Origin of the sequence: Pseudomonas sp. B21-041, from assembly GCF_024748675.1 — a bacterium.
Classification (GTDB): domain Bacteria; phylum Pseudomonadota; class Gammaproteobacteria; order Pseudomonadales; family Pseudomonadaceae; genus Aquipseudomonas; species Aquipseudomonas neuropathica.
Genome location: NZ_CP087175.1, coordinates 2884799 through 3000141 on the forward strand (window position 1 = coordinate 2884799; position 115343 = coordinate 3000141).

The following is a 115343-nucleotide window of genomic DNA, read 5'->3' on the forward strand; positions in this document are numbered from 1 at the left end:
CCTTCCGTTTTTCGGTGAAAATGCCCAAACACATCACCCATGAATTACGCCTGGCAGGTTGCGAGGCGGCGCTGGACAGGTTTCTGGCTGAATGCGGCGGTCTGGGCGAACGCTTGGGCTGCTTGCTGGTGCAGTTACCACCTTCGCTGGCGTTTGACGCCGCCAGCGCCGAAACCTTTTTCACGACATTGCGCGAGCGCTTCTCCGGCGCGGTGGTGCTTGAGCCAAGGCATGAATCGTGGGTCAGCGCCGAGCCTATATTAATGACTCACCGGATCGCCCAAGCAGCAGTCGATCCTTTGCGCATCAGCCGTGATATTTCGCCAGGCGGCTGGGCGGGAACACAGTATTGGCGCCTGCACGGCTCACCGCGCATTTACCACAGCGCCTACGATTCACCTTATCTGCAACACCTCGCACACGCCTTGCTGTCAGCGACCGCTGCAGGTGCCACGACCTGGTGCATTTTCGACAACACCGCCAGCGGCGCAGCACTGGGCAATGCCCTGGCGCTGGCCACACTGACGGCCGATTGGGAGCAGATATGTGCGGCCGTGAAACTCAACCCGGCGAAGAAACCCTCACCCTAGCCCTCTCCCAGAGGGAGAGGGGACTGACCGAGGTGTTTGTGCAAGTAACGCCGACTTGAAATACCGAGTTGAACGCAAGATTTGAAAAGCACACAAATCGACTCCCTTTCCCCCTCGCCCCCCTGGGGGAGAGGGCTGGGGTTGATCTGGCTTAATGATTCTGGACACCCCTAAAGGGCGTTAATCTACGCCCAACGATGAGGTGTGATTTGACCAGACGATATTTTTCAACAGATTTCAAACGGGATGCGGCTTGCCTGGTTTTGGATAAAGACTATTCGGTGAGTGAAGCCTGTGAAGCAATGGGCGTGGGCCCTACAGCTCTGCGCCGCTGGGTTGAACAACTGCGTGCGGAGCGCAGCGGCAAGACGCCTGAGAAGTCCAAGGCCATGACCGTTGACCAACAACGCATCCAAGAACTGGAAGCAACAATTCGACGGATTGAGCGCGAGAAGGAAATTTTAAAAAAGGCTACAGCTCTCTTGATGTCGGATTCCCTCGATCGGTAAGGCTGGTCGAGGAGTTAAGCGAGCAATATCCAAGATCCGAGTTGTGTGGCGTGTTTGGCATCAACCGCAGCAGTTATTACGAGCGTCTGAAACAGCGGGCGAAAGTGCATGTCGGGCGCGATCGCCTAAAGATCAAGGCTGCCGAATTACATGAGCAAAGTCGCGGCTCAATGGGCGCGCGCAGCCTGTCAAAAGCGCTGTGTAACGAAAAAGAGTCGGTAGGTCGTTACATGGCTCGTAGCCTGATGCGCGAGCTCGGTTTGAAGAGCCAGCAACGGCGCAGGCATCGGTACAAACCCAGCGGTGCGGAGGCGCAATACGCCCCCAATCATTTGGAGCGTAAATTCAATGTCGAGGCCCCCAATCGAGTGTGGTGTGGCGACGTGACTTACATTTGGGCCGGTACTTACTGGGTTTATCTGGCTGCTGTACTTGATCTGCATGCCCGCCGCATCGTCGGCTGGGCGATGTCCAGAAGTCCGGATTCAGCTCTGACCTGTCGAGCGTTAAAGATGGCTTTCGAGTCGCGAGGACGCCCTGAAAACCTAATGTTCCATTCGGATCAGGGCTGTCATTACAGCAGTAAAGTGTTTCGTGAAACGCTGGCGGACATGCGCATAAAACAAAGCATGAGTCGACGGGGAAACTGCTGGGATAACGCTCCGATGGAACGTTTCTTTGGCAGTTTGAAATCTGAATGGATACCCAAGGCTGGTTACCGAAACGAAGACGAAGCCAGCACCGATGTGTTGCGCTACCTGACCCACTATTACAATCGGATCAGGCTGCACAGTTACAACGGATATCGGACTCCGGTAGCAATGGAAGCCTTGGCAGCATGAGAAATGACCTAAACCCTATAACCGTGTCCAGTATCGTTTGACCAGATCAGGTGAGGGGGTAGATCGAACAGACTGCCGCGATCTCCTTCAATACCACTAATTACCATCAGCCACTTTGCGCTCTATCTCATCGATCTTGCGCTGCAGCGTCTCGGCGTCCTGCTCCTTCACTCTTGTGGACGAGGGCGTGATGACTTCATCCACGGCTGCGCTGTCATCGTCCCGGTCTTCAAGATCGCGCTCGACAACGTTCACCGGTTTGCCGGACGTATCGGTGGGCGGGGCGTTCGGGGTTTTATCGTTGCTGTTCATTTTGCTGACCTCCAGTGGTGTAAACATTGGAGGCAGGCAGTGCGGCAGGCGTTCGATATTTTTGCCAGGTTATGCCGAATGGCGCCCTCCCGTGATGAAGAGGGCGCGCACGGTGTTCAATCCTTGAGAATGTCGCGATCCTTGGTTTCCGGCAGGAAGAACGTGCCCAGTATCGCTGTCATCACCGCAATCACGATCGGATACCACAAGCCGTAGTAGATATCCCCGGTCGCGGCGACCATGGCAAACGCCACCGTCGGCAGGAAGCCACCAAACCAGCCGTTACCGATGTGATACGGCAGCGACATCGAGGTATAGCGGATGCGGGTCGGGAACAGCTCGACCAGCCACGCGGCAATCGGGCCATAAACCATGGTCACGTAGATCACCAGCACGGTCAGCAGGAGCAATACCATTGGGTAGTTGGTTTTCGCCGGGTCGGCTTTCTCCGGATAACCGGCTTCCTTGAGCGCGGTGCCGAGGGTCGCGGTGAACGCATCGTTGCGGGTCTTGAAGTCGGCGGCCTGCAGGGCGCTGCCTTCGAAACTCTCGACGACTTTATCGCCGATGCGCACTTGTGCGACGGTGCCCGGCTCGGCAATCACGTTCTCATACGGGATCGCCCGTTTTGCCAGCAGGGTCTTCGCCAGGTCGCAGGAACTGGTGAATTTGGCCTTGCCCACCGGGTCGAACTGGAACGAGCACTGATCCGGGTTGGCGATCACTTTGACCGGGTTCTTCTCCTGGGCGATAAACACATCAGGGTTACCGTACTGGGTCAGCGCGTGGAAGATCGGGAAGTACGTCAGCGCCGCCAGCATGCACCCGACCATGATGATCGGCTTGCGCCCGATCCGGTCGGAAAGGCTGCCGAAAATCACGAAGAACGGCGTGCCGATCAGCAGCGAACCGGCGATCAACAGGTTGGCGGTTTGCGGGTCGATCTTCAGCGTCTGCAGCAGGAAGAACAACGCGTAGAACTGCCCGGTGTACCAGACCACCGCTTGCCCGGCCGTGCCGCCGAGCAATGACATGATCACCACTTTGAGGTTGTCCCAGCGCGCGAAGGATTCGGTCAGCGGCGCTTTCGACGCCTTGCCTTCAGCTTTCATTTTCTGGAACACCGGTGACTCGCTCAGCTGCAGGCGGATGTACACCGAGACGATCAGCAGCAGGATCGACAACAGAAACGGAATCCGCCAGCCCCACGCTTCGAAGGCTTCAGTGCCCAGCGTCGTGCGGCAGGCGAGGATCACCAGCAGCGACAGAAACAGGCCGAGGGTCGCGGTGGTTTGAATCCACGAGGTGAAGAAGCCGCGCTTGTTGCGCGGCGCGTGTTCGGCCACGTAGGTCGCGGCGCCGCCATACTCGCCGCCCAACGCCAGGCCTTGGAGCAAGCGCAAAGTGATGAGGATGACCGGCGCGGCAACACCAATGGTCGCGTAACCGGGCAATATGCCGACAATTGCGGTGGAGACGCCCATGATGACGATGGTGATAAGGAAGGTGTGTTTGCGCCCGATCATGTCGCCGAGACGGCCGAACACAATGGCTCCGAACGGCCGCACCGCGAACCCGGCGGCGAAGGCAAGCAGGGCGAAGATAAACGCGGTGGTTTCGTTAACGCCAGCGAAGAAGTGCTTGGCGATGATCGCTGCCAGAGAGCCATAAAGGTAAAAGTCGTACCACTCGAAAACCGTGCCCAAGGATGAAGCGAAGATAACCTTGCGCTCCTCCTTGGTGATGCCGCCGCTGCGCGGTGGACTGCCGGTGGATGCTGTGTCGATTGTGGCCATGGGTGTTCTCCGTCGTGCTTATTGTTGTAGGCCGGAGTCCCTCGTTACTGCTTGTCGCACTCTGGCCTTGTGGCATATGCCGCCATTGCTCCCGCGTGAAACTTGCACAGTCTGACCGCCTCGCATCGCTGCAAGGTTTCCTGAAGCATAATCAGCTTTTGTCAGATATCCACTCGCGAACTTGACCGTAGTGGCGATTAAAGATCACTCGCCGGCGGCCGATACCTGCCGACCAGCCCAATCAGAATTCATTTTTCAGGGAAGATGCCCATGAGTGCTTCATTGCAGAGCGCTGCCGCGCAAATCCGTCAGGCCGTACGCGTCGCCACCGAAGGTCTTGTGGGGCGTGAGCAGTTGGCCGAACTGATTGTTCTGGCCGCCGTGGCACAGGAGCATATTCTGGTCATCGGCCCACCAGGCACCGCGAAAAGTGCAGTCGTGCGCCGGGTTGCGCAATCGATGGGCGGGCGCTATTTCGAGTATCTGCTGGGGCGGTTTACCGAACCTTCGGAACTGTTCGGCGCGGTCGACCTGAAAAAGCTTCGCGAAGGCACGGTGGAAACTGACGTCAGCGGCATGCTGCCTGAAGCCGATATCGTTTTCCTCGATGAGGTGTTTCTCGGTTCGACGGCCATTCTCAACACGCTCCTTGGCGTGCTTAACGAGCGGCGCTTCCGGCGTGGGCATACGCAGATTCAGTGCCCGCTGCGGGTCTGCGTCGGCGCCTCCAACGGCTTGCCCGACGATGAAGCGTTGGCGGCGTTTGGTGACCGCTTCCTGCTGCACCTGTTTGTCGAGTCTGTGCCGGACAATCAGCTGGAAGCGATGCTCGCCGGCGGCTGGCAGTCCGAGCAACGCCCGGTTCAACAGTTGCTCGGTCTGAGCCAGCTCGACACTCTGGGTCAGGCTCTGAAGAGCGTTGACCTGAGCTCCGTGCGCCCGGCGCTGGCCCAAGCCATTCGCCGCTTGCGTGAGGCCGGCATTCAGTTGTCGGATCGACGCATCGTCAAGTCCCAGCGCCTGATCGCTGCCGCCGCGTTGCTCGGTGGTCGAGTGGAGGCCAGTGCCGCCGATCTGTGGCCGCTGCTGTATGTGTTGCCAACCAAGGAAACCCAGCAGCACGGCCGCGAGGTGCTCCGCGAGATGTTCACCCAGTCGAGCAACCGCCATCTGTTCAGCGCGGTGGAGGAGGCGACCCTGCAGCCGATGTCGCGGGTCAGCCGCCTGCTGGAAACCGCCGAGGATTATCTGGCGCGCACTGAACCGCCGGCCGGTGCCTTGCTGGAGGGGCTGCTGCGTGAGATCGACGCCAACTTCAACGACCTGACCATCCCGGCGACGTTGCACGACGTTCGCGGCCAACTCGCCCGTTTGCTGACGACTGCCGCATGAATGGCAAAGCGCTGAGTTGGCGCTGGCGCTCGCGGCCGGTGGCAGTGGCGCCGCAGGCTGCCGTGGCGTGGGGCGAAGCCGCCCGGCGTCTGCATGCGCGATTGCTGGCGATACCGGATGAACAGGCCACGCGCCTGCATGCCACCGCCAATCGCGACGTGCTGCTGGTGAGCGGCGCGGCGGCGGATCTGCCGTGGGTCGATGGCGTTGCCTATGCGGCGATGGACGAGCGTGCGCCCGGGCTGTGGTTACCCACCAGTTGGGAGCCGGATGTACCGACCGACCTGCTGGCGCACGCGTTGTCGCACCGCTTCTCGCGGGCGCCGCTGCTGCTGTGGCGTGATCCATCGGCGGTGGTACCGCTCGATCGGCAATTGCCGGTGAGCGCAGAACATTTGCAGCGAATTGACGATTTTTGGGCGGGGCGCTGATGCAGTTACCTGAATCTCTGCAACCGTGGCGCGAATGGCTGGAGTGGTTCGCCCCACAACAACTGCCGCTTTTCGCCGATCTGCTTGGACGGCTCAACCCGGTACTGGGCCCGCTGCGCGGTGTGCAACAGGGCGGCGTGCCCGAGCCCGATGGCTTGGGCGATTTACAGAGGCGCGGGCCGTATGACCGGCTGCTGACCAGCGAATGGCTGCTGGCCGACGAAGTGCCCGACGAGTTTCTGCGCCGCGCGGCCGTGGGCGAACATCTGTTCCTCGCGCCGCAATATCGCGCGCAGCAAGCCAGTCGCCGGATTGTCGTGCTGTTCGATGCCGGGCCGTTGCAACTGGGCGCCGCACGCTTGGTGCACATGGCGCTGGTGATCCTGCTGGGACGTCGCGCGAAAGAGGCGGGTGCCGAACTGCGTTGGGGCATTTTGCAGCAGGAGCCAGCCTTGCATGAGGTCGATTCGGCGGCGCAGCTCAAACGATTGCTCGGTGCACGGACCTTCTCCACGGTGAGCGATGCGCATTGGCAGGCGTGGCGCAGTTGGCTGCATAGCGCGTCAATGCCGGTCGGCGAATGCTGGCTGGTGGGGCAACGTCTGCCGGCAACAGACCGGCAGACTTGCAGCCATCGCGTGCAAATCGCGCGAAGTCTTGATGGTTGCAGCCTGTCTGTGCACTTGCAGGCAACGGACACCCGTCGCGTGCTATTACCGATGCCCGCTGAGCGTGCGGCCCTGCAACTGCTCAAAGGGCAGTTTGAGGGCGAAATCGTAAAGGCTGCGCCGACGGCCAAAGGTTGTGTGCCGCGGGTGTCGCTGACGCTACAGCCGGTGATTTCCAGCTCCGGCAGCCATGTCGCGCTGAAAATGCTCGATGAGCCCGGCATGGTGGTGATCAAGCTACCGGCGCAATACCAGAAAAAACCATTGGAAGTTCGTCGTAACCTCTGGAGCGCAGGACGTACGCCGCTGACGGCGCTGTTTTTTGGGGGCGCCATCGGGGCGGTCATGAGCGACCCTTTGCAACTGACATTCTGGAGTATTCCCGGTCTGAATCCGGTGGATAAACCGGGCCCGGAGGAGTTGAAGCTGCCGCCGGGCACGGGCAACTTCCTCCCGGCGGTCGGTTTGCATAGTCGCTCTGAAAGGCGATTGTATCTGCTCGATACTCAAGGGCATCTGGCCTACTGGACCGTGAAAAGGGACAAAAATATCGCCGCCCCGGAAACCCGCCAGACCCATCGCCTGGCGACCGATGTGATCGCCATGGCCAAGATGGCCGGTGATGCGATGGTCTATGTATGTCGTTCAGGCGGTCGGTTGTTCGCCCATCCTGTGCGTCTGGACACCGGGGCGAAGCAACCGTATGGATTGGGCCTTGCCGAAGGCGTCAGCCAGGTGCTGTTTGCCGGCATTCAGCGCGGGCGCAGCGCGTTCGGCGGCTGTGCATTGCTCACGATGAAAAACGACTGTGAGAGCTGGCGTGTGTACTCGGCCAATGACTTACCATCAGCGGCGCAATGCATCGATCTGGCCCGCGGCTGGAAAGGTATCGGTCTGCTGCAAGACGACAACGAGTGTTACTTGCTGTTGATGATCAGCCCCGGTCAGCAGGCCATCGCCCTCTGGCACGGCGATGACATGGAGACGTTGTTCACCACCAGCGAGGTGATTGCCAAGGTCAGCTTCTGTCCGTTGAGTGGTCTGGTGGCTGTGCTGACCAGCGCCCGCGAACTGCTGGTGTACGCGGTGCCGCAGCGCCTCCTGCGTTTGCAGGTGTTTTGTAATGAACAGCCGAAAAACAAGGACGACAGCCATGCTTGAAAACGCCGCGGCGTTGATCCGCCGCCCGGTCTTGAGCGGTCACCAGCGCATTGAGGGCCTGTGGTTTGCCGCTGAACGTTTCGCCCAGCACGAACGCGAGCGGTTGATCATCGAGCATTGGCAGACCGCTGCCAGCGCTTACCGTTTCGCCGATGGTGATCTGCTGCGCTTTGCTCAGCCACTGACCGTGCAGTGCGAGACCTTGCTCGGCTGGCCGTTGATTCGTCAGGGCAAGACGCTGTGTTCAGCCGTACTCGACCCGCAGGAAATGCGCGATCTGCCGGCCGCCGATCTCTGGCTGGTGCGCGGCAGCCATGTCAGTGCTCTGCATCTGCGCGATGCCGACGTGTTGGCGCCGGGTGAGTGGATTGATATCAGTGGCGTGACGTTGCTCGACACCTATGACTGTCGCAACGTATTGCCGCCGCCAGTGCTCGAGCCGTTGGAAGTCACCAGCGATGTGCGCGAGATTCTTGGCAAAAACCTGAAACCGGTCAGCCCCGAGCAGCAAAAGACTCTGCAAGCGCTGATCGCGCGTCAGCAGAAGGCGCCGCAGGTATCGCCCGATGCCGCCGTATCACCGGCGAGCGCCGGCTGGACAGTGCCTGATGACGCGCCTCTGCCGTGGCTGAAACTCAGTGTGACGCTGGTGTTGCTGGTGGCGGTGTTCTGGATGGGCGCTCAGGGCCGGCACACCGAGGTGAACGCCGTGACGCCCGCGCCGGCGACGTCGCTGTCGGTGCAGATCGGTGCTGTCGTGGTGGGCACGCTGATTGCCGGGGTCGCGTTGACCCTGTTGCTGTTCGGGTTGCGTCATCTGTTGCGGCGCGTGGCGTCGGTGCCGTTGCCATTGCCGGGTGCGCCGACCCACTCGGCCACAGACATTGCGCCGCGGGCGCGGCCACACCAACATAAACCAGCGCTGTGGCGTCGCTGGGTGACGCGCCTGACCCGGCACTCGCGGCTGTCTGCGCTGTACGGCAGGCGTCAGGCAGCCTATATGCAGCGCATGTTCGAGATGTTCGAGAACGGCGATTATGAAGAGGCGCTGCGCCATGCGATTCCGCTGGGCGGTGGCGAGCACAGAGGTGAGCAGTCATTCGGCACCCCACAGCGGCGTCAGGATCTGTCGATCAGCCAGCACCAGGGGCTCGCCCGCTCGATGGTCTTCGAGCAAGACGTCGAGGGGCATCTGCGCCAGATCTACCGCCAGACCTTCCAGCGGCTCGACCGTGAAGGCCGGATAGAGGAGGCGGTGTTCGTCCTCGCCGAACTGCTCAAGGTGCAGCAGGAGGCGCTCGACTATCTGGAAAAACACGGCCGCCAACAACAGGCCGCCGACCTCGCGCTGGCCTGGGACATGCCCGCTGCGACCATCGTGCGTCTGCTGTGCCTGGCCGGTAACTGGCAACGCGCCTTGCTGGTGGCGCGGCGCGATGAAGCCTTCGCTGATGCTGTGGCGTTGCTCCAGGACAAATGGCCGTTATACGCCGAGCGCCTGCGTCTGGAGTGGGCCGAATCCTTGGCACGCAAAGGCCTTTGGTTGCAAGCCGTCGAGGTTGTCTGGCCGCTGCTGGCAGAGCGCGAGCGCGCCACGCAATGGTTGTTGAATGCCGAAATGGCCGGTGGCAGCCTGGCACTTGGAGCGCTGGTGAAACGGGCAATTCTGCTCCCCGACACCTTGTTCGCGTACGCCGATCAGGTCGAGCAATTGCGTGATGATCCTGCCCGCTACGCCGAGCGGGCGGCACTGGCCGAAAGCCTGTTGCAGCACAAGGCGCACGCCACCGAGTTGGCCTGGTTGGCGAGCGCCACCGTCCACGCGATTATTGCCGATCAGGTGGGCGGGCAGGGGCGTTTGTCTCTGCTGCAGTTGCAGGCACTGGTCAGCATGAGCAAGGACAAACTATTGCAGGCCGACCTGCCGCAGCAACTGCCCGCACGACCTGCACCCTACACGCAGGTCACCGGCAGCGAACCCCTGCAATGGACTGCGCCGGACATGGGCAGCCGAATGATCCGGGACGCCGTGCCGCTAACCGATCAGCGCTACTTGCTGGCATTGGGCGAGGCCGGCGCAGTGGTGGTCGATGCGCATGGCAACACGCTCTACCAATTCGCAATGCCTGCGCAATACATCGTTCTGGCCCATGGGCGGCAGGTCGCATTGCTTGTCGCTCGGCGCAATGAAGTATGGCGTATCAGCAAAGTGGATCTGGTCACGCGCGTCGCAACGGATCTCGGCGTGCAGATGTTCAGTGCGTTCAGCCGCACATTCAACGGTTCGAACTGGACCATCGGCCGTGGGCGACAACTGCGGGTGGTGGATGTCGATCGTGGATTCGAAACCCTGTGGCACGTGAGCGATTTGCCCGGAGAGGTCATTGGCATGAAGGATGACGCGTGCAACGAATCTGTATGGTTGAGTGATGCGCAAGCGGGCCTGGAGTTGTGGCACTACCGGTTACCTGAGCGACGACTGATGAAGCGAATGCCGGTGCCTGCGTTGGGTATCGACCAGCAGTACTTGCTCAGCGCTGACGGGCGATTGGAGTTCATGCGTGTGGAGCGTGAAAGCGACGAGGTTTCGGTTCTGGTGTTCGGTGGTGGGACTGATTGCAACAACTACAGCCTGCCGGATTGTGACTTCGAGCAAGACCATGATGAGTTGGTGGAAGTGCATTTGCATGAGCACTGCCGGCTGATCGGTTACCTGATCAACGACCACGACATGCGCTGGCACTTCATCGCCAGGACCAGCAACCGCCTCGTTGCGACACTGCAATGGCCTCGACAGGGTGTGCGGGTACGTTGTGTCGGTAGCGATTTCCTGCTGTTTGATGATCAGGGACGCTTGAGCCATTTCAATATGGACAATGTCACGCAACACAACCTTTCGCTGAACTGAGTGGTGAGCCGGCCTACGCTTTGACCCAGCGTTGCCGGCTCCACGCACTCAACCAGTCGACCACAAACACCAGCACCAGCATCGCCAGAATCACCGTGCTGGCTTGCGCTTCCTGAAACAGGCTGAGGCTCACATAGAGCATCTGCCCCAATCCGCCAGCGCCGACAAAGCCGAGCACGCTGGCCATGCGGATGTTGTTTTCCCAGCGGTACAGAACGTAGGCGAGCAGTTGCGGCGCAAGGTTCGGCAGCGTGCCGTAGCAAAAGGCGAGGAGCGGATTGCCGCCCTGTAAACGAATGGCTTCGGCCGGTTGTGGCGGGGTATTTTCCAGCGCTTCGGCGAACAAACGACCGAGCACCCCAGTGGTGTGCAGGGCGAGGGCGAGGGTACCGGCGTTCGGGCCGAGGCCGGCGGCGAGCACCATCAGCGCGGCCCAGACCAGTTCCGGAATCGCCCGCAAGGCATTGAGCAGCAGGCGCGAGGCGCTTTGCAGCGGCCAGCCGAACCGTCCGGCGGCGGGCAGGGCGAGAACGATGCCGAACACAGCGGCGAGCAGGGTGCCGAGGGCCGACATCGCCAGAGTTTCCATCGAACCATGCAAGATGGCTTTCAGGTAATCCGCGCTCAAGTCCGGGCTGAGAAAACGCTGCACATACGCGCTCATCTGCTTGAGGCTGGTGGCGCTGCCCACCTCGCCCAGATCCAGTCCCAGATAAGTGAAGGACGCGATGACAGCCAGCGCGATGCCGGCGATCAGCAGCAAGTTGATCAGACGATTCATGTCAGCCTCCAGCGCAGCAAGCGGCTGAGTTGGTCGGCGGCCAATACCAACACCAGGAAGCACAGCAGGATACTGGCGACCTCACCGCCGGCGAACATGCGGATCGACAGGTCGATCTGCTGACCCAGGCCGCCGGCGCCGACAAACCCCATCACCACTGACGCGCGGATCGCGCATTCCCAGCGATAGACTGTGTACGAGAGCAGTTCTGACCCGACGTTGGGCAACGTGCCGTAAGCAAACGCCGCCAGACGGCCGCTGCCAGCCTGCAACAGTGCGTGCGCCGGACGCTGATCGGTCGATTCAAAAATCTCCGCATAGACTTTGCCGAGCATGCCGCTGTAGGTGATGGCGATGGCCAGCACACCGGCCGCCGGCCCCAACCCTACGGCGCGCACAAACAGCAGCGCCCAGACGATTTCCGGCACGCTGCGCAGGAAAATCAACAGTCCGCGCACCGGCCAGCGCAACAGACGCCCCAGTCGGCTCGGCACGCCACCGCGTGACGCGGCAGACAGCGACAGCGCACGACTGGCGACCAGGCCCGCCGGTATCGCCAACACCAGCGCCAAAGCCATGCCGGCGGTGGCGATGGCCAGAGTTTGCAGGGTGGCTTTGAACAGTAACTGCAGAAACGCTTCGTCGTGCGCCGGTGGCCAGAATTGCGCGACAAAACGGCCCATTTCATTCTGGCTGTCGGGGAGCAATACGCCCAGATTCAGCTCGCTGAGCTGAATGCCCGGCCACAGCAAAGCAATCGCCAGCAACGTCAGCAGCAGACGCGGCCATGCGGCGGGATCGCGTGAATCGGCTTTCAGCATCGTGGAATCTGCACAGTCAGAGGCGCCACCGCAATGGTCGGTGATTGCAGTTTTTCATTGGCGTAAAGCGCGTCGAGCATTTCCGGGGTGACGCGATCAGAAGGGCTGTCGAACAGAATCTGCCCGTCGCGCAGACCGATGATTCGCGGGAAGTACGACAGCGCCAGATCCACCGCATGCAGGCTCGCCACCAGCGTTACGTTATGTTCGCGAGCATGCCGCGAGAGGATCGACAGCGTGTGCCCAGCCATGACCGGGTCCATGGCTGACACCGGTTCGTCGGCCAAGAGGATTTCCGGCGCCTGATACAACACGCGGGCGATACCGACGCGTTGCAACTGGCCGCCAGACAATTGCTGGCAATGGGCGAACAGTTTGTCGCCCAGGTCCAGTCGCGCCAACGCCGCGCGCGCACCGGCCACATCCAGCGGATGCAACAGGTTCAAAAGACTTTTACCCAGACTCCATTGGCCGAGCTTGCCGGCCAGCACCGCCGTCACCACACGCTGACGCGGTGGCAGTGGCGGCGCCTGATGCACCAGGCCGATCCGCGCGCGCAGACGCTGACGCTGGCGGGCAGACAAGTGCCAGGCGCGTTCGCCGAGCACTTCAATCTCGCCGCTGCTGGGCCGCAGGGCGGTGGCCAGCAGGTTGAGCAAACTCGACTTACCGGCCCCGGACGGGCCAATGATGGCGACCTGTTCACCAACGCCAATCTGCAAGTCGACACCGCGCAGGGCGTCGACTCCATTGGCGTGGCGCAGGCTGCCTTGTTTGAGGCGTAGGGTCATTTCAGCAGTTCGGCGGCGCGGGCGGCTTCCTCGATGCCCTTGTAGTTCTCGGGCTTGGTGTCGATGAAGCGGCTGGCCGCTTGCAGATCAAGAATCTTCTTCTGCTCAGGGTTGGCCGGGTCCAGATCAAGGAAGGCTTTTTTGATCTTCGCCGCGAGCGCCGGGTCGAGGGTGCCGCGCACGGTCCAGTTGTAATCGAAGTAGGTCGGGGTGGTGGCGAAGACTTTCACTTTGTTGGTGTCGACCTTGCCGGCGTCGACCAGTTTCTGCCAGACACTGGCGTTCAGCACACCGGCGTCAACCTTGCCAGCCTGCACCCAGGCCACGGTGGCGTCGTGGGCGCCGGAGTAGGCGACACGGCTGAAATAGCCCTCAGGCTTGATGTTGTCGTTTTTCAGCATGAAGTAACGCGGCATCAGGCTGCCGGAGGTCGACGACACCGAACCGAAGGCGAAGGTCTTGCCCTTCAAGTCGGCGAGGCTATGCACATTCGGGTCAGCGGTGATGAATTTGCTGGTGAACTGTGCATCCTGTTCGCGTTGTACCAACGGGATTACTGGCGTCGTTGCGTCAGTTTTCAAACGTGCCTGCACAAAAGTGAAACCGCCGAGCCAGGCCATGTCGAGGCGATCGGTCGCGAGTGCTTCAACCACTGCCGGGTAGTCCGCCACCGGGACGAACTGCACTTTCATGCCCAGTTGTTGTTCCAGATAAGCACCCAGCGGTTCGAACTTGCGCAGCAACTCGGTCGGGGCTTCATCGGGAATCGCGCTGACGCGCAAAACGTCGGCCGCTTGGGCCATGAATGCAGAAAAGGACAGGGCCAGGCCGGCGGTCAGTGCCAGTGTTCGTTTGAGCATGGAATTCTCCGTTTCGTGAGCGTCAAAAAGTGTGAAGAGCTGAACCAGGGCGCTACGTGAGGGTAGACGAATCGGCGAGGTTATACGTATTCGCACGCGTAAAGGCCAGCGCCATCAGGGCAGGAATGGTCAAAAGCGTTCGTCGAGTATTGCCGGCAGGGTGAGCTCCTTGACGTAGCTGGCCGAAGACAGACTCAGAATCATGCGCACCACCTGAACGACATCGTGAACTGGAATCAGCTGACCCTCGCCACGCTGCGCAGCCAGATCTCGCGGCGTGCTCAGCCGATCCTCGGTGTTGAGATACCCCAGATTCAGGCAAGTCACCGCCAGACGCTGCTGTCGGTAGCCTTCGCGCAGCGTATCGGCAATCCCGCGCAGGGCGAATTTGGAGGCGCCGAAGGCGACTTCCGGACGCCCGCTTTGCGGCAGGCCTGAAGTCGATCCGGTGAGGATGATTCTGGGGTGGGGGCTTTTCAGCAGAAGCGGAAGCATGCGTTTGATCAGCAGGATTGTTGCGCTGATGTTGCAACTGACGATGGCTTGCAATTCGTCGTCCGGACTGTCGAGAAAGTCATAGGCTGGATCGAAAGCCGACTCTTCCCAGATACCGAGGTTGTAGATCAGCGTATCCAGCCCATCGTCGACGACCGCATGCTCGATGGCGTGCGCGGCTTTGGCCGGGTTCATCAGATCGGCTTCCACCCAGCGTACTGGATGCTCTGCCTCGCACACCAAACCTTCGGGACGCGTGCGGGACACACCAATCAGCGTGTCTCCCGCGTTACCCAAGCCTTCGATAAAAGCTCGGCCCAAGCCTTTACTGGCACCCACCACCAAAATGTTCATCGATCCTCTCCCTGATCTGAATGCTGATGTGGGGCAGCATGCAAACAGACGACCTCTGAAATGGCAAACGAATGGGTGTGTCCGGATATTTACGGCAACCTGGCAATCACCTTGATCTCAAAATCAAACCCATACAGCCATGTCACGCCAACCGCCGTCACCGTCGGATGCGGCGCTTCGCCCCAGAACTCGGTCAGCACCACATCCCAGATCGTCTCGAATTTCGACTGGGGGTCAACGATGAATACGGTGACATCGACCACGTCATCGAAGCTGGCACCGGCCTCTGCAAGGATTGCATTGAGGTTAGTGAACGCCTGACGCACCTGATTTTTCAGGTCCGGCGCTGGCGTGCCGTCCTCGGTGCTGCCGACCTGTCCCGAAACAAACAGAAAACCGTTGGAGCGAATGGCGGGCGAGTAACGGTGGCGTTCGTAAAGCGTGCGGCGTGCGGATGGAAAAACAACATCGCGCTGAGTCATGGGAGTGTCTCCTTCATTTGAGTTGATGGAGCCACTGTAGGTATTTGCAGGCCAGCGATAAACGCGCAAGCTTGGCGTTCACTGTTTGTGAAATCCAAACAATCGAGGGCACACCTTGGACCGTTTTGACGCAATGCAGGCCTTCGCCCGAGTGGTCGAGGCGGGGAGTTTCACCAAAGCGGCGGAAACCTTGCACATGAGCAAGACCACCGTGACCCAACTGGTTCAGCAACTGGAGGCGCGCCTGCGGGTCAAGTTGCTCAATCGCACCACGCGCAAGGTCAACGTCACCGCCGATGGCGCGGTTTATTACGAACGGGTGATCCGCTTGCTCGCCGACCTCGATGATGCCGAAACCAGCCTGCCCGGCGCGGCGGCATCACCTTCGGGCCGGCTGCGAGTGGACGTCCCGAGTCCGCTCGCACGGTTGATTCTGGTGCCGGCCCTGCCTGAGTTTCACGCGCGCTATCCGGATATCCAGATCGACATGGGCGTCAGTGACCGTATCGTCGACATCATTGATGAGAACGTCGATTGCGTGGTGCGCGGCGGCGAACTCATGGACCTGTCGCTGATGGCACGCAAGGTCGCCGATCTGCAGTTGGGGGTGTTTGCCGCACCGCAATACCTGGCGCGCGCGGGCATTCCCGCGCACCCGAGAGACCTGGAAGACAGCCACCATCGCGTGGTCGGTTTTCTCTGGGCACGCACCGGCAAACCGGTGCCATATGCCTTGCACAACGCCAGCGAAAACCTGCAAATCAAGGGACGGCACGTATTGGCAGTCGATGACGGCAACGCCTACCTCGCGGCAGGCCTGGCGGGCATGGGCGTGCTGTGGCTGCCCAAGTACATGTCTGCCGCCCATCAAGCGCGTGGCGAGCTGGTGCCGCTGTTCGAAGACTGGAAACTCGCGCCGATGCCGCTCTACATTGCTTATCCTCCGAACCGGCATGTCAGCCTGAAATTGCGCGTGTTTATCGATTGGGTCGTTGAGTTAATGGCGTAGAAGCATTGTGGTGCAGTTATTGCTAGCCGGTGTGCCAGTGCCGTCAAAAAACCAACACAATCAGGCGACTTGAAAGACTGCAGTGATGAGATGCGTGGCTTTCAAGTCAAGGAGCTTCACCCGCATGAATATGTACATCGATATCGTCGGTGCGTGCAATCTGAGCTGCCCGTCTTGCCCAATGGGCAACTCGGAAAATCTCAATTTCAAAAAAGCCATGCAGCTCGACATGTTCAAGCAGATTGTCGATAAGGCCAAGACAGAGGGCGTCGACACGATCTACCTCTATAACTGGACCGAGCCGCTGATTCATCCAAAAATTGGCGAATTTATCGAGATCATTAATGCTGCCGGCATGGGCAGCGGTATCAGCACCAACCTTAATCTCGCCAAGAATATGGAAAAGGCCCTGATGGCCGAGCCGAGTTACTTCCGTATTTCGCTCTCGGGTTTTTACCAGGAGACCTACGAAAAGGGCCATGTCGGCGGCGATATCGAAGTTGTAAAACAAAACATGATCGCCCTGCAGGAGATCAAACAGCGCTTGGGTCTGAGGACCCGTGTGGATGTTTACTATCACCGTTACCTGGATAACATCGAAGAAGAATCACTGATGCGCGCGTTCAGTGAGCGTCTTGGCTTCATCTTCACCACCGGGTATTCGGTGATGATGCCGCTGGAGAAGACACTGGCCATTGTCGAGCGTGACCCGTCTGTCACGGCTACGGACATTGACACCCTGAAACGCCTCGCATTGCCGCCGTACGACGATCTCGTCAACGTCATCCAGCAATTTCCCAAGATGGCGTGCACGCTCAAGGATGACTGGCTGGTCATCGACTGCAATGGCAACACGGTGCTTTGCTGCACGATCTTCAATCAGACCGAGTATCAGGTTGGCAAGTACCTCGACATGCCGCTTGAAGAGCTGACGCGGCGTAAATCGACGCAGAAAAACTGTGTCGACATGTGCGACCGCTGCGCCAATAAAGGCCTGCATATCTACTCGATGCATCCCAATCAGGGTGTGCTGGAGCGGCACGCGGTGAATCGCATCATCGATTTCGAGCACTTCGCCAGCCAGGGTCTCACGGTGGACAGCGAGCGTCTCGGGCGTGCGGGCGAAGTCAGCGCAGAAAACTTTGATGAAGCCCAGTACCTTCGATTGAATGACGATGTCAGGATCGCGATTTCCCAGGGATCGTTCTCCAGCGGTTATCAGCACTACGTGCTGTGTGGGCGTCTCGAGGGGCGTTTAGGCGCCGGGGTTTTCTCGGCTGTTTGAGCCAAGGCTCAGGTTGGCGGATAACCAATCGATAAAAGACCTGGCCATGGGGTCATTTTCACTGTCGCGGTGGGTCAGCAGTGCCCAGTTTGGCCCGCGAATAGTCGCCTCGACCAGCGGTTGCAACAAGCCGTCAGCTCGCGCCTGACGGCTTAGCAACTGACTCACCAGCGCAATCCCAAGCCCCGCGCAAGCCGCGTCCAGTAGCAGCCCCGGGTCGGAAAAATTCAACCCCTGAGCCTGCTGGCCGACATCGATACCGGCCTCGACCGCCCAATGGCTCCAGTCCATTTCCCGCTCGCCATGCAAGGTGCTGCGTTGCGCTGCCGGCGTGTTCAGCAGGCGCGGATGGCACGCCGGATAAAGTCGATCGCTTTGCAGCACTTTGAAACTGCACTCAGCCTGCGCGCTGATATCGTCGCGAATCGCGATGTCGATGGTCTGCGTGGCCATATCCGGCACCTCGTCGGTACTGTAGATCCACAGATCCACGTCGGGATGCTGATCGCGAAAGTCCGCCAATCTTGGCATCAACCAATGCCGGGCAAACGCCGGCGTCGTGTTGAGCACCAGTTGATTGGGTTTCTGATACTGCCCCAGGCGCCGAATCCCCACTACCAATTGCTGCAACATCGCTTGCGTGGTGCTGAGCAAATCGTGCCCGGCATCGGTTAACGCGACGCTGCGACCGCTGCGAAAAAACAACGGCTGCTCAAGGTAAGCCTCAAGGCTGCGAATCTGCTGACTGATCGCCGATTGAGTGAGGTTCAACTCGTCGGCAGCCTTGTGAAAACTGCCCAGCCGGGCGGCGGCTTCAAAACCGCGCAGGGAGCTGAGTGGCGGCCAGTGCTTGAGCATATCGATAAGTTCCTCTAATCAGTTGTGCGCTAAATCCATCGTTTGTTTGCCTGTTTGCGCGTCCGTAGCATTGGCGGCGTGAACACATTGGCTTAACTAACGAGGCTTATCATGCAGCACAACGATAATAAAAACAGCGTCTGGATGATGCCGGCAGAGTGGGCTACCCACGCCGCAACGTGGATGGTCTGGCCGCACAACAAAGCGCTGTGGGAGTCGGGCTGGGGTGTGACCCTTGCACAAGTGCAGGAAGATTTCGCTCGCGTGGCCAACGCCATCGCCCGATTCGAACCGGTGAAACTGGTGGTCGATCCGTCCGCCGTCGCCAGCGCCAAGGTGTTGTGCGGGCCGAACATCGAGCTGATTGCGCTGGCCGTGAATGACAGCTGGTGCCGCGACTCAGGCCCGACCTTTGTTTGCCATCCGCAGCAAGGCCTGGCCGGTGTCAGCTGGCGCTTCAACGCCTGGGGTGGCAAGTCGGCGCATGAACTGGATGAAAGCCTGGCTCGCCGTGCGCTCAATCACCTTGGCCTGGAATGCTTCGGCACGCCGCTGAGTAATGAAGGCGGGGCGATTCATGTCGACGGCGAAGGCACGCTGATCACCACTGAATCGGTGCTGCTCAACCCCAATCGCAACCCCGGCATTGGCAAAGCGGAGATGGAAGAGATCTTCAGCCGTTTGCTCGGCGTCAAGAAAACCATTTGGCTGCCGGGCGATCCGGATTACGTCACCGGCGACATGACTGACGGCCACGTCGATGGCGTCTGCGCCTTTGCCCGGCCTGGCGTCTTGTTGGTGGATGCCACTCACGACACATCCTCGGTGTACGCCGAAGTGGCGCGGGAAAACCGCCGTGCGCTGGAACTGGCCACCGATGCGCAGGGCCGCAAATTCGAGCTGATCGAACTGTTCGAAGCCACCGACGCTGTCGACACTGAAGCCGAAGTGTTCTGCGCCTCGTACACCAACTTCTACATCGCCAACGGCGCGATCATCATGCCAGCGTATGGCATCGAGGCTGACAACGTCGCCGCCAAAGTCCTGGAGCAAGCCTTCCCCGGCCGCGAAGTGGTGCCGGTGCGCATCAATCATCTGGCCCATGGCGGCGGCGGGGTGCACTGCATCACGCAACAACAGCCAGCCTGGCCGCTGAGAGGTTGAACGCATGAGCATTCTGACCATCGCCAGCACCCAGATGCCGTGCACCTGGGACTTACCCGGCAACCTTGATCGCGCCGAGCAGCTCGTCCGTGACGCAGCGCAGCAGGGCGCGCAAGTGATCCTGTTGCAGGAGCTGTTCGCCACGCCGTACTTCTGCATCGAACAAAGCCATAAACACATGGCTTTGGCCGAGGAATATCGCGACAGCCATGTGCTCGCGCGCTTCGCCGCACTGGCCCGCGAGTTGGGCGTGGTATTGCCGCTGAGCTGGTTCGAAAAGGCCGGCAACGCCTACTTCAACTCGCTGAGCGTGGCCGATGCCGACGGGCGCCTGTTGGGTGTGTATCGCAAGACCCACATTCCCAACGCCATCGGCTATCAGGAGAAGGAATACTTCAGTCCCGGCGACACCGGTTTCAAAGTCTGGGACACCGCGTTCGGCCGCCTCGGCGTCGGTATCTGCTGGGACCAGTGGTTCCCCGAAACCGCCCGCTGCCTGGCGTTGATGGGCGCCGAAGTGCTGCTGTATCCGACGGCTATCGGCTCTGAACCCGGCTGCACGGCGCTGGATTCTCGTGACCATTGGCAGATGACCATGCGCGGCCATGCTGCTGCCAATCTGCTGCCGGTGGTGGCGGCGAACCGGGTCGGGCGAGAGGTCGCGACTACCGATCCGAGCCTGCAAATGAGCTTCTATGGCTCGTCGTTCATCAGCGATCACAAGGGCCAATTGCTCGCCAGCGCTGATCGCGACAGCACTGGCGTGTTGCTGCACTGCGTCGATCTGGCGGCCATGCGCGAAGAGCGATTGAGCTGGGGCATATACCGCGATCGTCGTCCGGACATGTACGGGCCGCTTCTCAGTCAGGATGGTCGCCAACTTCACGCACGCTGGAACACTCAAGGGGTTTGATATGGCTATCCACCACAAACGCTTGCGCGGTGCGATCGGTCTGGCGTTGATCTGCTTGATACCGTCGCTGCACGCCGAAGACAAAACCCTGCGGCTGTACAACTGGGCCGATTATTTTGCCGAAGACACCTTGAGCCGTTTTACTGCCGAAACCGGGATCAAGGTGATCTACGACGTCATGGACGGCAGCGAAACACTGGAGGCGAAGATGCTATCCGGCGGCAGTGGCTACGACCTGATCTTCCCCGGCGACACCGTCGCCGAGCGCTTGATGCGTGCCGGCAGCCTGATGCCGCTGGATCAAGCGAAGCTGACCGAACTGGCCGACATCGAACCCGGTTTGCAGAAACTGCGCAGCCATTACGAGCACTCCAGCAAAGCCACGGTGCCTTACACCTGGGGCACCATCGGCCTGACCTACAACGAAGAGCAGATCAAAAAACGCATGGCCGACGCGCCGGTCAACAGCCTCGACATGCTGTTCAAACCGGAGCTGGCGGCGAAATTCGCCGATTGCGGGATTTCGATGATCGATTCGCCGGACGAAGCCTTGGCGGTGGTGCTCAATTACCTCGGTCGCGATCCGCGCAGCGGCAAAGCCGAAGATCTGGCAGCGGCCAGCGAGTTGCTGATGAAGTTGCGGCCGTACATCCGCAAGTTCCAGTCGCAACCGGTCACTGACCTGGTCAATGGCAACCTGTGCCTGTCGCTCGGCTACAGCGGCGACATGACCCAGGCGCAACGCACTTCGGACAGCGCCGGTAAGCACACCAAGTTTCAGTATCGCGTGCCGCGCGAAGGCACCACGGTGTGGATGGACACCATGGCCATTCCGGTCGACGCGAAACACCCGGAATACGCCTACGCGTTTATCAACTTTGTCATGCGCCCCGAGAACATGGCAGCGATCAGCAATTTCACCGGTTACCCGACCTCCAACGCCAAGGCGCGGGCGAGTGTCGATGAAAGCATGCGCGACAACCCGGATATCTACCTCGACGAAGCGACCTATGCTCGATTGATTCCGGGCAAGGATATTCCCCAGGCCGACATGCGCGCGCGCATGCGCACCTGGACCAAATTCAAGACTGCCACTGGCAAATGATCAACGGCCGGCGTACGCGTCGGCCCTTCACTGAAAGACAGGAAACCCACATGACGACTCGTCGCGATTTCATCAAACAGGCCTCGGTGGTCGCCGCTGTCAGCGCTGCGGTGACAGGCCTGGGCCTGTCGCCGGGCAAAGTCCTGGCTGCCGCGCAAGGCCGCTGGTTCATGCCCGACGAGGGCGATAAACATGAGCGCGCCTACATCGCTTTCGGCGCGCAGGATGCGATTTGGGAAGACTTCACCGAAGACGTCCAGGAAGCGCTCGGCCGCATCGCCCGCGCCATTGCCCGGTTTGAACCAGTCACGGTGTTCTGCCGTAAAAATGAGCGCAGCATCGCCGAAGAATTCTGCGGTACGCGCAATATCACTTACGTCACTGCCGGGCTGGATGACATCTGGATGCGCGACATCGGCGCCAACTTCGTCATCGACGACAAGGGTGGTCTCGGTGCGGTGGACTTCAACTTCAACGGTTGGGGTGGCAAACAGCAGCACAGTAAAGACTCGAAAATCGCCGCGCTGGTCGCCGACGACGCGCAAGCCACGTACATCCGCACCGATCTGGTGGGCGAGGGTGGGGGCATCGAGGTCGACGGTCACGGCACCGGGATCATGACCGAGAGCAGCTGGATCAACAGCAACCGCAATCCTGACTGGAGCAAGGCCGATGTCGAAGCCGAACTGAAGGAGCGTCTGGGCCTGCGCAAAATCATCTGGCTGCCGGGCATTAAGGGCAAGGACATCACTGACGCTCACGTCGATTTCTATGCGCGCTTCATCAAGCCCGGCGTGGTCATCGCCAACCTCGACATCGACCCTGAATCCTACGATCACAAGGTCACCCTGGCGCACTTGGAAATCCTCAAAAACGCCACTGATGCTGACGGTCGCAAATTACAGATCCACACGATGTCGCCGCCGCTGAAACCGCGCCAAAGCAAGTTCAACCAGAACAACCCGGACTTTGCCGCCGGTTACATCAACTACTTCGTGATCAACGGCGCAATCATCGCTCCGGAATTTGGCGATAAAGCGGCAGACAAGAAGGCCTTTGATCTGCTCTCGCAGCTGTATCCGCAGCGCGAAATCGTCCAGCTCAACATCGATGCAATCGCCGCCGGTGGCGGTGGAATTCACTGCGTGACCAGCCATCAACCACAGGCGTGATTGACTCTGACGCGGATCAAGCCAACTATCGGCGCACAACAACATGACCGATGGACCACAACTTGATCGAACGACGCCAATTCAGCGGAGGCATGAAGGGGAAAAACCTCCGCTATCTGAATGAGCAAAGCGCGGATGAAACGCGCATGACCCGCACCGGTTTTCTGCTGCTCGAACACTTTTCGCTACCGGCGTTTACCCAAGCACTGGACACCGTTGTCACCACCAACCTGCTGCGTCCGGGGCTGTTTTCCTCGCGCACGTTTGGTTTGGGCGACGGCGAAGTCATCAGTGATCTGGGGCTGGTCATCCGCCCTGACGCACGTCTGGATTCAGCCGCGCTGGCGCAACTGGATCTGCTGGTGGTGTGTGGCGGGTATCGCACTGAGCTGCGGGCGAGTGATGAGTTTATTGGTCTGCTCAGATCAGCAGCGGAGCGCGGCATCTCGCTTGCCGGGTTGTGGAACGGTTCGTGGTTTCTCGGCCGCGCCGGATTGCTCGACGGCTATCGTTGCGCGATCCACCCGGAACATCGCCCGGCGCTGACTGAAATCGCCAAAACCACCCACGTCAGCAGTGAGCCTTACGTGATCGACCGCGACCGGCTCACGGCATCGAGTCCGTCCGGCGCTTTCCACATGGCATTGGACTGGATCAAGAGTCTGCACGGCAAAGCCCTGGTCGAAGGGATCGAAGACATCCTCGCCTTCGAGGAATCGCGTTACCGGCGCATCAAACCAGACGAGAACATCTGCGTCAGTGCGCCGTTGCGTGAAGTGGTGAAGCTGATGGATGCCAATCTGGAAGAGCCGCTGGAGCTGGAGCAACTGGCGGTGTATGCCGGGCGTTCTCGTCGGCAGTTGGAGCGCTTGTTCAAGGAGCAACTGGGCACCACGCCGCAGCGCTATTACCTGGAACTGCGCATCACCGAAGCGCGACGGTTGTTGCAGCACACTGAGCTTTCACAAGTGGAAGTGCTGGTCGCGTGCGGCTTCGTCTCGCCAAGCCATTTCAGCAAATGCTACAGCTCATATTTCGGCTATCGCCCATCAAAAGAAAAACGCCTGGTCAAATAACCCAAGCCGTCACCCACCTGAATTCACCTCGATATCCCACGTCGGCGTACCTCCCCCAAACAGCCGGTCAGTTCCCTCTCCCTCGGGGAGAGGGCTAGGGTGAGGGGCTCTTAAACACCATCACCCACGCACGTTTAACTTACACGCACTGTTACGCCATAACGGCTACAACACCTTGCGCCGTTGCCTACGCGTACGCCAGAATCCGCCGGCTTACGCGCCTTGAGGCGGGCTGTATCGTTTCCCTGTCACTGCAAAACAGTGATCGGGTTTGGTAGCCCGTTTTCTAAGCGTTATGCGCCGCTATATGCAGTCTCTTTTCGGGGCTCGGTTTTTTATGGTGGCCATGCGTGGGGCTCCTTCGGGAGCGCCGGGGTTTACTCGCTTAGACCGGTCTACCAACCTGCGCAATGGTCACCACCTCGTTTGGTAGCGTGAGTGATGGCTCCTTATTTTTTGCTAAGCGAGTGTCATCTATGTTCAAAATTACGCCAAACCCGCCAGAAACCGATCCAATCCCCTACGACGCCGCACTCGAACCTCAAAACATCAAAGAGGCCACCGACCGCGCGATCAACTTCTATCTCAACCCCTCAGCGCTGAAGACCTCAGTACCCACCCGCAAGACCGGCAAGATCTACCTCATCGACCCCACAGTGGATAACGAAACCCTGCTCGTCGAAGCCACTGAAACCTTGTCCTCCGCCACTGACATGGCCCGTGAACTCGCCGATTCGATAGAACCCTCACAGTGCAAAAAGATGCTGATCCTGCAACAGGTGATCATGCTCAGCGAGCTGGTGGTCGGCCGAGTTCTGGACAACCAGCGCTTGCCGCACTAGTCGCGGAGCAGATGGGTGAGGGGGCTCGCTCCCTCATTGCACAGAAGCGTCCGTAATCGCGGCGCTTCACGCCTTCTATCAAAGAGCCGCCAACGGTTCTTGTCTGGAGTTTCAGCTGATGTCCCAGCCACCCGAACCACCGGTCACTGACCTGGTATCGCCGTACGCCTCGCCCAATTCAAGAAAGCTCCACGAAGCGGCAGAGCGTGCACTCGACCATTACCTGTTGCCTGCCGCGATCATGGCCACACCCTATACGCCCAATGCTCTGTTCATGGCCAACCCGCAAGCAGACACGGAGTCGCTGCTGGCCAATGCTTGCGGCTCCCTGGCGTCCGCGTCGGTCATGCTCGGTAATTTTGCCGGAATGCTGGAGGGCGCAAATCGTCATACCCTGCTGGGTATTGCGCAAGTGGTCATGTTGGGGGAGTTGGCGGTGAACAAGGCGCTGGATCTGGTTGTGCCAACCGAGTGATCGCGCACGTTAGTCGGGGTTGAGGGTGTCTGGTCGGGCGTGATCGCGAGCAGGCTCACTCCTACATTTGAAATGCGTTCCCCCTGTAGGAGTGAGCCTGCTCGCGATGGCGTCCGTTCAGGCAAAGCATCTGCAAAACGTGACCATCCCTCCACCCTCAAATAATCAAGCAGTCAGCCTGAGCGGCTGACTGCCTTTTTGTTTCTACAGGTGATCCGCATCAATCACAGCCTTGGCAAACGCCTGCGGATCTTCCTGCGGCAAGTTGTGCCCGATCCCGCCATTGATCAAGCGGAACTGATACTTGCCGGTAAAGCGCTTGGCGTAATCCTCCGGCGCCGGGTGCGGCGCACCGTTGGCGTCGCCTTCAAGGGTAATGGTCGGCACGTTGATCGACGGCGCGGTGGCGAGTTTCTGCTCCAGCGCTGCGTATTTCGCTTCGCCCTGCACCAGGCCCAGACGCCAGCGGTAGTTAAACACCGTGATATCGACATGATCCGGGTTCTCCAGCGCTTTGGCACTGCGATCGAACGTGGCGTCGTCAAATTTCCACTGCGGCGAGGCCAGTTGCCAGATCAGCTTGGCAAAGTCGTGAGTGTTTTTCTCGTAACCGGCACGACCACGGTCGGTAGCGAAGTAGAACTGATACCACCACTGCAATTCAGCCTTGGGCGGCAGCGGGTTTTGCCCAGCGGCCTGATTGCCGATCAGATAACCGCTGACCGAAACTAATGCCTTCACGCGTTCCGGCCACAGTGCCGAAACGATGTCCGCCGAACGCGCGCCCCAGTCATAGCCGCCTAGCACCGCTTGCTTGATTTTCAACGCGTCCATGAAGTCGATGACGTCACTGGCCAGCGCCGCTGGTTGACCATTGCGCAAGGTGTCTTTGGAGAGGAACTGCGTATCGCCATAACCGCGCGCATACGGCATCAACACCCGATAACCCTTGGCCGCGAGCAGCGGCGCGACTTCGTCGTAGCTGTGAATGTCGTAGGGCCAACCGTGCAACAGGATCACCACCGGGCCGTCTGCTGGGCCGGTTTCGGCATAGGCGACGTCAAGCACGCCAGCCTTCACATGCTTGAGCGGGCCGAAGGGCGAGGGCGCGGAATAGCTGACGGCGGCCGGTTCAGTGGTTTGCGCCTGAGCGCTGCCAAAAGCGCCGAGCAGCGCCACAGCCAGAATCGACAAGCCGAATGCAGTTTTGCGGGTGTGCAGTGCCATCTTCATGGTGACGTCTCCTTTGCGAGCCTTTGGCCAAGGGGTCTGAATGAACCCTTGAAACCTTGAGTGCATTTGAGCGTTGGGACGTATCTGTCCTGTGTCGAAGAACGGCTTTGTTGAAAGTCGATGTGTCGCGAGAGGGTTGGTACACAGTGTGATACACGGCGGCGAAACCGACTCCCCCTGGACCTGATTCAGGCCAAAATAATAAGTCGCTGTTTTAAAACAAAAAATATTTCACTTCGCGCTTCCCAAAGCCAAAAAACCTTGGTAAATTGCGCCCCGTTCTCACAGCGAACCTAACGAAGTAGCTGGAAAGAGCAGTAGGGGCGTCGCCAAGCGGTAAGGCAGCAGGTTTTGATCCTGCCATGCGTTGGTTCGAATCCAGCCGCCCCTGCCATATTCGAAAAAAACGCCAACTTCGCAAGAAGTTGGCGTTTTTTTATGCCTGCGATTTAGCCCGGTGGTGCAGGGCAGGCGTGCGCGGCGCCGAAGCACCGCGCACGTCATCCACTCAGTGCGGTGCGCGCTGGATGGTTTTCATCAGGTCTTCGGGGCTGATGTGGCCGACCACGCTGCCCGGTTGCGGCAGGTTGAGGATGTGGCCTTTCATCTTGCCGATGATGTGCATTTCGCACGGCTTGCAATCGAACTTCAGCGTCAGCACTTCATCACCGTGGATCAACTGCATCGGTGCGACTTTGGTGCGTACGCCGGTCACGCCTTTGGCCTGTTTCGGGCACAGGTTGAAGGAGAAACGCAGGCAGTGCTTGGTGATCATCACCGGCACTTCGCCCGGTTCTTCGTGAGCCTCGTACGCGGCGTCGATCAGCTTCACGCCGTGACGGTGATAGAAGTCGCGCGCCTTTTGGTTGTAAACGTTGGCGAGGAACGTCAGGTGCGAATCCGGGTACACCGGTGGCGGACTGGTTTCAGCCTTGCGGCTACCACGCGGGTGCGCGGCGACGCGAGCGGCGGTCAGCGCTTCGATCACTTCACGGCGCAGCGACTTGAGCTGCGAGTTCGGGATGAAGAACGCCTGTGGCGCATCCAGCTTGACGTCGGTGGCGTGGTACTGCGTGGTGCCGAGCTGGCCGAGCAGATCGCGCAATTGCTCCAGCGCTTGCTCAGGCTTGTTGGCCACACCGAACGGACCGGCGAGGGTGACGCTGGCGCTGATGCCTTCTTCACTGGTGGCGGTGACTTCCAGCTGCTCTTCACGCAGGCGTGCGACCCAGCTCAGGGCCACGCGACGCTCCGAAGAGGTCTTCTGCAGTGCCTGTTGCCAGTTGTGATCGAGGTTGCGATTCAGCGGGTGGTTCGGGCGCAGCTTGTACAGGCCTTCCGGCATTTCGTTCGGTTCGACGCGGTAGCGGTAGCGCTTCTCGCCGTCTTCTTCGAACTCGCCTTTGGCTTCGGCGATGTTGGCACGAAAACCGACCACTTCGCGTTTGACCAGCACGTTCAAGCCGTCGCCGTTGGACAGCGGCTCGTGAGTCACGACCTGCATGTCACGTTTGCCGACTTTCTCGACGGTACCAACCGGCAGACCGGTGAAGGTCGGCGAGTCGAAAGCGCCGATGTCGATCTTGCGGTCGGTGACGAAGTAGTCGGTGCTGCCACGGTGGAAGGTTTTTTCCGGGTCAGGCAGGAAGAAGTGCGCGGTGCGACCGCTGGACGCGCGGGCCAGGTCCGGGCGGTCTTCGAGCACGTCGTCGAGGCGCTGGCGGTAATAGGCGGTGATGTTCTTCACATAGCCCATGTCTTTGTAGCGACCTTCGATCTTGAACGAGCGCACACCGGCTTCAACCAGGGCGCGGATGTTGGCGCTCTGGTTGTTGTCTTTCATCGACAGCAGGTGTTTTTCGTAGGCGATCACGCCACCCTTTTCATCTTTGAGGGTGTACGGCAAACGGCAGGCTTGCGAGCAGTCGCCACGGTTGGCGCTGCGCCCGGTCTGCGCGTGGGAAATGTTGCACTGGCCGGAGAAGGCCACGCACAACGCGCCATGGATGAAGAACTCGATGGCGGCGTCGGTTTCGTCGGCGATGGCGCGGATTTCCTGCAGGTTCAGCTCGCGGGCCAATACCAGTTGCGAGAAACCGGCCTGATCGAGGAACTTCGCCCGCTCAAGGGTGCGGATGTCGGTCTGGGTCGAGGCGTGCAGCTCGATCGGCGGAATGTCCAGCTCCATCACGCCCAGATCCTGAACGATCAGCGCATCGACGCCAGCGTCGTACAACTGATGGATCAGCTTGCGGGCCGGCTCCAGTTCGTTGTCGTGCAGGATGGTGTTGATGGTGGTGAAAATTCGCGCGTGATACTTGCGGGCGAATTCCACCAGCTCGGCGATTTCGCTGACTTCGTTGCAGGCGTTGTGGCGCGCGCCGAAGCTCGGGCCGCCGATGTACACGGCGTCGGCGCCGTGCAGGATCGCCTCACGGGCGATGGCGACATCGCGGGCAGGGCTGAGCAATTCCAGGTGATGCTTGGGCAAGGACATAGTTTTTTTAGTCAGGCTGTCACGGTTAGGCGCGCATTCTACCCGTGAAACGCGCGCCCGGCACGCCTGTGCTGCCCGATGGTGAACTTCCACTCCGGACCTGTAGGAGCTGCGGCACGCTGCGATCTTTTGATCTTGAAGCTCAGATCAAAAGATCGCAGCCTCGTTTCACTCGACAGCTCCTACAGGGGCTGGGGTGGTGTGTCAGGCCTTGGCCGCCATCGCAGTGACTTCCACGCGCATGCCTTCAACCGCCAGCGAGGCGACGCCGACTGCGGCACGCACCGGCCATGGCTTGGCAAAGTAGCGCTGGTAAACCTCGTTGAATGCGGCGCGATCCGCCATGTCGGTCAGGTAGATCGTCAAGTGCATCACCCGATCCATCGAGCTGCCGGCACGTTCCAGCGCAACTTTCAGCGCTTGCAGGGTGCATTCGCTTTGCGCGGTGATATCGCCCAGTTCCAAACTGCCGTCGGCACGGGTTGGAATCTGGGTGGAAACCATGATGCCGTTGAATGTGGCAACGTCCGAGGAAATCGAGTCGGCGTCCGGATCGGGGGTGAAGGTGATGTCTTGGTTAGCCATGCTGATCCTTTGATTGAGCGAGTGAAGATGGCCGCAGTTTACAGATACAGCGTCGACATGGCCCGCTCCGTGGCTACAGAGGCCGGTCAGACCGGCTGCGTTGCGGCTTCCGCCGCGATGGCTGCAAGAACGCAGGGGCGGGCGCCGATGCGCTGCATGTAGCTGGCAAGTGCCGGCCAGTCCTGTATGTCGATGGCAAAGGTCGGCAGCCACTTCAGCACGGTGAACAGATAAGCATCGGCGACGCCGAATCTGCTCATCAGATAGTCCCGAGCCGACAGTTGCTGATTCAGGTAGTCGAGGCGCTTGAACAGTGTGTGGCGGAAAATCGTTTTGACCGATTCCGGGATCTGCGCATTGAACAGCGGTGCACTGCCCCCGTGAATTTCCGTACTGATGAAGTTCAGATGTTCCTGCAAGCGCGTGCGCTCCCATGAACCCAAGGGTGGCGCCAGCGTGTTGCCGGGCACCTGATCGAGCAGAAACTGCAGGATCGCCGGCCCTTCCGTCAGTACCTCGCCGTTATCCAGAACCAGCGCTGCAACGTAGCCCTTCGGATTGATCTCACGAAAGTCGCGGCCATCGGCGGTGCGTTTGCTCTGGTTGTTGACGCGAACCAGTTCGAACGGCAAACCCAATTCTCGCAGCACAATGTGCGGGGAAAGCGAACAGGTCATGGGCGCAAAATACAGTTTCATGGCACTTCCTTGCTGAGAGAGAGCGCCAGATTCCATTGCCGAAGCGGCTTCCGCAAAGGTCATTTACGGTGCTAGCGTATGACAAAATCTCATGAGCACTCAGAACCATGACGATCCGACTTCCCTCGCTGAATGGCTTGCGCGCCTTTGAAGCGGTCGCCAGGCACATGAGCTTCACCAAGGCTGCCGAAGAACTCAATGTCACCCAGACCGCTGTCAGTCACCAGATTCGCCGACTCGAAGCCGAGCTGGGCGGGCCACTGTTTTTGCGGCTCAACGAGGGGTTGGTGCTGAGCGAGGACGGGCACGCCTATTTGCCGGGTGTGCGTGCAGCGTTTCATGAACTGCGGTATTCGACTGAGCAGTTGCTCGCGTCTCGCGATAAAAGCGTGCTGACGATCAGTACGCTGGTGTCGTTTGCATCGAAGTGGTTGTTGCCGCGTTTGCCGTCCTTTCAGCAGGCGTTTCCCGCTATTGATGTGCGAATCAGTGCGGCCACTGAGCTGGTCGACTTTCGCAAGGGCACGATTGATGCGGCGATCCGTTATGGGCGCGGCGACTGGAAGGGGTTGTGTGGCGATTTTCTGATGTCCGATGATATTTTCCCGGTATGCAGTCCGGCATTGGCGAAAACGTTGCGAACGCCCGCAGACCTGGCCAATCACGCATTGCTGCAAGTCAGTGGCGCGACGGCCGGTGACTGGAGCGCCTGGTTGCGTGCCGCAGGCCAACCGCCGCAACTTGCAGAAGGCCCGCGCCTGACCTTTGACCTAGCGATGATGGCGGTACAGGCAGCGGTTGACGGGCAGGGTGTGTGCATTGGCCGTTCAACCTATGTCGAGGACGATCTGCGGGCCGGCCGTCTGGTGGCTCCCTTCGATCTGCGCCTTGAGGATGAACTCGGCTTTTATCTGGTAGCGCCCCATGAAACGGCGCAATCGAAGAAGATCGTGGCGTTCAGGACATGGCTGTTGGCACTGTCACCGGGCAAAGACAATTTTGTATAAACGTGTATCAAGTTGCCGCGCAGACACACGCGAACAATAAACCCGGGGTTTACGACACATCAGCCATACACGCGACGCCCAAAGTAGCGGTCACACCACCACTGCGTTTGAGAGGGCAACATCATGCATCGTCCATTGTTACTGGCCAGCGCTGCGCTACTCGCTTCAATCATCGGCGTCGCCCACGCGGCTGACGCGCCAGCCAAGAGCTGGCAACAAGGGTTGAGCCGGACCGATCTGGTGCGCGAGGACCTCGGTGCTGCCGAGCGCGAAGTGATTCAGGCGCGAGTCGATTTCGAACCGGGCGTGACTTCGCCTCGGCATGCGCACCCGGGCGTCGAGGTCGCTTACGTGATCAGCGGCACGTTCGAATATCAACTGGAGGGCAGGGCGCCGGTGACGTTGAAGGCGGGGGATTCGCTGTTCATTCCTGAAGGCGTAGCGCATGTGGCGCGCAATGTCGGTCAGGACAAAGGTTCGGAGCTGGCGACTTACATCGTTAAAAAGGGCGAGCCGTTGCTGATTCTCAAACCGTAGAGCTAACGCGCCGGACCGTTATAAATCATATGCAGTATCAGCAATTCTGCAAAAGCGACCACCATGCAAAATCGGACAAATCCCGCCGTGAAGACTCGGCGGGGTTTTTCGTAGGTGAAGTCGAAACCGAATAGCAGCAACAAAGTGCCGAAGAAGGTTTTTATCGCGCGCATCTGTCTTCATCCTTGGCCCGGCCAATTGGGCACAGCTGATTCATAACATTGGTTCTAGGCACGGCTTCTTAATGAAGCGTCACAATCCGACGACTCTCGCCAATCCTGATTCTGTCCAGGGCCCGGTTCAACGCATCGAGCGCATCGAGCAGGGCTTTGGCCTCGGCCTCTCGACCTTCGCCCCAGAGGCGCTCGGCCATTTTGTTCAACGCCTGGATCGAACGCTCGATGTCTGCGGCGGTGGTTTTGTGTTCAGGGGCCGGTGGTTTCTTCGGCATTCAGGGTTCCTCTGCTGACGGCAAACCACCATACCGCTGCGGCGCCCAACAGCATAGTCAGCAAGGCCAGAATCAGGATCACTCCTTGTGTGCCCACGCTTGTGGCCAGCAGCGCCACCAGCAAACCCGCCAAGGGTTGCGAGAGGTTATTGAGCAAGGTGATCACGCCCACGGTTTTGCCGAAATCCTTGGCCGGAATCACCCGCTGGCGGATGCTGCGCATGTAGATGTTGAACATCTTGTCGAAGCCGACGATCAGCAGGAAACCCACCACATAGCCGGCCAGATTCGGACTCAGTGCACTGATGAGGGCGCCAGCGGCGATCATCGAGTAAGCGAGCCCGCCCAGTAACCGCTGCGGGATTTCAACCCGGGCGAGGAAGAATAGAATCACGATGGTGGTGACCGCGCCGGCAGCCTGCAGTCCGGCATACGCATCTTTGCCGGCGCTGTACTCGCCGATCACCATCGCCGCTGACGTCGCCAGAGTGACGCCGACGATCAGGTTGACCCCGACGGCCAGCAGAATGATTTTTTTCAGCTCCGGCAGTTCACGTATATGCCCGAAAGCGATACGCAGCGGTTGCAGCCAGATGTCTTGATGCTGCTCGAACACTTCCAGAGTGATACGGCTGAGGCGTTGCCAGACCAGCATGCTCAGGTCCGCCAGCAGGAAGAGCCCGGCGACCCACAGCACCACCCAATGCCAGGCCCAGATTTCCAACAAAAGCGCAGCCACCAGTGGCCCGAGAACCAGCCCGGTCTGATCGGCGATCTGCGAATAGGACAAGGTCTTGGTGTAGCTGTAGTGTTGGAAAATGTGTGGCATCAGCACCTCGCGGGCCATGATGCCCTGGGTGGTCAGCACGCCACATAGCGCTGACAGCACGACGACCCAGGCGATACCGCCGAAGAGGGCAAACATTGCCACCGCGATCAGGCAGAGCAGTGCCCGGTAAACCTGGCTGATGTGCAGGATGCGGATGGGCGAAAACTTGTCGCACAAGGCTCCGCACAGCGGAAACGCGAGAAAGCGCGGCAGCGATTCGACGAAAAACGCCAAACCTGCCCAGGAGGCGCTGTTGGTGGTCTGGAACACCACCAATGGCACGATGAACAGCAGGATCTGATCTGCCAGCCGCGACAGAAACAGCGAGGTGAAAAAAGCCAGGTAGTCCTTGCGCAAAATGAAGCTCCCTTTTGTCGACGGTCTGGCCGTTTGGCCAGCCATGCTTCAGTACGCCGAACCTTGGCTGTCGTTGCGATTGTGCCGCTCGTCCCCGCGCAGGTAATGACGGTCGGGCTGTTCGAGTCCATAAACATCACCCGGGCGAATCGGGAAGACATTCCCTTGCATGTCTTCGACTTCCCCGGCAATGCAATAGCATGCCTCCAGATGATTGCGATAGTGCAACAGCGATCCAGGTCGCGGTGTGCGGCGATGGCCTGGACATCGCGGCAGTGACGCTGCAGCGGATTGGCGGCGACCAGCTCCGAGTCGCTCCACCAGACGGCGCACCACCTGCACGCCCTGTTGCGAAGGGCTGAAATTGACACATGGCTACCCTTTGACTCACGCAACCTGGCTGATTGCAGGAAAAAATTTTACGGAGAATTTACGGAGTCTTCAGGGTGGGAATCCGATACTGCGCGGTGCTAATTTGGAACGTTATTGTGATGTCTCTCGCAGCAATTCGGCTTATCGGCTTCATCTTAGGTATTTTTTTGATCACCCTGGCGGTAAGCATGGCTATCCCCATGATCACGCTGGTGGTCTATGAGCGTAGCGACGATCTGTCGGCCTTCCTCTGGGCGAGTCTGATTACCTTCATCTGTGGTCTGCTGTTGATCGTGCGAGGGCGTCCGGATACCGGCAATCTTCGACCGAGGGACATGTACTTGCTGACTACCGCAAGCTGGGTCGTTGTGTGTTCCTTCGCAGCTTTACCAATGGTTTTCATCAGCGATATCAGCTACACCGATGCATTCTTTGAAACGATGTCGGGCATCACAACCACTGGCTCGACTGTACTCACCGGTCTGGATAGCTCATCTCCCGGCTTACTGATCTGGCGTTCCATGCTGCATTGGTTAGGTGGCATCGGTTTTATTGGCATGGCTGTGGCAATTCTTCCACTCTTGCGAGTCGGCGGCATGCGTCTTTTCCAGACAGAGTCCTCGGACTGGTCGGAGAAAGTGACACCACGTTCTCATGTTGCAGCCAAGTACATTCTTTTGCTCTATCTGGGCCTGACGAGTATCGGCACTTTGTCGCTCTGGCTCGCAGGAATGACGCCATTTGAAGCGGTCAACCACGCAATGTCGTTGATCTCTACCGGCGGGTTCTCAACTTCGGACGCCTCCCTTGGGAATTGGAAGCAACCAGCAATTCACTGGGTTGCGGTAGGCATCATGATTCTGGGTAGCCTGCCATTCACCTTGTACGTCGCAACATGTCGGGGTAATCGGCGTGCACTGATCAAGGATCACCAGGTACGCGGGTTTATTGGATTCTTGCTCGTCACGTCGTTGGCTGTAGGTACCTGGCTGTATTTTCACAGCGACTACGGATGGTGGGATGCGTTTCGTGTCGTGGCGGTTAATGTGACCTCGGTCGTCACGACCACTGGAGTTGCGGTTGGCGACTACACCTTGTGGGGCAGCTTCGCTGTTTTGCTGTTTTTCTATTTGACCTTCGTCGGGGGCTGTTCCGGCTCAACGGCAGGCGGGCTAAAAATCTTCCGTTTTCAGGTGGCTGCCGCTCTTCTTGTCAGCAGCTTGAAGCAGTTGATCCATCCTCGCGCCGTGATTCAGAAAAAATACAACGGCCATGCCATCGACGAGGAGATCGTACGCTCGCTGTTGACCTTCTCGTTTTTTTTCACCATCACGATTGCCGCCATCGCTTTGGGTCTGGCTCTAATTGGGCTTGACTGGATAACTGCATTGAGCGGTGCCGCTACGGCGGTGTGTAACGTCGGGCCCGGTTTGGGCACAATCATTGGGCCGGCAGGTAATTTCTCATCACTGCCGGATGCGGCCAAATGGCTACTCACTGTTGGCATGCTTCTGGGCAGGCTGGAAATCCTGACCGTGTTGGTGCTCATAACCCCGGTTTTCTGGAGATATTGACCCAGCCAGTCGCGGGCTGAGACCACTCGCTACGTGAGCCACGCAAACCAGCTTGCCAATCCTCACACGACGGGCGGCCTGTACTTCTATAGCAAGATTTAGTTGTCGTATGGATCGCCGGTATTGGCCGAAAGTAGTCACTCGTGAACGGCAGCAATCAGCCATAAGCGGACGCTTCTGGCCGATTGCGTTTTCGAGTGATTACAAGGGGCTATGCACTCACAAACTGGATTACCGTCTTGCCCTTGCCCTTGCCCTTGCCCTTGCCCTTGCCCTTGCCCTTGCCGCGGCCTTCGGCGACTTGGCGAAATGCCTCGTTGACGTCTGACAGCGCAAAGTGCTGTTGATCCACGCGGATCGTCAGTTGACCCGCATTGGCCAGCGCGGCGGCCTCGCGCAGGATCGCGCCGTGGTGTTCGCGCCCTTTGCCGGTGAGCAGCGGCGCCAGGGTGAAGACGCCTGAGTAGGTTGCACTTTTGAACGACAACGGTGCCAGGCTGTGCTGGCCCCAACCCAGGCAACTCAACACATGCCCGGTATAGGCTTTCACCGCTTTGAATGAAGCATCCAGCGTGCTGCCGCCGACAGTGTCGTAGACAATGTCGAACCCTTCACCCGCTGTGTAGTGCTCGACATAATCCTCAAGGCTCTGTGCCTGATAGTCGATCGCCGTAGCCCCCAGCGAGCGTATGAAGTCGAGACTACCCGCTGAACCGGTGGCGTAGACATCGGCACCGCGAGCCTTGGCAAGTTGCACAGCTACTTGGCCTACACCACCCGCGCCGCCGTGAATCAGCACTCGCTGACCGGTGCGGACATTGGCGCGATCGACCAGACCTTCCCACGCGGTAATGAACACCAAAGGCAATGCGGCCGCCTCACGCATGCTGAGGGTGTGTGGCTTGACAGCGATCAGCCTGGCATCCACGGCGATATACTCGGCCATAGTGCCTTGGGCACCACCGATCCCGCCGGGCATGCCGAAGACTTCCTGGCCTATGGTGAATTCCTCGACCGCTTCGCCCAGTCCAACGACCGTACCGGCGAGATCAAGGCCAAGCACTGCCGGCAGTGCTTGGCGGGCATGAGTCCCTGCGCCGGCGGCAATTTTGGTATCGAGCGGATTGACTCCTGCTGCGTGAACCTTGACCAGTACTTGCCCCGTACCGGGAACAGGGAGATCGATGTGACGGATGGCCAGAGGGGACTGAGCGGACTCGGCGATAGCGGCAAGCATGGAATGATTCATGACGGGAACCTGTGTTGGAGTGGACGCTTACAGATTGCCGCGCTTTAATCATTCCGATAAGAAACGTAATTTGCATATGACTTATTCCACAAAGAGAACTAATCGTCGATGGATCTGTTCGACAGCATGCACATCTTTGTTCGCGTCGTGGAGCGCGGGTCGTTTTCGGCGGTAGCCCGTGAGCTGAACATGGGGCAGCCGGCAGTGAGTAAGCAAGTACGCGCGCTGGAGCAGTATCTGGGTGGGCCATTGTTCGCACGCAGCACCCGGCACCTGGCCCTGACCGACCAAGGTCAACGGTTCTACGACCATTGCCAGGAAATTCTCAGCCACATCGAAACTGCCACGCGTAGCTTTACCAGTGGGCAGGAGCAGATCGCTGGCCCGTTACGAGTCGCCGCCCCGGTCAGTTATGGAAGGTTATGCATCGCGCCGCTCATAGGGACTTTCCTGCAACGCCATCCTGATGTTCGGATTGACCTACGGCTGAGTGACCACAATGAAGACCTGCTCAAAGAAAATATCGATCTGGCTATCCGCATTGGCATGGTGAAGAGCGAGGGATTAGTGGCACTGCCACTGGGCAATAGTCCGCGCCGTGTCTATGCCGCGCCCAGCTATCTGGATCTACACGGCGTGCCACGTGAGCCCAACGAACTGTCAGGTCACAACTGCATCGGCTTCACGTTGCTGGAGCATTACGACCGCTGGCACTTTACGCACATCGCCCAAGAGCTGGATGTAAGTATCCAGGGCAACGTCACGAGTAACAGCAGCGAAGCCATCCGCGAAATGGTTCTTTCCGGCTTGGGTATTTCCCTCTCTCCTGAATGGCTGTTCACCGCTGACGTCGAGCAGGGCAAAGTGAGTACCGTACTCAACAACTATCAGACCAGCGCGTTGCCTGTCAGCGCCGTGCTCAGTCGTGAGCGGCGACGTTCAGCGCGGACGATGGCGTTCATCGATTTTCTACGTGAGCATTTATTGTAGAAGCGCTTTGTCATACGCCGCGCGCTTCTGGCCGAAAGCTGCCTACTGACCGCAGTCAATGCAACCAACGCGCTCTGTGTGGTGTGATTTGACTAGCGCCAACGTCGTGATGTCAGAAGGGTAGGGGTTGCGGAAGTGGCTGAAAAGATGCTGAAACGATACAGAAAGGGAGAGGCAAAATTCCCGAATCCCAGAAACGACAAAGCCCTGAATAATCAGGGCTTTGTCGGTACCAAATATGGCGGAGGCGATGGGATTCGAACTCATGGACCTGTTACAGTCGACGGTTTTCAAGACCGTTGCCTTAAACCACTCGGCCACACCTCCGTTGCGTTGCGGGCGCCATAATACCTGAATGAAACACACTGTCAAACTCTCTGCATGGCTTGTTACAGAGCGTCTGTTATGATCTTTGCGACTGAACGTTTCAAACCAACAGGAGTGTCGCCATGCGCGAACAGGATTACGCAGTTAATAACAGCGTGCAGGCTGAGCAGCTAGAGGTTAGCCGCGTCCTGCGCAACACTTACGGCCTACTGGCTCTGACCCTCGCATTCAGCGGCGTCATGGCTTTCGTTGCCCAGCAGATGCGTGTTGGCTACCCGAACATTTTCGTGGTGCTGATCGGCTTCTACGGACTGTTCTTCCTCACCAACAAACTCCGTGATTCCGCGTGGGGCCTGGTGTCCGCTTTTGCGTTGACCGGTTTCATGGGTTTCCTGCTCGGCCCGATCCTCAACCGTTACCTGGGTATGCAGGGCGGCGCTGAAGTGGTCAGCTCGGCGTTCGCGATGACTGCGCTAGTGTTTGGTGGTCTGTCGGCCTACGTGCTGATTACCCGCAAGGACATGAGCTTCCTCGGTGGTTTCATCACCGCTGGTTTCTTCGTGTTGCTGGGTGCGACGCTGGCGAGCTTCTTCTTCCAGGTCAGCGGCCTGCAACTGGCGATCAGCGCAGGTTTCGTGCTGTTCTCGTCGGTGTGCATCCTGTTCCAGACCAGCGCCATCATCCACGGCGGCGAGCGCAACTACATCATGGCGACCATCAGCCTGTATGTATCGATCTACAACCTGTTCATCAGCTTGTTGCAGATCTTCGGCATCATGAGCCGCGACGACTGATCATTAGTCGTTTCAACAAAAAACCCGCTTCGGCGGGTTTTTTGTTGCTCGCCGAAAAGCGTAGTGGCCTTTTACCTACAAAATGATCTGAAAATAGTGGCGTCTTTTTGGAAATCACCTACACCTAATTACCAAGGAAGAGCAGTAGCCTGATCGACAGGAGTCGGTAACCAGCACCCCTCGTGTAATTCCTGCGTCCCTCGCATTCACTTCCCTTGCTGTTGATCGCCAGGCCTTTTGGTCGAGAGCGACTGTATTCGTTCGTCCAGTGAAAACCGGGAGGTGAACCACGCCAAATGCCATGCACCGTGACCGTATCCCGGCGAACCACCGGGGTCCTGATACCAGAAAAATAATGGAGGCCCTGCCATTGCAGGCGTTGTCCCAATCAAGGAGATCATCGATGAACCAGCCCCAAGGAAAACTGGCTGTACTGGCCGTCACCACCGCGCTGTTCAGCGCGTCAACCTTCGCCGGCGTCTATCCTGACTTCGGCTATCAACCACCTTCCAGCCAATACTCTGGCCCACTGTTTGAGTTGAGCCAGAATTACCCGGCCACAGCGCCGAAAGTACCGCTCCCCGGTTTTTTCAAGAATCTGCCGACCAAGCCAGATAACAATTTTGAGACTTGGCGTGCGTACATGGAGGAAGTCAAAACCTATTGCCTTGATGGCAACGTCGAGGCTGATTGGTACGTGCAGAACAATAAAAAACGCCAGTGGTATCACATGCCGTGGCAGCACTACGGCCCGCTGGGACGCGAAGGGATTCACGGCCTGACCAAAGAGGCGCAGATCCAGGTCAAGCAACTCGCCGCCACGCAGACCGCTACTGGCCAGACATACGCGGTGGGCATCTATAACGACATCGGTGCGTATACCATCGGAGAGGTCTGGAAAGACCCGAACAACCCTGATCCGAAATACACATCGGCGCCCAACAGCTTCCCCGACGGCACCGTAGTCTGCAAAGCCCTGTTCGCCGATATCGATCGCAGCACCGTGCCGTTCCTGGTGAACCCGGTGTTGTGGAAGGGCTACGTCACCGAGACGTTCACCTCGGCCAATCGCAAGGTCAAGGATGTCGCCTTGATCCAGATGGACATCGCCGTGCGCGATAAGCGCATGAGCGCCACTGGCTGGATCTTCGGCACCTTTCAGTACAACGGCGCGAAAACCGGCAAGCCTGGCTGGGACAACCTCGTTCCGGTAGGGATCATGTGGGGTAACGATCCGGAAGAAATCGGCAACGACTTCACCAACCCGCAACCGACGCAGACCAAGATCAACCCCGCGTTGCAACAGACCGCGATCAACGCCAAGACCCAGGAGTTGCCACCCACCCATCTGGGCTGGAACGGTCGCCTCAATGGTCCGGTGGACAACCCCAACAGTTCCTGCCTGAGCTGCCATGCGACCGCCGAAACGCCGCAAGTGGCGATCATGAATCCAACGTTCCAGGCCAATGCGCCGAAGCCGGGTTCGCCTGAATGGATGAAGTGGTTCCAGAACATTCCGGCCGGCCATGCTTTCACGCCGGGCACTCAAAGCACTGACTACAGCCTGCAGTTGTCCGGCGGCCTGGTGAATTACTTCGAGTGGAAATGCGACATGAGCGGCATCTACGCCGACGGCAAGAACGCGTGCAGCAAAGCGTCGGACATGAAACTGAAAATGCTCAATTCCACCAATAACGCCACGCCGCAGCCGTTGCAGAAAGTCATTCGTGACCCGAGCCTGCAGCAACTGCTGGAGTAAGAAGCGCAAAGCCTGCGCACGTTTCGGCGTGCGCAGGCTTTTTCAGTTGATCACGATGCTGCCGTCAGTCTGCTGTTTGTAAATGGTGTAAGGCAACAACAACGTGTCGAGCACCCCGGACGCCACAGCATCAATCGCCCAGCCGGGCAGGGCGGCGTTGTATTTGTTACCCTCGTCTATCGGCGCATGCAGACTGCAGAAGTCATACATCACGCCGCTGTAGATTCTCGGCACCGCCCCGCAATAGGATTTGTTCGATCTCAAATCGTCCACGGCGACCTGGTCGTCGCGCATGACCGTTTGCACTGTCCCGCAACCACTCAACACTAATGCGCTTAGCATCATTGCCTGAACTTTCATACCGCCAATCCTTCGTCGGAAAAACCTCAATCTACGTCAAACGTGTTGAAAAAGCACTTAGGCCATCGGTGGCAAACGGCGCTTGACCGGCGTCTTCTTGACGATCGCAGTATTGGTTTCCGCAAGGGTATTGAGGCGGTCGAGCAGGGTGTCCAGTTGTTCCATCGAGCGCACATGCAGGCGAGCGATGAAGCAGTCCTCGCCGGTGACCTTGTCGCACTCGGTGAACTCGGGAATCGCCAGAATCTGCCGCTCCACCTCCTGCAGTTGTCCCGGCAGCGGCCGAACCCGGACGATAGCCTGCAACTGATAGCCGAAACACTTCGGATCGATCTCCACGGTGTAGCCCCTGAGCACGCCGCGTTCCTCCAGCCGGCGCAAGCGTTCGGCCACACTCGGCGACGACAAGCCGCTGATCTGCGCCAGCGCCTTGAGCGAACGCCGCGAATCCTCCATCAATGCGCCGATGAGGATCTGATCAATGTCATCAGTCATAAAAACTCCAGTATTAGGCGATTGATGAAAACCACCCGCGATAAAAAAGGCAGATTACGAGTTTAGCCTGCTTTTTGCTCTGGAGCGCCGCCGGGACGCCTTGGCATACTTTGTTCAATTGTTGAGGAGATTGATGATGGACAAGACCCTGCGGCGCGGCTCATTCGAAATGACCGCCGCCATGCTGATATCCGGGACGATCGGCTGGTTCGTGCTGGTCTCCGGGCAACCGGTGCTCGACGTGGTGTTCTGGCGCTGCGTGTTCGGCGCCGGCACCTTGTTGTTGATCTGCGCGGTATTCGGCTTCCTGCGCCCGGGCATTCTGACTCGAACCACCTTCCTGCTTGCAGTGCTCAGCGGGATGGCGATTGTCGGTAACTGGGTGTTGTTGTTTGCCTCCTATTCAAGGGCTTCGATTGCCATCGGCACGGCGGTGTACAACGTGCAGCCGTTCATGCTGGTCGGTTTGGCGGCGCTGTTTCTTGGCGAGAAAATCACCTTGCAAAAGCTGTTCTGGCTGGCGATTTCGTTCATGGGCATGTTGGCGATTGTCAGTGCCCATGGCACCCAGAGTGAAAGCGGCAATGACTATCTGATGGGCATTGCGCTGGCCTTGGGTGCGGCGTTTCTCTATGCGATTGCCGCGTTGATCATCAAGCGCCTGACCGGCACGCCGCCGCATCTGATTGCGTTGATTCAAGTCTGCACCGGGGGTCTGTTGCTGGCGCCATTTGCGCATTTCAGCGCGTTGCCGCATGAGCCGAGTGCCTGGGCCAGCCTGGTCACATTGGGCATCGTCCACACCGGTCTGATGTATGTGTTGCTGTACGGCGCCATCCAGAAATTGCCGACCGCATTGACCGGTGCACTGTCGTTCATCTACCCGATCGCGGCGATCTTCGTCGATTGGTTTGCGTTCGGCCATCGTCTGGAAATCCTGCAATGGCTCGGCGTGGCCGCGATTCTGTTGGCCGCCGCCGGTATGCAACAAGGCTGGGGCCTGAAGTCCCGGCGGCTGGCTGCGCAGTAACCTTCAAATGTTCCAGCGCGGCGCGGTTTTCGCCAGGCGCTGGCGCATCTCGCCGATGTTCGCTGCCAGTTGCCGGGTCAACAGTCGGTAGCCATCCAGCGTGCTGTAAACCGGCGCATCGAGGTTGGCTTCCGGCAACTCGAGCGGCTTGTCCAGGCGTTGCGAAGCGCCGGTTTTCAGCGCCCGGGCCATGCCGATCAGTTGCACGCGAATCTGCCGGTGCTCGGCCTTCAGCGCTGATTGCAGATGCGCCATGGCTTCTGGGTCGTTGGCATCCGGTCGCGTGTTGCCAAGGATCTCCAGTGTGCTGATGCACATGCGCAGGTTGCGCTGGATCGCATCGAGTTCGGTCATGGAAATCTTCACTTCCTTGGACACCGAAGGCATCAGTGAGCGCAATTGCACCATCACCGCGCCGAGTCGCCCCATCAATTTCAAATGCTCATCGGCGCTGACGGGTTGGCCGCTGATGATTCGCCCATACACGGTGGCGCAATCACGCAGGGCATCGGCGAGGTTGTAGCGCCACGAGTACACCGCGTACAGCGGCAGGGCGAAAGAGAAGGCCAGGGCGAGGGCGATGCCGATCAGAATATCGACCCCGCGCCATAAACCGTCGGTGATCGGGTTGTCACCATGCCCGGCGACAATGAACACGGTGATAGCCGAGAGCAGGGCGGTATAACCCCCTTTGCCAATCGCGTGGTAAGAGAAGAAACCGCAGACCACCGCCATCGCAAAATACGTCAGCCACGGCATGCCGAGCCACGCCTGCTGTGCCACCAGCAGCAAACCGACACCGGCGCCGATCAAGGTGCCGGTGGCGCGTTCGGCGGCTTTTTTGCCGATGTTGCCGTGGTGCTGTAAACCGCCGATCACCACCAGCATGGTCACCGAGGCCCATTCACCGTGGGGCAGATTGATGCCGGTGGTCAGCAGGATTGTCGCCAGCAAGCCGAGGGCAACGCGCACCGCATGGATCAGCCGCGCGTGCCGGTAACGTCGATAAGGATCAAGCAACGGACGCAGGACACGGCGCAGCAAGGGCGGAAGTCGATGGGTGCTGTAAGTACTCAGTGCGGGCCTCTCGTGATTGGACTTCAGGTCAATGGAAAGGAAAAATGTAATTCATCCATGCTGCCATACGCAGGAGGATTTTGCGCATCGTGCCAATGTGATGGAAGTGTTGACTGTACAACGCGGCCTGCCCGTAAGCACCGCCCGGCATCAGCTTGCTGTACTGGGCGAAGGCCGGATCGGTGATTTCGATGATCACTGGCACACGCCCGGCCGGCGGTGAACCGGTATAGCCGATCAGGGTGCCGGAAGGTTGTACCTGACCTTCGGCAATCACCCCGATGACGTTTTTCACCCGGCCAGCGAACACCTTGCCGGGAATGCCATCGAACGCGACTTCTGCTTCATCGCCGACGGTCAGGCGCAACAGGCTGTTCTGGCGCATCCACGCGGCAAAGTATTGGCCCTCTTCTGGAATGAACACCATCGATGGACGCAGCGGCAACTTGCTCGCCATCATCCCCGGCCGTAACGAGACATGGGTAACGAACCCTTTGCTCGGTGCGCGGACGGTGGTGTTGTCCAGCTCGAACTGGGCGTTGTCCAGCTGCGCCTGCAGATCATCGGTGCGGGAGATGGCCGCATCCAATTCACGCTGGGTGCCGAAGTTGCGCCGGATCAGTTCAGTGATCCGGTAGCGATCGCCTTTGGCTGCGATCAATTGCGCCTTGAGGGATTTCACCCGGTTGGCAAACGGCGTGGGGTCGATGCGAAACAGCACGTCGCCTTTTTCCAGCGGCTCGTTACCCTTCACCGGCACGTCGATCACCTGGCCGCTGACGATGGGGATGACCGGCACGGAAACGAAGTAAGTGCGCGCCACCTCAGAGTAGGGATGGTTGTAGTTCATGGTGAAAATCAAGGCGCCGATCATCAGGATGCCGCCCAGTACAGCGGTGGGCACCGTCCATTTGTTCAGCGGGATACGGAAGATCTTGAACACTGCGACGCAAATCGCGGCGTAAGTCAGGATAAGGAGCAGATCCATGGTGTTCAGCCCTCCCGGTTGTTGGGAGCAGTGGCATTCAGCGCTTCGAGTCGTTCGAGGCGTCCTTGCAGTTCGACCACCTGTTGCTCCAGGCGAACGACATGGTTTTGCACGGATTTACCGTCACCGAAGCCCCAGCCGCGATCTTCTCGATAGGCCATCGCCCAGATCCACAGGAAGGGCCAAAGCGCATGCAGCGTGAACAGACTGACCCAGCCAGTGGCATGGATCGCATCCTGATGCGGGTGGTTACGATGAACGGCAATCTCATAGGGGATGTCGTGCAACATGATGATCCCGTAAAACAGTACGAGCCCGGCAAACACCAAAACCCCTAGCGCAAAGTAATCCAGCATGGTCAAGCTCCCGGCATCCAGCACAGTGCTGGCATCAGTGTAGCCACTGATTTGCCGGGCGCTTGGCGACTTTGGATCAGAAGCGGTTGCCGTCGCCTTTTTGCTTATTCACGATCCGCGTGACAGTTGATCAGAAGATGTAATCGGTGGTCAGGAAGCTCGAATCACGCCCGCGAATGATCTCGCTGATCAGATCCTTGTTGCTGTCCTGGAACTTGGTCGCCACCAGCGTACGGATCGAGAACACCCGCAACGCATCGTGCACCGACAGCGTACCTTCCGCCGAATTCTTGCGGCCATTGAACGGGTAAGTGTCCGGCCCGCGCTGGCATTGCGCGTTGAGGTTGATCCGCCCGACCTGGTTGGCGAAGGTGTCAACCAGACGACCGACCGCCACCGGGTTGGTGCCGAAGATGCTCAACTGCTGGCCGAAGTCCGACTCCAGCACGTAGTCGATCACGGTATCGAGATGGCGGTACGGCACAATCGGCACCACCGGGCCGAATTGCTCTTCCTGGTAGACGCGCATCTGCGGATTTACCGGGTAGAGCACCGCCGGATAGAAGAACGATTCGCGGGATTCGCCACCATTGGGGTTGACCACTTCGGCGCCCTTGCTGCGCGCATCCGCTACCAGACCGTGCAGATAATCGACCTTGCCCGACTCCGGCAGCGGCGTCAGCGACACGCCGCTGTCCCACGGCATGCCCGGTTTCAGCGTGGCCAGTTTAGCGTTGAATTTTTCGATGAAGCTATCGACCACATCCTCGTGCACGAAGAGGATTTTCAGCGCGGTGCAGCGCTGACCGTTGAACGACAGTGAGCCGGTGACCGCTTCGCTGACGGCGTTGTCGAGATCGACTTCCGGTAAAACGATCCCCGGATTTTTCGCATCCAGACCCAGCGCGGCGCGCAAACGGTGTGGTTTTGGGTGGAGTTTTTTCAGGTCGCTGGCGGCTTTGTTGGTGCCGATGAAGGCGAAGATGTCGATCTTGCCGCTGGCCATCAGCGCGCTGACGGTTTCGCGGCCACTGCCGTAAATCACGTTGATGACGCCGGTGGGAAAGCTGTCGCGGAAGGCTTCGAGCAACGGGCGGATCAGCAACACGCCGAGCTTGGCCGGTTTGAACACCACGGTGTTGCCCATGATCAGTGCCGGGATCAGCGTGGTGAAGGTTTCGTTCAGCGGATAGTTGTAAGGGCCCATGCACAAGGCGACGCCGAGCGGTACGCGGCGGATCTGCCCGAGGGTGTCCTGTTCCAGCTCGAAACGGCTGGAGCGGCGATCCAGTTCCTTGAGCGCATTAATGGTGTCGACGATGTAGTCGCAGGTGCGGTCGAACTCTTTTTCCGAGTCCTTGAGGTTCTTGCCGATTTCCCACATCAGCAGCTTCACCACCGCATCGCGCTGTTGGCGCATGCGGCCGAGGAAGGCTTCGACGTGCTGGATGCGCTCGGCTACGCGCATGGTCGGCCACAGGCCCTGGCCCCGGTCGTAGGCACGCACAGCGGCGTCGAGGGCAGTGAGCGCGGTGTCGGCGTCGAGCAGCGGCGTGCTGCCGAGGATGACTTGTTCGTCGCCGTTATCGCCCTTGAGATAAACCGGACTGCGCACCGTGGCGAGCGGGCCGTCCCAGCGGCGCAACTGGCCGTCGACCAGGTATTCGCGTTGCTCGACCTGAGCGTCGAGGCGGTATTTTTCCGGGATGTCGCTGACAGAAGGGAACAGGTTGCCAAGGATGTTTGCTGTGGTCATGTCGCTACCCCGTGTTGATGTCCGTATGCAGATCAAAAAGCCTTCACAGGTTATACGCCTGAATGCGCCGGAATTTAAACCCGCAAATGTCACCCGAATGTCACGCAAAGGCGCAAAACAGAGCGGGCTGGCAACACCGCGAACTCTGTGGGAGCTGGCTTGCCAGCGATGTGGCCGGTACTTTCAACATCTTCATTGCCTGACACACCGCTATCGCTGGCAAGCCAGCTCCCACAGGGTTTTGTGTCTATAGCCGATCCCGAGGCGAGTCCTGGCTGGCCCCGTTTGCCCCCCTCACTGTCCTGCAATGCCCTCAACCCGCTGCAGCCGCTGCCTTAAGGTGTGGGCATAACAACAAGCGAGACTTCTATGCGGTCAATCCGACTCACTCTGCTGCTGGCGTTGTTCATGGCGCTGCCTGGCTGCGGCGAAGATCCCAAACCCCCGGCCAGCGTCAATAGCAACGCCATGCCCAACGACCCGGCACTGGCGCAGATCTACGCCAACAGCTGCCAGCTCTGCCACGCCAATCCCGCCGCCAACGCACCGCTCACCGGTGATCACAAAGCCTGGGAACCGCGCATCCAGCAAGGCACCGACACGCTGCTCGACCACGCCATCAACGGCTATAACGGCATGCCGCCGATGGGCCAGTGCGTCGAATGTTCGGAAGAGCAATTCCTGCAACTGATCGGCTTCATGGCCGACCAGCCGCTCCCACAATAAGGTGCCCGGCATGACGATGGATCTGACACGGCGTCAGTTGTTGCAACGGGCAAGCATCGTCGGCGCGTTCAGTGCGTTGGCGAGTCATCCGGCGTTGGGTCAATTGCTGCGCGCGCCACGGCTGATTCCGTGGCGCAACTGGTCGGGCGGGCAGAGTTGCTTGCCGGCGGCGCGGCTGGCGCCGAAAAATCTCGATGAACTGACAGCCGTCATCAAACAAGCGCAAGGCAAGATTCGTCCGGTCGGCTCGGCGCATTCGTTCAGTGCATTGGTGCCTACCGACGGCACGCTGTTGTCGCTGAGCTATTTCAGCGGACTGCTCGATCACGATGCGAAAACCCTGCAAGCCGAATTCGCCGCCGGCACGCCCATGTCACGCATGGGCCAGCCACTGAAAGACATCGGCCAGGCCCTGCAGAACATGGCCGATATCGATTACCAGACCCTGGCCGGGGCCATTGCCACCTCGACCCACGGCACAGGGAAAAACTTCCAATCCTACTCGGCCCACGTCTGCGGACTGCAATTGGTCACGGCCAATGGCGAGGTGCTCGACTGCGACAGCCAGCGCCACCCCGAAGTATTCAACGCCGCCCGCGTCTCCCTCGGTGCGCTCGGTGTCGCCACTAAAATCCGTCTGCAAAACCGCCAGGCATACCGCCTAAGCGAACGCCAGTGGATCGCCAAGACCGAGGAACTGCTCGAAGACCTCGACAAGAACACCCGTGAAAACCAGCACTGGGAAATGCTCGTCGTCACGCATTCCGACTACGCCTTGTCCATCGCCCTCAACGAAACCGACGATCCGGCGACGCCGCCGATCAGCCCGGAAGAAGAGGGCGGCAACGAGTTCGTCACCCTGATCGAGAAGATCGACAAATACGGCAGCGACTTTCCCGACCTGCGCCGCACGCTGCTCAACAGCCTGCGCCATCTGGCCAGTTTCGATGACCGCGTCGGCGACTCCTTCGACATCTACGCCAATGTGCGCACAGTGCGGTTCAACGAAATGGAGTATTCAGTGCCTGCCGAACACGGACCGGCCTGCCTGCGCGAAATCCTCAAGCTGATTCAGGATAAGGACCTGCGCACTTGGTTTCCCATCGAGTACCGCTACGTCAAGGCGGATAACATTGCGCTGAGTATGTTCGAGGGCCGCGACAGCTGTTCGATCTCGGTACACCAGCATTACCAGATGGATCATCACAACTTCTTCGCGGCGGTCGAGCCGATCTTCTGGAAGTACAACGGCCGGCCGCATTGGGGCAAGTTGCACTCGCTCAACGCGAAGAACCTGCAACCGCTGTATCCGCGCTGGCGTGAATTTATCGACGTGCGTCAGGCGCTGGATCCGAGTGGACGGTTTCTCAATGCGCATCTGGCGTCGATATTGGGGGTGAGCTGATGGCGGTCAATCGGCGCAATTTTCTGCTCGGCACGTTGGGTGGCGGTGCTTTGTTGGTCGGCGTTGGCGCGTGGCTGCGGCCGGGCGATCGCGGCGCGCCGTACAGCGAATACTTCCGGGCGCTGAACAAGGAATTGAAGGAAAAGGGGCCTATGCGCCCGGTGCTGCTGATCGATCTGGATCGCCTCGATCACAACATTGATGTGGTGATGCAGTCGATCAAACGCGGCGGCAAACACCTGCGGCTGGTGGAAAAGTCGCTGCCGTCACCGGGACTGTTGAGCTACATCGGGCAACGGGCCGGAACACAAAAGCTGATGTCGTTCCATCAGCCGTTCCTCAATCACGATGCACAGGTGTTTCCGCAGTCCGACATTTTGCTCGGCAAGCCATTGCCGGTACGCTCGGCCGAGCTGTTTTATCAATCCCACAAAGGCTCTTTCGATCCGGCGAAGCAATTGCAATGGCTGCTCGACGGGCCAGAGCGATTGCAGCAATACCTCGCGCTGGCGCAGGGTTTGGGCACACGGATGCGCATCAACATCGAGCTGGATGTCGGCCTGCATCGTGGCGGGGTCAGTGATGTGAATGTCCTTGGGCAGATGCTCACGCTGATCAGCGCCAACCCGCAGCATCTGGAATTCGCCGGGTTCATGGGCTATGACCCGTTTGTGGGCATGGGTGTACCGGGAATACTCGGCTCACCGGAGGAATTGTTCGCCAAGGTCATGGTGATTTATCAGCGTTGCGTCGATTTCACCCGGCAGCAGTTCCCGGCGTTGTGGCACGACGGTTTGTGCCTGAATACCGCCGGCAGCCCGAGTTATCGCATTCACGAAAACGAGAAACTGAGTACCGAGGTTTCCGTGGGCACGGCGATGCTCAAACCGACGCACTATGATTTGCCGTCGCTGACCGAGCATTTGCCCGCGACTTACATCGCCACGCCAGTCTTGAAAAGCACAGGCGCGGTGAATATTCCGGCACTGGATGACAAGTCGAAGCTGTTGTCGTGGTGGGATCAGAATCAGCGCCAGACCTATTTCATCTACGGCGGTAACTGGATGGCCGAGTTCGAATCGCCCCAGGGTTTACAGAGCAACAGCGTCTACGGACGCAGCTCAAATCAAGAGATGGTCAATGGCTCCAACGCCGTGGGCCTGACCATCGAAGATCAAGTCTTCCTGCGCCCGACCCAGACCGAGGCCGTTCTGCTGCAATTCGGCGACCTGCTCGCCGTGCGCGGCGGCAAAATCGTCGACACCTGGCCGGTCTACACCTGACCCCAAATCACCCAAACACTGCAAAACCCTGTGGGAGCTGGCTTGCCAGCGATGGCGTCATGTCAGCAACCTTTACTTCGCTGACAGACCGCTATCGCTGGCAAGCCAGCTCCCACAGGGTTCTCGGTGTATGTCCCATCTCATTGCCAAATTCTGTAATGAAGCTTTTATGACAAAAGTTCGGTAGCACATCGCCAGTCCGGTCATGCCTATGTAACGCGCTTGAGGGGCCCAACGGGGCGCTTTTCACAAGCCGAGGCGGGACGCCGGGAGTGAGGCAATGGGGACTATGGAACGCTACTCGAAAGTGGGCATGCAGGAACTCGATCAACGCCTGTCGAAGATCGTCGAAGCCGCGCGCAAGAAGCCGGTTTCGGTGTATCGCTACGGCGCGCCGTGGGTCTGGATTGTCTCGCAGGATGACTGGCAGGGCGCCTTGAAAGAGGTCTCCAGCTACATCCCGCCGGGCCATTCGCTGGTGTTGCTGCGCCCGCAGATCGACGACTTGCTCGACGCCCACCGCGAGCTCCTGCATGACCTCAATGCCGAGCCTGGCATGCTGATCCCCGCGCAAACGGTCATGCACATTCTGCTTCTGCAACTGCTGTATTCGGTGCCCAGCGAACAGCAACTGTATGAACAGCTCAATTACAACCTGTTGTTCCGCTGGTTCGTTGGCCTGGGCCTGAACCAGAAAGTCTGGAGCTTCAACGCCCTCAGTCGCGACATCGCCACGTTGCTCAACGAGCCGCGCGCGGTGCTGCTCATTCAAAAAATCATCGGCGAAGTGTTCTGCGGCGCGTTGCTGCAAATGCCCGAGTTCTCGTTGAACTTCGCGCTTTTGCACACGTGGCTGGGCAAACACGCCTGCGCCTCGACAGCCAGCAATTGACGCCATACACGCGGCGTTCGAAACGCCAACAGGTCATCGCGAGTTCAGGGGGTAGTGTGGAACCGATTTTCAAGTCACGGCTGGCGCTGTGGGGCTGGCTGCTGGTGACGGCGGGCGCGCAGCCGGCATTGGCCGAGGAGGCCGCCAACAACGCGGCGGCGCAGCGTCTGGTCGACGTCAACGAATACTTCGTGCGCGGCAACACCGTGCTCGATGCACGGGCGATCGAAGAGGCGGTGTACCCGTTTCTCGGCCCGCAAAAAGCCCTCACGGATATCGAAGGTGCTCGGGACGCGTTGCAAAAGGCTTATCAGGAACGCGGCTATCAATCGGTGTTCGTCGAGCTGCCGGAACAAGCCGTGGCCGACGGTATCGTCTACCTGCAAGTCAGCGAAACCAAGGTCGGCCGCGTGCGTGTGGTCGGCGCCAAACACTATTCGCCGCTGGACATTCGCGACGACGTCCCGGCGCTGAAGGAAGGCGAGGTGCCGGACTTCGCCAAGGTTCAGGGCGAACTGGCGCAGTTGAACAAAACCCCGGGCCGACAGGTGATGCCGCTGGTGCGCGAAGGTCAGCGCCCCGGCACCATGGACGTCGATTTGCAGGTCGAAGACCAGAGCCCTTGGACCGCCAGTGTTGGCCTCAACAACGATTACAGCGCCGACACCGAGAAGCTGCGCACGGTCACTAGCCTCGGTTACAACAACCTCTGGCAACTCGGCCACAGCATCAACCTGACTTACTTTACCGCGCCGCAGGAAACCGACAACGCCAAGGTCTGGTCGGGTTCGTATACCGCGCCGCTGACGGATCGCTGGAGCGTGCAGTTCTCCGGTTACCAGTCCGACAGCAACGTCGCCACCATCGGTGGCAGCAACGTGCTCGGCAAGGGCCATTCCTATGGCGTCTCGGCGATTTATACGCTGCCCTCCAGCGGCAACTGGTCGAACTCGCTGTCGGCCGGCATCGACTTCAAGGACTTCGACGAACGCCTGACCCTGTCCGGTGAGAGCGACAAAGTCCCGTTGCAATATGCGCCGTTCACCTTCGCCTACAACGGCTATCGCTACACCGAGAAGAGCCAGCTCGGCCTCGGTCTGAGCCTGGTAGCCGCCACTCGTAGCATTTTCGGCTACGGCAGTTCCGACGAAGACTTCGACTACAAACGCTACCGCGCCAAACCGAGTTTCGCCGTGCTCAAGGGCGACACGAATTACACCTGGACCTTCGACAGCGACTGGCAGAGCGCGAGCAAAGCCGCTTTCCAGTTGGCGTCCGGGCCACTGGTTTCCAATGAACAATTCTCCGCCGGCGGCGCGACTTCGGTGCGCGGCTATCTGGCCGCCGAGCGTACCGGCGATGACGGCTTACTGCTCAGCCAGGAACTGCGCACGCCATCGCTGGCCAAGTACGCCGGCACGTGGATGCAGGACTGGCGCTTCTATGCCTTTGCCGAAGGCGCACAACTTTACCTGCGCGACGAACTGCCGGATCAGGACGCCAATTACGCCCTGGCCAGCGTCGGCCTCGGCACTCGCGCCAGTCTGAGCAAATGGCTGTCCGGCAGCCTCGACTGGGGCTATCCGTTACTCGAAGGGCCGAACACCTCGAAGCAGGAATCGCGCCTGCACTTCAACCTTCAAGCCACTTTCTGACAAGGAGCACGTTCATGCAGCGCCTCTTCCTTTCGTTGTTGATCTGCCTGGGCTTCGTGCTCCCGGCCACGGCTCAGGCCTGGTGGCAGGACGACTGGCACTACCGCAAACAGATCGCCGTCGACACCACGCCGCAAGGTGCGGCGATCAATCAGGCTCTTGGCCGCACTGCGCTGCTGGTGCGCCTGCACACCGGCAACTTCACCTTCGATGGGGTGAAAGAGGACGGCGCGGACCTGCGCTTTGTCGCCGCCGATGACAAAACCGTGCTCAACCACCAGGTCGAAAGTTTTGATGCGCTGATGGGCATGGCGCTGATCTGGGTCGATGTACCGAATGTCGAGGGCGGTCAGCGCCAGGACATCTGGATGTACTACGGCAATCAGAAGGCCCCGGCGACCGGCAACGGCCAGCTGACCTTTGACCCGAATTACACCGCGCTGTATCACTTCGACGGCGCCACCGGCACCCCGGCCAAAGACACCACGGCCTACGGCAATACCGCACAAAGCGCGACCGGCGCGGCGATTGACGGTGTAGTAGGGCGCGCCTTGCAGTTCAGCGGCCAGCCGTTGCTGCTGCCGGCAAGTCCTTCGCTGCAACACAACGCTGGTAGCGCATTCACCTTCAGTGCCTGGCTGCGACTTGATCAGGCCAGTGGCGAGCAACTGATTCTCGCCCGTCGCGAAGGCGCCAACAGTCTATTGATCGGAGCAAACCAAGGCGTGCCGTTTGTGGAGATCGATGGCCAACGCGCCGTCGCCACGCAAGCGCTGAATCCGGGCCAATGGCAGCACGTTGCGCTGACTGCTGAAGGCTCCAAAGTGACCCTGTTCATCAATGGTCGCGAAGCCGCCACGCTTGCCCAGGCGATGCCGGCCTTCAATTCGGTCATGGCCATCGGCGCTGACGTGCACGAAGGCCCGTTCCAGCCGTTCGTGGGCGCTATCGATGAATTGCGCCTGTCGAAAGTGTCACGTCCGGCAGCGCTGTTGCTGGCCGACGCCACCTCGCAAGGTGCCGAGTCGAAACTGGTGGCTTACGGTGTCGACGAAGAACAGTCCGGTTTCGGTTTCGGCAGCCTCGGTTTCCTGCTCAACGCCGTGCCCATCGACGCCTGGGTGATCATCGCCGTGCTGGTGCTGATGATGTTCCAGTCGTGGATCATCATGCTGCGCAAGAACCGCAGCCTCAGCCGTGTCACTGCCGCCAACGAAGATTTCCGCGTGCAGTTCGCCAAAGTCGGCACGCGTCTGGAGATGTTCGCCGACGACGCGCAACTCGCCCAACGTCTGCAGCATTCGTCGCTGTGGCGTCTGTATCTGGTAGCGGTGAAAGAGATCCGCACCCGTCGCGAGCAGGGCGCCGATACCTCGTCGGTGTCAGCGGCCACCATCGAAGCCATTCGTTGCTCCATGGACGGCGTGCGCACCCGCGAAAACCAGCAACTGAGTTCGAAACTCTCGACCCTGTCCAACGCCATCGCCGGCGGCCCGTACATCGGCCTGCTCGGCACCGTGCTGGGGATCATGGTGGTGTTCCTCGGCACGGCGATGGCCGGCGACGTCAACATCAACGCTATCGCTCCCGGTATGGCTGCTGCTTTGCTAGCCACCGCCATGGGCCTGTTCGTCGCGATCCCGGCGTTGTTTGGCTACAACCGCCTGATCACCCGCAACAAGGAAGTCAGCGCCGACATGCGCGTGTTCGTCGACGAGTTCATCACCCGTCTGGCGGAGATGCACGGCGAGAGCCAGTTCAGTGAAGCGTCGCATCGCGGCCATCACGCCAACCACTCCGTACCGGCCTGAGGAGCACTGACATGGCGTCTGTAAATGCCTCCCACGACGATGATGACGATGCCGCGGTGGACAGCATCAACATCACGCCCCTGGTCGACGTGCTGATGGTGGTGCTGGTGATGTTCATCCTCACCGCCACCGCGCAGGTCTCCGGGATCCAGATCAACCTGCCCAAGGCCAGCGCTTCGGTGTCACTGTCCGAGGCCAAGACCAAGGCGATCTCGGTTAACGACGGCGGCCAGGTGTTCCTCGATGCCTACCCGGTGACGCTGGCCGAACTGGAAGAGCGCCTGCGCATCGAGAAAGCGCAGAGCCCGGATTTCCCGGTGATCGTGCGCGGCGACGCCACGGTGCAATACCAGAAAGTCATCGAAGTGCTGGATCTGTTGCGCCGGCTCGAACTGTCCCAGGTCGGTCTTGTGACCGGCAAACCGAGTCAGGGCTGAGTCATGACCGCACAACTCCCGATCGAGCCGCTGCCGGTGAAAAAGCCAGCGCTGCGTTACGCGAAGTGGGGCGCCGGCTTGCTGATCGGCGCGCTCGCTGCGTGGTTTCTGTGGCAGTGGGCCAACGACATGAGCGGCATCCGCCGCGAAGCGCCGAAGGTGCCAACGATCATTCCGTTGCCACCTCCGCCACCACCGCCGCCAGAAAAACCGCCGGAGCCGGAAACCCCGGTCGAAGAAAAAGTCGTCGAGCCCGAGCCAACGCCGGAACCGGAAGAGGTCAAGCCCGAGGAAGAAGCACCGCCATCACCGGCGGACGATCTGGCCAATCCGATGCAAATGGACGGCGATGCGCAGTCCGGTAACGACGCTTTCAACATTGGCGCGGGCAAGGGCGGCGGCATGGCCGGGACCGGCGGCGGGCGTCTGGGCACGGGGACGTACAGCCAGTTTCTGGCGTTCACCTTCCAGCGTTTGCTCCGTGAGAACCCTGAGCTGCGCAACCTCGCGTTCTCGCTGCAGGCCGATGTCTGGCTGAGCAGCGTTGGCGAGATCACCCGGGTCGAGCTGATCAAGTCCAGCGGCAATCCCGAAATCGATACCCAGGTGCTGGCGGCGCTGCGCGGTGCCCCGGCGCTGAGCGAACGGCCACCGGCCTCCATCACTTTGCCTGTGCGCCTGTCCCTGCAAGGGCGGCGTCCGGGTTAATTCACTTATTTACGCTTTGCCAAAAGGAGTTGTGTGCAGATGATTTCCAACGTGAATCGATTGTCCCTGGCGGTCGGCATGGTCATTGCGACCCTGGTCGGTCAGGCCGTGGCAGCGCCTGCGCCTGCGCCCTCGGAGAACGCCACGATCAATCTGATCCGCTTGCTGGTCGAGCAGGGCATTCTGAAACAGGACAAGGCCGACGCGCTGATCGCTCAGGCGCAGAACGAAGCGGCCCAGGCCAAACAGGCCGCCGCATCCACCGCAGTCGCGGCCGGGCCGGTCGCTGCGCCGGGCGACGTCCGAGTGCAATACGTGCCGGCAGCGGTGCGCGACCAGATCCGCGACCAGGTCAAAGCCGAAGTCATGGCCACCGCCAAACAGGAAAACTGGGCCGCGCCCAACAGCTTCCCGGAATGGGCTGCGCGCATCAGTTTCGACGGCGACATTCGCTTGCGCAACGAATCGCGCTACTACTCGGACAGCAACAGCAACGAGATCGTCGACTTCGCCAAGCTCAACAACAATGGCCCGTACGACGTTAACCCGAACAGCAGCACCAATCTGCCGCCGCTGCTCAACACCCGCGAAGACCGCACCAACCAATTCCGCATTCGTGCGCGACTGGGCATGAAAGCGGAGATCTCGCCGCAATGGACCGCCGGTATTCGTATCGGCACCGGTTCGGACAACAACCCGGTGTCGACCACGCAAAACCTCGGCGGCGGTTTCGCCAAGAAGGACATCTGGCTCGATCAGGGCTACCTCAACTGGAAGCCTACGGATGAATTGACCCTTACCGGCGGGCGCTTTGCCAACCCGTTCATGTCCACCGACATGCTCTATTCCAACGATTTGAATTTCGACGGCGTGGCAGCGATTTTCGACCACAAGCTCAACCGCGATTGGGGTGTGTTCGGCACCGTCGGTGCGTTCCCGGTGGACTACACCAACGACACCGCCAGCAGCAACGGCTTTGACAAGGAAGAGAGCGACAACAAGTGGCTGTACGGCGCGCAGATCGGCGCCAAGTGGGCGATCAACAGCAACAACCGCTTGAAAGGCGCACTGGCGTACTACCGCTTCGACGACATTCAAGGCCAGCGCTCCAGCCCTTGCGAACCGTGGGCCGGCGCGCCAGGTTGCGACAGCGATGGCAGCCGCGCAGCGTTCATGCAGAAGGGCAACAGCGTGTTCCTGCTGCGCGACATCACGCCGAACCCGCTCAACCCGACCACCACGCCGCAGCCGCAGTTTGTTGGCCTCGCTTCGGAATTCAACCTGCTTGATCTGAACATGGTCTGGGATGCTGACCTGCCAGAAGATTTCAAACTGCGCAGCCAGGGCAACTACATCCACAACCTCGTCTACGACGAAGGCGACATGCGCAAGCGCTCGGCCGGGCAGATCGTCAACAACCTCGACAGCAACGGCGACATTGAAAGCGGCGCCAATGCGTGGATGGTGCAGTTCACCCTCGGCAGCGCGCTGGACCTGAAAAAGCAGGGCGACTGGAACATGTTCGCTGGCTACAAGTACATCCAGCCGGATGCCTTGCCGGATGGCTTCAACGACTCGTCGTTCCACCTCGGCGGCACCAACGCCAAGGGTTATTTCATCGGCGGCAACTACGGTCTGGCGAAGAACGTTTACGCGACCGGTCGCTGGATGAGTACCGAAGCGGTGTACGGCGCGCCGTTCGACATCGACGTCTTGCAGCTTGAGATCAACACGCGCTTCTAAGGCGCCGGGAGAGGGTTATGAAAACGCGATTTGTGTTGCTCGGGCTCGGGCTGTTGATTGCCACCGGGGTGAATGCCGAAGGCATGGAAGAGCGCCTGCGCACGCAATTGCGCAGCACCACGCAACAGTTGCAGGCCCTGCAAAGTCAGCAGGCCCAGGCCAGCGCCGCGCAACTGGCGGCGCAGAACGAGGCCAAGGCTGCGCAGGCGCAAATCAAGCAATTGAGCGCTGAGCTGGCCAAGGCCAAAGGCGTCGCCGAGCAATTGGCCGGGCAGCAACAGAGCCTGCACAGCCAGGCGCAGGCGCAAGTGGCGGCCAGCGTCGAGCAGACCGGCAAGTTCAAAAAGGCCTATGACGAGTTGCTGGTGCTGGCCCGTGCCAAAGAAGCAGAACGGTCTAAGCTTCAAGCGCAATTGGCTGAACGTGACACACAAGTGCAGCAATGTTCAGTCAAGAATCAGCAGATGTACGGCGTCGCCAAGCAGATCCTCACTGCCTACGAAAACATCGACGTGGCCGAGGTGATGAAGATCCGCCAGCCCTTCGCGGGCAGTGCCCGGGTCAAGTTCGATGAACTGGCCCAGGGGTTTGGCGACGACCTCTACAAGACTCAATTCGACGCGCCGCAAGCCGCGCTCACGCACTGATAGACAAGGAAGAAGTAATGACTCAATTGATCAGCCACGTATCGCCAAAATCCCTGACCGAAGTCCTGCAAGCTGCGGGTTATCGCGTCAACGAAACCGAGCAGAACGGTATTGTTCAGTTGCTCAGCGCCAGTCAGGGCATTGGTTACGCCGTGCGATTCGGCAATCCGGCGGTGGAGCAGGGCAGTTACGTCGATTTCACTTTCAGCTGTGCGCTGCGGGTGCAGGGTGAGTTGCCACAGGGTGTGGCCGAGCAGTGGAACGCGAGCCGTCGTTTTGCGCGTTTGTCGTTGCAGGGCGAGTTTCTGGTGATGGAAATGGATGTGGTCGTGGCAGCGGGCGTGAGCAACGATCACCTGCGCGGCAACCTGGAATTGTGGGATCGCCTGTTGCAGGAATTTATCGTTTATCTGCGTGATTTCACCCAAGCTGCGCAAGCATCCACCGCGAAAGTGGCTGTCGCCGAGCAAGAGGAAGTCGCGCTGTGAAAAAGCCTGCCATGGTGATCAGCGCTGCTGCAGTGGCGCTGTTGGTGGTGGCCGTGGCGCTGGTGGTGCGGCCGGGCAGTGACCCGGTCGCCGCCCAGCAATCGTCGTCGGTGACGGCGGTTGCAACGGGGCCGGCGGTGGCGCGGTTGGGTAATCAGCAGGTAACCCCTGCGGAACTTCAGGCGTTGCTGGCTACAGTTCCGCCGGAAACCCGCGAACAATTGCGCGGTAATCGTGAGGCGCTGGAACGGTGGATTCGCACGCGTCTGGCCGAGAAAGCGGTGCTGGAGCAGGCTGATGCGCAGGGTTGGGCGCAGCGTCCCGAGGTTGCGCGGCAGACCCGGGCAGCGACTGAGCAGATCGTGTTCCGTGATTACTTGCGTTCGGTCAGTGAGGTGCCGGCGGATTATCCGAGTGCGGCTGAGTTGCAGCAGGCTTATGACTCAGGCAAGGCGAATTGGCAGACGCCGGCGTTGTATCGGGTCAGTCAGATTTTCCTTGGGGTGAATGATCCGCAGAATCTTGAGTCGGTGCGCAAGCAGGCGCTTGAATTGAGCAAGAAAGCTCAGGCAACGCCGGCGGAATTTGCCGCACTGGCCACTCAGTATTCACAGGATCGTGTCACCGCTGAACGCGGCGGCGATACGGGCCTGCAACCGTTGCCGCAACTGGTCCCGGAGGTGCGTGGTGCAGTGGCGCGGCTCAAGGTTGGCGCGGTTTCTGATCCCGTCCAGAGCGCCGCCGGATTCCACGTGATCAAGCTCACCGAGCAACAACCCGCCCGTACCGCAACCCTCGATGAACTGCGTGATCAGCTAACCGAGGCCTTGCGTGCTCAACGTCAGGAACAGATCGCCCAAGCCTACTTGGACGGCATGCTCAACACTGCAACGCTGAGCATTGACGGCGCGGAGCTCAACAAAGTCCTGGAGGAAAAACACTGATTTCACCTTCACTGAGTGACCTGTGGGAGCTGGCTTGCCAGCGATGGCGGCTTATCAGTCACCCATGATGTTGGATCTTCCGGCCTCATCGCTGGCAAGCCAGCTCCCACAGGATCTCCACTGGGTTCAGAAATAGTTAAAAGTGCTGGAAGCCAGCAAAATACAAAGATCGACAGGGAGTCATCGATGTCATTCACCGAACCCGCAGGACGACAGGGCAACCACGATTACCACTGGCCGCACGACCACAGCGAACCGTGGCTCGCACATGCTGCGACCATTGACAGCGAAGTCGCGCAATACTTCCTCGTCAGCGCCCGCTGCGGTTGCTTCATGCAAGCCGCGCGCAGCCTCAACGTGCGCGCAACCTTGTTGCGCAAACAACTGGCCCAGCTTGAGCAAGAACTGCAACACACCCTGTTCAGCTTTCAGGGCAGCGCCTTGAGCCTCACTCGCGAAGGCCAACAGCTACAGGCCAAACTCATAGCGCTGGCCAACGAACGCAAACTCCCGGTGATCGAGCAACCGCTGATTCGCCTCGCCGTCGCCGAATCGATCCTCCACGACATCCTCGGCCGCGACCTCATCGCGCTGCTGCGGCGCAACGCCAGCGTACGCCTGGAAATCATCGCGCTGGACAGCGAGTTGTCCCTGCGTGCCGTCAGCGCCGACATCGTTCTCTGGCTCGCCCACGGCGAAACCCCACACCCCGGACCGACCTTCGCCACCAGCGAGCCGCAAGCGCTGGCACGCCTCGACTACCTGCCACACATCGCCAAACGCTACTCCCGCGTCACCGCCCGCCCGGACACCCCCGACGACCTCGCCGACTTCATGCTGGTGCAATGGCAGCATGATCGGCAAATCGACAGTTTTCGTCCGTGGAATGAGTTGGTTGAACAGCGGTTGGCCGGGGTGGTGCAGATGCAGTCTTATGAGTTGATGCTGGAGATGATTCGTTGCAGCGCTTGCATCGGGTTGTTGCCGGCGTACATGAGCCGGTTTGATAGGGGCCTGATCGCGCTGCCGGGGTTGTTTAAAGAGCCGATGCAATTGCAGGCATGGCTGGCGGTCAATGCCGATTCGCAGAATGTGGCCGAAGTGCAGACCCTAACCGACCTCATCCACCACACCTTCAATGAACGTCACGAATGGTTCCAGCCCTGATGCATTCCTCTGTAGGAGTGAGCCTGCTCGCGAAAGCGGTGTGTCAGATTGATCAATGTTGACTGACACACCGCTTTCGCGAGCAGGCTCACTCCTACAAGTGTTTACCTATGGCAGATGAGGTGTTCAGCGGTTTAGAGTGGACGGCCACTCATCGATCCAGGAAGGATCCGCCATGCCAGACCACGACCCCGCCATCCACCTCGAACGCTTCAACGAATCCCACATCGAGGGTATCACTGCGCTCTACAACGACCCGGCCGTGGCGCGGCAGGTGCTGCAGATGCCGTTTCAGTCCGTTGAGGTCTGGCGCCAGCGCCTGCTGGCGGACAACGAACGGGCGGCGAAGCTGGTTGCGCTGCATCAGGGCGTGGTGATCGGCAACCTCGGGCTGGAGGCGTATTCGCGGATGCGTCGGGCGCACGCTGGCAGTTTCGGTATGGGCGTTGCGGTGGCGTGGCAGGGCAAAGGCGTGGGCTCGACGCTGTTGGCGGCAGCGCTGGAGGTTGCCGACAACTGGATGAATCTGCACCGTGTCGAACTCACGGTCTATGCCGACAACGAAGCGGCCATCGGCCTCTACCGCAAGTTCGGTTTCGAGGACGAAGGCCTGTTCCGCGATTACGCGGTGCGGGACGGGCAATGGGTCGACACCCTGAGCATGGCCCGCCTGCGCACTCGCCCGAAAACCTGAGTCAGGCGCCCAGCGCGAACGCCACCGCCGACTGCGCATGCAGTTCGGTGGTGTCGAGCAGGGGCAGGGCGCTGTGTTCGGGTTTGATCAACATGCCAATTTCCGTGCAGCCGAGGATGATCGCCTGCGCGCCACGCGCGGTGAGGGATTCGATCACCCGCTGATAGATTTGTCGCGACTGTTCATTGATCACGCCGACGCAGAGTTCGTCGTAGATGATTCGGTGCACGTCCTTGCGCTCGGCTTCGTCCGGCACCAACACGGTCAAACCCTTGGCGACCAGACGTTGCTTGAGGAAATCCTGTTCCATGGTGAACGCCGTGCCTAGCAAACCGACGGTGCGCGCATCAATGTCCTGGGCAGCCTGCGCGGCCGGTTCGGCAATGTGCAGGAACGGAATGCTGATCGCCGCCTGAATCTGCTCGGCGACCTTGTGCATGGTGTTGGTACACAGCACCACACATTCCGCGCCTCCCGCTTCCAGCCTGCGCGCAGCATCGACCAGAATTGCCGCCGCATCGTCCCAGCGCCCGGCGTGCTGGGCCTGTTCGACAGGGCCGAAATCGACGCTGTGCATCAGCAACTGCGCGGAGCGCAACGGGCCGAGACGATCCCGGACTTGCTGATTGATGAGTCGATAGTATTCGGCGCTGGATTCCCAGCTCATGCCGCCGATCAGGCCGATGGTGCGCATTGGATGTCCTCAGGCAAATGACAGTGTCGAGCGTTCAGGTCTGCCCGGAGTTTCCTTTTCTTCATGCTTCGATGCCAGCAGCAAGTGACTGTACTGCTGAAGTTTCACCCAAGTGTCATGGTGCTGCGTCGGGCTTGCTGCAGCTTAATCGTACGTAGCGGCTGGTATCTGCCACTATCGAGTATTGCAGGTCCTTTCCGAGGAACACCGCTATGGACGATGTACAGCAACTGGGCGAGATGCTTCGTCATTACGCCGAGAGCGAAGCGCACAAGAAGCAACTGTTCGAGACGCAATCGGCTGCTTGGGCCACGCGGATTACCGCGCTGTTCGCCGATATTCAGCAATGGCTGGAGCCGGTGCAGGCGCCGAATCTGCTGGAGGTGAGTCGCGAGGCGTATGTCGCGTTCGGGCCGAGTACACCGGTGGAAACATCGACCTTCAAGACCGAGAAACTGAGCATCGTGATTGCCGGCAAACCGGTGGAGTTCGTGCCGGATGTTATGGGCAGTGGCGGGCAGATTTCGCTTGCGGTGATGGGGCTGACGGCGGCGCGGTATGGCAGCATTTCGCTGGTGGGATTGCCGGACGGCACGTGGCAGTGGCGCAAGACCAATGGTTTGAAGGATCCGGATACGTTTGCCTTTGACGCCAACTTCCTCGCCCAGCAGTTGCAGAGCCTGATCCCTCGCGAGCGCGGTTAAGATCAAGGGCTTACCCCCTCACCCCAGCCCTCTCCCCCAAGGGGGCGAGGGGGAAAGGGAGCCGATCTTCGTTGTTTATGAGATTGCATTCACCTTGGATTTTTCAGGCCGACGTAACTCGAATAATCAACTCGGTCAGTTCCCTCTACCTCAGGGGGTGAGGGGGAAAGGGAGCCGATCTTCGTTGTTTTTGAGATTGCATTCACCTTAGATATTTCAAGTCGGCGTAACCCGAACAAACAACTCGGTCAGTTCCCTCTCCCCCAGGGGGAGAGGGAGCCGATCTTCATTGTTTGTGAGATTGCATTCACCTTAGATATTGCAGGTCGACGTACCCTGAACAAACAACTCGGTCAGTTCCCTCTCCCTCTGGGAGAGGGCTAGGGTGAGGGCTGCCCGACTGACACCCCTCACATATCAAGATTCACCCACCCCGGCTTCGCCACCTCCGGCGCCACCGCTTTCACGGTTTTCCCGGTAGCCAGCTCCACCCGCCGCGCCACCTCCGGATCATCGGCAAACGGCACCATGCTCGCTTCATCCAGGCTGTCCGCCGTCTCCCGTCGCAAGCAGTACTCCACCGCCAGCCACAGAAACACCACGCCCAATACATCAAAGAAAATCTCCATCACGAGCGGCTCCCTGCCTCAGGCGATCTGCGCTTCACGGTGCGCCAGTGCGACGTCGGCGACCCGCACCGTGCGCCAGACGTTATAGGCCATCAGCAACATCCCGGTAAGGAAGAACACCCCGCCAGCAAAGCGCACGATGAACCCCGGATGACTGGCCTGCAGCGCCTCGACGAATGAATAGGTCAGCGTGCCGTCCTCGTTGATCGCCCGCCACATCAGGCCCTGGGTGATGCCGTTGACCCACATCGAGGCGATGTACAACACCGTGCCGATGGTCGCCAGCCAGAAGTGCAGGTTGATCAGCGGCGTGCTGTACATCTGCTCGCGGCCAAACACTTTGGGCACCATGTGATAAGTCGCACCGAAGGTGATCATCGCCACCCAGCCCAACGCGCCGGCGTGAACGTGGCCGATTGTCCAGTCGGTGTAGTGGGAGAGGGCGTTGACGGTTTTGATCGCCATCATCGGCCCTTCGAAGGTCGACATGCCGTAGAACGCCAGCGACAGCACGAGGAAGCGCAGGATCGGGTCGGTGCGCAACTTATGCCAGGCGCCGGACAAGGTCATCATGCCGTTGATCATCCCGCCCCAGCTCGGCGCCAGCAGGATCAGTGACATGGCCATGCCCAGCGACTGCGCCCAGTCCGGCAGCGCGGTGTAATGCAAATGGTGCGGCCCGGCCCAGATGTACAGGGTGATCAGCGCCCAGAAATGCACAATCGACAACCGGTACGAATACACCGGCCGATTGACCTGTTTCGGCACGAAGTAATACATCATGCCGAGGAACCCGGTGGTCAGGAAGAAACCCACCGCGTTGTGCCCGTACCACCACTGCACCATCGCATCGGTGGCGCCGGAATACACCGGATACGACTTGAACCAGTCCACCGGAATCGACAGGTGATTGACCACGTGCAACATGGCGATCACCAGGATGAACGCACCAAAAAACCAGTTGCCGACGTAGATGTGTTTGGTCTTGCGCTGCACCACGGTGGTGAAAAACACGATGGCGTAAGCGACCCAGACGACAGCCATCCACACCGCGCCGGAGAATTCGATCTCGGCGTATTCCTTGGTGGTGGTGTAGCCCAGCGGCAGGGTGATCAGCATGACCACAATCACCGATTGCCAGCCCCAGAAGGTGAACGCGGCGAGTTTGTCTGAATACAGCCGCACCTGGCAGGTGCGCTGCACTGCGTAGTAGCTGGCGGCGAATTGCGCGCTGCCGGCGAAACCGAAAATCACCAGGCTGGTGTGCAGCGGTCGCAGTCGGCCGAAGGTGGTCCACGGCAGATCCAGATTCATCTCTGGCCACACCAGTTGCGAGGCGATGAACACGCCCATCGCCATGCCCACCACACCCCAGAAAACCGTCGCGATAACGAATTGGCGGACGACCTTGTAGTTATAAGCCTGTCCGATTGTTGCTGTGCTCATGGTCAGTTCATCCACGGTTGCAAAGTCTTGCCAGGCCACCCGGTCTGGCATGAGCTGCACTGTAGAAACCCCGTCAGAAACAAAACAGGCTCAGGAATCTTTCATTTATGCGGATCAGATTGGATGGCTAGCTGCGGCGTTCTGCCGCGCCCTGATATGGTTTTTATGACTTCAGGTGAATCTGTAACGCGCTGCGCTGCTTCGTCATAGTGCTCTGAAGAAAACTGTGGGAGCGAGCCTGCTCGCGAATGCGGTGTGTCAGCCAACAATGCAGTTGCCTGACACACCGCATTCGCGAGCAGGCTCGCTCCCACAGGAATAACTGATGAGGTGGCAGGCATGTATCAATACGATGATTACGACCGGGCGCTGGTGTTCGAGCGTGTTGCGCAGTTTCGCGATCAGGTCGAGCGCTTCATGGCCGGGGAATTGAGCGAAGAGGAGTTTTTGCCGCTGCGTCTGCAAAACGGCCTGTACATGCAGAAGCACGCCTACATGCTGCGCGTGGCGATTCCCTACGGCACCTTGAGCGCCGAACAGATGCGCACGCTGGCCAGCATCGCCAGCGATTACGATCGTGGTTACGGTCACTTCACTACGCGGCAGAACATGCAGTTCAACTGGATCGAACTGAGCGACGTGCCGGACATCCTCGAACGTCTGGCGCAGGTCAACATGCATGCGATCCAGACCTCCGGCAACTGCGTGCGCAACATCACCACCGAGGCGTTCGCCGGGGTCGCGGCGGACGAGTTGATCGACCCGCGCCCATTGGCCGAGATTCTGCGGCAGTGGTCGACGATCAACCCGGAATTCCTGTTTCTGCCACGCAAATTCAAGATCGCCATTTGCTCGGCGAAGCAGGATCGCGCGGCAATCATGATGCACGACATCGGTCTGTACCTTTACCCCGGCCGCGATGGGCAGATGCTTCTGCGAGTGATCGTCGGCGGTGGTCTGGGGCGCACGCCGATTCTCGGTTTGCAGATCCGCGAAGGCTTGCCGTGGCAGCATTTGCTGTCTTACGTCGAAGCGGTTTTGCGCGTGTACAACCGTCACGGTCGGCGCGATAACAAGTACAAGGCGCGGATCAAGATTCTGGTCAAGGCGCTAGGCATCGAGGCGTTCGCCAAGGAAGTCGAAGAGGAATGGCAACACCTCAAGGACGGCCCGGCGCAGTTGACCGAGGCCGAATACCAACGGGTCGCCAGCGCCTTCGTGCCGCCGGTCTATCACACCCTGGCCGACACCGATCTGGACTTCGGCACGCGCCTGGCCGAAAGCCCGGCGTTCGCCCGTTGGGTCGCGCGCAACGTGCAGCCGCACAAGGTGCCGGGCTACACCAGCGTGGTGCTGTCGACCAAACCGGGCATGGCGGCGCCGCCGGGGGATGTCACCGGCGCGCAGATGCTCGTAGTCGCCGACTGGTCGCAGCGTTTCGGTTTTGGCGAGATCCGCATCGCCCATGAGCAGAACATCGTCTTGCCCGATGTTCCGAAAACCGACCTCTATGCGCTGTGGCAACTGGCGTGCAAACACGACCTGGGCAGCGCCAACGTCGGCCTGCTGACCGACATCATTGCCTGCCCCGGTGGCGATTTCTGTGCACTGGCCAACGCCAAATCGATCCCGATTGCCCAGGCGATTCAGGCACGCTTCGACAACCTCGATTACCTGCATGATCTCGGCGATATCAGCCTGAACATCTCTGGCTGCATGAACGCCTGCGGTCACCACCACATCGGCAATATCGGCATCCTCGGCGTCGATAAGAACGGCAGCGAGTGGTATCAGATCACCCTCGGCGGCGCCCAGGGCAAAAACAGCGCATTGGGCAAAGTCATCGGCCCGTCGTTCAGCGCTGCAGAAGTGCCGCAGGTGATCGAGCGGATCATCGGTACGTTTGTGCGCTATCGCGAGCACGAGGAACTGTTTGTCGACACCGTCGCGCGGATTGGCCTGGAGCCGTTCAAAGAGCGGGTTTATCCGAAAACGCTGGAGGCGGTATGAATAATTTGTTGCGGCTGGAGCAGGGCGTAGCGCGAATAGTGACGGACGATCCGTGGACGCTAGTGCGTGAGCCATCGACGCCAAGGCCTGCAGGTTTGCTGATGTTGCCGCTGACGCACTGGTTGGAATCACCGTCGACTCATGCGGTGTGGCTTGGCCCGGACGATGAGGTTGAAAGCCTGGTGCCGTGGTTGGCCTCGTTGCCACTGATCGCCCTGGATTTTCCGAGTTTTCGCGACGGGCGTGCTTACAGCCAGGCTTATCTGCTGCGCAGCCGGTTCGGCTGGGCAGGGGAGTTGCGCGCGATTGGCGACGTGTTGCGTGATCAGCTCAGCCATATGCGCCAGTGCGGGTTCGACAGTTTTGCGGTGCGTGAGGACAAATCGGCTGAGGATGCGCTGAAAGGATTGGCCGGAATGAGCGTGCTCTACGGCCGCTCAGTCATCGAACCACGCCCGCTGTTCCGGCGGCGCTGACGCTTGAAAAGATCGCAGCCTGCGGCAGCTCCTACATGAGTTCAACTGTAGGAGCTGCCGCAGGCTGCGATCTTTTGATCTGGCTTTTACCACCGGGGAAACCCCTAGAAACCTCCTGAATCGGGCATTTTCCCTTGGGTGAGTGGTGGCCTTTTGGTAGAGTCGCCGTCGCCAGCGGGTTTTCGGCTGGACGATGGAACCGAAGAAGGGAGTCTGATCAGTGAGTCCGGGCAAAAAAATCCTCGGCCTCACAGCGTTGCTGTTAATGGTGACGCTGTGGGCCAGTTACTTTTATGTATTCAAGGAAAACCGCGACGGCCAACTCGGCGGTGTCGGCGAAAGCACCGCGTGGTGCGGCACGCCGCCATCCACGGAAGCGGCGTTGCTGGGCAAGGACCAACTGACCTTGCGCGTCACCAACAACCTGCGCGGCGAGTTCATGCTCAGCGGTTCCCTGGTGGTTTCGGAACGCACCTTCAACCGTTACGACCTCAGCCGCAACGAACTGCGTCTGCGTCTGGAACCGTTGCAATGGTCCTACGGCGTCACGCCGATCTTCCTTGAGCAGGTCAAGGTGCAGCCGCTGAGCCGCAACCTTTCCGCCACCAATAAAAGTGCCTACGCCGAACTTGAACCACGGCCGATCGGTGTCCAGGGTCAGGTCACCGAATTCCCTTTCGACAGCTATCGCTACGGCTATAAGCCGGTGCTTTATTACCTCAAGGGTAGCGAGCGCATCGACCTGCGCTTCAAGAACATCACCACGTTGATGGAGATGTCCAACACTTTCACGCCGATCCAGAAGTACAACCGCGTCGACTACATCAACGAGAAAACCTCGATGATCCGCGACGAGGATTACAAGGCGTACGGGCCGCACGAATGTGCCTTCAGCGTCGAGCGCAAAGGTTCGTTCAAGGTGGTGGTGTTGTTGCTGCTGTTGGTGTTGTGCCTGCCGTTACTGCTGGTGTTTTACCGCAATGAACCGGGGATCGACTTCCTTGCCACGCTGTTGGGCGCCGCGATCGTGCGGGTGCTGCTGATCGGGCCGGTGCAGGACTTCCAGCTGTACAACATCGACTTCCTGTTGGGGGCGGCGATTTTGCTGGTGGGCACGGTGTCCTTGATCAAGGCGATGCACATCAACAGTCGGCGGGAGATGGCGTTGCGCAGTGGTGAGACTTCGTCCTGGTAACGGGGTGAACCCCTGAAAAGCCCCTCACCCTAACCCTCTCCCGGAGGGAGAGGGGACTGACCGAGGTGTATGGCGTCCTGCACCGACGTGGAAGACCGAGTCGATTATGGATTCAAAGCCAATCGGTCACGTCGGTGTATCTCTCGAATCTCCCCCAATCGTCCCCTCTATCTACCTCTGAAAGAGGGGACTGACCGAGGTGTCTGGCGTCCTGCACCGACGTGAAAGACCGAGTCGATTATGGATTCAAAGGCAATCGGTCACGTCGGTGTATCTCTCGAATCATCCCGAATCGGTCCCCTCTATTTACCTCTGAAAGAGGGGACTGACCGAGGTGTCTGGCGTCCTGCACCGACGTGAAAGACCGAGTCGATTATGGATTCAAAGGCAATCGGTCACGTCGGTGTATCTCTCGAATCATCCCGAATCGGTCCCCTCTATTTACCTCTGAAAGAGGGGACTGACCGAGGTGTCTGGCGTCCTGCACCGACGTGGAAGACCGAGTCGATTATGGATTCAAAGCCAACCGGTCACGTCGGTGTATCTCTCGAATCATCCCGAATCGGTCCCCTCTATTTACCTCTGAAAGAGGGGACTGACCGAGTTGTCTGGCGTCCTGCACCGACGTGAAAGACCGAGTCGATTATGGATTCAAAGGCACTCGCTCAAGTCGGCGGAACTCTTGAATATCCCCCAATCGGTCCCCTCTCCCTCTGGGAGAGGGCTAGGGTGAGGGAAGACAATTTCCAGCCGGTCACTTAAGCGCCGGATCGCCCATGTTCATCTTCTTCCAGCCCTGCAACAGCACTTGCGGGCGTTCTAGCTCAGCTTGTTCCAGTGCAGCGGATTCTTGAAGCTCACCAATGGCCAAGAGCTCGATGCAGCGTTGCCGGATGCTCGACGTCTTTCAAATGACGCTTGTGATCCTCCGCGCAGCCTTGCGTGAATATTGTGCTGTGCAATCGCAATTACTGAAGTTTTAGCTATACCTGTAATTCCCCCGGGCAAAGTTTTTCGGCCTTCTGACAGGAGTTACAGCATGAAGCTAGCAGTGATGATGGGCACTCTGTGCATTGCCACCGTCGCAATGGTGGGTTGTTCCAGCAAAACCGTCGACCCGAAAGAGTACTCAGGATTCCTCAAAGACTACAGCCAGCTCAAGGAGGCCAAATCCCCGTCCGGTGCCGAGGTGATGCGCTGGATCGATCCGAAGGTCGACGTCAGGAAATTCACCAGTGTGTACATCGAGCCGACTCAGCTCTACCCGAAACCGCAACCGACCGCGAAAATCTCCCAGCAAACCCTCAATGGCATCACTTCCTACTACGATCAGGCGCTCAAGCGTGAGATCGGCAAAGACTTGCCGTTGGCCACCGGTCCTGGCCCGGGCGTGATTGTGGTGCGTGCGGCAATCACCGCCGTGAGCAGCTCCACCGAAGGCCTGCATGCTTACGAGGTAATTCCGATTGCGTTGGTCGCCGCTGCGGTCAGCACCGCCAGCGGTATTCGTGATCAGGAAACTACGTTGGCCACCGAAGCGGTGTTCCTCGATGGCGCGAATAACAAGGTCGTCGCGCAAGTGGTGCGCAAAGGCACCGGCAAGCCACTGGAAAATGATTCGCAGGCAATGAGCACCAATGACGTCAAACCCGTCATTGATGGCTGGGCCTCAGACCTGCGTCAGTCGTATCTGAAGCTCAAGAAAGCCAAGTAAGCGCACGAGGCCGGATTGTCCGCGAGGACCGTCCGGCCTGTGCACACCCTCAGAAATTGGCGCGTGCCTGGCGGTTGTATTGGCTGAGTAGGGCGTCGTAGCCATGGGTGACGGCGTAGTAATCGTCGCTCAAGCGTTGCGGTTCGGCGTGGTTCTGCCAGTCCTTATGCAGGGTGTTCAGCGCGTCGAGATAGCTTTGCGCTGGCGCACTGATGTGCCGCCACAGCTCCCGCGCGTCATCGTCCTTGTTTCGAAATCCACCCTCGCGAAGAGCGATGAAGGGCGCGCGACGATTCCACGCCTGTTGCAGATCGGCGGTGGTATCGGCCACGGCTTGCGGGGTCAGGGTGCGGTGTTTCATCCCGTCTTCGAGCAGCTCCAATGTCTCCCGGGCTTGCATCATGTACGCCAGCAGAGACCAATGAATCTCCCTGCCCACCCGCGCTTCCAGCAGCTTGAGCTGCTCGGAGCGCTGTGCCACATCAAGTGGCAGCAGTTCCTCTCGCAAGGCTGTCGATGCGTTGATGTAGGCATTGCTGGCGGCCTGGATTTGCCCCGAGCCCTGTGACAACCGGGCGAGCGGCGTGGCATAAAAGTTCGCACTTCTGTCGAGTCGCTCCGGCGTAAAGATCACCGCCGCGCCCTGCAGTGCTTGCGCGTAGTCACGGACTTTTTGCGAAAGCACTGGCTGATAGGCCAAGAGTTCGAGTTTTTCGTTGATATGACTGAGGCAGAGATCCTTTTGGATGTCATGCACGGTGTACGCATCCGTGTTGTCGAAATCCCGAGCCTCAGCAAGATAACTATCGAATGCATTACCTGCTGGTCGCGGACGCTCGAATTTGTCGTAGGCGTTGCGCCAGTGCACATCGACACGGTTGACGCAGGCAATGATCGGACTCAACGCGTTGGCCTGTGCGGTCACCACTGAGTCGCGCTGATCAAGCCACAGGTCGAGCTTCAGGAACGGTCGGGTCGCGCTCGACAGCCCCATCACCACCAGAACGACCACTACGCCGCTGACAAACATGAATCTCGACGTCATGGCCGTGCCTCCGCGGGATACCACTGCTCGCGGGTGGCCGGAGCGCCGCAATCGAAAGAACTCGCTGGCAACCGGCTACACAAACGCTCGGCCCAGGGTTGCAGGCCCTGATTGCGATTGACCGTGCCTTGGCTGGCGGCCACTTTGAACACACCCAGTACCAGCACCAGGGTGACAACGCCGAGTAGCGTCAGGCCGATTTTCACCGGCAGGTTGGTCTTTTCCCAGGACGTGTGTGGTTTGACCTGACGGCGACGGATCAAACCCACGCAGGCCAGTGTCGCGGCATAGACGACGCCAGCGATGGGGCCGAAAAACCAGGTGAGCCCGGCCACCATCAATGCGCAGGGAATCAGATCGCGCAGTACGCCGAACGGCGCAGCGTCCTTGGCAAAACCCGGCCAGAACCGCGCGCTGAGGCGGTCATCCAGCAGCCAATGGGTGTGCGCCAGTTCGTGCGTCAGCCAGTTGATGCCCGCAGCGATCACGCCAAACACGATTGTTGAGGTCATGACGATATTGATCAGCCCGGTGACGCGCAGCCCCAGCGGGGTGAAATGAGTAAATGCACCGATCAGGCAGGCCAGCACCACGCCAACGTAGGTCGGCCATTCGCCGCGTTTCAGTTCCCAGTCGCGCCAGAAAAACGCGGTGCCACCGGGCAATTCCGCGCAGACCTTCGGATGATTGGCATACAGCGCCGAACTCAAATGTCGGCAATGCTCCCAATCTTTCTCACGCAGGCGCCGGGCCAATGCTCGACGCTGGCTGAACGGGCCAGTACCGAGCAGCAGGCGGGCGGCGCGGTGTTCGGCGGTGGCGGGCGGCTCTTCGGCGAGTTGACGCTGTTGCGCGATAAAAATCGGAGCCTCATGGCGCGCGACCAGACGTTTCCATTCATCTTTCGGGCAACGGTTGGCCGGGCCGGAATGCCAGCCCTGGCCCGCGCAGACCTGTTCGAAAATAGCGGAAGACCAGTATTCGCAGTCCAGTAGCAATCGACTGAGGAACAGGTTGAACCACTGCCGGTGCACTTCAGCGTCGAGCCAGAGGTATTGCGCGCACTGTGCGTAGGCCTGCAAAAAGGCCGCACTGTCCTCACGTTCGAGGGCATCACGCAGCGGTCGAGTCATGCGTTCCCGCTGGTGATCGAGCAAATGTTCGATGGATTCCTCGTCCAGTTCCAGCCGCTGCCAGGCACTGAACCAGTGATACGTCTGCACCGCCCAATCGACCATCGGCGCCGATGTATCCGGGTGCTCGATGCAATGCTGCAGCAGGGTCTCTTCGAGGATATGCGCGCAACCCTGCTCAACGGCGAGGGCATGGCGCTGTTGCAATTGTGCAAGGCTGGAGTCGGCCAGCGAGCGCGTCGCCTGCTGCAAGGCATCGACTTCGACTACGGTCAGACCGGTCAAATCCCAGGCGTCTTCATCAGCCCCGTGGTCCTCGCTGGCCTGCGCCCATTCCTTGTAATTCAGGGCTTGCTCATAGGCGTCACGCAGGCGCTGGAAGCCCTCGGCGTCTTCGTCCGGACGGGTCTGTTTGAGCAGGGCAGCGTATTGGCGTTTGATACTGCGCGTATCGGCGTCGGCCGTAAGGCCAAGGACGGTCCAGCAACTCATTGCGTGTACAACTCCATGAAAACCTGCGACGCGGTCCAGTGATGGCACTTTGATTTTGCGCACCCTACCTGTTTCGAGTGGAAAAGTCCTCAGCTGTTGCTTATTGGCCGACAAACCAGCGGCAGTACGGGTTGCCGCCGTTGCCGGGCATCACCCGCCAACTGAACCTGCAAGCGGACGGCGCACTGGCAACAAGAGCTGGCGAGTGACAAGAGTTTGCGATCTTTTGATCGTGTTTTTTAAATGCAAAATCAAAGGTTCGTCCGATCGCGGCTCGAGCCTTCGGCCGCTACTACATATGCGTATTTCAATTCGGGATGTTTAAACGTTGTTTGGAATTTGCGGAACGTTCCCACAAGGTTTTCAGGTTGTCCGTCGGACGTCGGGTCTCTAGCCTGTGTTCGTCGCTGCCAAATCAGCGACCGGGACTGGAAACCCCGGGGGAAAACTGAACGCAACAGCACCGTTCATGACGTATGCTTGCGCACCTTTTTTGGTGCGTACTTAGTTATGGCGGCTGTGCGTGGGGGACCTTCGGGTCGTCCGGGTTTCTCTGTCCCCCGGGTTTCCAGCCTGCGTACAGCTGCCACCCATTCGACCGGAAGCCGAATGGACCAGCTCCACCGTTCGGATAGAGAAAAAACTATGAAAAAGCCAACACCCAATCCCCCAGAATCAGACGCCGACACCACATCCCCCTACGCCTCAGTCGACAGTAAAAAACTTCACGAAGCCGCCGACCGCGCGCTCGATTTCTACCTCAACCCCAGCGCCCATATCATGTCCAGCGCCAACGAGCCGGAACCCATGTACCTCGCCAATCCCAGGTACAACACTGAATCCCTGCTCGCCAACGCCAGCGAAACCCTAGGCTCGGCCAGTGAAATGCTGATGAACTTTGCCGCCTCGCTGGAAACCTCGCAGCGCAAGACTGCATTGGGGATCGCACAGGTCGTCATGTTGGGGGAACTCGCGGTGAATCAAGCCTTGGATCACGTCGAACTCAAGAGCTGATCGCTCTTGATTGATCGTTCCCACGCTCTGTACTGGAATGCAGCCCTTGACGCTCTGCGCCAAATTCGCAAGCTGGAACGCAGAGCGTCCCTTGAAAGACGGTTGGGCATAACTGTGAAAATTGCAGGAGCAAAGGCTTGATAAGAAAAATGACTACGAAAAGGCGGATTAGCCTATGGCTGGTGGCAGTTTTATCCGTCAATGCGTTTTTTTTGGCTTTTCTGATTTTTGGTGATATCGGGAAAGGGCAGGATATGAAAATGATCAAAACCAAAGAGCCATTACTGATTGAAGGTCCAAATGGCGACGAGAACTACTATGTCCTGCCTTTGGGTACCACGCTTTATCACGATAAAAGCTTTCCTGAAGGGCACGACCGTTATGTTGTGTATCTCAACCATAAAGGTGCAATTGCACACGAAGAAGTACCCACGAAGCCTGAGTATGGCGGCTCATTTATCGATCCGCTCTGGCTGGCCAATGTTAATGAGGAAACCTTGAAAGAAATTTTCAAACGTTTTCCGCTTTCCAAAACAGATGTCGCCGCAGCTATCAAGGCGAATGAAATAACCAAGGATGATCTGGCCGACATCATTCGATCGATGCCCGACTGACGATTCTGCAGGTGTCGAGTGAAACGAGGCTGTGATCTTTTGACTTTGCTTTTCAAGATCAAAAGATCGCAGCCTTCGGCAGCTCCGACATGTGATATCCGGTTTAGCCGTTTTTCTTGGCCTGTTCGCGGACACGCTCTTCCTGTTCTCGCGCTTCAGGGGTGAATTCGGCGCCGAAGTCTTCTGCAGAAAATATCTGGCGGATTTCAATATCAGAATCGCCTGACATTGGGTTGGGGCAGCGCTTGACCCATTCGATGGCTTCTTCTTTTGATTTCACTTCCCAGATCCAGTAACCCGCTACCAGTTCTTTGGTCTCGATGAACGGCCCGTCGATGACCGTGCGTTTGTCACCGGAGAAATGCACGCGAGCACCTTTGCTGCTCGGGTGCAGGCCATCGCAATCGATCAGGATGCCGGCCTTGACCAGTTCTTCGTTGAAGTTGCCCATCGCGGTGATCAGTTCTTCGCTGGGCATGATGCCGGCTTCCGAATCGGCGCTGGCTTTGACAAGGATCATGAAGCGCATGGCGGTTACTCCGTGAGTTTGGTGGGATTCATTGCTTAGTCGAACGGGCCACACTTGAATCGACAGGGTCTCTGGTAAAAGTGCGGAGAATTTTTCACACCGCAGATCTAATTGTAGGAGTGAGCCTGCTCGCGATAGCGATGTGTCATTCAACATTTGCGTATATGACACACCGCTATCGCGAGCAGGCTCACTCCTACAGGGGGATGGTTGTGGTTTTGTATACAATTTTTCGCGCAGGCACCCAACAATTTCCAAACAGGGCATAGGTCGTCGGACCATTTCGTGGTTAACTTCGGCCTCTTGCATGCTTTCCAATCAAAACATCAGAAGGACTCAAGTCATGGCTCAAGTCACCCTTAAAGGCAATCCGGTTCAAGTCAACGGCCAGTTGCCACAAGCCGGTTCCAAGGCGCCAGCCTTTTCTCTGGTTGCCGGCAATCTGTCCGACGTCACCCTGAAAGACTTCGCCGGCAAGCGCAAAGTGCTGAACATCTTCCCAAGCGTCGACACCCCGACCTGCGCCACTTCCGTGCGCAAGTTCAACGCTCAGGCCAACGACATCGCCAACACCGTGGTGCTGTGCATCTCGGCTGACCTGCCGTTCGCCCAAGCGCGTTTCTGCGGCGCCGAAGGTCTGGAAAACGTCCAAAACCTGTCGACCCTGCGCGGTGCCGAGTTCATCGAGAACTACGGCGTAGCCATCGCCGACGGCCCGCTGAAAGGCCTGACCGCTCGCGCCGTTGTGGTGCTGGACGAAAACGACAACGTCCTGCACAGCGAACTGGTCAAGGAAATCGCTGAAGAGCCTAACTACGAAGCGGCACTGTCCGTTCTCAAGTAAGCGCTTTTACAATTGTTAACGGCCTGGCCCTGTCCAGGCCGTTTTCATTTGTGTATCAGTGTTTTGCCTCACACCTTGAAACGTAAGGTGTAAGTAAATTGCCGGTAAAGCTGCTTTGCTAATTCCCCACCAGTGCTTATCGTTCAGCCTCCCGTAAAAGAAGCCCACGCGCCCAATGGTTAATGACTCCATGCAATCGTCCCCTCGTAACTCCCGTCGCTGGCTGATCAGCCTGCTGGTCTTGTTGGTGATCGCCGTCCTGTGCTGGAAATTCTGGCCCGCCGGTTCAGCCCACAAAGAGGGCGCTGACAAGGCGGCGGCCGGGCACACCGGGCGTTCGGGGATGATGCGGCCGGGCTTCGGAGGCGGCACCGGGCCGATTCCGGTGCGCGTGGCGCCGGCGGTTACTGGCGACTTCCCGCTGTACTACAAGGCGCTGGGCACGGTGACCGCGCTCAACACCATCAATGTGCGCAGCCGGGTGGGCGGCGAGCTGGTCAAGATCAATTTCGAAGAAGGGCAGATGGTCAAGGCCGGTGACCTGTTGGCCGAGATCGACCCACGCCCGTACCAGAACGCCTTGCTGCAAGCCGAAGGCACTCTGCTGCAGAATCAGGCACAACTGAAAAACGCTCAGGTCGACGTCGAGCGTTATCGCGGTTTGTACAAAGAGGACAGCATCGCCAAACAGACGCTGGACACCGCCGAAGCGCTGGTCGGTCAGTATCTGGGCACGGTCAAGACCAACCAGGCCGCAGTCAACGACGCCAAGCTCAATCTCGAATTCACCAAGATCCGCGCGCCGATTGCCGGTCGTGTCGGCCTGCGCCAGGTCGACGTCGGCAACCTGGTGACCGCCAACGACACCACGTCCCTCGCGGTGATCACCCAGACGCAACCGATCAGTGTGGCTTTCACCTTGCCGGAAAACAGCCTGGAAACCGTGCTCGCCCGCTATCGCAGCGGCGCCAAGCTGCCGGCGGAGGCGTGGGACCGCGGCGACAGCAAACTGCAAGCCACCGGCGTTCTGCAAAGCCTCGACAACCAGATCGACGTTGCCACCGGCACCTTGAAGTTCAAGGCCCGCTACGATAACCGTGATCAGGCGCTGTTCCCCAACCAGTTCGTCAACGTTCACTTGCTCGCTGACACTCTGAAAGGCGTGGTGCTGGCACCGTCGGCGGCCATCCAGTTCGGCACCAACGGCACCTTCGTCTATGCACTGGATGGCGACAAGAAAGTCACCATTCGCCAATTGAAGATCGGCGCCAGTGATGGCGAAAACACCGTGGTCACCGAAGGCCTGGCTGCCGGCGACCGCGTGGTGCTGGAAGGTACTGACCGTCTGAAGGAGGGCAGTGAAGTGGAAGTGGTCAACGACAGCAATCAAGTGCCGACCACCCCGACCGAACACCTGCAAGGCAAATCTGCCGCCACCCCGACTGACGCTGCTGTCACCGACAAGGCCAAGAAGGGCGCATGAACATTTCGCGGCTGTTCATCCTCCGACCGGTAGCCACCACCCTGAGCATGCTGGCCATTGTTCTGGCCGGCCTGATCGCTTACCGCCTGCTGCCGGTGTCGGCGCTGCCACAGGTTGATTACCCGACCATCCGCGTCATGACCTTGTATCCCGGCGCCAGCCCTGATGTGATGACCAGTGCCGTGACTGCACCGCTTGAGCGGCAGTTCGGGCAGATGCCGGGCTTGACGCAAATGGCCTCGACCAGTTCCGGCGGTGCGTCGGTGCTGACCCTGCGTTTCAGCCTCGACATCAACATGGACGTCGCCGAACAGCAGGTGCAAGCCGCGATCAACGCCGCGACCAACCTGCTGCCGACCGATTTGCCGGCACCGCCGGTGTACAACAAGGTCAACCCGGCGGACACCCCGGTCCTGACCCTGGCGATTACCTCGAAAACCATGCTGCTGCCCAAGCTCAATGACCTGGTCGATACGCGCATGGCGCAGAAAATCGCCCAGATCAGCGGCGTCGGCATGGTCAGCATTGCCGGCGGCCAGCGTCAGGCCGTGCGCATCAAGGTCAACCCGGAAGCGTTGGCGGCCAACAGCTTGAACCTGGCGGACGTGCGCACCTTGATCAGTGCTTCCAACGTCAACCAGCCGAAGGGCAACTTTGACGGCCCGACGCGGGTGTCGATGCTCGACGCCAACGACCAACTGACCTCGCCCAAGGATTACGCCAACCTGATCCTCGCCTACAAGAACGGCGCGCCGTTGCGGCTCAAGGACGTGGCGGAAATTGTCGATGGCGCCGAGAACGAACGTCTCGCTGCGTGGGCCAACCAGAATCAGGCGGTATTGCTGAACATCCAGCGTCAGCCGGGTGCCAACGTCATTGAAGTGGTCGACCGCATCAAGGCGCTGCTGCCGAGCATCACCGACAACCTGCCGGCCGGCCTCGAAGTGACGGTGCTGACGGATCGCACGCAGACCATCCGCGCCTCGGTCACTGACGTGCAACACGAATTGCTGATCGCCATCGCCCTGGTGGTGATGGTGACGTTTCTGTTCCTGCGGCGCGCCAGTGCCACGATCATTCCGTCGGTGGCGGTGCCTCTGTCGCTGATCGGCACTTTCGGCGTGATGTATCTGGCCGGCTTCTCGGTCAACAACCTGACCTTGATGGCGCTGACCATTGCCACCGGTTTTGTGGTCGATGATGCCATCGTCATGCTCGAGAACATTGCGCGTTTCATCGAAGAGGGCGACAGCCCGATGCAGGCCGCGCTCAAAGGTGCCAAGCAAATTGGTTTCACCCTGATTTCCCTGACCCTGTCGCTGATCGCAGTATTGATTCCGCTGTTGTTCATGGCCGACGTGGTCGGGCGGCTGTTCCGCGAGTTTGCCATCACCCTGGCCGTGGCGATCCTGATTTCGCTGGTGGTCTCGCTGACCCTGACGCCGATGATGTGCGCGCGTCTGCTCAAACGCGAACCGGAAGAACACGAGCAGGGCCGTTTCTATCGGGCCAGTGGCGCGGTGATTGACTGGATGATTGCCGAGTACGGGCGGATGCTGCGCTGGGTACTCAAGCACCAGCCACTGACCTTACTGGTGGCCATCGCTACGCTGGGGTTGACCGTATTCCTTTACATGGTTGTGCCGAAAGGCTTCTTCCCGGTGCAGGACACCGGGGTGATTCAGGGCATCTCCGAAGCGCCGCAATCGATTTCCTTCGCGGCGATGGGCGAGCGTCAGCAGCAACTGGCGAAAATCATTCTTGAAGATCCGGCGGTGCAGAGCCTGTCGTCTTACATCGGTGTCGACGGCGATAACGCCACGCTCAACAGCGGCCGCTTGCTGATCAACCTCAAGCCCCATGGCGATCGCGATCTAAGCGCCACTGAAGTGATTGCGCGCCTGCAACCGCAATTGGACAAACTGGTCGGCATCCGCCTGTTCATGCAGCCGGTGCAGGACCTGACCATCGAAGACCGTGTCAGCCGGACCCAGTATCAGTTCAGCATGTCCTCGCCGGATTCCGAACTGCTCAGCCAGTGGAGCGGGCGACTGGTCGAAGCGCTAGCCCAGCGGCCGGAACTGACTGACGTTGCCAGTGATTTGCAGGACAAGGGCCTGCAGGTTTATCTGGTGATCGATCGCGATGCCGCCTCACGCCTTGGTGTTTCGGTGGCGAACATCACCGATGCGCTCTATGACGCTTTTGGCCAGCGGCAGATCTCGACTATTTACACCCAGGCGAGCCAGTACCGCGTGGTGCTGCAAGCCCAGGCCGGAGAGAAGATCGGCCCGCAGGCGCTGGACCAGATTCACGTCAAGACCACCGATGACGCGCAGGTACGCCTGTCGAGTCTGGCTCATATCGAGGAGCGTCAGGCGCAACTGGCGATCACCCATATTGGCCAGTTCCCGGCGGTAATGATGTCGTTCAACCTCGCGCCCGGTGTGGCGCTGGGGCATGCGGTCGACATCATCGAACAGGTGCAGAAGGACATCGGCATGCCGGTCGGCGTGCAGACCCAGTTCCAGGGCGCGGCCGAAGCGTTCCAGGCTTCGCTGTCGAGCACCTTGCTGCTGATTCTGGCGGCCGTGGTGACCATGTACATCGTGCTGGGCGTGCTGTACGAGAGCTACATTCACCCGATCACCATTCTCTCGACCTTGCCGTCGGCGGCCGTCGGTGCTTTGCTGGCGTTGCTGCTCAGCGGCAATGATCTGGGCATGATCGCGATCATCGGCATCATCTTGCTGATCGGTATCGTCAAGAAAAACGCGATCATGATGATCGACTTCGCCCTCGATGCTGAGCGCACGCAAGGCATGGCGCCGGAACAGGCGATCTATCAGGCGGCGCTGTTGCGCTTCCGGCCGATTCTGATGACCACGCTGGCGGCGCTGTTTGGTGCGGTGCCGTTGATGCTCGCCACGGGCTCAGGTGCTGAATTGCGTCAGCCGCTGGGTCTGGTGATGGTCGGCGGTTTGCTGGTCAGCCAGGTGCTGACGCTGTTCACCACGCCAGTGATCTACCTGTATTTCGACCGCCTCGGCCGGCGCTTTGGCAAGACTAATGCGGATGCCGAAGAGGTGTCGGTATGACTGTCCGAACACATAACCCCTGTAGGAGTGAGCCTGCTCGCGATGAGGCCGGCACCTGCAACATCAATGTAAACAGACACACCGCTATCGCAAGCAGGCTCACTCCTACAGGGGATTGGTGTGACGTTGGGGATCGCGGTCAATGAACCTCTCCGGTCCTTTCATCAAGCGCCCGGTCGCCACAATGCTGCTGAGCCTGGCGATCATGCTGCTCGGCGGTGTCAGCTTCGGCCTGCTGCCGGTTTCGCCACTGCCGCAAATGGATTTCCCGGTGATCGTCGTGCAGGCGAGCCTTCCCGGCGCGAGCCCGGAGGTCATGGCGTCCACCGTGGCCACACCGCTGGAGCGTTCCTTCGGCGCAATCGCCGGCGTCAACACCATGAGCAGCCGCTCCAGTCAGGGTTCGACCCGGGTCATTCTGCAATTTGATCTCGACCGCGACATCAACGGTGCCGCGCGGGAAGTGCAGGCGGCAATCAACGCTTCGCGCAATCTGTTGCCAAGCGGCATGCGCAGTATGCCGACCTACAAGAAGGTCAACCCGTCGCAGGCACCGATCATGGTGCTGTCGCTGACCTCCGATGTGCTGGAAAAAGGCCAGCTCTACGATCTGGCCTCGACCATTCTGTCCCAGAGCCTGTCGCAAGTGCAGGGCGTCGGTGAAGTGCAGATCGGCGGCAGTTCGCTGCCGGCGGTGCGCATCGAGCTCGAACCGCAGGCGCTGAACCAGTACGGTGTAGCGCTCGACGATGTGCGCAAGACCATCGCCGATGCCAACGTACGCCGGCCGAAGGGTTCGGTCGAGGACGGTCAACGCCTGTGGCAGATCCAGGCCAATGACCAGTTGGAGAAAGCCAAGGATTACGAGTCACTGATCATCCACTACGCCGACGGCGCCGCGCTGCGCCTCAAGGACGTGGCCAAGGTCAGCGACGGCGTTGAAGACCGCTACAACAGCGGCTTCTTCAACGATGACGCGGCGGTGCTGCTGGTGATCAACCGCCAGGCTGGCGCCAACATCATCGAGACGGTCAACGAGATCAAGGCGCAACTGCCGGCTTTGCAAGCGGTGTTGCCGGCCAGCGTAAAGCTGAATCTGGCCATGGACCGCTCGCCGGTGATCAAGGCGACGCTGCATGAAGCCGAGATGACCTTGCTGATTGCCGTGGCGCTGGTGATTCTGGTGGTATTCCTGTTCCTCGGTAACTTCCGCGCCTCGCTGATTCCGACACTGGCCGTGCCGGTGTCGCTGGTTGGCACCTTTGCGGTGATGTACCTCTACGGTTTCTCGCTGAACAACCTCTCGCTCATGGCGCTGATCCTCGCTACAGGATTGGTGGTGGACGACGCCATCGTGGTGCTGGAGAACATCTCGCGGCACATCGACGAAGGCGTCAAACCGATGCAGGCCGCGTACCTCGGGGCCAAGGAAGTCGGTTTTACCTTGCTGTCGATGAACGTTTCGCTGGTCGCAGTGTTCCTCTCGATCCTGTTTATGGGCGGGATTGTCGAGAGTCTGTTTCGCGAATTTTCCATCACCCTGGCGGCGGCCATCGTCGTATCGCTGGTGGTTTCGCTGACGTTGACGCCGATGCTTTGCGCCCGTTGGCTCAAGCCGCACACGCCGGGGCAGGAAAATCGCCTGCAACGCTGGAGCCGCCGCACCAACGACTGGATGGTCGGCAAGTACGCCACCAGCCTCGATTGGGTGTTGCGTCACCGCCGCTTGACGTTGCTCAGCCTGCTGATCACCGTCGGCGTCAACGTCGCGCTGTACGTAGTGGTGCCGAAAACATTCATGCCGCAGCAGGACACCGGCCAGTTGATCGGTTTTGTGCGCGGCGACGACGGCCTGTCGTTCAGCGTGATGCAGCCGAAAATGGAAATCTTCCGCCGCGCGGTGCTCAAGGACGAAGCAGTGGAAAGCGTCGCCGGGTTCATTGGCGGCAGCAACGGCACCAACAACGCGTTCATGATTGTGCGTCTAAAACCGATCAAGGAGCGGCAACTGTCGGCACAGAAAGTCATCGAGCGTCTGCGTAAGGAAATGCCCAAAGTGCCCGGTGCGCAGTTGATGCTGATGGCCGACCAGGATCTGCAATTTGGCGGCGGTCGCGAGCAGACCAGTTCGCAATACAGCTACATCCTGCAAAGCGCCGACCTCGGCGAGTTGCGTAAATGGTTCCCGAAAGTGGTCGCGGCATTGCGAGCCCTGCCCGAACTGACCGCCATTGATGCCCGAGAAGGCGCCGGGGCGCAACAAGTGACGCTGATTGTTGACCGCGACCAGGCCAAACGCCTCGGTGTCGACATGAACATGGTCACGGCGGTGCTGAACAACGCCTACAGCCAGCGGCAGATCTCGACGATCTACGACAGCCTCAACCAGTATCAGGTGGTGATGGAGGTCAATCCGAAATACGCCCAGGATCCGGTGACGCTCAAGCAAGTGCAGGTGATCACCGCTGACGGTGCGCGGGTGCCGCTGTCGACGTTCGCTCATTACGAAAACAGCCTGGAAGACGACCGCGTCAGCCACGAAGGCCAGTTCGCCTCCGAAGACATTTCCTTCGACATGGCCGAAGGCGTGACGGTGGAGCAGGGCAGTGCCGCGATCGAGCGGGCGATTGCCAAGCTCGGCCTGCCGGAAGATGTCATCGCGAAAATGGCCGGCACTGCCGATGCCTTCGCCGCGACGCAGAAGAGCCAGCCGTTCATGATTCTCGGCGCGTTGCTGGCGGTGTATCTGGTGCTGGGCGTGCTGTATGAAAGCTACATCCATCCGCTGACGATTCTGTCGACCCTGCCGTCGGCCGGTGTCGGTGCGTTGCTGTCGATCTATGCGCTGGGCGGCGAGTTCAGCCTGATCTCGCTGCTCGGGCTGTTCCTGCTGATTGGCGTGGTGAAGAAAAACGCCATTCTGATGATCGACCTTGCGCTGCAACTGGAACGGCATCAGGGCCTTACCCCGCTGGAATCGATCCGCAGCGCCTGTCTGCAACGGCTACGACCGATCCTGATGACTACGCTGGCGGCTATTCTCGGTGCCTTGCCATTGCTGCTCGGCCGGGCCGAGGGCACGGAAATGCGCCAGCCGCTGGGCCTCACCATCATCGGCGGGCTGATCTTCAGTCAGGTGCTGACGCTTTACACCACGCCTGTGGTTTACCTCTATCTCGACAAGCTGCGCCATCGTTTCAACAAATGGCGTGGCGTGCGTACTGACGCCGCTCTGGAAACTCCGCTATGACTGACCGTTCGCTTATCAATCTGGCCACTGTTCGGGGCTCGCGCTTGCTGAGCCTGTCACTGTGCGTGGCGATGCTCAGTGCCTGCGCCGTCGGCCCGGACTATCAACGCCCGCAGACGGCCGAAATCTCCCAGTATAAGGAAGCCGCGGGCTGGACCCAGGCCAACCCGAGCGACTCGCTGGCCCGTGGTGCGTGGTGGGAGTTGTATGGCGATCAGCAGCTAAACGGGCTGATCGAAAAACTCAACAATTCCAACCAGACCGTCGCGCAGTCGGAAGCCCAGTACCGCCAGGCTCAGGCCTTGGTGCGCAGTGCCCGTGGCGCGTTTTATCCCAAAGTAGACTTGAGCCTGGGCAAGACCCGCTCCAGTCAGGGCACCGGCAGCAGCAGTTCGAGCCTGAGCAGTTCCTCCAGTGGCATCCGCGACACCTATAACGCCGAACTTGGCGTCAGTTGGGAAGCCGATGTCTGGGGCAAATTGCGCCGTGGTCTGGAAGCCGATGAGGCCAGTGCTCAGGCCAGTTTTGCCGATCTGGCCGCCATGCGCCTGAGCCAGCAGTCGGAGTTGGTGCAGAACTACCTGCAACTGCGCGTGATCGATCAGCAAAAACGCCTGCTCGAAGCCACGGTTGCCGCTTACGAACGTTCGCTGAAAATGACCCAGAATCAGTACCGCGCCGGGGTTTCCGGGCGTGATGCAGTGGCGCAGGCGCAGACGCAACTGAAAAGCACCCAGGCTGATCTGGTCGACCTGATCTGGCAGCGCGCGCAGTTCGAAAACGCCATTGCCGTGCTGACCGGGCAGGCGCCGGCGGACTTCAACATTGCCGAAGTACAGACCATTCCAAAGCTGCCGCAGGTGCCGTTGAGCCTGCCCTCGCAGTTGCTTGAGCGGCGTCCGGACATCGCTTCGGCAGAGCGTTCGGTGATTGCCGCCAACGCCAATATCGGCGTGGCCAAAGCGGCGTATTACCCGGACCTGAGCCTGAGTCTGAGCGGCGGTTACAGCAGCAGTACCTCGCAGAACCTGGTCAGCCTGCCGAACCGCTTCTGGTCGGTGGGGCCAAAACTGGCGCTGCCGCTGTTTGACGGTGGCATTCGTTCGGCAGAAGTCGACCGCACCGAAGCGGTGTACGACCAGACCGTGGCCAAGTACCGCCAGACTGTGCTCGACGGTTTCCGCGAGGTGGAAAACTACCTGGTGCAACTCAAGGTGTACGAAGACGAAGCGGCGGTGCGCCAGGAAGCCCTCGATGCGGCCCGCGACTCCCTGCGCCTGACGGAAAACCAGTATAAGGCCGGGTTGATTGCCTATATCGATGTGGTGGTGGTGCAAGCGACAGCGTTGAGCAATGAGCGCAATGTGCTGAACATTCTGCAAAGCCGCTTGATTGCCAGCGTGCAACTCATCGCAGCGCTGGGCGGCGGTTGGGATGGGCAACTGGATGTAAGTGATAACACCCGCTGAAGGCTGGCTTCACTGATCGTTCCCACGCTCTGCGTGGGAATGCCTCAACGGACGCTCCGCGTTTGGCTTTGAAGGGACGCGGAGCGTCCCGGGCTGCATTCCCACGCGGAGCGTGGGAACGATCAACGCGCCTATTCGCGAGCAGGCTCGCTCCCACAGTGAGTTGCGCAAGCTGCAGAAAGGCCCACTCCAGAGCCTTGCCGAACAATCAAGCAAGCGTTTCATCGGCTTGATGGCCAATTGCTCACTTTGTCAGTGCGTTCTTCTGTGCAATCAGTACAATCGCCGCATTTGCCCGACCGAGAATGGACGCAGTCCGCGTTGGGTGGCCACGAGAAATCCCATGCTCATCGGTAGTTATTCCTCCACCCTGGTTTTTATTTCGTTGTGCGTGGCGATTCTTGCTTCCTACACTGCGCTCGACCTCACCGGTCGCATTGCCACGGCCAAGGGCCGCGCGGTGCATTTCTGGACTGCCGGCGGTGCGTTTGCCATGGGCATCGGCGTCTGGTCGATGCATTTCATTGGCATGCTTGCCTTTAAACTGCCGATCGACCTTGGCTACGACATCACCCTGACCGCGCTCTCACTGTTGATTGCCGTGTTGTCCTGCGGGTTCGCCTTGTGGCTGGTCAGCCAGCCGAAACTGCCGATTCTGCAACTGGCCTTCGGTGCGCTGATCATGGGCGCCGGGATCAGTGCCATGCATTACACCGGCATGGCGGCGATGCGCATGACGCCGGGGATCGACTACGACCCGACGCTGTTCGGCGCTTCGTTGCTGATTGCGGTCGGCGCGTCGGCAGCGGCGCTGTGGATTGCCTTTCGCCTGCGTAAGCACTCGCCGTATGTGCGCCTGATTCGCGGCGGCGCAGCGGTCATCATGGGTATCGCCATTGTCGGTATGCACTACACCGGCATGGCCGCCGCGCAATTTCCAGACGGCAGTTTCTGCGGTGCCACCGTCAACGGTTTGAAGGGCAACGGCCTCGACAGCCTGGTGCTGATCACCACGCTGGCGGTGCTGTCGATTGCCTTGCTCACCTCGATCCTCGACGCACGGCTTGAAGCGCGCACTGCCGATCTGGCGCATTCGTTGACCGTCGCCAACCGTGAACTCACGCAGTTGGCCCTGCACGACACCCTGACCGGCCTGCCGAATCGCATGTTGCTCGACGACCGGATCAATCAGGCGATGAAAAAGGTCAACGAGCAGGGCGGCTGCTTTGCCTTGATGTTCATCGATCTGGACGGCTTCAAACCGGTTAATGATGCGTTCGGTCATCACATGGGTGATCAGTTGTTGCGCGAAGTCGGCGTGCGTCTGCGTGAAGACTTGCGCAGCCTCGACACGCTGGCGCGGATCGGTGGCGATGAATTCGTGTTACTGGTGCGCCTCAGCGAACCCAATGATGCGCTGGGACTGGCGGCGCGTCAGGTCGGTCTGATCGCACAATCATTCCGCGTTGCCGAGCATGACTTGCAGATATCCGCTAGCGTCGGCATCGCCCTGTACCCGGGCAATGGCCAGACCGCGCAGGAACTGCTGATGAACGCCGACGCGGCGATGTACCACGCCAAGGGCGGCGGCAAAAACGGTTACAGCTTTTTCGATGCGTCGATGAACAACAACGCGCGCAAGCAGTTGCAGTTGTTGCAGGACCTGCGCGCGGCGCTGGAACACAGCCAGTTCAGCTTGCATTACCAACCCAAGTTCGACGCCGCCAACGGCCGCCCGGTCGGGGCTGAAGCGCTGTTGCGCTGGCAACACCCGATTCACGGCATGCTGATGCCGGACAAGTTCATTGACCTGGCCGAAAAATCCGGGCTGATCATCCCGATCGGCGACTGGGTGCTCAACGAAGCCTGCCGCCAGATGCGCGAATGGTACGTGCTCGGTTACACCGATTGGCGTATCGCGGTGAATCTGTCGGCGTTGCAGTTCTGCCACACGGGACTGGTGCGCAGCGTGGCCAAGGCGTTGGCTACTCACCACTTGCCGGCCAACAGCCTGACCCTGGAAATCACCGAAACCACAGCGATGAGCGATGCCGATGCGAGCATGATGGTGTTGCAGGAACTGTCGGACATGGGCGTCGACCTGTCGATCGATGACTTCGGCACCGGTTATTCCAGCCTGATGTACCTCAAGCGGTTGCCGGCCAATGAGCTGAAGATTGATCGCGGTTTTGTGCGCGATCTGGAGCATGACAGCGATGATGCGGCGATTGTCTCGGCGATTGTCGCGTTGGGGCAGGCACTGGGTTTGCGCATTGTCGCTGAAGGTGTCGAGACCGGTGTGCAGCAGGCGTTTCTGACTGAACTGGGCTGTGATTCGTTGCAGGGTTATCTGCTCGGGCATCCGATGCCGGCGGAAAAATTCATGCAGGATATTGCGCGCAGTGAGCAGTCAGCGGCGGTCTGATCGACCGCGTTATCGTTCTTCGCGAGCAAGCTCACTCCCACATTTGGAATGCACACCCCTGTGGGAGCGACGGTGCGACGATTCGACCTGCTCGCGAAGGCGTCCGGCCCGACACAACAGACCTCATGCAAAACCCGCCAATGGCGGTTATTCTTCCCCCCGACTGTTACGTGTGCATTTGGGGGAAAGGCCAGCATGGATAAAGTCATTGTGATCACCGGTGGCGGGCGCGGGATTGGCGCCGCTACGGCGCTGTTGGCTGCCGAGCAAGGTTATCGGATCTGCATCAACTATCAGTCGGATGAGCAAGCTGCGCAAAGCGTGCTCGAGCAAGTTCGCGCATTGGGCGCCCAGGCCATCGCCGTGCGTGCCGACGTCAGCATCGAAGACGAAGTGATCGCATTGTTCCATCGGGTCGACACCGAGTTGGGCCGCGTCACCGCGCTGGTGAACAACGCCGGCACTGTCGGACACAAATCGCGGGTCGACGAAATGTCCGAATTCCGCATCCTCAAAATCATGAAAACCAATGTCCTGGCGCCGATTCTCTGCGCCAAACACGCGATCCTGCGCATGTCGCCCAAGCACGGCGGGCAGGGTGGCAGCATCGTCAACGTGTCGTCGGTGGCCGCGCGTCTCGGTTCGCCCAACGAATACGTCGATTACGCGGCCTCCAAAGGTGCGCTCGACACCTTCACCATTGGCTTGTCCAAAGAAGTGGCGGGCGAGGGGATTCGCGTCAACGCGGTGCGCCCGGGTTACATCTATACCGATTTCCACGCCTTGAGCGGCGATCCGGATCGGGTCAGCAAGCTCGAGTCGGCGATTCCGATGGCCCGTGGCGGGCGCCCGGATGAAGTGGCGGAGGCGATTGTCTGGTTGTTGTCGGATAAGGCTTCTTATGCGACCGGGACATTTGTTGATTTGGGTGGCGGGCGCTGATCGTTGGGATTTGTGTTGCCTGATCCGGCCCCATCGCTGGCAAGCCAGCTCCCACAGGTTTCTGTGTCGTACACAACATACGCGGTGACATAGAACACTGTGGGAGCTGGCTTGCCAGCGATAGGGCCAGTGCAGTCAGCAACAATCTTTCAGAACGACCGCACAATCCGCCCTAACGTCTCCATGGCTTTTTCCGAATCCTCGGTCCAAGGGCTGCCATAGTTCAACCGAATACAATTCCTGAAGCGCTGCGTCGGCGAAAAGATCGGCCCCGGCGCAATGCTGATCCCCTGCGCCAGTGCCATCTGAAACAACTTCAGCGAATCCATTTGCGGTGGCAGTTCCAGCCACAAGAAGTAGCCGCCCGCCGGCTGGCTGACCCGCGTCTGCGCCGGGAAGTAGCGGGCAATCGCCGCGAGCATCGCGCTCTGCTGTTCTTCCAGTGCGTAACGCAGTTTGCGCAGGTGCCGGTCATAACCGCCGTGTTGCAGGTAGTCGGCAATCGCCGCTTGCGCTGGCATCGAAGCACACAGAGATGTCATCAGTTTCAGTCGTTCGATCTTCTGCGCGTAGCGCCCGGCAGCGACCCAGCCGATGCGGTAGCCGGGGGCGAGGCTTTTGGCGAATGAACCGCAGTGCATCACCAGACCTTCCGTGTCGAACGCCTTGGCCGGTTTCGGTGCTTGTTGGCCGTAATAGAGTTCGGCGTACACGTCGTCTTCGATCAGCGGCACCTGATGGCGGCGCAGCAGTTCGACCAGTTCCTGTTTCTTCGCCTCGGGCATGGTTGCGCCCATCGGGTTCTGGAAACTGGTCATGCACCAGCAGGCCTTGATCGGATGGCGTTCGAGGGTTTGCGCAAGTACGCCGAGGTCAATGCCATCGCGCGGGTGCACGGGAATTTCCACGGCTTTGAGTTTCAGCCGTTCGAGCACTTGCAGGCTGGCGTAGAACGCCGGGGCTTCGATGGCCACCAGATCGCCCGGTTCGGTGACGGCTTGCAGGCACAGGTTCAACGCTTCAAGGGCGCCGTTGGTGATCAGCAGTTCTTCCATCGGCAGCATCAGCCCGCCGACCATGTAGCGCAGGGCTATCTGCCGGCGCAGTTGCGGATTGCCCGGCGACATGTCGGTGACGACCATGCGCGGGTCCATCTCGCGGGCCGCGCTGGCCAGCGAACGCGACAGGCGCTGCAACGGGAACAGGGTCGGGCTGGGGAACGCCGAACCGAACGGCACGGTACTCGGGTCCTTGATCGAATCGAGGACCGAGAACACCAGTTCGCTGACGTCGACTTCGGTGGAATCGTTGACGTGGCTGCTGATCACCGGCTCCGAGAACGGGCTCGGTGCATGGGTGTTGACGAAATAGCCGGAGCGCGGCCGGGCGCGGATCAGGCCACGGCGTTCGAGCAGGTAATAGGCCTGGAACACCGTGGACGGGCTGACCCCGTAGGTCTGGCTGGCGTAACGCACCGAGGGCACGCGCTGGCCGGGGCCAAGGACGCCGGAGCGGATCAGTTCAGCGATGTCGTCGGCGAATTTTTCGTAGCGTTTCATCGAGGAGCCTTGGTGCTGGTTGTTGATGAGGTGTGTCAGGGGAACTGCCCCTCACCCTAGCCCTCTCCCAGAGGGAGAGGGGACTGATTGGGGGATGCTTGCGAACTACACCGACCTGAAAGTGCTTTGCTGAATCCATAATCGACTCAGCCTGAAAAGTGCTTTGCTGAATCCATAATCGACTCAGCCTGAAAAGTGCTTTGCTAAATCCGTAATCGACTCGGCCTGAAAGTGCTTTGCTGAATCCATAATCGACTCGGTCTGTCAGGTCGATGTATAGCGACAGACACCTCGGTCGGCTCCCTCTCCCTCCGGGAGAGGGCTGGGGTGAGGGAAAAAGATTCTAACGGCTCAGCGATTCATCGGCGCAACAAACCTGCTCTTCGCCACGCTGTAAACCTCAGGCTCATCGCTGTCGACAATCTTGAAACTCAAGGTCTGCGAGCTGCTGGCCGGGCGTTCCGTGGTCATCGCCACCGACACCGGCACATCGACAATTTCCCCCGGGGCCAGGCTCAGTTCAGTCTTGCCCTGCAACTGGAAGCCGTCGCCATCCACCAGGCTCAGGTTGTAGTCCTGGCGCTGCTGGGTCTTGTTGATGACTTTGAGGGTGTAGATGTTTTCGATCTGGCCCTGACCATTCTCGCGGAACAACCCGCGATCCTTGGTCACGTCCAGCGAGACCATTGGCCGCTCGACCAGCGCCAATGCCAATGCGCCGATCATCGCCACCAGCACCACGGTGTAACCGATCAAACGCGGCCGCAGCAGGTGGGTTTTGCCACCCTGCAGTTCGCGCTCGGAACTGTAGCGGATCAAGCCGCGCGGGTAGTTCATCTTGTCCATGATCGAGTCACAAGCGTCGATGCACGCCGCGCAGCCGATACATTCCATCTGCAGGCCATCGCGGATGTCGATGCCGGTCGGGCAGACCTGTACGCACAACTGGCAGTCGATGCAATCACCCAGGCCGGCCTCGAGCGGTTTCACGTCGCGTTTGCGCGGGCCACGGTTTTCGCCACGGGCGACGTCATAGGAAATCGCCAGGGTGTCCTTGTCGAACATCACGCTCTGGAACCGCGCATACGGGCACATGTGCATGCACACCGCCTCACGCAGCCAACCGGCGTTGATGTAGGTGGCGGCGGTGAAAAACAGCACCCAGAACAGACTGACGCCGCCAATTTGCAGGGTCAGCAGTTCTTCGGCCAGTGGCCGGATCGGGGTGAAGTAACCGACGAAGGTCAGGCCGGTCAGCACGCTGATCGCCAGCCACAAGGTGTGCTTGGCTGCACGCCGTGCCAGTTTGTTCAGGCTCCACGGTGCGGCTTGCAATTTGATGCGCTGGTTGCGCTCGCCTTCGGTGATCTTCTCGCACCACATGAAAATCCACGTCCACGAACTCTGCGGGCAGGTGTAGCCGCACCAGACCCGGCCGGCGAACACGGTGATGGCGAACAGGCCGAATGCGGCGATGATCAACAGCGCCGAGAGCAGGATGAAATCCTGCGGCCAGAACGTCGCGCCGAAGATGTGGAATTTGCTTTCGGAAAGGTCCCAGAGCACCGCCTGACGTCCGCCCCAGTTCAGCCACACGGTGCCGAAAAACAGCACGAACAGAAATCCCGCGCCGCTCATGCGCAAGGTGCGGAACAGGCCGGTGAAGCTGCGGGTGTGGATCTGGTTGTCGCTGGACTTGGCCGTCGCCTTCATTGGGCGTGCGGGCACACTTTTGATAGTTGGAGATGCTTCTACGGTTCGGACGGGGATTTGTTCGCTCATGGTTATTCGCTCATCAGCCTCCATCAGGCCAGAGCACTATGAGCGTCGATCTGTTTGCATAACAGACTCAGCTATTTCAATAAAAAGCGGATCAGATGCGATTCTGCGCAACGCCTGCGACAACTTGAAGCAGCCCGCAGGCAAAGGCGCAAACGCCTATCGCAGACGTTTGCGCGGGGTGTTGATCAGGGTCAGTCAAATCACCGAATCACTGTCGTCGGCTTTCAGGTGTTTGCGACCGTCCTTGGCACCGGCAACGGTCAAGGCATCGGCTTCTTTTTCGCTGATGTAAACGCGCCGGCCTTCTATTTCCACGAATGACATGGATTTTTCGCTATCCGTCATGACTTCCAGGGTGTCGCAAATGCGAATTTCCTCGCCATGTTCAACGGTGAAAAAACACACTTTCTGTTCGGGGTTGGATTGATCGACTCGAACGGGCATGAGGGCAGTCCTTTTTTCAGGGGTGTCTGAAATGTTAGGGCGCACGCTGCGCTGATCGTTCTGCGCAACTGATTAATGGTCGTCGCTGTCCATCCTCTATAGACCCAATAACAAGGACTGCACGATGAACGCGTGGTGGCATGAAGTGTGGCAAACCCTGCAGGCGGAATTCGCCGACGTCGCGGATGCGTCGCAATTGACGCGCATCACCGTGCGCCTGCTGATGGCCGCCATTCTGGGCGGCATTCTCGGTTTTGAACGCGAGCACAAGGGCAAGGCTGCCGGGGTGCGCACGCATATGTTGGTGGCGCTCGGGGCCGCGCTGTTTGTGCTGGTGCCGCAGACGTCGGGGGCGGAATCGGATGCGATGAGTCGCGTGGTGCAAGGGGTGATTGCCGGGATCGGCTTTCTCGGTGCCGGGACTATTCTGAAAAACAAGGAAGGCGATGAAGGCCATGTCAAAGGCCTGACCACGGCTGCCGGGCTGTGGATGACGGCGGCCATTGGTGTCGCTGCCGGCCTTGGCCGGGAAGCCACGGCGCTGCTCAGTACCTTACTGGCGCTGGGGATTTTCAGCGTGATGCCGCGCATCGTAAAACTCTTCGAAAAAGAAGAGGAGAAGACTGATGATCACTGACTGATCGTTGCCACGGTGATCGTTCCCACGCTCTGCGTGGGAATGCCTCAATGGACGCTCCGCGTCCGCTTTGGGACGCGGAGCGTCCTGGGCTGCATTCCCACGCGGAGCGTGGGAATGATCAGTTAGACGATGACTGGTGGCATCGTCGTTGGTGGTTCTTCTTTCGGCGGTGGCGTGGTGCCGGGTGGTTCCTGCTCGGGAATTGGCTGCGGCTCGGTCTCGGGCAGCGTGGGTTTGTCGATGTTCGGATCGGGCGTTTCGGCCGGGATCGGGATATTCATCTGATGACCTCCGTGTGGCACATGGCGTGAGAAGTGCTTAAGTGGATTGACCACCCTGCACGCAATTCGATCCGCTTTTCTGACACGGCAATTTCATCTGAACTTTTCCCGGCGCCGGTCGCTCGGAACCTAAGTGAGTTCATTTCGGGGCAGGCGCTTCGTTGTGAACACTGATCCGGCACAAGAGCGTCCTTGGGGCGTTAAGGAGAGATGCTCAATGACTGCTGAAAGACCTTCTGAACTGAGCTACAACCCGCACATGCCGCTGTCGCAGGCGTTGCTGCTGCCGCGCATTGCCATCGAAAACACCATGCCGACCCTCGATGGCGGGCAGTTCGCCGTGAAGTCGATTGCCGGCCGTGAGGTGGTGGTCACCAGCAAGGTGTTTGCCGACGGTCACGACAAACTCGCGGTGCGCATCCGCTGGCGCGAGGAAGGCGAAGACACCTGGCAAAGCGAGGTCATGACCGATCAGGGCAATAACGGCTGGCAAGGCCAGTTCCGCCCTGAACACCAAGGGCGCTTCCTCTATTGCATCGAGGCGTGGATCGACCAATTCGCCAGTTTTCAGTATGAACTGGAGAAGAAACACAATGCTGCTGTACCGGTGTCGCTGGAGTTGCAGGAAGGCCGGAGCATGGTGCAACAGGCCGCCGAGCGCAGCGAAGGTCAGCTCAGCGAACAGCTCGCCGCGTTGCACCATGAATTGTCCGGGCTGCTCGAAACCGAGCAGGTCGCGCTGTTCCTGCACTCGCGCAGTGCGCAGTTGATGGCTGAGGCCGATCACCGTGCCTACCTGAGCGTCAGTCCGGAATTCCCGGTAGACGTCGAACGCGAACTGGCCGAATTTGCCAGTTGGTACGAACTGTTTCCGCGCTCGATCACCGACGATCCCCACCGTCATGGCACTTTTAACGATGTGCACGCGCGTTTGCCAATGATTCAGGACATGGGCTTCGACGTGCTCTATTTCACGCCGATCCACCCGATTGGCCGCGCCCATCGCAAGGGGCGCAACAATTCCCTGACCGCCGGCCCCGATGATCCCGGCAGCCCTTATGCCATCGGTAGCGAGGAGGGCGGCCACGAAGCCATTCACTCGCAACTCGGCACTCGCGAGGACTTCCGTCGACTGGTCGCTGCCGCCGCCGATCACGGTCTGGAAATCGCCCTCGACTTCGCCATTCAGTGTTCCCAGGATCACCCGTGGCTCAAGCAGCATCCGGGCTGGTTCAACTGGCGCCCGGACGGCACGATCAAATACGCGGAGAATCCGCCGAAGAAATATCAGGACATCGTCAACGTCGACTTCTATGCGCCGGACGCCATTCCGAGCCTGTGGGTCGAGTTGCGCGACATCGTTATTGGCTGGGTCGAAGAGGGCGTGAAGATCTTTCGCGTCGACAATCCGCACACCAAACCACTGCCGTTCTGGCAATGGTTGATCGCCGATGTTCGCGCGTTGTACCCGGAAGTGATCTTCCTCGCCGAAGCGTTCACCACGCCGGCGATGATGGCGCGGCTGGGCAAGGTCGGTTACACGCAGAGCTACACCTATTTCACCTGGCGCAACAGCAAGGCTGAGCTGGCGACGTATTTCACTGAGCTGAATGAATCGCCGTGGCGCGAATGCTACCGGCCGAATTTCTTTGTTAACACGCCGGACATCAACCCGGCATTCCTGCACGAATCCGGGCGCGCGGGTTTTCTGATCCGTGCGGCGCTGGCGACCATGGGTTCAGGCTTGTGGGGCATGTATTCGGGGTTCGAGTTGTGCGAGTCGGCACCGGTGCCGGGCAAAGAGGAATACCTCGACTCGGAGAAGTACGAGATCCGCGTCCGCGACTTCACCGCGCCGGGCAACATCATTGCCGAGATCGCCCAGCTCAACCGCATCCGCCGGCAGAACCCGGCGCTGCACACGCATTTGGGTCTGAAGGTCTACAACGCCTGGAACGACAACATTCTGTATTTCGGCAAGCGCAGCTTTGACGGCAGCAACTTCATTCTGGTCGCGGTCAGCCTTGATCCGCACAACGTGCAGGAGGCGAATTTCGAACTGCCGCTGTGGGAAATGGGCCTGCCCGACGATGCGACGACCCATGGCGAAGACTTGATGAACGGGCATCGCTGGGACTGGCACGGCAAGTATCAGTTCATGCGCATCGACCCGGCGTACCAGCCATTCGGCATCTGGCGAATTACCGCTACGTAATGATCGTTCCCACGCTCTGCGTGGGAACGCATCCCGGGACGCTCCGCGTCCCAGAAACTGACGCAGAGCGTCCATGGCGGCATTCCCACGCGGAGCGGGGGAACGATCATCGTGGGGCGCTTTTAAAGCATTCAGCAGGAGTTTCACATGGCGAAGAAACCCAAGGCAGCCACCTTTATCAAAGACCCGCTCTGGTACAAGGACGCGGTGATCTATCAAGTTCACGTCAAATCGTTTTTCGACTCCAACAATGACGGGATCGGCGACTTTCCCGGCCTGATCGCCAAACTCGATTACATCGCTGACCTCGGCGTAAACACCATCTGGCTGTTGCCGTTCTATCCCTCGCCACGTCGCGACGATGGCTATGACATTGCCGAATACCGTGGCGTGCACAGCGATTACGGGACCATGGCCGACGCCAAGCGCTTTATCGCCGAGGCGCACAAGCGTGGCTTGCGGGTGATCACCGAACTGGTCATCAACCACACCTCCGACCAGCACCCGTGGTTCCAGCGTGCGCGCAAGGCCAAGCCCGGCTCGGCGGCGCGGGACTTTTACGTGTGGTCGGATGACGATCAGAAATACGACGGCACGCGGATCATTTTCCTCGATACGGAAAAATCCAACTGGACCTGGGACCCGGTCGCCGGCCAGTACTTCTGGCACCGTTTCTATTCGCACCAACCGGATCTGAATTTCGACAATCCGCAAGTGATGAAAGCCGTGCTTTCGGTGATGCGCTACTGGTTGGACATGGGCATCGACGGCCTGCGCCTCGACGCGATTCCGTACCTGATCGAGCGTGACGGCACCAATAACGAAAACCTGCCGGAAACCCACGACGTCCTCAAGCAGATCCGCGCCGAGATCGACGCCAATTACCCCGATCGCATGCTACTCGCCGAGGCCAACCAGTGGCCCGAAGACACTCAGCTGTACTTCGGTGATACCGATGCGGCGGGCCTCAATGGCGACGAATGCCACATGGCGTTTCACTTCCCGCTGATGCCGCGCATGTACATGGCCCTGGCTCAGGAAGATCGCTTCCCGATCACCGATATTCTGCGCCAGACCCCGGAAATTCCTGCCAACTGCCAGTGGGCGATTTTCCTGCGCAACCACGATGAGCTGACCTTGGAAATGGTCACCGATAAAGAACGTGACTATCTATGGAATTACTACGCTGCTGACCGTCGCGCGCGGATCAACCTCGGCATTCGCCGTCGCCTGGCGCCGTTGATGGAGCGTGATCGCCGCCGCATCGAATTGCTCAACAGCCTGCTGCTCTCGATGCCGGGCACGCCGACCCTGTATTACGGCGACGAGATCGGCATGGGCGACAACATCTACCTTGGCGACCGCGATGGTGTGCGTACGCCGATGCAGTGGTCGATCGACCGCAACGGCGGCTTCTCCCGTGCCGATCCGGCCAGCCTGGTGCTACCGCCGATCATGGACCCGCAATACGGCTATCTGTCGGTCAACGTCGAAACCCAGTCCGGCGATCCGCATTCGCTGCTCAACTGGACCCGACGCTTGCTCGCTGTGCGCAAACAGTCCAAGGCGTTCGGCCGTGGCACGTTGAAAATGCTCTCGCCGAACAACCGTCGCGTGTTGGCCTACACCCGTGAATTCACCGATGCCGATGGCAAACACGAAATCATTCTCTGCGTGGCCAACGTTTCGCGCAGTGCGCAAGCAGTGGAGCTGGACCTGTCGGCCTACGTCGGCATGGTGCCGGTGGAGATGCTCGGCGGTAACGCCTTCCCGCCGATCGGCCAGTTGAATTTTCTTCTGACGTTAGCGCCGTACGGTTTCTACTGGTTTGCACTGGCGGCGGAAAATCAGATGCCGAGCTGGCACGTGGAGCCGGCGCAAAGCCTGCCGGACTTCACCACCCTAGTGCTGAAAAAGCGCATGGAAGAATTGCTCGAAGCGCCGTCGCGCACGACGCTGGAGCAAAGCATCCTGCCGAGCTGGCTGCAGAATCGCCGCTGGTTCGCCGGCAAGGACGCGGCCATCGACAAGGTGCATCTGGCCTACGGCGTGCGTTTCGGCGATGCGCAGCATCCGGTGCTGCTCAGCGAAATCGAAGTCACCAGTGGCGGGCAGACCAGTCGTTATCAGTTGCCGTTCGGCTTTATTTCCGAAGATCAGGTCGGCCCGGCGTTGCCGCAGCAATTGGCCTTGTCCCGTGTACGCCGAGTGCGACAGGTCGGCTTGATTACTGACGCGTTCAGCCTTGAAACGTTTATTCGTGCGGTGCTGCAAGGCATGCAGAACAACGCCGTGCTGGAGTCGAGCGAAGGCGAAATCCGCTTTGCACCGACGCCGCATCTGGAAACGCTTGGCCTCAGTGCCGAGTCGGAAGTGCGTTATCTGTCTGCCGAGCAATCAAACAGTTCGGTGGTGATCGGCAATAGCCTGGTACTTAAGCTGATACGCAAAGTCGCTTCTGGCGTACACCCGGAACTGGAGATGAGCGCTTACCTGACCGAGGCCGGATTTGCCAATATCTCTCCGCTGCTCGGCTCGGTGATTCGCCGCGATGCCAAGGGCGAAGACAATCTGCTGATGATCGCCCAAGGCTATCTGAGCAATCAGGGCGACGCCTGGGAATGGACGCAGAACAACCTTGAACGGGCGCTGCGCGATGAGCTGGCCGATGCCATGTCCGAACAGGAACAGCATTACAACGCCCTCAGTGAGCTGAAGGATTTTGCTGGCATGCTCGGTCAGCGTCTGGGCGAGATGCACAAGGTGCTCGCCGCGCCCACCGACAATGCCGACTTCGCCCCACAGGTGTCGACGGCCAAGGACATGCAGGCCACCGGCAAGGATGTTGTGGCGCAGGTCGAACACGCGCTGAAACTGCTCAAGCAGCATCAGGGCGAACTCAATGCGGCGGATCAGAAACTGGTCAAACGCCTGATCGACGAGAAGAAAACCATCCTCACGCATGTGCAGGATCTGGCGAAAAAAGCCGTCGGCGGTTTGCGCATTCGCGTCCACGGCGATCTGCATTTGGGCCAGGTGCTGGTGATCAAAGGCGATGCCTACTTGATCGACTTCGAGGGTGAACCGGCGCGGCCACTGGGCGAGCGTCGTGGCAAACACAGTCCGTACAAGGATGTCAGCGGCGTGCTGCGCTCCTTCGATTATGCGGCCGCAATGACCATCAACGTGCACAACGTTGACCACAGCGCCGAGTCTGAAACGGCGCGGCGTCTAGTCGCCGAGCGCTATCTGCGTGAGGCCCGCGAGGCATTTGTTCAGGCATATCGCCGCGCGGCAGCTAGTCTTGATCATGCCTGGCAAGATCCTGAAGGTGCCGACGCCGCGCTGGCGTTGTTCGGCCTGGAGAAGGCGGCCTATGAAGTGGCCTATGAAGCCGAAAATCGCCCCACGTGGCTGCCCGTGCCGTTGCACGGTTTGTATGGGTTATTGACGGGGCTTAAACCCTTTTCCGATCTTGGTGGAGAGTAGTCATGAGTTTCTCGAACAAGGAACAGGGTGCGGTTAAAGAAACATTGCTGCCCTCGGCGAAAGATATTGATGCCTTGGTCCGCGCTGAACATCACGACCCTTTTTCCATTCTCGGCCCGCACGGCGATGGCGCTGGCGGGCAGTTCATTCGTGCTTATCTGCCCGGAGCGCTGAGTGTCGTGGTGCTGGACAAGGACAGCGGTGAAGAACGCGGTCCGCTGGAGCAAACCGAAACGCCGGGGCTGTTTGTCGGCCATTTCGATCAGGCGCGGCCGTATCAGTTGCGCACGCGCTGGGCCGGCGGCGAACAGGTTGCAGAGGATCCTTATAGCTTTGGCCAGCTACTCGGTGAAATGGATTTGTATCTGTTCGCCGAAGGCAATCACCGTGATCTCAGCGCCTGTCTCGGCGCGCAATTGAAAACCGTTGATGGCGTCGACGGTGTGCGTTTTGCCGTGTGGGCGCCGAATGCCCGGCGCGTATCCGTAGTGGGGGATTTCAACGTCTGGGACGGCCGCCGCCATCCGATGCGCTTGCGGCATCCGTCCGGGGTCTGGGAATTGTTCATCCCGCGCCTGCAAGCAGGCGAGCTGTACAAATATGAAATTCTTGGCGCTCACGGGATCCTGCCGCTCAAGGCTGACCCGATGGCGCTGGCCACCAGTCTGCCGCCGGACACCGCCTCGAAAGTCGCTGAGCCACTGCAGATCGATTGGCAGGATCAGGAGTGGATGAGCAGCCGCCGTGACCGCCAGAAGCATTCCGCGCCGCTGTCGATTTACGAACTGCACGCCGGTTCGTGGCAGTGCGAACTGGATGATCTCGGTGAAGTCGCCCGCCAGTACACCTGGCCGGAACTCGCCGAACGCTTGATTCCCTACGTCAAGGAACTGGGTTTCACTCACATCGAACTGATGCCGATCATGGAGCACCCGTTTGGTGGGTCCTGGGGTTATCAACTGCTCTCGCAATTCGCCCCGAGTGCGCGGTACGGCTCGCCGGCGCAGTTCGCTGAATTCGTCGACGCCTGCCACCGGGCCGAGATCGGCGTGATTCTCGACTGGGTGCCGGCGCATTTCCCAACCGATACTCATGGTCTCGCCCAGTTCGACGGCACCGCGCTGTACGAATACGGCAACCCGCTGGAAGGTTTTCATCAGGATTGGGACACGCTGATCTACAACCTCGGCCGCACCGAAGTACATGGCTACATGCTCGCTTCGGGGTTGCACTGGTTGAAGCATTTCCATGTCGACGGCCTGCGCGTCGATGCGGTGGCCTCGATGCTCTATCGCGACTATTCGCGCAAGGCTGGCGAATGGGTGCCGAACCGCCATGGCGGCCGGGAAAATCTGGAGGCCATCGACTTCTTGCGGCATTTGAACGACGTGGTCGAACTGGAAGCGCCGGGCGCACTGGTGATCGCTGAAGAATCAACTGCGTGGCCGGGTGTCAGCCAAAGTACGCAGCAGGGCGGTCTCGGTTTTGCCTACAAATGGAACATGGGTTGGATGCACGATTCGCTGCATTACATTCAGCAGGATCCGGTGTACCGCGCGCATCATCACAATGAGTTGAGTTTTGGTCTGGTCTACGCCTGGTCCGAGCGTTTCATCCTGCCGATTTCCCACGATGAAGTGGTGCACGGCAAGCACTCGCTGATCGACAAGATGCCCGGCGATCGCTGGCAAAAATTCGCCAACCTGCGCGCGTATCTGAGTTTTATGTGGACGCACCCGGGCAAGAAGCTGTTGTTCATGGGCTGCGAGTTTGGCCAGTGGCGCGAGTGGAATCACGATCAGCAACTGGATTGGTATCTGCTGCAGTATTCTGAGCACAAGGGCGTGCAGAAACTGGTCGGCGATCTCAATCGGCTGTATCGCGAAGAGCCGGCGCTGCACGATCAGGACGACGCGCCGCAGGGTTTCCAGTGGTTGATCGGTGACGATGCGATCAACAGCGTTTATGCCTGGCTGCGTTGGAGCAAGGAGGGTAAACCGGTGCTGGTGGTGGCCAACTTCACGCCGGTGCCGCGTCAGGCGTATCGCGTGGGTGTGCCGTTTGCCGGTCGCTGGACTGAATTGCTCAATAGCGATGCCGACACCTATGCCGGTTCCAATTACGGCAATGGCGGCGGGGCGTTTACCGAGGAAGTGCCGAGTCATGGCCAGTCGTTGTCGCTGGAGCTGAATCTGCCGCCGTTGGCGGTGTTGATCCTCAAGCCAGAGGGCTGATCCGAGACCGCGTCGCTGCCATCGCGAGCAGGCTCGCTCCCACAGGGGAAATACATTCCAAATGTGGGAGCGAGCCTGCTCGCGAAGGCGCCAGTTCAGACACCTCCAAAATCCGGCTCAACGCTCACCAGCGCATCCGCACCCCAAGGCTGCCAATGATCCCGTTCAAATCATTGTCATCGACATCACTGCTGTAATCGGCACTGACATACAGACTCACCACAGGCGTTACCCGCGCCACCAGCCCCAGTCCTAACTCAACGGTGGATGACTTGCGGCTGCTGCTGATCTTGTCGACCTGATCCAGCGTCACCGTGCTGCCGGTATAAACGGTGTGCCACAGGTTGGTGCGCACATAAGGTTCGAGCGGCAGACCATTCAAATCGTAACTGCCTTTCAACCGTGCGCCGACGCGACCGCTCCACGCCGTCAGATCGGAGGAAGAGGCATTGCCCGAACCGGCGTAGGGCGTGTCGAGGGTGATGCGCTGATTGATCAATTGCGCCTGGGGTTCCACTACCCAGTTTTCACTCAAGCCAATCGGGAAGCCGCCTTCGACCGAGAAGGTCATCGCACTGCCTTCTGTGGCTTGCCGCGCGCCTTGGCCGTTGCGACTGAAGCCGCTGACCCGGCCGCCACTGGCGGATAAATCCACGTGCCAGCCCTGGGCACCGATCAGGCTGTAATAAGCGCCAAGGCTTTGGCCTTGCAGATTGAGGGTGTCACTGTTCGGGTCTGCCAAGGCGCGGCTGGTAAGTGGACCATTGCCATTGGCCTGAATCTGATTGACGCCGCCGATCAGTCCGATTTTCTGGGTATGGCTACCACTTTGCAGAGTCAACACGGCTGGCCCTTTGAAGTCGCCGCTGCCGGGCATTGCGTAGCCTGACGACAGCACATCGGTTTGCGCCTGACGGGCGCTTCTACCGTACAACTCGTCCCAGGCCGACGGTGCGAGGTCTTCGGTAATCAAGCGTGTGCCCTGCAGATCGGGCCGTGGGCTGAAGCGTTGCGGGCCGGGGGTGATGACGGTGGCGGGCAACGTCATCACGGGCACATCCGCGCGGTACCACGGGGTCGTTTCATCCGCCGCAGGACCGGCCTGCGCCTCCATGGATGAGCACAGCAAGATAGAACTCGACACTGTGCAGAAAGTGATTTTGATCTCGTGTGGGGTGATTGAAGTTCTCATGGAGGTCTACCTTGCAGGCGCATGCGGCATCTCGATGTGGCGTCTCTCCTACCCCGAACGAGGGGCGACCGAATGGAGCGGGGCGAACCGTGGCCGCTCGATTTCGCGAGTGTCCGAAGGCTCGTCCCGGTAGTGATTCCGGGGGTAGTAAGGTAGAGATAAGAAGAGTCGCGCGCCGCCGTCAAGAAATTGAACGATGAGCGGTAGTGGCAAAACAGGCTTTGCAAGCGTTTGTTTTTCTGCACATAACTAAGTGGTTGTTTGTATGGAAGAACGCATTGAGAGCCGCAAGGTAGAGAGTTTAAATTGTCGACGGAAGGTCTACCAACTGAGGCGAATGCCCAGGTTGCCCACCACGCCGCGCACGTCATTGCTGTCAATATTGCTGGTGTAATCGGTACTGGCGTACACACTGACCGCGCGATCAAGGGTCAACACTACGCCCAGGCCGATGTCCGCTGTCGAGGATTTCCGTTCGCTGGAAATCACATCGTTGTCGCCAAACGTGACCGAGTCAGTAGCGGAAAACGTATGCCACACATTGGCGCGCAGGTACGGTTCGACAGGAAGGCCGCTGACCTGATATCGACCTTTGAGGCGTGCGCCGAGGCGAGCGGTCCAGGCGCCGTCGGAATCAAACGAGACGCGTGAAATACCGTCGTTCTGGCTGTCGAGGGAGATTTTCTGATGGATGAGCTGCGCCTGCGGCTCGATCACCCAGGTGTCATTGATCGGCAACGGGTAACCGGCCTCGGTGGACAACGTCAGGGCGTGCCCGCGATTGTCCAGTTTTACCCCGCGATCGGAATGGTTGTCACCGTCGAAGCGAGTGCCCATTACCACGGTATCGAGGTACCCGCCGGTGGGCGCCGTCAGCGTCCAGTACAGGCCATAGCTGTCGCCCTCGAGTTTGATCTTGCCGGCGCTGTTGTGCTGAAAGCCTTCGTTGAAACCGTCGACATCACCTTGCAAGCGGCTGTGACCGACAAAGAAACCCAAGCGCTGATTCAGGCTGCCGGACGTCTGCGAGCTGTACAGATCGTTGCCGACCTGAAAGCCATTGAGCGAGCCATCCAGTCGCGGCGTGACCGTGCCGGCCCAGGTCTGCTCGAGATTTTTACCATAGACACGGCCCCATCCGGCGCCGAATGCACCGGTTTCCGCGAGCAGGCGTTGATCGCCCTGACGGTCATGAAAGGTGCCCAGGGCGTTAAGCGTCAGTTGCGCGGCAGCGGGCGGCAACACCGACCAAGTCGGGACTTCCTGGCGATACAAAGGGATCGGTTCGGCTCCCGCAACGGCTGCGGGCAATACCGGCAACGGCGGGCTCCCGGCCGGCGTCGCCGCCGCTACGGGGGTAGCGACCACCGGCACCAGGATGGGCGGCTGCGTTGGATCGGGGTTGGGAGCGCTCACCAGCTGCGGCGCAACGATGGCGGAGCGCAGATACCAGCTGTTTTCCGTGCCGGCAGTGACACCTCCTTTGAACAGATAGTAATCGTAAGCTCCGGCCGACACCGGGCCATTGAGGGTGAAGGCGTTATTGCTGCTCAGCGTGCTGCCTTGCGCCTGCACCAGTTGGATGCCGTTCACCTCGGTCAGGCCGCCTAGTCCGCCGAGGTTGCTGACCGTGATCACCGTGCCGCCGCTTAAGCTGCCATCGTTGACCACCAGTTTGTCACTCGGTGAATCATCGCCACCGACCAAGCTTTGCAAGCGTAACTGGCCGCTGTTACCGACGTAGTTGCCCTGTACGGTCAGCGTATCGTCAGTGCGGCTGTTATTGCGGGTCAAATCGATGATCCCCGCGTTATTCAGCGTCACTGGCTGACCCGCCACCGCCGATGCCACCGTACCTTGTGTGGCAAACAATGTGCTGCGGGTATCGATGTTCAACACGCCACTGCCGGTGCCGGCGTCCCCCAGCACCAGTCCTGACGACCCCAGATCGAGTTGCGAGCCATTAACCAGACTCACCGCTTCCCAATTGATGAAGCTCGCGGGCAGGGCCGTGCGGGTGTTATCCAGTGACAGGGTATCGCTACCGACGCCGCCATTAACGCTGGGCGTCAGCGCAAGAATATTATCGTCGAGATTGCGCAGGGTGACGGTGTCATTGCCGACGTCCATGAGGATCGTCGAACGGATAATGCCGCCGCCATCCCACAGCAAACGGTCATCACCCACGCTGGCGCGAACCTCGCCGACGATTTCCCCACCGCTCACCGTGATGCTGTCGTTGCCGCCGCTGACACTAATGTTGCCGCCGATGCGGCCACCGGAAACGATAATGGTGTCAGTGCCGAAACCGGTGACCAGATTGCCAATAATCTGCCCGCCCGACAGGTCAAAAATATTGTTATCGAGTTTCATGTCCACGCGGCCGATGGTGCCGCCCGTCATGCGCGCGACGTCGCCATCCTCAAAGGCGCCGACGATGATGCCCCCGTTCATCAAGAACGTATCGCGGCTGTCGCCTTGAGCCAACGAGCCAATTGAGCCGCCCGTCATGACAAAGTCATCGATACCGTTGCCCTGATTGACCGCGCCGGTAATCACGCCGGAGTTGATTTCGACCCGGTCGGCTCCAGCGCCGAAGGTCACGCTGCCATTGATCTGACCGCTGCCGTTAGCGGCGAATGTCAGGCTGTTGTTGCCGGCGAGATCCGTCAGCGAACCGCTGGTACCGCTGTCACAGGTGAAATTGTCATTGCCCGGCCCGGGCACGAGCGTGCAGGCCGCTGAAACGGGGTGGCTGGTCAAAATCAGCAAGGAAGCAGGCAGGAGCAAGGCGTGCGGTAATGTCAGCAAGTGCGTGGAGTAGCGCGGCATGGTCATTCCCTACGGCGAATTCGGGAATTCATCCCTGAGCGTGTCATGGTCTAGGCATCGTTTACAGTTGATGCCTTACATCAAGTCCATGATCTAACGGATTGAATGCGCTACTCCTTGAGCTTTTTTAGGTGTAGATGAATTTCCTCGCGGTTCAAGCATGGCTGACGGACGGTCTTGTCAGAAATGCGCTTACAGATGCACCTCTACCGCGAGCGGCAGGTGATCGGACAGATGCGTCCACGGCTTGTTGCCGAGGATCTGCGGGTCATGACTACTGGCATTGCGCAGGTAGATCCGGTCCAGTCGCAGCAATGGAAACCGCGCCGGGTAGGTCTTGGCCGGGCGCCCATGGTGGCGCTCGAACGCTTCGTGCAGGTAGTCACGACGGGCGAGGGCGGCGTTGCCCTGTAACTGCCAGTCGTTGAAGTCGCCGGCGATGATCACCGGGGCATCGTCGGGCAGCGATTCGAGCAATTGACAGAGCAGTTGCAGCTGTAATTGCCGGTGGCTTTCGAGCAGACTCAGGTGCACGCAGATTGCGTGGACCTCGGTGTGACCCGGGACGTCGAGCACACAGTGCAACAGTCCACGGCGCTCGGGGCCGGTGATCGACACGTCGAGGTTGCGGTATTCACGGATCGGGTATTTCGACAGCAGGGCATTGCCATGGTGGCCGTCGGGGTAAACGGCATTGCGCCCGTAGGCGAAATCGCTCCACATGCTGTCGGCGAGAAATTCGTATTGCGAGGTTTGTGGCCATTCGTTGTAACGGTTCGAATGCCGTTCGTGTTCACCCACCACTTCTTGCAGAAACACCAGATCGGCCGAGGTGCTGCGCACCGCTTCGCGCAGCTCCGGCAGGATGAATCGCCTGTTAAGCGCGGTGAAGCCTTTGTGGGTGTTGACCGTCAGCACCCTAAGACGATGAATGACAGGCGCGTCGGCAACATGACGCTTGGGTTCGCTGGACACGTTCACTCCTCTGGATTGCGGGCCGCTTATTCATGCGACTGATGGCGAGGTGCGGCAGTTCCTTGCAAATCATGGTTGATGACAACCCAATTCCTGTGGGAGCGAGCCTGCTCGCGAAGGCGTCGGTAAATCCAATACATAAGTTGGTAGAACCACCGCTTTCGCGAGCAGGCTCGCTCCCACCCGAAACGGCGTCAGACAAACACGATTTCGTAGGGCAGGCGCATTCTTTCGAGAATCACCGGCGGCAGCATCGGTGCAATACCAATCGCCGGTTCACCCTTGAGCTGACTGGCGTAAGCATGGGTGGCGTGGCTCTTGCGCGCGACGGTCCAGGTGTCGAGGCGCAGTTTGCGCGCGCGTTCCCAAGGGATCAGTTGCTGGTCGCGCTCGGGCCAGTGCCAGGCCCAGACTGGTACATCGTGGAAGGTCGCCCCGGCTTGTTCCGCTGCATGCGCGCTGGCCCGACCCACCGCTTCATGGTCGTCGTTGCCATCGCCGCGCCAGGTGCTGAACACCACATCGCCTGGGCGCAGGTAGCGGCTGATGAATTCGGTCACTTGCGCTTGCTGTTCGCACAGAGCGTTGTCAGTGAAACCACCGCGCACCCATTTCAGGCTGTGCATTGGCAAGCCGAGACGGCGCAGGGCCTCGACGCTTTCCTGCGGGCGGAACACGCTCAGGCGTTTTTCCGACCATTGCCGCGAACCCGGGTGGCTGGCGCTGCCATCGGTGATCGAGAGCAATTGCAACGGATGACCGAGGCTGGAGAGTAATTGCAGCAGACCGCCACAGGTGACCACTTCATCGCCCGGATGCGGCGCGATGACCACGGCGCGAGCGCCGGCGGGTACCAGACTTAAAGTATTGATGACCGGAATGTTGTCCAGTTGCGGGGCGCTGTTCCAGATTTGCGCCGACGAACTGCTGTCGCTGAGGGTTAACGGTTTCATGGTGTGACGTCCTTGTGTTGTTTCGCCCTCAGTCGTGCGTTTGGCGGTGATTGCCAGACGCCGCCGACCCGTGAAGGCTGGTTGATTGCCCAGCGACGCTCCGAACCCTGGATTGCCGCGCAGCAGAGTATTGCTCATGAAGCGTAGTTCGTCGCGTCACAGATCAATCTGATCCGCTTTTTTTTGCTCCATCTGTGCCAGGTTTCGCAGATAGTCACCAAAGCCACCGCGCGCACGGCTGTCGAACCGCGCGCTGGTGAGCACTTGCGGGCGATGGCTCCAGGCGATGTTCGCGCCGTCGAGTTCCAGCTCCCGCACCAATTGCACATCTTCGTCGCAGGCCAGCGGTTTAAAGCCCCCGGCCCAGCGATAGGCGTCGGCGCTGATGCCCAGATTGGCGCCGTGGATATGCCGATGGCCATCGCTGGCATGGTAATGCCGGTGATAGCGGATTTGCGCCGCTTCATCGAACGACTCGTGCCAGCGTTCGACCGTGACGGTACCGCATACCGCGTCCGCGCCCAACCCCAGTTGCGCTACCAGCCAGTCGTCGGCCACGCGGCTGTCGGCGTCCGAGCAAGAGATCCAGCGCGCGCCGCGCTCCAGCAATAGCTGCGCGCCGGCCGCCCGGGCCTGGCCAACATTGCGTGCGTCGATGTGCAGGCTCAGCACCGGATAGCGACTGACAATCTGCGCCGAGCGGTCGGTGCAGCTGTCGAGCACCACCAACACTTCAACCTTTTCACCGGCCAGCAAACCGTGGCGGCTGGCGCGCATGGCCGCGCTCAGGCAGTCGTCGAGCAAGTCTTCCTCATTGTGCGCCGGGATCAGAATGCCGATCATCGCAAGCCCTCCAGTGCCGCCACCGAGCGCGGTTCGCGGCTCCACACCTCAAGGATGAAGTCCGCTTCCTGATGCAAGACCAGACGGGGCAGATGCAGTTTTTCGTGAATCAGGTCGTGAACCTGCCGCGCATTCAGCGGGCAGCCGTCAATGGGCGGACGCCAGTGACAGGCGAGGAACTGGCCGTCGGCAGTCAGGCAATCACTGGCTCGACGGATCACTTCTGTCAGATCCTGACTATCCAGGTAGTAGCCGATCTCGCTAAATACGATCAGGTCGAATTTTTCCTCCGGCCAGTCGCCCGGAAGACGGTTTTGCCGCACTTCGGCGTGGTCGAACACGCTCAACCGCGTGCGCGCCAGAGTCACTGCCGCACTGGCCGTGTCACAGCACAACAACCGATCGCAACGCGCGGCCAGTTCGGCGCTCAACTCGCCGTTGGCGCAACCCGGTTCGAAGATTGCCCGGTAGTGCGGACGCGGCAGGGCGGCGAGGGTGATCGCGCGTTTGCGCTGCTCGTACCAGCGCTCACGGAACGCCCATGGGTCATCGTTGCCGGCGAACAAACCGTCGAAATAGCGATCCTCGACACTCATAGAAACACCACTTCGAAGGGCTGTAAGAGGCGATCGAGCACATACGGTGCGAGCACCGGACCGAGTCCGGCGTCAGGATCGCCTTCCAGTTGACTGGCGAAAGCGTGCACCGCGTGGCGTTTGCGCGCGACTTGCGCCGGCGTCAGAAGAATCTTGCGTGCGCGTTGCCACGGTACGAAGGCGTCTTCCGGAGTTGCCCAGTGCCAGGTCCACACCGGCAGTTCATGGCAAGTCGCACCGACGCGACGGGCAGCCTCGACACTGGCGCGGCCGACGGCTTCGTGGTCGCAATGTCCGTCCTCGCTCCACGTGGTAAAGAGCACGTCGTCGGGACGCAGATGACGTTCGATGAAATCGACCAGCTCCGCTTCCTGAGCCGCCACCTGGGTGTCGCTGAAGCCACCGCGCAGCCACTTCACCCGATGCATCGGCAGACCGAGACGACGCAGCGCTTCGGCCGATTCCTGTGGACGCACCACGCTCAGACGTTCCACCGGCCAGCGACTTGAACCGGGATGACTGGCGCTGCCGTCGGTGACCGACATCAGTTGCAAAGGCCGACCGGCCTCAGCGAGCAATTGCAGCAAACCGCCACAACCGAGCACTTCGTCGTCCGGGTGCGGCGCGACAATCACCGCCCGCGCGCCCGGAGGCACCAGACTGAGGATGTCGATGCTATCCAGTTCCGCCAGATGCCGCGAAGCCTGCCATTGGTGCAGGCTGGTGCCCTGGCCGACAATCGGATTGGTTTTCATAGCGCCCATGCCTCCGCGGAGTGCCCGGCCACCATTTGCCCGAGCGCGGCCAGATCCCGTTCGGCATGACTCTGGCGCAGGAACACCGGCAGATCAGCGCTGAGCCGGGCAAAGTGGCGATCCTTGCAAAACGGCCCGGCACCGAGGGCGCGCCCGACCTCACGCATCACCTGTTCAGCCGACTGCTCGACCACCGCGCGGGCACGACGGGCGAGTAATTCGGCGTTGTCTTCCGGGTGCGCATCGATGTGCAAGGCGCTGAAGCGCAGCAGATCCGCCGCGGCCTGCAAGGCGCTATCGACCGCGCCGAGATGGGCGAGGGCGTGCGGTTCCGGGCGTTGCTCACACTGGATGCGCAACGCGTCGGCGATTTGCCGTGCGGCGCCGTACCAGCACGCGGCAATTCCGATCCCGCCCTGCCAGAAACCCGGGCGTTGCAGATAGTCGCCGGGATTGCCAATGGCCTGCGCTTCGGCACCGTCGAACAGCACCTCGACGCTGCCAGTAGCCGCCATGCCCACCGCTTGCCAGCCTTGCTCGGTGACGGTGACGCCCGGTTGGTCGAGGGCGACGGCGACCAGTTGCTGCTGATCGTCGCCATCCCAGGCGGTGAGCAAGGCGTGGCTGAGCACGGCGGCGCCGGAGCACCATGCCTTGCGTCCATGCAGCGCGACCATGTGCCCGACTGGGCTGACTTTGACTCGTGCTTGCGGTGGCTCCGCTGCCCACATGCCCCAAGTGCTGCCCGGCGTAGGTGAGCCGCCGAGTTGTTCAATGATCGCCAGCGCGTCGGTGTGGCCTTCAAACAGTTTGCACAGACCCAGGTCATGCCCGCCGACTTCCGCCAACTGCTGAAAGCGCTCCAGCGTGCGGCCACTGCCCGGTAACGGCAGACGATCCAGCCCGGCCTCGACCAGCGCCCGCAGGCACCCGCCGAGGGCTGCGGTGTGCGGATAATCCGTTGGTCGTCGGCTCAGATAACGGTGCAGGTCCATATCAGTCTTCTTCATCACGTTGCAGTTCGAACAGCAGCAGCGAGCGCCCGGTGACCGAGTATTCGTGGCCGAAATCGAAGCGTTCCTGACCACGGATCGACGGCTGATTGGTGTCGATCATGCAGGTCCAGAAACTGCCTTCCGGTACTTCCGGCAGGGTGAAGTTGACGATGTCATGATGGGCGTTGACCACCAGCAGCAGCGTCGCATCCGCACCCTTGCGGCGAATCCCGGTTTCCTGCGCGCGGCCGTCGAGCAACATGCCCAGGCAGCGGTTGTGCGCATCGTGCCAATGCTCGGTGGTCATCTCGGTGGCATCCGGCGCCAGCCAGGTGATGTCCTTGACGCCGATGTCCTCGTTGTATTCGCCAACCAGGAAGCGGCCGCGACGCAGGATCGGATAAGCCAGGCGCAGCTTGATCAGGCGCTTGACGAATTTCAGCAATGCCTTGCCGTCCTCGCTCAGGTCCCAGTTGACCCAACCGATCTCGCTGTCCTGGCAATAGGCGTTGTTGTTGCCGTCCTGGGTACGGGCGAACTCATCACCGGCGACGATCATCGGCGTGCCTTGGGCGAGCAGCAGGGTGGCGAAGAAATTGCGCATCTGCCGATGGCGCAGGGCATTGATTTCAGGATCGTCGGTCGGGCCTTCGACGCCATGGTTCCACGACAGATTGTTGTTGCTGCCGTCCTGATTGTTTTCGTCGTTGGCTTCGTTGTGCTTGTCGTTGTAAGAGACCAGGTCGTTGAGAGTGAAACCGTCGTGGGCGGTGATGAAGTTCACCGAGGAGTACGGCCGCCGCCCGCGCTGGTTGAACATCTCACCGGAGGCAGTCATGCGGCTGGCGAAATCGGCAACCTGGCCGTCGTCGCCTTTCCAGAACGCGCGCACGGTGTCGCGGAACTTGTCGTTCCACTCGACCCAGCCCGGCGGGAAGTTGCCGACCTGATAACCACCGGGGCCACAGTCCCATGGCTCGGCGATCATCTTCACCTGACGCAGCACCGGGTCCTGACGGCAAGCAACGAGGAAGCTGTGACGCTCGTCGAAACCGTCGTGGTAGCGGCCGAGAATTGTCGCCAGGTCGAAACGGAAACCGTCGACGTGCATCTCGCTGGCCCAGTAACGCAGCGAGTCGGTGACCATTTGCAGCACGCACGGGTGGCTCAGGTCGAGGGTGTTGCCGGTGCCGGAATCATTGATGTAGTAGCGCTTGTCGTCGGGCATCAAGCGGTAATACGAGGCGTTATCGATGCCGCGCATCGACAGAGTCGGGCCTTGTTCGTTGCCCTCGGCGGTGTGGTTATAGACCACGTCGAGGATCACTTCGAGGTTGGCTTCGTGCAGGTGCGCGACCATCTCCTTGAATTCGGCAATCTTGCCGCTGGCCAGGTAGCGCGGGTCCGGGGCGAAGAACGCGATGCTGTTGTAACCCCAGTAATTGGTCATGCCTTTGTGCAGCAGATGCTGGTCATTGACGAAGGCATGAATCGGCAGCAATTCGACGGTAGACACGCCGAGCTTGCGAATGTGTTCGAGCACGTCGTCGACCATCAGCCCGGCAAAGGTGCCGCGTACGTTCTCCGGTACCGAAGGGTGACGCATGCTGATGCCGCGCACGTGGGTTTCATAAATGATGGTTTTGTCCCACGGCACGCTGACGCGGTGGTCGTTGCCCCAGGTGTGCGCCGGGTCGATGACTTTACATTTGGGCACGAAGGGCGCGCTGTCACGTTCATCGAAACTGAGGTCGGCGTCGGGGTGGCCGATGGTGTAGCCGAACAACGCTTCCGACCATTTCAGTTGGCCGACCAATTGTTTGGCATACGGGTCGATGAGCAATTTGTTGTGGTTGAAGCGGTGGCCGTTGGCCGGGTCATACGGGCCGTAGACGCGGTAACCGTAGATCAGCCCCGGGTGCGCATCAGGCAGGTAGCCGTGGTAGATCTCGTCGGTGTATTCCGGCAGTTCGATGCGTTCGAGTTCAACTTCGCCGGCATCGTCGAAGATGCACAGTTCGACCTTGGTGGCGTTGGCGGAAAACAGAGCAAAGTTCACCCCCAGACCATCCCAGGTCGCACCGAGCGGGAAGGGCAGGCCTTCACGGATTCTCGACGGCTCGGCGTGCGCGGTGGGCTCGGCATTCTTTGGACGGGTCATGATTGCTCCTGCAAAACGGGTAATTTCTGGGCTTACACATCCCCCTGTAGGAGTGAGCCTGCTCGCGATAGCGGTCTATCAGGCGACATCAATGTTGAATGTCAGATAGCTATCGCGAGCAGGCTCACTCCTACAGGGGATTGGTGGGTTTCTTCAGGGCGAGTGAGCCCTCGGTGGCGAGCGAACCCGCCACACGTTAATAACGTTCATTAATCCGGTTAGAGCATCAGATCGCCGAAGGCTTTCGCGGCGCCCGAGGCTTTTTCTCGGCAGGCTTTTCGCCCGGGGGAATCACTTTGGCGGCGCTGGCCGGTTTGGCTTTGGCCGGTGGTTTCGGCTTGGCGGCCGGGGCCTTGGCCTCGGCTGTCTTGCCAGCCGGTTTGCTGCCAGCCGCTTTCGGCGGTTTCTTCGGTGCCAGCGCTTCCGCTTCGGCGAGCTTGCGCGCCATTTCCCAGTGGCGTTCTTCATGCCCCTCGGGCTTACCTTCCGATTCCCAGATTTGATAGGCGAATTCGCGGATGCGTTTATCGTCGGTACTCATCGCAATGCTCCTGAACTGAACTCATGCTTACGTTAAGTGTTGGATAAAGAGATTGACCGGGACATCCCCCAGCGCGTCGCTGATATTCAGCTCCCTGTTTTTTGTGACTGCGCTGCTTGAAAAAAGTCCCTTCAGGTTTGTCGCAGAGGCGGCGAACGGTAAAACCACTCGCGTATCGCCCCAGCGCAGCGCATCGACCTGAGGTACAGCACCGTTTTCCAGCAGGGTCGCGCAACGGACCGGCACGATCACGATGGCCTGCTTGCCCGCGTGCTCACGGGCAAACGCGAGCACGTTGTGCGCCTGACTGCCGAGCACCTCCAGGGCCTGGTAGCTGCCCCGGCGGAACAGCTCGGCATACTCCACGCGCAGGTTCAGCACTTGGGCAATCAAGGCTTGCTTGATACGCCCGTCACGCCAGTTCGCCAGCAACTCCACAGGTGGCAATGGCTCCTGCAAAGCGTGTTCGCGAGCGGCGTAATCCACCGGCCGGCGGTTGTCCGGATCGACCAGGCTGAAGTCCCAGAACTCATTGCCCTGATACAAATCGGGCACACCCGGCACGGTCATGCGCAGCAAGGTTTGCGCCAAGCCATTGAGCGCGCCGGCGGCGGCGATGCTGTTGACGGTCTTGCTCAGCGCGGCGCGCAGCAGTTCGCCTTCCTCACCGGTGAGGAGTTTTTCGGTGAACGCATGCGCGGGGTTTTCGTAGCTTTCGCTCGGTGCGCTCCAACTGCTTTGCAGCTTGGCTTCACGCAGGGCTTTCTGTTGCCATTGCCAGATGCGCTTGGCGTAATCGGCGAAACCCGCCTGGTCGTCGTCACGCAGTTGCAGCGGCCAACTGCCCAGCAACGCTTGATAGAGAATCAGCTCATCGCCGCTCGATGGCATCTGATCATCCACCCGCATCGGACGGGCGAGGGCGCGCCACAGCTCGATCTGCTCGGCGTACCAATGGCTGCGTTCACTGAGTACGGCCAGACGTGCGCGGGTGTCTTCACCACGTTTGTGATCGTGGGTCGCGGTGGCCAGCAAGTTGTCGGGGAATTCACTCAGCCGTTGTTGATTGACCGCATGAAAGTCGCTGAGCGGAGCGCTGAGCTGTTCGGTGTTGTAGCCGACGTCATTGCGCGACAGCAGCACGGCGGAGCGATACAGCGCGGTGTCTTCCACGGCTTTGGCCGCTGCCGGTGAGGTCAGTTGCTGAAAGCGTACGCAGGCATGCTTGAGAATCTTGCGCGAACGCCCGCGCGGTTTACGCCGCCATGGCGTACCGCCAAGCCAGGCGGCAACGCAGTCGAGCACCGGCCAGTCGCCTTCACCGAGGCTCTGTCGCGCGCCGTCCATGGCCTGCTGGAAGAACTTTTCATCCTGCGCGGAGCGGCCCATGGCGCTGATGTACGTGCGATACACCGGGAAGTGCACGATCAACGCTTGCAGCACTCGGCGGATCGCCCCGAGGGTCAGGTCGCGGGTCATCAGGTCATCGCGAGCGACTTGCAGCAGCGCCTGGGCGACGCTTTCGCAATCGCTGGCGAGCGAGCCGTTGAGGATCTGCTGGCGCGCCAGTTGCGCTTCCTCGATGAACGCGGCCGGACGTTCGGTACGCCGTTGCCAGAGGTCACCGAGCACAAATTCGCCGTCCGGGTCGTGTTGCAGCAGCGACAGCTGATTCATAAATTCATAACCGGTGGTGCCATCCACCGCCCAGTCGCGGTGCAGGGTTTCGCCGGCGCCGAGGATCTTCTCGACGTAGATCGGCAGATGCCTGCCCGGCGCCAGCAGATCAACCCGGCGGCGCAGTTTTCGGCAGTAACCGCGCGGGTCGGCGAGACCGTCGATGTGGTCGATGCGCAAACCGTCGACCAGCCCTTCGGCAATCAACTGGAAGATCTTGCCGTGGGTGGCTTCGAACACTGCCGGGCGCTCAACGCGCAGCCCGCCGAGTTCGTTGATGTCGAAAAAGCGCCGCCAGTTGATGTCGTCAGCCGCCGTGCGCCAACTCGCGAGGCGATAGCTTTGACGTTCGAGCAACTCATGCAGTTTGTGGAAGCCTTCTTCGGTGGTCGAGTCGTAGTGCTGCAGGTTGTTCTGGATCGCTTCGAGGATCTGCGGGTCTGTCGCCTGTTGCCGCAGTTGTTCTTTCAGCGGCATCGCCAGTGAATGGGCATCGGTCTGATAGCTGAGGGCGCCGAAGCGATCGGCCAACGGCTTCAGTGCATCCGCGGATTTCAGCAGCTCAGGGTAATCATTCGGGCACACCGGGAAGTGATGGTCGTAGTGCTCGACATGGAAACTGCCGGTCTGCGCATTGAAGTGCAGTTTCAGCGTGCCTTCCTGCAAGGCTACGCCGTAATCGCTGCCGAGGAACGGCAGCAGCAACTGGCCTTCCATCAGTGGGTCCGGCGAATGCCATTGAATGTCGAAGAACTCGCCATAAGGACTCAGCCGTCCCCATTCCAGCAGATCAAGCCACCACGGGTTGTCGCTGCCACCGACCGCCATGTGGTTGGAGACGATGTCGAGGATCAGGCCCATGTTGTGTTCGCGCAACGTGCTGACCAAGCGCCGTAACGCCGGCTCGCCGCCAAGTTCCGGGTTGACCTGGGTCGGGTCCACCACGTCGTAGCCGTGCAT

At 59.8% G+C, this 115343-nt stretch carries 100 protein-coding genes and 2 tRNA genes (2 of these 102 running past the window's edge); 56 read left to right on the forward strand and 46 right to left on the reverse strand.

What is annotated here, in order from left to right; translation table 11 throughout:
• Together LOY43_RS12865 and LOY43_RS12870 are read left to right on the forward strand one after the other, a co-directional pair.
• Positions 1-590: the 3' portion of a DUF72 domain-containing protein gene (locus LOY43_RS12865; protein ID WP_258709927.1), read on the forward strand. 181 nt of this gene lie to the left of the window's left edge; 590 of the gene's 771 nt are visible here — the last part of the coding sequence; its start codon lies beyond the left edge, outside the window; its stop codon occupies positions 588-590.
• A 197-nt stretch (positions 591-787) separates the two neighbouring features.
• A protein-coding gene (locus LOY43_RS12870) for an IS3 family transposase (protein ID WP_320413737.1) occupies positions 788-1941 on the forward strand; the annotation gives its coding sequence in 2 pieces (ribosomal slippage) (positions 788-1061 and positions 1061-1941; 1155 coding nt in all).
• Between the two features lie 96 nt (positions 1942-2037).
• Here the strand turns inward: LOY43_RS12870 and LOY43_RS12875 are convergent.
• Both LOY43_RS12875 and LOY43_RS12880 read right to left on the reverse strand, forming a co-directional pair.
• Positions 2038-2253, reverse strand: a complete 216-nt coding sequence (locus tag LOY43_RS12875) for a hypothetical protein (RefSeq protein WP_258709779.1) — start codon at positions 2251-2253, stop codon at positions 2038-2040.
• A gap of 116 nt (positions 2254-2369) precedes the next feature.
• The gene (locus tag LOY43_RS12880; RefSeq protein ID WP_258709780.1) at positions 2370-4049 is read right to left on the reverse strand and encodes an MFS transporter; all 1680 of its coding nucleotides are present in this window, start codon (positions 4047-4049) and stop codon (positions 2370-2372) included.
• A 270-nt stretch (positions 4050-4319) separates the two neighbouring features.
• On the opposite strand from LOY43_RS12880, the gene LOY43_RS12885 reads away from it, so the two are divergent.
• From LOY43_RS12885 to LOY43_RS12900, 4 genes are read left to right on the forward strand one after another with little or no spacing between them, the layout of a single operon-like run.
• The gene (locus LOY43_RS12885; protein ID WP_095049974.1) at positions 4320-5441 is read left to right on the forward strand and encodes an AAA family ATPase; all 1122 of its coding nucleotides are present in this window, start codon (positions 4320-4322) and stop codon (positions 5439-5441) included.
• Positions 5438-5872, forward strand: coding sequence for a hypothetical protein (locus LOY43_RS12890; protein WP_095049975.1), 435 nt, complete (start codon positions 5438-5440; stop codon positions 5870-5872). Before LOY43_RS12885 ends, LOY43_RS12890 begins: the two co-directional genes overlap by 4 nt.
• Entirely contained in the window at positions 5872-7701 is a 1830-nt protein-coding gene (locus LOY43_RS12895; protein ID WP_258709781.1) for a hypothetical protein, read from the forward strand. The genes LOY43_RS12890 and LOY43_RS12895 overlap by 1 nt, the downstream gene beginning before the upstream one ends.
• Positions 7694-10609 (forward strand): bpX6 domain-containing protein, encoded by a 2916-nt coding sequence (locus LOY43_RS12900; RefSeq protein ID WP_258709782.1) that lies wholly within the window; start codon positions 7694-7696, stop codon positions 10607-10609. Before LOY43_RS12895 ends, LOY43_RS12900 begins: the two co-directional genes overlap by 8 nt.
• 13 nt (positions 10610-10622) lie before the next feature.
• Here the strand turns inward: LOY43_RS12900 and phnE are convergent, their stop codons facing one another.
• From phnE to LOY43_RS12930, 6 genes are all read right to left on the reverse strand, one after another.
• Positions 10623-11390, reverse strand: coding sequence for a phosphonate ABC transporter, permease protein PhnE (gene phnE, locus LOY43_RS12905; protein ID WP_258709783.1), 768 nt, complete (start codon positions 11388-11390; stop codon positions 10623-10625).
• Positions 11387-12211, reverse strand: a complete 825-nt coding sequence (locus tag LOY43_RS12910; protein WP_095049978.1) for an ABC transporter permease — start codon at positions 12209-12211, stop codon at positions 11387-11389. The genes phnE and LOY43_RS12910 overlap by 4 nt, the downstream gene beginning before the upstream one ends.
• Positions 12205-13002: a phosphonate ABC transporter ATP-binding protein gene (locus tag LOY43_RS12915; RefSeq protein WP_258709784.1), complete on the reverse strand. Its 798-nt coding sequence runs from the start codon at positions 13000-13002 to the stop codon at positions 12205-12207. The genes LOY43_RS12910 and LOY43_RS12915 overlap by 7 nt, the downstream gene beginning before the upstream one ends.
• The gene (locus LOY43_RS12920; RefSeq protein ID WP_220558788.1) at positions 12999-13862 is read right to left on the reverse strand and encodes a putative selenate ABC transporter substrate-binding protein; all 864 of its coding nucleotides are present in this window, start codon (positions 13860-13862) and stop codon (positions 12999-13001) included. The genes LOY43_RS12915 and LOY43_RS12920 overlap by 4 nt, the downstream gene beginning before the upstream one ends.
• A gap of 129 nt (positions 13863-13991) precedes the next feature.
• On the reverse strand, positions 13992-14711 hold the full coding sequence (locus tag LOY43_RS12925; RefSeq protein WP_095049981.1) for an SDR family oxidoreductase: 720 nt from the start codon (positions 14709-14711) through the stop codon (positions 13992-13994).
• Between the two features lie 89 nt (positions 14712-14800).
• A complete protein-coding gene (locus tag LOY43_RS12930) occupies positions 14801-15193 on the reverse strand; it encodes a RidA family protein (protein ID WP_258709785.1) in 393 nt (130 codons plus the stop codon).
• A gap of 115 nt (positions 15194-15308) precedes the next feature.
• Here LOY43_RS12930 and LOY43_RS12935 point away from each other — a divergent pair, with 115 nt between their 5' ends.
• Together LOY43_RS12935 and LOY43_RS12940 are read left to right on the forward strand one after the other, a co-directional pair.
• On the forward strand, positions 15309-16202 hold the full coding sequence (locus LOY43_RS12935) for a LysR family transcriptional regulator (RefSeq protein ID WP_258709786.1): 894 nt from the start codon (positions 15309-15311) through the stop codon (positions 16200-16202).
• A gap of 124 nt (positions 16203-16326) precedes the next feature.
• The gene (locus tag LOY43_RS12940; RefSeq protein ID WP_093433127.1) at positions 16327-17487 is read left to right on the forward strand and encodes a radical SAM/SPASM domain-containing protein; all 1161 of its coding nucleotides are present in this window, start codon (positions 16327-16329) and stop codon (positions 17485-17487) included.
• Here the strand turns inward: LOY43_RS12940 and LOY43_RS12945 are convergent.
• Entirely contained in the window at positions 17458-18345 is an 888-nt protein-coding gene (locus LOY43_RS12945) for a LysR substrate-binding domain-containing protein (protein WP_258709787.1), read from the reverse strand. The two genes, LOY43_RS12940 and LOY43_RS12945, sit on opposite strands and share 30 nt — an antisense overlap.
• A gap of 111 nt (positions 18346-18456) precedes the next feature.
• Here LOY43_RS12945 and LOY43_RS12950 point away from each other — a divergent pair, with 111 nt between their 5' ends.
• From LOY43_RS12950 to LOY43_RS12980, 7 genes are all read left to right on the forward strand, one after another.
• A complete protein-coding gene (locus LOY43_RS12950; protein WP_099759003.1) occupies positions 18457-19509 on the forward strand; it encodes an agmatine/peptidylarginine deiminase in 1053 nt (350 codons plus the stop codon).
• Between the two features lie 4 nt (positions 19510-19513).
• Positions 19514-20422, forward strand: a complete 909-nt coding sequence (gene aguB, locus LOY43_RS12955) for an N-carbamoylputrescine amidase (RefSeq protein WP_099759004.1) — start codon at positions 19514-19516, stop codon at positions 20420-20422.
• A gap of 1 nt (position 20423) precedes the next feature.
• Positions 20424-21527: an extracellular solute-binding protein gene (locus LOY43_RS12960; RefSeq protein ID WP_258709788.1), complete on the forward strand. Its 1104-nt coding sequence runs from the start codon at positions 20424-20426 to the stop codon at positions 21525-21527.
• A 50-nt stretch (positions 21528-21577) separates the two neighbouring features.
• A complete protein-coding gene (locus LOY43_RS12965; RefSeq protein ID WP_258709789.1) occupies positions 21578-22699 on the forward strand; it encodes an agmatine/peptidylarginine deiminase in 1122 nt (373 codons plus the stop codon).
• Between the two features lie 50 nt (positions 22700-22749).
• Positions 22750-23775, forward strand: coding sequence for a GlxA family transcriptional regulator (locus LOY43_RS12970; RefSeq protein ID WP_257354829.1), 1026 nt, complete (start codon positions 22750-22752; stop codon positions 23773-23775).
• Positions 23776-24251: 476 nt separating this feature from the next.
• Positions 24252-24617 carry a DUF6124 family protein gene (locus LOY43_RS12975; protein ID WP_258709790.1) on the forward strand — a complete coding sequence of 122 codons (366 nt, stop codon included), beginning with the start codon at positions 24252-24254 and terminating at the stop codon, positions 24615-24617.
• A 118-nt stretch (positions 24618-24735) separates the two neighbouring features.
• The gene (locus LOY43_RS12980; protein ID WP_258709791.1) at positions 24736-25092 is read left to right on the forward strand and encodes a DUF6124 family protein; all 357 of its coding nucleotides are present in this window, start codon (positions 24736-24738) and stop codon (positions 25090-25092) included.
• Between the two features lie 204 nt (positions 25093-25296).
• On the opposite strand, the gene LOY43_RS12985 is transcribed toward LOY43_RS12980, so the two are convergent.
• On the reverse strand, positions 25297-26325 hold the full coding sequence (locus tag LOY43_RS12985) for an alpha/beta fold hydrolase (protein ID WP_258709792.1): 1029 nt from the start codon (positions 26323-26325) through the stop codon (positions 25297-25299).
• 319 nt (positions 26326-26644) lie between these two features.
• On the opposite strand from LOY43_RS12985, the gene LOY43_RS12990 reads away from it, so the two are divergent.
• Positions 26645-26719 (forward strand) — tRNA-Gln (locus LOY43_RS12990).
• A 114-nt stretch (positions 26720-26833) separates the two neighbouring features.
• Here LOY43_RS12990 and LOY43_RS12995 read toward each other — a convergent pair.
• The 3 genes from LOY43_RS12995 to gstA all read right to left on the reverse strand — a co-directional run bounded on the left by LOY43_RS12995 (position 26834) and on the right by gstA (position 30105).
• Positions 26834-28822, reverse strand: coding sequence for a U32 family peptidase (locus LOY43_RS12995; protein ID WP_258709793.1), 1989 nt, complete (start codon positions 28820-28822; stop codon positions 26834-26836).
• 204 nt (positions 28823-29026) lie between these two features.
• Positions 29027-29407: a RidA family protein gene (locus tag LOY43_RS13000; RefSeq protein WP_258709794.1), complete on the reverse strand. Its 381-nt coding sequence runs from the start codon at positions 29405-29407 to the stop codon at positions 29027-29029.
• A gap of 86 nt (positions 29408-29493) precedes the next feature.
• A complete protein-coding gene (gstA, locus tag LOY43_RS13005) occupies positions 29494-30105 on the reverse strand; it encodes a glutathione transferase GstA (RefSeq protein ID WP_258709795.1) in 612 nt (203 codons plus the stop codon).
• Between the two features lie 107 nt (positions 30106-30212).
• Between gstA and LOY43_RS13010 the strand changes: the two genes are divergently transcribed.
• Positions 30213-31112, forward strand: a complete 900-nt coding sequence (locus LOY43_RS13010) for a transcriptional regulator GcvA (protein ID WP_258709796.1) — start codon at positions 30213-30215, stop codon at positions 31110-31112.
• A gap of 123 nt (positions 31113-31235) precedes the next feature.
• A complete protein-coding gene (locus tag LOY43_RS13015) occupies positions 31236-31649 on the forward strand; it encodes a cupin domain-containing protein (protein WP_095050676.1) in 414 nt (137 codons plus the stop codon).
• Positions 31650-31651: 2 nt separating this feature from the next.
• Here LOY43_RS13015 and LOY43_RS13020 read toward each other — a convergent pair whose 3' ends face one another.
• The 4 genes from LOY43_RS13020 to LOY43_RS13035 all read right to left on the reverse strand — a co-directional run bounded on the left by LOY43_RS13020 (position 31652) and on the right by LOY43_RS13035 (position 33514).
• Positions 31652-31822: a hypothetical protein gene (locus LOY43_RS13020; RefSeq protein ID WP_258709797.1), complete on the reverse strand. Its 171-nt coding sequence runs from the start codon at positions 31820-31822 to the stop codon at positions 31652-31654.
• A gap of 68 nt (positions 31823-31890) precedes the next feature.
• Entirely contained in the window at positions 31891-32100 is a 210-nt protein-coding gene (locus LOY43_RS13025) for a hypothetical protein (RefSeq protein WP_095050677.1), read from the reverse strand.
• A complete protein-coding gene (locus LOY43_RS13030) occupies positions 32075-33286 on the reverse strand; it encodes an MFS transporter (RefSeq protein WP_258709798.1) in 1212 nt (403 codons plus the stop codon). The genes LOY43_RS13025 and LOY43_RS13030 overlap by 26 nt, the downstream gene beginning before the upstream one ends.
• A gap of 48 nt (positions 33287-33334) precedes the next feature.
• The gene (locus tag LOY43_RS13035) at positions 33335-33514 is read right to left on the reverse strand and encodes an ectoine synthase (RefSeq protein ID WP_258709799.1); all 180 of its coding nucleotides are present in this window, start codon (positions 33512-33514) and stop codon (positions 33335-33337) included.
• Positions 33515-33777: 263 nt separating this feature from the next.
• On the opposite strand from LOY43_RS13035, the gene LOY43_RS13040 reads away from it, so the two are divergent.
• Positions 33778-35232 carry a TrkH family potassium uptake protein gene (locus tag LOY43_RS13040; RefSeq protein ID WP_258709800.1) on the forward strand — a complete coding sequence of 485 codons (1455 nt, stop codon included), beginning with the start codon at positions 33778-33780 and terminating at the stop codon, positions 35230-35232.
• A 211-nt stretch (positions 35233-35443) separates the two neighbouring features.
• Here the strand turns inward: LOY43_RS13040 and LOY43_RS13045 are convergent, their stop codons facing one another.
• Positions 35444-36481 (reverse strand): zinc-dependent alcohol dehydrogenase family protein, encoded by a 1038-nt coding sequence (locus LOY43_RS13045; protein ID WP_258709801.1) that lies wholly within the window; start codon positions 36479-36481, stop codon positions 35444-35446.
• Positions 36482-36589: 108 nt separating this feature from the next.
• Here LOY43_RS13045 and LOY43_RS13050 point away from each other — a divergent pair, with 108 nt between their 5' ends.
• Positions 36590-37471: a LysR family transcriptional regulator gene (locus LOY43_RS13050; RefSeq protein WP_258709802.1), complete on the forward strand. Its 882-nt coding sequence runs from the start codon at positions 36590-36592 to the stop codon at positions 37469-37471.
• 239 nt (positions 37472-37710) lie between these two features.
• Here the strand turns inward: LOY43_RS13050 and LOY43_RS13055 are convergent.
• Positions 37711-37798, reverse strand: a tRNA-Ser gene (locus tag LOY43_RS13055).
• Positions 37799-37920: 122 nt separating this feature from the next.
• On the opposite strand from LOY43_RS13055, the gene LOY43_RS13060 reads away from it, so the two are divergent.
• Together LOY43_RS13060 and LOY43_RS13065 are read left to right on the forward strand one after the other, a co-directional pair.
• Positions 37921-38592 (forward strand): Bax inhibitor-1/YccA family protein, encoded by a 672-nt coding sequence (locus LOY43_RS13060; RefSeq protein WP_007915443.1) that lies wholly within the window; start codon positions 37921-37923, stop codon positions 38590-38592.
• 403 nt (positions 38593-38995) lie between these two features.
• Positions 38996-40351 (forward strand): hypothetical protein, encoded by a 1356-nt coding sequence (locus LOY43_RS13065; RefSeq protein ID WP_258709803.1) that lies wholly within the window; start codon positions 38996-38998, stop codon positions 40349-40351.
• A gap of 42 nt (positions 40352-40393) precedes the next feature.
• Here the strand turns inward: LOY43_RS13065 and LOY43_RS13070 are convergent, their stop codons facing one another.
• Together LOY43_RS13070 and LOY43_RS13075 are read right to left on the reverse strand one after the other, a co-directional pair.
• Complete coding sequence (locus LOY43_RS13070) at positions 40394-40711, reverse strand: YceK/YidQ family lipoprotein (protein WP_095126568.1); 318 nt, start codon at positions 40709-40711, stop codon at positions 40394-40396.
• Between the two features lie 57 nt (positions 40712-40768).
• Positions 40769-41206: an Lrp/AsnC family transcriptional regulator gene (locus tag LOY43_RS13075; RefSeq protein ID WP_095126569.1), complete on the reverse strand. Its 438-nt coding sequence runs from the start codon at positions 41204-41206 to the stop codon at positions 40769-40771.
• 136 nt (positions 41207-41342) lie between these two features.
• Between LOY43_RS13075 and LOY43_RS13080 the strand changes: the two genes are divergently transcribed.
• A complete protein-coding gene (locus LOY43_RS13080; RefSeq protein ID WP_258709804.1) occupies positions 41343-42236 on the forward strand; it encodes a DMT family transporter in 894 nt (297 codons plus the stop codon).
• Positions 42237-42239: 3 nt separating this feature from the next.
• Here LOY43_RS13080 and LOY43_RS13085 read toward each other — a convergent pair whose 3' ends face one another.
• The 4 genes from LOY43_RS13085 to LOY43_RS13100 all read right to left on the reverse strand — a co-directional run bounded on the left by LOY43_RS13085 (position 42240) and on the right by LOY43_RS13100 (position 46413).
• Positions 42240-43280, reverse strand: a complete 1041-nt coding sequence (locus LOY43_RS13085; RefSeq protein ID WP_258709805.1) for an FUSC family protein — start codon at positions 43278-43280, stop codon at positions 42240-42242.
• A gap of 61 nt (positions 43281-43341) precedes the next feature.
• A complete protein-coding gene (locus LOY43_RS13090; RefSeq protein WP_095050690.1) occupies positions 43342-44301 on the reverse strand; it encodes an HlyD family secretion protein in 960 nt (319 codons plus the stop codon).
• A gap of 5 nt (positions 44302-44306) precedes the next feature.
• Positions 44307-44657: a DUF3302 domain-containing protein gene (locus tag LOY43_RS13095; RefSeq protein WP_258709806.1), complete on the reverse strand. Its 351-nt coding sequence runs from the start codon at positions 44655-44657 to the stop codon at positions 44307-44309.
• Positions 44658-44787: 130 nt separating this feature from the next.
• The gene (locus tag LOY43_RS13100; RefSeq protein WP_007915458.1) at positions 44788-46413 is read right to left on the reverse strand and encodes an NADP-dependent glyceraldehyde-3-phosphate dehydrogenase; all 1626 of its coding nucleotides are present in this window, start codon (positions 46411-46413) and stop codon (positions 44788-44790) included.
• Positions 46414-46782: 369 nt separating this feature from the next.
• Here LOY43_RS13100 and LOY43_RS13105 point away from each other — a divergent pair, with 369 nt between their 5' ends.
• The 14 genes from LOY43_RS13105 (at position 46783) to LOY43_RS13170 (ending at position 61013) form a co-directional block, all read left to right on the forward strand.
• Positions 46783-47139, forward strand: a complete 357-nt coding sequence (locus LOY43_RS13105) for a cytochrome c5 family protein (RefSeq protein ID WP_258709807.1) — start codon at positions 46783-46785, stop codon at positions 47137-47139.
• Positions 47140-47215: 76 nt separating this feature from the next.
• Complete coding sequence (locus LOY43_RS13110) at positions 47216-48544, forward strand: D-arabinono-1,4-lactone oxidase (protein WP_258709928.1); 1329 nt, start codon at positions 47216-47218, stop codon at positions 48542-48544.
• Between the two features lie 74 nt (positions 48545-48618).
• A complete protein-coding gene (locus LOY43_RS13115) occupies positions 48619-49827 on the forward strand; it encodes a DSD1 family PLP-dependent enzyme (protein ID WP_258709929.1) in 1209 nt (402 codons plus the stop codon).
• Between the two features lie 280 nt (positions 49828-50107).
• The gene (locus LOY43_RS28845) at positions 50108-50719 is read left to right on the forward strand and encodes a transposase (protein ID WP_007915478.1); all 612 of its coding nucleotides are present in this window, start codon (positions 50108-50110) and stop codon (positions 50717-50719) included.
• Positions 50720-50775: 56 nt separating this feature from the next.
• On the forward strand, positions 50776-52374 hold the full coding sequence (locus LOY43_RS13125; RefSeq protein WP_258709808.1) for a ShlB/FhaC/HecB family hemolysin secretion/activation protein: 1599 nt from the start codon (positions 50776-50778) through the stop codon (positions 52372-52374).
• A gap of 14 nt (positions 52375-52388) precedes the next feature.
• On the forward strand, positions 52389-54185 hold the full coding sequence (locus LOY43_RS13130; protein WP_095050698.1) for a DUF2341 domain-containing protein: 1797 nt from the start codon (positions 52389-52391) through the stop codon (positions 54183-54185).
• Between the two features lie 11 nt (positions 54186-54196).
• On the forward strand, positions 54197-54622 hold the full coding sequence (locus LOY43_RS13135; RefSeq protein ID WP_003201710.1) for a biopolymer transporter ExbD: 426 nt from the start codon (positions 54197-54199) through the stop codon (positions 54620-54622).
• 3 nt (positions 54623-54625) lie between these two features.
• Complete coding sequence (locus tag LOY43_RS13140; RefSeq protein WP_007915486.1) at positions 54626-55330, forward strand: energy transducer TonB; 705 nt, start codon at positions 54626-54628, stop codon at positions 55328-55330.
• A gap of 39 nt (positions 55331-55369) precedes the next feature.
• A complete protein-coding gene (locus LOY43_RS13145; protein WP_258709809.1) occupies positions 55370-57073 on the forward strand; it encodes a putative porin in 1704 nt (567 codons plus the stop codon).
• Between the two features lie 17 nt (positions 57074-57090).
• Positions 57091-57720, forward strand: coding sequence for a DNA repair protein (locus LOY43_RS13150; RefSeq protein WP_258709810.1), 630 nt, complete (start codon positions 57091-57093; stop codon positions 57718-57720).
• Between the two features lie 17 nt (positions 57721-57737).
• Positions 57738-58208, forward strand: a complete 471-nt coding sequence (locus tag LOY43_RS13155; protein ID WP_095050701.1) for a YbjN domain-containing protein — start codon at positions 57738-57740, stop codon at positions 58206-58208.
• Positions 58205-59152, forward strand: coding sequence for a peptidylprolyl isomerase (locus LOY43_RS13160; protein WP_258709811.1), 948 nt, complete (start codon positions 58205-58207; stop codon positions 59150-59152). Before LOY43_RS13155 ends, LOY43_RS13160 begins: the two co-directional genes overlap by 4 nt.
• Before the next feature lie 186 nt (positions 59153-59338).
• Positions 59339-60319, forward strand: a complete 981-nt coding sequence (locus LOY43_RS13165) for a LysR family transcriptional regulator (protein ID WP_095126577.1) — start codon at positions 59339-59341, stop codon at positions 60317-60319.
• A gap of 175 nt (positions 60320-60494) precedes the next feature.
• Positions 60495-61013 (forward strand): GNAT family N-acetyltransferase, encoded by a 519-nt coding sequence (locus LOY43_RS13170; RefSeq protein WP_258709812.1) that lies wholly within the window; start codon positions 60495-60497, stop codon positions 61011-61013.
• 1 nt (position 61014) lies between these two features.
• On the opposite strand, the gene LOY43_RS13175 is transcribed toward LOY43_RS13170, so the two are convergent.
• Entirely contained in the window at positions 61015-61707 is a 693-nt protein-coding gene (locus LOY43_RS13175; protein WP_258709813.1) for an aspartate/glutamate racemase family protein, read from the reverse strand.
• Between the two features lie 212 nt (positions 61708-61919).
• Between LOY43_RS13175 and LOY43_RS13180 the strand changes: the two genes are divergently transcribed.
• Positions 61920-62411 carry a hypothetical protein gene (locus tag LOY43_RS13180; RefSeq protein WP_258709814.1) on the forward strand — a complete coding sequence of 164 codons (492 nt, stop codon included), beginning with the start codon at positions 61920-61922 and terminating at the stop codon, positions 62409-62411.
• Positions 62412-62821: 410 nt separating this feature from the next.
• Here the strand turns inward: LOY43_RS13180 and LOY43_RS13185 are convergent, their stop codons facing one another.
• Positions 62822-63040 (reverse strand): hypothetical protein, encoded by a 219-nt coding sequence (locus LOY43_RS13185; protein ID WP_016983187.1) that lies wholly within the window; start codon positions 63038-63040, stop codon positions 62822-62824.
• 18 nt (positions 63041-63058) lie between these two features.
• Positions 63059-64486, reverse strand: a complete 1428-nt coding sequence (gene ccoN / locus LOY43_RS13190) for a cytochrome-c oxidase, cbb3-type subunit I (RefSeq protein ID WP_258709815.1) — start codon at positions 64484-64486, stop codon at positions 63059-63061.
• Between the two features lie 339 nt (positions 64487-64825).
• Here ccoN and LOY43_RS13195 point away from each other — a divergent pair, with 339 nt between their 5' ends.
• The 4 genes from LOY43_RS13195 (at position 64826) to LOY43_RS13210 (ending at position 69881) form a co-directional block, all read left to right on the forward strand.
• Positions 64826-66496, forward strand: a complete 1671-nt coding sequence (locus LOY43_RS13195; RefSeq protein WP_258709816.1) for a nitrite/sulfite reductase — start codon at positions 64826-64828, stop codon at positions 66494-66496.
• Positions 66493-66972, forward strand: a complete 480-nt coding sequence (locus LOY43_RS13200; protein WP_095126249.1) for a DUF934 domain-containing protein — start codon at positions 66493-66495, stop codon at positions 66970-66972. The genes LOY43_RS13195 and LOY43_RS13200 overlap by 4 nt, the downstream gene beginning before the upstream one ends.
• A 220-nt stretch (positions 66973-67192) precedes the next feature.
• The gene (locus tag LOY43_RS13205; protein WP_220558814.1) at positions 67193-68167 is read left to right on the forward strand and encodes a hypothetical protein; all 975 of its coding nucleotides are present in this window, start codon (positions 67193-67195) and stop codon (positions 68165-68167) included.
• Between the two features lie 1039 nt (positions 68168-69206).
• The gene (locus tag LOY43_RS13210; RefSeq protein ID WP_093433003.1) at positions 69207-69881 is read left to right on the forward strand and encodes a DUF3313 domain-containing protein; all 675 of its coding nucleotides are present in this window, start codon (positions 69207-69209) and stop codon (positions 69879-69881) included.
• A gap of 49 nt (positions 69882-69930) precedes the next feature.
• Here LOY43_RS13210 and LOY43_RS13215 read toward each other — a convergent pair whose 3' ends face one another.
• Positions 69931-70926 (reverse strand): DUF3829 domain-containing protein, encoded by a 996-nt coding sequence (locus LOY43_RS13215; RefSeq protein WP_095126251.1) that lies wholly within the window; start codon positions 70924-70926, stop codon positions 69931-69933.
• Positions 70923-72551: a J domain-containing protein gene (locus tag LOY43_RS13220; RefSeq protein WP_258709817.1), complete on the reverse strand. Its 1629-nt coding sequence runs from the start codon at positions 72549-72551 to the stop codon at positions 70923-70925. The genes LOY43_RS13215 and LOY43_RS13220 overlap by 4 nt, the downstream gene beginning before the upstream one ends.
• Positions 72552-73196: 645 nt before the next feature.
• On the opposite strand from LOY43_RS13220, the gene LOY43_RS13225 reads away from it, so the two are divergent.
• Both LOY43_RS13225 and LOY43_RS13230 read left to right on the forward strand, forming a co-directional pair.
• Complete coding sequence (locus LOY43_RS13225) at positions 73197-73565, forward strand: DUF6124 family protein (RefSeq protein ID WP_116254698.1); 369 nt, start codon at positions 73197-73199, stop codon at positions 73563-73565.
• A gap of 149 nt (positions 73566-73714) precedes the next feature.
• A complete protein-coding gene (locus LOY43_RS13230) occupies positions 73715-74179 on the forward strand; it encodes a hypothetical protein (protein WP_258709818.1) in 465 nt (154 codons plus the stop codon).
• A gap of 103 nt (positions 74180-74282) precedes the next feature.
• Here the strand turns inward: LOY43_RS13230 and LOY43_RS13235 are convergent, their stop codons facing one another.
• A complete protein-coding gene (locus tag LOY43_RS13235) occupies positions 74283-74708 on the reverse strand; it encodes a YciI family protein (protein WP_095126253.1) in 426 nt (141 codons plus the stop codon).
• Between the two features lie 343 nt (positions 74709-75051).
• Here LOY43_RS13235 and tpx point away from each other — a divergent pair, with 343 nt between their 5' ends.
• The 7 genes from tpx to LOY43_RS13270 all read left to right on the forward strand — a co-directional run bounded on the left by tpx (position 75052) and on the right by LOY43_RS13270 (position 88219).
• Positions 75052-75552 (forward strand): thiol peroxidase, encoded by a 501-nt coding sequence (tpx, locus tag LOY43_RS13240; protein WP_007914372.1) that lies wholly within the window; start codon positions 75052-75054, stop codon positions 75550-75552.
• Between the two features lie 175 nt (positions 75553-75727).
• Positions 75728-77035: an MdtA/MuxA family multidrug efflux RND transporter periplasmic adaptor subunit gene (locus LOY43_RS13245; protein ID WP_095126254.1), complete on the forward strand. Its 1308-nt coding sequence runs from the start codon at positions 75728-75730 to the stop codon at positions 77033-77035.
• Positions 77032-80133 carry an MdtB/MuxB family multidrug efflux RND transporter permease subunit gene (locus LOY43_RS13250; protein ID WP_258709819.1) on the forward strand — a complete coding sequence of 1034 codons (3102 nt, stop codon included), beginning with the start codon at positions 77032-77034 and terminating at the stop codon, positions 80131-80133. Before LOY43_RS13245 ends, LOY43_RS13250 begins: the two co-directional genes overlap by 4 nt.
• Before the next feature lie 142 nt (positions 80134-80275).
• Entirely contained in the window at positions 80276-83383 is a 3108-nt protein-coding gene (locus LOY43_RS13255; RefSeq protein ID WP_258709820.1) for an efflux RND transporter permease subunit, read from the forward strand.
• A complete protein-coding gene (locus tag LOY43_RS13260) occupies positions 83380-84852 on the forward strand; it encodes an efflux transporter outer membrane subunit (protein ID WP_095050718.1) in 1473 nt (490 codons plus the stop codon). The genes LOY43_RS13255 and LOY43_RS13260 overlap by 4 nt, the downstream gene beginning before the upstream one ends.
• 343 nt (positions 84853-85195) lie before the next feature.
• Positions 85196-87277: a bifunctional diguanylate cyclase/phosphodiesterase gene (locus tag LOY43_RS13265; protein ID WP_258709821.1), complete on the forward strand. Its 2082-nt coding sequence runs from the start codon at positions 85196-85198 to the stop codon at positions 87275-87277.
• A 195-nt stretch (positions 87278-87472) separates the two neighbouring features.
• On the forward strand, positions 87473-88219 hold the full coding sequence (locus tag LOY43_RS13270) for an SDR family oxidoreductase (protein ID WP_064587387.1): 747 nt from the start codon (positions 87473-87475) through the stop codon (positions 88217-88219).
• A gap of 149 nt (positions 88220-88368) precedes the next feature.
• Here LOY43_RS13270 and mapR read toward each other — a convergent pair whose 3' ends face one another.
• The 3 genes from mapR to LOY43_RS13285 all read right to left on the reverse strand — a co-directional run bounded on the left by mapR (position 88369) and on the right by LOY43_RS13285 (position 92004).
• Positions 88369-89778: a GntR family transcriptional regulator MpaR gene (gene mapR / locus LOY43_RS13275; protein ID WP_007919188.1), complete on the reverse strand. Its 1410-nt coding sequence runs from the start codon at positions 89776-89778 to the stop codon at positions 88369-88371.
• Between the two features lie 351 nt (positions 89779-90129).
• Positions 90130-91560 carry a cytochrome c oxidase accessory protein CcoG gene (gene ccoG, locus LOY43_RS13280; RefSeq protein ID WP_095050720.1) on the reverse strand — a complete coding sequence of 477 codons (1431 nt, stop codon included), beginning with the start codon at positions 91558-91560 and terminating at the stop codon, positions 90130-90132.
• A gap of 195 nt (positions 91561-91755) precedes the next feature.
• Positions 91756-92004, reverse strand: a complete 249-nt coding sequence (locus tag LOY43_RS13285; RefSeq protein WP_095126256.1) for a DUF3203 family protein — start codon at positions 92002-92004, stop codon at positions 91756-91758.
• Positions 92005-92128: 124 nt separating this feature from the next.
• Here LOY43_RS13285 and LOY43_RS13290 point away from each other — a divergent pair, with 124 nt between their 5' ends.
• Positions 92129-92641, forward strand: a complete 513-nt coding sequence (locus LOY43_RS13290) for an MgtC/SapB family protein (protein WP_258709822.1) — start codon at positions 92129-92131, stop codon at positions 92639-92641.
• A gap of 125 nt (positions 92642-92766) precedes the next feature.
• Here the strand turns inward: LOY43_RS13290 and LOY43_RS13295 are convergent, their stop codons facing one another.
• On the reverse strand, positions 92767-92925 hold the full coding sequence (locus tag LOY43_RS13295; protein WP_003224520.1) for a hypothetical protein: 159 nt from the start codon (positions 92923-92925) through the stop codon (positions 92767-92769).
• A 217-nt stretch (positions 92926-93142) separates the two neighbouring features.
• On the opposite strand from LOY43_RS13295, the gene LOY43_RS13300 reads away from it, so the two are divergent.
• The 3 genes from LOY43_RS13300 to glgB all read left to right on the forward strand — a co-directional run bounded on the left by LOY43_RS13300 (position 93143) and on the right by glgB (position 100863).
• A complete protein-coding gene (locus tag LOY43_RS13300; protein WP_095050723.1) occupies positions 93143-95140 on the forward strand; it encodes an alpha-1,4-glucan--maltose-1-phosphate maltosyltransferase in 1998 nt (665 codons plus the stop codon).
• Positions 95141-95287: 147 nt separating this feature from the next.
• Positions 95288-98629 (forward strand): maltose alpha-D-glucosyltransferase, encoded by a 3342-nt coding sequence (treS, locus tag LOY43_RS13305; RefSeq protein WP_095126257.1) that lies wholly within the window; start codon positions 95288-95290, stop codon positions 98627-98629.
• A 2-nt stretch (positions 98630-98631) separates the two neighbouring features.
• Positions 98632-100863, forward strand: coding sequence for a 1,4-alpha-glucan branching protein GlgB (glgB, locus tag LOY43_RS13310; RefSeq protein ID WP_095050725.1), 2232 nt, complete (start codon positions 98632-98634; stop codon positions 100861-100863).
• 124 nt (positions 100864-100987) lie between these two features.
• Here the strand turns inward: glgB and LOY43_RS13315 are convergent, their stop codons facing one another.
• The 4 genes from LOY43_RS13315 to LOY43_RS13330 form a co-directional block, all read right to left on the reverse strand.
• Positions 100988-102055, reverse strand: a complete 1068-nt coding sequence (locus LOY43_RS13315; RefSeq protein ID WP_258709823.1) for an autotransporter outer membrane beta-barrel domain-containing protein — start codon at positions 102053-102055, stop codon at positions 100988-100990.
• A gap of 321 nt (positions 102056-102376) precedes the next feature.
• Positions 102377-104887: an autotransporter outer membrane beta-barrel domain-containing protein gene (locus LOY43_RS13320; protein ID WP_258709824.1), complete on the reverse strand. Its 2511-nt coding sequence runs from the start codon at positions 104885-104887 to the stop codon at positions 102377-102379.
• A gap of 192 nt (positions 104888-105079) precedes the next feature.
• Positions 105080-105862 (reverse strand): endonuclease/exonuclease/phosphatase family protein, encoded by a 783-nt coding sequence (locus tag LOY43_RS13325; protein WP_095050727.1) that lies wholly within the window; start codon positions 105860-105862, stop codon positions 105080-105082.
• A 194-nt stretch (positions 105863-106056) separates the two neighbouring features.
• Complete coding sequence (locus LOY43_RS13330) at positions 106057-106815, reverse strand: PIG-L deacetylase family protein (RefSeq protein WP_095050759.1); 759 nt, start codon at positions 106813-106815, stop codon at positions 106057-106059.
• Positions 106816-106818: 3 nt separating this feature from the next.
• Here LOY43_RS13330 and LOY43_RS13335 point away from each other — a divergent pair, with 3 nt between their 5' ends.
• On the forward strand, positions 106819-106962 hold the full coding sequence (locus LOY43_RS13335) for a hypothetical protein (protein ID WP_156685515.1): 144 nt from the start codon (positions 106819-106821) through the stop codon (positions 106960-106962).
• A 9-nt stretch (positions 106963-106971) separates the two neighbouring features.
• Here the strand turns inward: LOY43_RS13335 and LOY43_RS13340 are convergent, their stop codons facing one another.
• From LOY43_RS13340 to LOY43_RS13370, 7 genes are all read right to left on the reverse strand, one after another.
• Positions 106972-107658 carry a glycosyltransferase family 2 protein gene (locus tag LOY43_RS13340; protein WP_095126260.1) on the reverse strand — a complete coding sequence of 229 codons (687 nt, stop codon included), beginning with the start codon at positions 107656-107658 and terminating at the stop codon, positions 106972-106974.
• Positions 107655-108254 (reverse strand): SAM-dependent methyltransferase, encoded by a 600-nt coding sequence (locus tag LOY43_RS13345; protein ID WP_095050729.1) that lies wholly within the window; start codon positions 108252-108254, stop codon positions 107655-107657. The genes LOY43_RS13340 and LOY43_RS13345 overlap by 4 nt, the downstream gene beginning before the upstream one ends.
• The gene (locus LOY43_RS13350) at positions 108251-109009 is read right to left on the reverse strand and encodes a PIG-L deacetylase family protein (protein ID WP_095050730.1); all 759 of its coding nucleotides are present in this window, start codon (positions 109007-109009) and stop codon (positions 108251-108253) included. The genes LOY43_RS13345 and LOY43_RS13350 overlap by 4 nt, the downstream gene beginning before the upstream one ends.
• Complete coding sequence (locus LOY43_RS13355) at positions 109006-110004, reverse strand: acyl-CoA dehydrogenase family protein (RefSeq protein WP_258709930.1); 999 nt, start codon at positions 110002-110004, stop codon at positions 109006-109008. Before LOY43_RS13355 ends, LOY43_RS13350 begins: the two co-directional genes overlap by 4 nt.
• 1 nt (position 110005) lies before the next feature.
• Positions 110006-112165, reverse strand: coding sequence for a glycogen debranching protein GlgX (gene glgX, locus LOY43_RS13360; RefSeq protein ID WP_095126261.1), 2160 nt, complete (start codon positions 112163-112165; stop codon positions 110006-110008).
• 226 nt (positions 112166-112391) lie between these two features.
• The gene (locus LOY43_RS13365; protein ID WP_258709825.1) at positions 112392-112706 is read right to left on the reverse strand and encodes a DUF2934 domain-containing protein; all 315 of its coding nucleotides are present in this window, start codon (positions 112704-112706) and stop codon (positions 112392-112394) included.
• A 27-nt stretch (positions 112707-112733) separates the two neighbouring features.
• On the reverse strand, positions 112734-115343 hold the 3' portion of the coding sequence (locus LOY43_RS13370; protein ID WP_258709826.1) for a malto-oligosyltrehalose synthase. It continues 159 nt past the right edge of the window; the window shows 2610 of its 2769 coding nt (coding positions 160-2769); its start codon lies beyond the right edge, outside the window — the gene reads right to left on this strand; it ends in the stop codon at positions 112734-112736.

Excerpts from the sequence above, each read along its gene's own strand:
- LOY43_RS13225 (WP_116254698.1), top strand. The coding sequence starts at position 73,197 with ATGAAAAAGCCAACACCCAATCCCCCAGAATCAGACGCCGACACCACA.
- LOY43_RS13130 (WP_095050698.1), top strand. The coding sequence starts at position 52,389 with ATGCAGCGCCTCTTCCTTTCGTTGTTGATCTGCCTGGGCTTCGTGCTC.
- mapR (WP_007919188.1), bottom strand. The coding sequence starts at position 89,778 with ATGAAACGCTACGAAAAATTCGCCGACGACATCGCTGAACTGATCCGC.
- LOY43_RS12940 (WP_093433127.1), top strand. The coding sequence starts at position 16,327 with ATGAATATGTACATCGATATCGTCGGTGCGTGCAATCTGAGCTGCCCG.
- LOY43_RS12915 (WP_258709784.1), bottom strand. The coding sequence starts at position 13,002 with ATGACCCTACGCCTCAAACAAGGCAGCCTGCGCCACGCCAATGGAGTC.
- LOY43_RS13025 (WP_095050677.1), bottom strand. The coding sequence starts at position 32,100 with ATGCCGAAGAAACCACCGGCCCCTGAACACAAAACCACCGCCGCAGAC.
- LOY43_RS13175 (WP_258709813.1), bottom strand. The coding sequence starts at position 61,707 with ATGCGCACCATCGGCCTGATCGGCGGCATGAGCTGGGAATCCAGCGCC.
- LOY43_RS12925 (WP_095049981.1), bottom strand. The coding sequence starts at position 14,711 with ATGAACATTTTGGTGGTGGGTGCCAGTAAAGGCTTGGGCCGAGCTTTT.
- LOY43_RS13285 (WP_095126256.1), bottom strand. The coding sequence starts at position 92,004 with ATGCCCGTTCGAGTCGATCAATCCAACCCCGAACAGAAAGTGTGTTTT.
- LOY43_RS12965 (WP_258709789.1), top strand. The coding sequence starts at position 21,578 with ATGACGACTCGTCGCGATTTCATCAAACAGGCCTCGGTGGTCGCCGCT.
- LOY43_RS13150 (WP_258709810.1), top strand. The coding sequence starts at position 57,091 with ATGAAAACGCGATTTGTGTTGCTCGGGCTCGGGCTGTTGATTGCCACC.
- LOY43_RS13095 (WP_258709806.1), bottom strand. The coding sequence starts at position 44,657 with ATGCTGGATTACTTTGCGCTAGGGGTTTTGGTGTTTGCCGGGCTCGTA.
- aguB (WP_099759004.1), top strand. The coding sequence starts at position 19,514 with ATGAGCATTCTGACCATCGCCAGCACCCAGATGCCGTGCACCTGGGAC.
- LOY43_RS13270 (WP_064587387.1), top strand. The coding sequence starts at position 87,473 with ATGGATAAAGTCATTGTGATCACCGGTGGCGGGCGCGGGATTGGCGCC.
- LOY43_RS12890 (WP_095049975.1), top strand. The coding sequence starts at position 5,438 with ATGAATGGCAAAGCGCTGAGTTGGCGCTGGCGCTCGCGGCCGGTGGCA.
- ccoG (WP_095050720.1), bottom strand. The coding sequence starts at position 91,560 with ATGAGCGAACAAATCCCCGTCCGAACCGTAGAAGCATCTCCAACTATC.
- LOY43_RS13155 (WP_095050701.1), top strand. The coding sequence starts at position 57,738 with ATGACTCAATTGATCAGCCACGTATCGCCAAAATCCCTGACCGAAGTC.
- LOY43_RS13090 (WP_095050690.1), bottom strand. The coding sequence starts at position 44,301 with ATGGATCTGCTCCTTATCCTGACTTACGCCGCGATTTGCGTCGCAGTG.
- LOY43_RS13105 (WP_258709807.1), top strand. The coding sequence starts at position 46,783 with ATGCGGTCAATCCGACTCACTCTGCTGCTGGCGTTGTTCATGGCGCTG.
- LOY43_RS13290 (WP_258709822.1), top strand. The coding sequence starts at position 92,129 with ATGAACGCGTGGTGGCATGAAGTGTGGCAAACCCTGCAGGCGGAATTC.
- LOY43_RS13315 (WP_258709823.1), bottom strand. The coding sequence starts at position 102,055 with ATGAGAACTTCAATCACCCCACACGAGATCAAAATCACTTTCTGCACA.
- LOY43_RS13265 (WP_258709821.1), top strand. The coding sequence starts at position 85,196 with ATGCTCATCGGTAGTTATTCCTCCACCCTGGTTTTTATTTCGTTGTGC.
- LOY43_RS13295 (WP_003224520.1), bottom strand. The coding sequence starts at position 92,925 with ATGAATATCCCGATCCCGGCCGAAACGCCCGATCCGAACATCGACAAA.
- LOY43_RS13345 (WP_095050729.1), bottom strand. The coding sequence starts at position 108,254 with ATGAGTGTCGAGGATCGCTATTTCGACGGTTTGTTCGCCGGCAACGAT.
- LOY43_RS12985 (WP_258709792.1), bottom strand. The coding sequence starts at position 26,325 with ATGAAGATGGCACTGCACACCCGCAAAACTGCATTCGGCTTGTCGATT.
- LOY43_RS13170 (WP_258709812.1), top strand. The coding sequence starts at position 60,495 with ATGCCAGACCACGACCCCGCCATCCACCTCGAACGCTTCAACGAATCC.
- LOY43_RS12900 (WP_258709782.1), top strand. The coding sequence starts at position 7,694 with ATGCTTGAAAACGCCGCGGCGTTGATCCGCCGCCCGGTCTTGAGCGGT.
- LOY43_RS12950 (WP_099759003.1), top strand. The coding sequence starts at position 18,457 with ATGCAGCACAACGATAATAAAAACAGCGTCTGGATGATGCCGGCAGAG.
- LOY43_RS12880 (WP_258709780.1), bottom strand. The coding sequence starts at position 4,049 with ATGGCCACAATCGACACAGCATCCACCGGCAGTCCACCGCGCAGCGGC.
- LOY43_RS13140 (WP_007915486.1), top strand. The coding sequence starts at position 54,626 with ATGACCGCACAACTCCCGATCGAGCCGCTGCCGGTGAAAAAGCCAGCG.
- LOY43_RS13195 (WP_258709816.1), top strand. The coding sequence starts at position 64,826 with ATGTATCAATACGATGATTACGACCGGGCGCTGGTGTTCGAGCGTGTT.
- LOY43_RS12980 (WP_258709791.1), top strand. The coding sequence starts at position 24,736 with ATGTCCCAGCCACCCGAACCACCGGTCACTGACCTGGTATCGCCGTAC.
- LOY43_RS28845 (WP_007915478.1), top strand. The coding sequence starts at position 50,108 with ATGGGGACTATGGAACGCTACTCGAAAGTGGGCATGCAGGAACTCGAT.
- LOY43_RS13245 (WP_095126254.1), top strand. The coding sequence starts at position 75,728 with ATGGTTAATGACTCCATGCAATCGTCCCCTCGTAACTCCCGTCGCTGG.
- gstA (WP_258709795.1), bottom strand. The coding sequence starts at position 30,105 with ATGAAACTGTATTTTGCGCCCATGACCTGTTCGCTTTCCCCGCACATT.
- phnE (WP_258709783.1), bottom strand. The coding sequence starts at position 11,390 with ATGAATCGTCTGATCAACTTGCTGCTGATCGCCGGCATCGCGCTGGCT.
- glgB (WP_095050725.1), top strand. The coding sequence starts at position 98,632 with ATGAGTTTCTCGAACAAGGAACAGGGTGCGGTTAAAGAAACATTGCTG.
- LOY43_RS13365 (WP_258709825.1), bottom strand. The coding sequence starts at position 112,706 with ATGAGTACCGACGATAAACGCATCCGCGAATTCGCCTATCAAATCTGG.
- glgX (WP_095126261.1), bottom strand. The coding sequence starts at position 112,165 with ATGACCCGTCCAAAGAATGCCGAGCCCACCGCGCACGCCGAGCCGTCG.
- LOY43_RS13185 (WP_016983187.1), bottom strand. The coding sequence starts at position 63,040 with ATGGAGATTTTCTTTGATGTATTGGGCGTGGTGTTTCTGTGGCTGGCG.
- LOY43_RS13000 (WP_258709794.1), bottom strand. The coding sequence starts at position 29,407 with ATGGCTAACCAAGACATCACCTTCACCCCCGATCCGGACGCCGACTCG.
- LOY43_RS13215 (WP_095126251.1), bottom strand. The coding sequence starts at position 70,926 with ATGACGTCGAGATTCATGTTTGTCAGCGGCGTAGTGGTCGTTCTGGTG.
- LOY43_RS13075 (WP_095126569.1), bottom strand. The coding sequence starts at position 41,206 with ATGACTGATGACATTGATCAGATCCTCATCGGCGCATTGATGGAGGAT.
- LOY43_RS13015 (WP_095050676.1), top strand. The coding sequence starts at position 31,236 with ATGCATCGTCCATTGTTACTGGCCAGCGCTGCGCTACTCGCTTCAATC.
- tpx (WP_007914372.1), top strand. The coding sequence starts at position 75,052 with ATGGCTCAAGTCACCCTTAAAGGCAATCCGGTTCAAGTCAACGGCCAG.
- LOY43_RS13145 (WP_258709809.1), top strand. The coding sequence starts at position 55,370 with ATGATTTCCAACGTGAATCGATTGTCCCTGGCGGTCGGCATGGTCATT.
- LOY43_RS12910 (WP_095049978.1), bottom strand. The coding sequence starts at position 12,211 with ATGCTGAAAGCCGATTCACGCGATCCCGCCGCATGGCCGCGTCTGCTG.
- LOY43_RS12970 (WP_257354829.1), top strand. The coding sequence starts at position 22,750 with ATGGACCACAACTTGATCGAACGACGCCAATTCAGCGGAGGCATGAAG.
- LOY43_RS13050 (WP_258709802.1), top strand. The coding sequence starts at position 36,590 with ATGGATCTGTTCGACAGCATGCACATCTTTGTTCGCGTCGTGGAGCGC.
- LOY43_RS13135 (WP_003201710.1), top strand. The coding sequence starts at position 54,197 with ATGGCGTCTGTAAATGCCTCCCACGACGATGATGACGATGCCGCGGTG.
- LOY43_RS12895 (WP_258709781.1), top strand. The coding sequence starts at position 5,872 with ATGCAGTTACCTGAATCTCTGCAACCGTGGCGCGAATGGCTGGAGTGG.
- LOY43_RS12995 (WP_258709793.1), bottom strand. The coding sequence starts at position 28,822 with ATGTCCTTGCCCAAGCATCACCTGGAATTGCTCAGCCCTGCCCGCGAT.
- LOY43_RS13100 (WP_007915458.1), bottom strand. The coding sequence starts at position 46,413 with ATGACCACAGCAAACATCCTTGGCAACCTGTTCCCTTCTGTCAGCGAC.
- LOY43_RS13165 (WP_095126577.1), top strand. The coding sequence starts at position 59,339 with ATGTCATTCACCGAACCCGCAGGACGACAGGGCAACCACGATTACCAC.
- LOY43_RS13250 (WP_258709819.1), top strand. The coding sequence starts at position 77,032 with ATGAACATTTCGCGGCTGTTCATCCTCCGACCGGTAGCCACCACCCTG.
- LOY43_RS12920 (WP_220558788.1), bottom strand. The coding sequence starts at position 13,862 with ATGCTCAAACGAACACTGGCACTGACCGCCGGCCTGGCCCTGTCCTTT.
- LOY43_RS12930 (WP_258709785.1), bottom strand. The coding sequence starts at position 15,193 with ATGACTCAGCGCGATGTTGTTTTTCCATCCGCACGCCGCACGCTTTAC.
- LOY43_RS13040 (WP_258709800.1), top strand. The coding sequence starts at position 33,778 with ATGTCTCTCGCAGCAATTCGGCTTATCGGCTTCATCTTAGGTATTTTT.
- LOY43_RS13340 (WP_095126260.1), bottom strand. The coding sequence starts at position 107,658 with ATGATCGGCATTCTGATCCCGGCGCACAATGAGGAAGACTTGCTCGAC.
- LOY43_RS13260 (WP_095050718.1), top strand. The coding sequence starts at position 83,380 with ATGACTGACCGTTCGCTTATCAATCTGGCCACTGTTCGGGGCTCGCGC.
- LOY43_RS13045 (WP_258709801.1), bottom strand. The coding sequence starts at position 36,481 with ATGAATCATTCCATGCTTGCCGCTATCGCCGAGTCCGCTCAGTCCCCT.
- LOY43_RS13210 (WP_093433003.1), top strand. The coding sequence starts at position 69,207 with ATGAAGCTAGCAGTGATGATGGGCACTCTGTGCATTGCCACCGTCGCA.
- LOY43_RS13060 (WP_007915443.1), top strand. The coding sequence starts at position 37,921 with ATGCGCGAACAGGATTACGCAGTTAATAACAGCGTGCAGGCTGAGCAG.
- LOY43_RS13070 (WP_095126568.1), bottom strand. The coding sequence starts at position 40,711 with ATGAAAGTTCAGGCAATGATGCTAAGCGCATTAGTGTTGAGTGGTTGC.
- LOY43_RS13255 (WP_258709820.1), top strand. The coding sequence starts at position 80,276 with ATGAACCTCTCCGGTCCTTTCATCAAGCGCCCGGTCGCCACAATGCTG.
- LOY43_RS13065 (WP_258709803.1), top strand. The coding sequence starts at position 38,996 with ATGAACCAGCCCCAAGGAAAACTGGCTGTACTGGCCGTCACCACCGCG.
- LOY43_RS13300 (WP_095050723.1), top strand. The coding sequence starts at position 93,143 with ATGACTGCTGAAAGACCTTCTGAACTGAGCTACAACCCGCACATGCCG.
- ccoN (WP_258709815.1), bottom strand. The coding sequence starts at position 64,486 with ATGAGCACAGCAACAATCGGACAGGCTTATAACTACAAGGTCGTCCGC.
- LOY43_RS13180 (WP_258709814.1), top strand. The coding sequence starts at position 61,920 with ATGGACGATGTACAGCAACTGGGCGAGATGCTTCGTCATTACGCCGAG.
- LOY43_RS13200 (WP_095126249.1), top strand. The coding sequence starts at position 66,493 with ATGAATAATTTGTTGCGGCTGGAGCAGGGCGTAGCGCGAATAGTGACG.
- LOY43_RS13220 (WP_258709817.1), bottom strand. The coding sequence starts at position 72,551 with ATGAGTTGCTGGACCGTCCTTGGCCTTACGGCCGACGCCGATACGCGC.
- LOY43_RS13320 (WP_258709824.1), bottom strand. The coding sequence starts at position 104,887 with ATGCCGCGCTACTCCACGCACTTGCTGACATTACCGCACGCCTTGCTC.
- LOY43_RS13010 (WP_258709796.1), top strand. The coding sequence starts at position 30,213 with ATGACGATCCGACTTCCCTCGCTGAATGGCTTGCGCGCCTTTGAAGCG.
- LOY43_RS13235 (WP_095126253.1), bottom strand. The coding sequence starts at position 74,708 with ATGCGCTTCATGATCCTTGTCAAAGCCAGCGCCGATTCGGAAGCCGGC.
- LOY43_RS13020 (WP_258709797.1), bottom strand. The coding sequence starts at position 31,822 with ATGCGCGCGATAAAAACCTTCTTCGGCACTTTGTTGCTGCTATTCGGT.
- LOY43_RS13330 (WP_095050759.1), bottom strand. The coding sequence starts at position 106,815 with ATGAAACCGTTAACCCTCAGCGACAGCAGTTCGTCGGCGCAAATCTGG.
- LOY43_RS13080 (WP_258709804.1), top strand. The coding sequence starts at position 41,343 with ATGGACAAGACCCTGCGGCGCGGCTCATTCGAAATGACCGCCGCCATG.
- LOY43_RS12975 (WP_258709790.1), top strand. The coding sequence starts at position 24,252 with ATGTTCAAAATTACGCCAAACCCGCCAGAAACCGATCCAATCCCCTAC.
- LOY43_RS13350 (WP_095050730.1), bottom strand. The coding sequence starts at position 109,009 with ATGAAAACCAATCCGATTGTCGGCCAGGGCACCAGCCTGCACCAATGG.
- LOY43_RS12960 (WP_258709788.1), top strand. The coding sequence starts at position 20,424 with ATGGCTATCCACCACAAACGCTTGCGCGGTGCGATCGGTCTGGCGTTG.
- LOY43_RS12885 (WP_095049974.1), top strand. The coding sequence starts at position 4,320 with ATGAGTGCTTCATTGCAGAGCGCTGCCGCGCAAATCCGTCAGGCCGTA.
- LOY43_RS12945 (WP_258709787.1), bottom strand. The coding sequence starts at position 18,345 with ATGCTCAAGCACTGGCCGCCACTCAGCTCCCTGCGCGGTTTTGAAGCC.
- LOY43_RS12875 (WP_258709779.1), bottom strand. The coding sequence starts at position 2,253 with ATGAACAGCAACGATAAAACCCCGAACGCCCCGCCCACCGATACGTCC.
- LOY43_RS13355 (WP_258709930.1), bottom strand. The coding sequence starts at position 110,004 with ATGGACCTGCACCGTTATCTGAGCCGACGACCAACGGATTATCCGCAC.
- treS (WP_095126257.1), top strand. The coding sequence starts at position 95,288 with ATGGCGAAGAAACCCAAGGCAGCCACCTTTATCAAAGACCCGCTCTGG.
- LOY43_RS13230 (WP_258709818.1), top strand. The coding sequence starts at position 73,715 with ATGACTACGAAAAGGCGGATTAGCCTATGGCTGGTGGCAGTTTTATCC.